A 112,949-nucleotide genomic window follows, 5' to 3' on the forward strand; every position below is an offset into this window, starting at 1 on the left:
GCGATTCATGACCACAAAGCTTAGCCTTATTGTGCGCACCAGGGAATCCGACCGAGTCATTCAGCCGGAAACCGTATGATGCAGCTTCCCGCCATGGGCTGGCTGGCCGTGGCGCTGTTCTCGGTGGGCACGCGGCGCCTGGGCATGCGCAATGGCGCGGTGTTCCAACTGCTGCCGCAGCGTTTTCGTAACGAGGTCGGCGTGATGACTGGACTGGTCGGCTTTGCCGGCGGCCTGGGCGGTTTCTTCCTCGCCAAGGCGCTGGCGACGTCAAAAGGCATGACCGGCGGCTTTATGGCGGGCTTCCTGTTCTTCTCGCTGCGGGCCCTGCTTGGCGTCGCCGGCCTGAGTCTTTTGAAGAACCGCTGGCGCACCACCTGGGGCGCGGTGTCCGGCGCCCGCATCTAAAACCTTGCGGGGGCGCACGCGCCCCCGTTTCGCGATACGCTCCTCTCTCCCGTCATTGCGAGCGAAGCGAAGCAATCCAGAACTCTCTCAAGCGACGCGTGATTGTCGCTGTTCGCACGCCGTGGGGCCCTTAGCGCGGCGAGACCTGGATTGCTGCGCTTCGCTCGCAATGACGGCCTTGAACGCCGCGGCCCTTCATGCGTCTCGGCTGTTTCGACCACGACCTGCGTTTTGAAATCGGCTTCGCCTCGGAAAAAGGCAAGCGCGCCGACAACCAGGATTACGCCGCCGCCCGCCTGCCACAACTGGACGATTTTCCCGAAATCCATGCGCCGGGCACGCCCTCCTAGATGGCGCCGGAGTTTGCGGCCTGATCTGCCCGCCTGGCTTGAAGACGCCATTTTCAAAGCCATCGCCGTCGATCCGGCGAAACGCTATGCCAACGTGCTGGAATTCGCCTTCGAGATCGAGAACGGAGCGCGACGCGGCGGACCCGCTGTGGCTCGGAAGACGCCGCTTTTCGAACGAAACCCGCTGCTGTTCTGGCAAGGGCTTTGCGCTGTTCGCCATTTTCCTGGCCGTTGCGCTGTTTCGAAGGTGATCAAGCCGGACCGAAACGCCCAAAACGATGCGCCAGCGTCGGCAGAACAAAAAGATTCAGCAACAGCGAGCTGATCAGGCCGCCCAGAATGACGGTGGCCATCGGCCCTTGAACCTCGCGGCCGGGCTCGGCGGCGCCGATCGCCAACGGCGCAAGCCCGAGCGCCGTCACCAGCGAGGTCATGACAATGGGGATCAGGCGGTCGCCCGCGCCCTTGATCGCGGTGGCAAGAGACCAGTCCATGCCCTCCGCGGTGACCAGATGATCGAAATGCGAAATCATCATGATGGAATTGCGCAGCGAAATCCCGAACAAGGCGACAAAGCCGACCATCGAGCCGATGGTCAAAACCGCGCCCTGAAGCTGCACAGCGAGCACGCCGCCGATCAGCGCAAACGGCAGGTTCAGGAGCACCAGCGCAAGATTTCGAACATTCTTGGTGATCATCGAGAGCACCAGAACCACCCCGGCGAAGGCGAACAGCGCATGCTGGATCAGGTCGCGCCGCGCCTGCGCCTCCGCCTCGGCGGCGCCGGTGAATTCAACAAAAACCCCACGCGGCAAGTTCACACTGGCGGCGATCGCTTTGCGCGCCCTGGCCACAAAGGCGCCGACATCGGCTTCCACATCGGTCGCCACGGTCACGACGCGATGCGCGCCCAAATGATCGATCTGGGCGCGACCGGTCGTCTGCGCGACATCGGCGACATCGCGCAGCGCGATAAAGGCGCCGCTTCCCGCGCGCAACGGCAAATCCGCGATTTTCTCGACCGCATCGCGCGCGCCGGGGGCGAGCGTCGCGATCACATTTTTTGCGCGCGGACCGTCATGGACCTGGCCCACGACCTCGCCCTGGCAGGCGATCCGAACCACATCCATCACCTGCGCCGGCCGAAGCCCCCAGCGGGTGAGATCGTCCTCGCGCAACCGGATCGCAATTTCGGGCGTCGCCGGCGCCGCGCGCAGCCGCGCATCCCGGCTCCCCCTAGTCTTCTCCAGAACGCCAAGAATTTGCGCTGCCGTCTGGTCGAGCGCGGCGAGATCGTCGCCGAAAATATTGATGGCGACGGCCCCGCCATTGCCGGCGACGACCTCCTCAATCCGCTCGGTCAAAAAAGGTTTGAGCGAAAACCGCGCGCCCGGAAACTCCGCAATGCTTTTCCTCACCTCGCGGTCGGCGCGGCTCAATTGCGCGCCATTCAGACCCGGCTTGAGATCCACCTCGATCTCGCTGGCGTTGGTTCCGCCGGTGTCGTCGGCAAGTTCGGCGCGGCCCACGCGCTGCGACACCGAACGCACCCATTTCAGTTCGCTCAAAAGGTCGGTCACCAGCCGGCCCATGCGCAGCGATTCCGCAATCGAACTTCCCGGCGCGTTGGTCATATGCAGCGTGTAATGGCCCTCCTTGAATTCAGGCAAAAACGCGTTCTGGAAGAACGGCGGCAAGCTGAGCGCGCCGAGCGTCGCCGCAATGACCGTCGCCATCACCGCGCGCGGACGCCGGGCGATTTTTCCCAGCGCGGCCTCGAAAGGCCGGCGCAGCGCGGTGGTCAGCGGCGGCGTTTTCGAAGTTTTACGCGCCTCCCCGCCCAGAAGAGTCATGCACAAGGCCGGCGTGACGATCAGGGCCGTGGCCAGCGAAGCGATCAGGGCCAACAAATAGGCCAAAGCCAGCGGGCGGAAAAAACTGCCCGCCACGCCCGGCAGCGCGAGCACCGGCAAGAACACCAGCATGACGATCACGGTCGCATGAACGACGGCGCCGCGCACCTCCAGCGACGCGTCGAGCACGACCTGCGCCGCGGGGCGCGGCTCGGCCTTCTGCCGGTTCTCGCGCAGGCGGCGCACAATGTTTTCGACGTCGATCACCGCGTCGTCGACGACCTCGCCAATGGCGATGGCGAGTCCGCCCAGCGTCATGGCGTTGAGGGTGAAACCCCAGGCGTCCAGCACCAGCAGCGACACCAGCAGCGACAGCGGAATGGCGACCGAGGAGATCGCGGCGGTCCTGATATCGAACAGGAACAGGAACAGGACCACGATCACCAGCACGCCGCCGAGCAGCAGCGCATCGCCGACGCCTTGCTTGGTCACGGCGACGAAATTGGCCGGGCGAAACAGCGTGGCGTCGAGGTCGATCCCTTCGCGCTCCAGGGTCGGACGCAAACCCGCCAGCACCGCTTCGACGCGCTCGGTCACCTCGACCGTGTTGGCGCCATATTGGCCGGAGACCAGCAGCACGACGCCGGCGCGCCCCATCACCGACGCGCCGCCAATCGCCGGCTCCGGCGCCTGCGTGACATCGGCGACGTCGGAAAGCAGCGTGCGCGAGGACCCTTTGCTCGCCAGCACGACCTCGCCCAGCGCCTTCGCCGAGAGCGGCGGGGCGGCGGCGCGCAGGGGCATCCGCTGGTTGGGGGTCTCGACCACGCCGAGGCCCCGCGCCCCGATGACCCCGCGCGCGGCGGCGGCGACCTCGTCGAGGCCGATGCCCGCGCGAATCAAATCCTCGGGCCGCGCCTGGACTTGCAGGGACCGCACTTCGCCGCCGAACACCGCGACCTTGGCGACGCCGGGAACGGCGAGCAGGCGCGGCCGCGCCCATCCATCGGCGGCCGCGCGCACCTCCATGAGATCGCGGCTTTTCGAGGTGAGGCCGACGATCAGGATCGTGCTGCTCGACGAGGTCAGCGGCACCAGCACGGGCGGCTTGACGCCGGCCGGAAGGTTTTGCGCCGCGCTGGCGACATGTTCGGCGACAATCTGTCTGTTGAGCCGGGCGTCGCTTCCCATGGCAAAAGTCACGGTGAGGACAGACAGGCCCTGTGTCGAGGTCGAACGCAGGGTTTTGACGCCGTTGGCGCCGGCGATGGCGTTTTCGAGCGGCCGGGTGACCAGCGCCTCGACCTCCAGCACGGCGAGGCCGGGCGCCTCGGTCTGGATGTTCACCTGCGGCGGCGCGAATTCGGGAAAGACATCGTATTTCGCGCGGGTGAGCGCATCGACGCCGAACACCAGCAGCAAGAAACTCAAGCCGAGCACGATCCAGCGGCACCGGATCGCCGCCGCGATGAGATGCGCTTGAAACCCCGCCGGCCTGGGTGACGACGCCTCCATACAGTCCTTGTCCCCTCGCCGCGCCCTCTCTTGATTGCAGCGAAGCGTTCAGAACGTCAATATTTGGCGACCACCACCGCTGGCGCGAGCGTCGGCGCGTCGAGCGTGACTCGTATGCCGCCATAGATCGACAGCGGCTGCGCCGGCGTCACGCTTTGCGGATTGGTGAAGGCCTGGAACAGCTGCTGGGTGTCGAAATAGGTGCCGTAGAGGTAATAGCGGCGATCCAGAATGTTCTCACCGCGCGCGTAAAATTCGACATTGTCGAGCACCTTCCAGGACCCGTGCAGCCCGACGGTGAAATAGCCTGGCAGTCTCGGATTCTGGTTGGCTTCGTCACCGACATAGCGTTGCGAACCGACGAAGAGAAGGTCGGTTCCGATCCGGGCTCTTGGCGTGACGTCCCAGTCGGCGCCGAGCTTGACGCGATTGCTGGGGATCATCGGCATCTGGTTTCCGGGCATGACGTTTTCGACGCCGTCGTTCGCCGCATAGGACGGCGCGAAGGAATTGAGCTGGAAGGCGCTCTGGAACGTCGCATAGAGGTAGGTGTAGGACGCGCGCAGCGTCACATCCTGAATCCTGTAGTTGACCACGGTCTCGACGCCGCGCCGCAGGGTCGCGCCGACGTTGGCGAAATAGCCGTAGCCGGTCACTGCGGTGTCGACGATATTGTAGATGTCGTTGTTGCTGCGGGTCTGGAACGCTCCGAGCTTCCACGACATCGCGCCGTAGGCGCCGAAATCGTTCTGTCCGCGCAGGCCCGCTTCAAACGTCTGCGCCACAACCTGTTGCAGGGGAGGATCGGAGATCAGCGAACTCGCGAGAAGGCACGGGTGGTTCGGGTCGGCGCAAGCCAATTCCAGCGGCGTCGGGGCGCGGTTGGACATGGCGTAGGAGCCATAAAGCTGGAGTCCGGGCATCAATTTGTAGGTGAAGCCGACCAGCGGATTGACGTGGACATATTGATTCTGGCCGTTCGCGTCGCCGCCCAGCTGGTCATAAAGCGAGATCGAGGCGAGGTTGAACCGCGCGCCGCCGGTGATGGTCAGGCGGTCGTTGACGTCCACGGCGTCGAGGGCGTTCACGCCGAGATAGCGGTTGATGGTGTGGACGCTGGTCGGACCGACAACGGTCGGGCTTCCCGAGGCGCCGAGATAAACGCCGGACCCGCTCACGACATAGTCCGGATTGACCACGCCCAGCTCCGACGAGCCGGCGAAATTGCTCATGCCGTAATCGAAAGAGGCGCCAAAGCTGAAATTGTTCTTGAAGCCGAACAGGACGCCCGAATTGCTGAGCTGGAACGCGCTTCCCAGGCTGGTGGTGATGACGCCGCTGCGGTCGATCTGGCCCAGCGGCAGATCGTTGGGGTTGGGAACGCTGCTGGTCGGGAGCTGCGCGCCTTTCGCGCCATTGGCGGGCGAAACCGATCCATCGCCGTTCTCGAAACACAGATTGGCCGGATTGTCGAACGCCGCGCCCGAGGTTCCCGGGCAGGCCTCCACATCCGTCGGATTGCCGTCCACGTGACTCTGGATGAAGCGGCGCACATAGGCGTTGCCGGTCAGCGTCCACTCAGGCGTCAGGGTGAACTGGCCGTTGAGGTTGACCATGCCCATCTGGTTCGTTGTGGTCTGCGGCGTCGTATAGGTCTGCGCCCAGTTCTGCTCCAGCATCTGGATGGGCGACGTCGCAACGGAGCCGAGGTTGGACCCGGCGAGGCCGACGTTCAGGTGGATTTCATTGCCGTCGTTGCGATAGCCGAGATCGCCGTAGAAACGGCGCGTGCTCGAGGCGTTGTGATAGCGGTAGGAGTCGTCGCGAAAATATTCCAGCGCGCCATAGAGGGCGAACTGGCCGAATTGCCGGCCGTAGTCGAAGCCGGCCTGGAGACGCCCGTAGGAGCCCCCCGAAATGTCGAACTTGCCGCCCTGGTAGGTGAAACCGTTCTTCATCCGGATGTTCAGCGCGCCGCCCAGCGCGTTCAGCCCATAGGCGGGGTTGTTCGAGACGAGATCCATGGAGGCGATGGCGAGGGTCGGGATCAGGTCCCAGTTCACCTCGTCGCCGAAAGCCTCGTTGATGCGCACGCCGTTCTGGTAAACAGCGAGGCCCTGTGGCGTTCCCGTCGTCGGCGAGGCGACGAAGCCGCGATATTCGACGTCGGGGGCCAGCGGGTTGCCCGTGGTGGACTGCAAGGTGACGCCGGGAACGGTGCGTTCAAGCACGTCGCCGACCATGTCCGAGCCCGCGCGCTGGATCTGCGCCGCGTCGACGTGGGTGTTGGTGTAGGGGCGGCTGTCGATGACGGGCTCCACGCGCGGCGCCGCGGGCGGCGCCTCGACGACGGGGGCCGCCTGCACGACCGGCGCGGCGCGCACGACGGGGGCGCGCTCCGGTGCGGCTGGAGCGGCGCGGCGCGGCGCGGCGGGCGTATCCGTGGTGACGTTGATGTCGGGCAGTGGCGTCACGGTTTCCGAATGAACGCCGGTGACGCCAAGGGCGACGAGAACGCTCGCGACCGACAGTGTTGCACGCTTCATGAATCCCCCCATTGAGCGCATTTTTTCGCGCGCCCTTGCGCCATTCAGCGCAACGAGAGAATTTAAATTCATTCCGGTGACGCTGGGCAATTGTCCTTTTGGAACAAGCGCGATTGTAACGACGCTTTGATCCAGCCTGTTGCAAAAGAGCTACAAACAAAGACTGCTTTGAGGAGCCGCTCCCAAAATGTTCGGGAGTTTTTCCCGAAAGATACTCACCCCCGTTGCTTGGCCGCTTGCCGAACACCGTTAACTATTCTCGATTCGGCGCTTATCCTTTTCCGGGCTCGGCGCAGGGTTGCGGAATGAGTGCGTCCACGCGGCAACCGCCGAGCGCGCCGCGCGTGATCTCGACGCGACCGCCCAAGCCGCGCGCGCGCTCCCTCATGCCCGCGAATCCGAGGCCTTCCGCCCTGTCCGGGGCCAGCCCGGCGCCGTCGTCCTCGACGCGCACGCGCACAGTGTCCGAACCGTCTCGCGAAACGGCGATTTCGACGTTCCTGGCGCCCGAATGCTTGAAAACATTGGTCAGAGCTTCCTGGACCAGCCGATAGACCACAAGTCTTTGCCGGGGGTCTGCGACTTCAAAATCCTCGGGCAGATCGAGCGCGAGCCGCACCTCCGGCTGGGTCTCGCGCCAGCCGTCGACGAGGCTGCGCAAGGCCGGAGCGACGCCGAGATCGTCGAGCGCGGGCGGGCGCAGGCGCCGCAGGATGCGCCGGTTGGTCTCCTGCAACGCCTCGACTTGGACACAGATCGCGGCGGCGCGGGGCAGGAGCGCGCCCTCCTTTTCCACCGCCGCGCGCAACAGCGCCGCATTGGCGCGCAGGGCGAACAGATGCGGGCCGATCTCATCGTGCAATTCATGCGCGATGGTTTTTCTCTCCTCCTCCTGCGCGGTCATCAGGCGGTTGATCAGGTCGCGGTTGTCCCGCGAAAGCCGGTCGAGCGCCTCGGCCAAAGCATTGAGCTTGGCGCAGAGGTCGAGAAACTCCGGCGACCCCCGCGCCTCCGCGCGGACAAAATAGTCGCCGTCCTTCAACCGGCCGAGCGCGCGGCCGTAGGTTTGCAGCGGCGCGAGCGTGCGCCCGACGATCCAGCTCGCGCCGAACAGGGCGGCGAGCGCGATGAGCCCGCCCGTGAACGCCAATGTCTTGACGTCCTGCCAGACCTCGTTGACCTCATCGGCGGGATCGCCGGCGATGACGAAATCGCCGAGGCGCCGACCGTCGCGCATCGCCGGAAGCACGACCACGCTCGGCCGGGCGCCGACCAGCGCATAAAACCACTCCGGTGCGGAAAGGCGGCTTGCGTCCGGCGCCATTTGCGTCGACAGCGCCGCGCGGGCGTCGGACGAAAAAATTACCCTGATGTGGCGCAACTCGCTCAGGCTCGCCGCGAGAGCCCCAAGTTTTTTCTCGGCTGACCCATCCTCCGGCAGATTGGCGAGGCTCGAAGTGATAAATTCCCGGGTGATGCGGGTCATGCTTTCGCTCTCGATGCGCACGCGCGACCCCGCGCCCACCACCATGCGCGCGACATCGGCGGCGAGGCCAAAAAACAGCAGCACGCCGATGAGAAGGTCGATCCGGAGCTTGAGCGACATTTTTTTACTTCGCGCAGTCGCGCAAGTCCTTTTCGTCGATGCTGACGACGGCGCTGGCTTCAATGCTCACGGCCGACAATTGGCAGGTGCGACCGTCTTTCAGGGTCAGTCTGGCGTCGTAAACGCCGGGTTCGAGTTTCGGCAGCTTTAAGCGTTCATCGACCTCGATGGTCTTGTCGTGGTCTTCGAGCGTCAGGTTCGGCCCAAAATCCTTGGTCCCGGTCTTGGCGAGGCGGAAATCGGTAATGGTGCTGGCGGTGAGATTCCAGATGCGGATCGGTTTTGCGGATTCGGCGATGACCCCGTTCGCCAAAAAAACGCCGGACACGATGAGCGCGCTCGCAACCTTGAACTTCATCAGATCCTCCCTGTTTTGTCGCGGAGCTTAAATCAATCTTCGCCGACCTGCTCGACAAAACGGCGCAGCAGCCAGGAGGCGGCGGGGCCGGGCGGGGTGTCGCGGCGGTGGATCGCGTAGAGCGGATAGACGTGGACGGGATCGTCGGGCATCACCAGCCGGATCAGCGCGCCGGTTTCGAGATCGGCCTTCACCATGTCCTCGGGCATGTTGCCCCAGCCTATGCCCTCGCGCAGCAGGGCATGCTTGGCGCTGAGATCGGCGAGCCTCCACGTGCGCGGGCTCGTCACGGCGAAATCGCGGCCCTCCGACAGCGGCGAGCGGTCGCTCAACACCAGCTGGATGTGGTCGCGCGCGGAGCCGGGGGCCAGCACGCCGGCGCGCGCCAGCGGATGATCGGGCGCCGCCACGGGTATCATATTCACCCGGCCCGCCGCGACGCGGGCGATCTCTTCGCATTCCGCCGCCAGCGGGCCGCTGACGCCGAGCATCGCGCGACGCTCCAGCACAAGCCCGCTCACCGCGCCCAAGGCCTCGACCGACAGGCGCAGCGAAACAGTGGGAAAAACCTGGCGAAACGCTCGAAGCGCCGCGCCGAGCCGCGCCGCCGGCAGCATCACGTCCACGGCGAGCCGCACCTCCGCCTCCAAGCCGCCAAGCAGCCCGCGCACCTTTGCGCGCAAGCCGTCGACGCCTGAGCAAATGGCGCGCGCCTCCGCCAGCACCGCCTCGCCGGCTTCCGTCAGGCGCGGACGCCGGGTGGCGTCGCGCGCAAACAGGGTGACGCCAAGCTGGGCTTCAAGATTGTCGATCCCGTAGGAGATCACCGACGTCGCGCGGTTGAGCTTGCGCCCGGCGGCGGCGAAACTTCCAGTTTCGACCACGGCGAGGAAAATCTGGAGCTGGTCGAAGGTGGGCAGGCCAGGCTCGGTCATTTCAACTCTCTCGAAAAGCCTGTTCCAAACTACCCCACTTATTCGAACAGCTCAATGCACCTACATAAACTCCATCCCGCGCGGCGCCGAAACGCCGCCCCCCGAAAGGAGTTTTACATGATTGAACTGCGTCCCTTCGAAAAACTCGGCGCCGCCGACCATGGCTGGCTCGACGCCCGCCACCATTTCTCCTTCTCCCATTATCATGACCCCGACCGCATGGGCTGGGGCGCGCTGCGCGTGTGGAACGACGACACGATCGCGCCAGGGGCCGGCTTTCCGACCCACCCACACCGCGACATGGAAATCGTCACCTATGTGCGCAGCGGCGCGATCACCCACCGCGACAGCCTGGGAAATGTCGGCCGCACCGAGGCCGGCGACGTGCAGATCATGTCGGCGGGGTCGGGCATCGCCCATTCCGAGTTCAACCTGGAGCGCGAGCCGACCACTTTGTTCCAGATCTGGATTCACCCGACCAGGACCGGCGGCGCCCCGCACTGGGGCGCCCGCCCCTTCCCGAAACAGGACCGCGCCGGGCGCTTCATCGTGCTCGCCTCCGGTCTTGGCGACGCCGACGCCTTGCCGATCCGCACGGACGCCCGCGTCGCCGGCGCGACGCTGCGCGCGGGCGAAACGGTCGATTACGCCCTCGGCCGGGAGCGCCGCGCCTATCTCGTGCCGGCGAGCGGCGCCGTCGAAATCGACGGTGTGCGCGTCAACGCCCGCGACGGCGCCGCCATCCGTGACGTCGACACGGTGACGATCAAGGCGCTGGAGGACAGCGAACTCGTCCTGGTCGACGCTGCATAGACGAATGGCCCTGCGTCCAGCGCAGGGCCGCAAGGCAATTCGGGATTAGGCAAACCTTAAGCAGTTTCGCTGTCTATACAATTCAAGAGTGTGCGTTGCGTTCGGCTCAATCCTTGCGCGAGACATTTTCATGACGATCACTGGCCGGATTCTGGCGCTGGTGCTGATGTTGGGGCTGGCGATCGCCGCCTCGGTCAGCGTGGGCGTCTACGCTCTGCACAAGCAGAACGCCTATGCCGACAAACTCGACGCGCTCGCCCAGCGCGCCTTCCACGCCGAACAGATCAATCGCGCCATTGCCGCGGTGACGGGATCGAGCCGCGGCGCCATCATCGCCCGCACCCAGGCCGAGCGCGACGACTACCATAAGGAAATGGCCGCCAACCTCAAGGCGCTCCAAGGGTTCGTCGACGACTGGAGCCGGCTCGTTCCCGCCGGGGAGGCCGCCCGGTTCAGCGCCTTCCAGACGGAAGTCAGCGGCTTCATCAAGCAAAGACTGGCGCTTCAGGACCTCGCGGCGAACGCCGGCGCCGAGGAAGGCATGCGCGGCCTGAAGTCGCCCGAGGTGCGCGAGCAGAGGCTCGCCCTGCAAAAAACCATGTCGGACAATATCGACGCGGTGACCGCGAGATTGGCCACGCTGCGCACGGAAAAGGACCAGTTTTCGCGGACGACCATGATCGTCATGGTGGCGGCGTCTCTGGCGGCGCTGGCCCTCGCCGTCACGCTGGCGCTGTGGTTCGGCGCCGCGAAAATCGCGCGCCCGCTGAAACAGGTGACCCGCGCGCTCCAGGCGATGGCGGCCGGCGACCTGGACGCGATCCCGCAAGCGAGGGCCGGCGGCGGCGAGATCGGCGCGCTCTGGGAGACCACCCGCCAATTCCAGCGCCAATTGCGCGAAGCCGAAGATTTGCGTGCGCAAAACGCCTGCGCCGAAAGCGAGCGGGCGGCCCATCGCCAGCAGGTGATGGCGGAAATCGTCGGTGAGTTTAAGACCTCCGTCGGCGGCGTGATCGCGGGCGTCGCCACCGCCGCGCAGGAGTTGCGCGCCTGCGCCGAGACCGTGACCCGGTCGGCCGACGAGACCTCGATCCAGATCGCAGCGGTGGCGAGCGCTTCGGACGAGACCTCGATCAGCGTCCGCGCCGTGGCGAGCGCGGCGGAAGAACTGAGCGCCTCCGTCGGCGAGATCGGCCATAGCGTCGCGGGGTCGGCGCGGATGGCGTCTGAATCGGAAGCCAGCGCGCTGGACACATCGGCCAAGGTGCAACGCCTCGCGGATTCCGCCCGAAAAATCGGCGACATCGTCGGCCTGATCACCACCATCGCCGAACAGACCAATCTCCTCGCGCTCAACGCGACGATCGAAGCCGCGCGCGCCGGCGAGGCCGGCAAGGGTTTTGCTGTCGTGGCGCAGGAGGTCAAGACCCTCGCCGCCCAGACCGCCCGGGCGACGAACGAGATCGCGCAACAGATCAGGGAGATCCAGGACTCGACTTCGGACTCCTCGCAGGCCATCGGCGCGATCAACGCGCTCATCCGCGATCTCAACGCCTGTTTCGGATCGATCGCCTCGGCCGTCCAGCAGCAGGGCGCGGCGGCGCGGGAAATCGCCGTAAGCGTGACAGCGGCGGCGCGCGGCGCCGAGACGGTTTCGCGCGCCATCACCAACGTCACAGGGCATGCGCGGCAATCGCGCGACGCCTCGACCCATGTCCTCGACGCCGCGAAAAAACTGTCCGAGCGCAACGAAGACTTGAACCGGGCGCTCGACAAGTTCTTGAAGACCATGCTCGCCGCTTGACGGCGGCGAGCGCCGCCTATCCGGCGACGCGCGCCCCCTGCTCCTGCGCGCGGACCATCTTCTGCAAGAAATCCAGGGAGGCGTCGGCGCTGATGCGCGCGGGATCATATCCGCTGTCCCTGGCGAAGGTTTCGAAACGGCGCTGGAGCGCCGGCCCGCCGACGAAGGCCATCGACCAGTGCGGGAAGGCCCGCTCCGCAACCGGACCAAAACTTAATAAGGTGGCGCCGTCGTGGCGCGTGTCGCTCCTGATGGTCTGAAACAGACGCTCGACGGCGGCGCGCGGCCCCTCGATGACTTGAACAAAACTGTCGGCGGTGAACATCAAGGCGCCGGTGACGCCCATGCGCGGATTGTTGCGCCGCGCCGCCGCCAGAATGTCGCGCAACGCCTCGTCGACATCGTCATCCGCTCCCACGATGCGGCTGGAGCTGTGGTATACAAGGCGATGAAGAGCTTCGGTCATGACGATCTCTGATACAACTTCAGGTTGATACACTCGCGAATATTCCTTGAGAAATTGGTAAGCGACGGCGACTCCGGGCCCAGCGGCGCCAAAGCGGCGGGTTCGGCGGATTCCACCAAAGACGAAGGCGCCGCAGGCCCCCCGTCACGGGATTTTCAGTCGCGGTCGCAAAGATTTTCGGCTAGAACTCCGGCGTCAATTGGCGGGGTTGTCTAGACGGCCGTTGAGAGGGAGCGCTTCGAGCGCAATGAACATGACAAAAATCGTTACTGAGGGAGCGGCCACGACCAATCCCAAACTGCTGGCCTGGGTCGACGAAATGGTCGCCTTGTGCAAGCCCGCGCGCGTGCGTTGGTGCGACGGGTCACAGGCCGAATACGACAGCCTCTGCCAGCAGATGGTCGAAGCCGGCACCTTCATCAAGCTCAACGAAACGCTGCGTCCCAACAGCTTCCTGTGCCGCTCCGATCCCGCCGACGTCGCGCGCGTCGAGGACCGCACCTTCATCTGCTCCAAGAGCAAGGGCGACGCCGGTCCGACCAACAACTGGATGGACCCGCGTGAGATGAAGGCGACGCTGACGTCGCTTTACGACGGCTGCATGGCGGGCCGCACCATGTATATCGTGCCGTTCAGCATGGGGCCGCTCGGCAGCCACATCGCCCAGATCGGCGTCGAAATCACCGACAGCCCCTATGTCGTCGTCAGCATGCGCATCATGACCCGCATGGGCCAGAAGGTGCTGGACGTGCTCGGCGACCGCGAGGATTTCGTCCCCTGCATGCATTCGGTCGGCAAGCCGCTCGCCCCCGGCGAGAAGGACGTCGCCTGGCCGTGCAACCCGAAAAACATCTACATCGCTCATTTCCCCGACGAGCGCGCCATCTGGTCCTACGGTTCGGGCTACGGCGGCAACGCGCTGCTCGGCAAAAAATGCCTGGCGCTGCGCATCGCCTCGGTGATGGCGCGCGACGAAGGCTGGCTCGCCGAGCACATGCTGATCGTCGGCGTCGAAAACCCGCAGGGCGAGAAGACCTATGTCGGCGCGGCCTTCCCCTCCGCCTGCGGCAAGACCAATTTCGCCATGATGCAGCCCCCGGCCGGTTTTGAGGGCTGGAAGGTGTGGACGGTCGGCGACGACATCGCCTGGATCAAGCCCGGCGCGGACGGAAAACTCTACGCCATCAACCCGGAGGCCGGCCTGTTCGGCGTCGCGCCCGGCACCGGCGCCAAGACCAACGCCAACGCCATCGCCGCCTGCCGCGCCAACTCGATCTTCACCAACGTCGGCCTGACCGACGACGGCGACATCTGGTGGGAAGGTCTGACGGACGAGAAGCCGAAGCACCTGATCGACTGGAAGGGCCGCGACTGGACGCCGGATTGCGGCGAACTCGCCGCGCATCCGAACGCCCGCTTCACCGCGCCGATGGCGCAGTGTCCGTCGGTGGACCCGGACTGGGAAAACCCGAATGGCGTGCCGATCTCGGCCTTCATCTTCGGCGGCCGCGTCTCCAAGGACATGCCGCTGGTGTTCCAGGCCTTCAACTGGTCGCATGGCGTCTATCTCGCGGCGACCATGGGCTCGGAGGCGACAGCCGCTGCGGTCAACCAGGCGGCTATGCGTCGCGACCCCTTCGCCATGCTGCCGTTCTGCGGCTACAACATGGCCGATTACTTCAACCACTGGCTGTCGATCGGCAGAAAGCTGTCGAACCCGCCGCGCATCTACCGCGTCAACTGGTTCCGCAAGGACGAGAACGGCAAGTTCATGTGGCCGGGCTTCGGCGAGAACATGCGCGTGCTCAAGTGGGTGGTCGATCGCGCCCATGGCCGCGGCTATGGCGTGGAAAGCCCGCTCGGCTTCATGCCGCGCCACGAGGACATCGACTGGAACAAGCTCGATTTCCCGGCGGAAAAATTCTACGAACTGATGAAGGTCGATCGCGACGCCGGCACGGTGGAAGCCCGCGCCCATGAGGTGCATTTCGAAAAATTCTTCGACCGCCTGCCGAAGGAATTCGTCTACGAGCGCGAACTGCTGAAGTCGCGCCTGTGGCGCTCTCCCGACGTCTGGGCGCTGAGCCCCTCCGAATAAAAAAAGAACCCGAGCGGCGCGCCGCTCGGGTTTTTCTTTTGATGGCCCTGGGTCGAGAAGGCCCTGGGCCTAAAGCGAAGCTTTTTTTTGAATAGCCCTCGTCACACCGCCGGCTGGGGCGGAACCGCGGCTTGCTTCTGGCTCAGGGCTTCGCGCAGCTGCTGCTCCTTTTCATGATCGAACGAGGTGCGCAGCACCACGCCGCCCATGCCCTTGATGCCGTCGAGCACCTTGTCGGCGGTCATTTTGCGGATCAGCACGAACAGCACGGCGTTTCCGGGCTGCGTGGACTCCGCCAGATCCTTCATGAACTTGTCGTCGATGCCGAAATCCGACAGCGAACCGCCGAGCGCGCCGGTGGCCGCGCCGATTGCGGCGCCGGCGAAGGGCATGAGGAACAGCGTCCCGATCAGCATGCCCCAGAACCCGCCGGAAACCGCGCCGACCGCCGTCGTGCTGAACAGTTGATTCAGTTTGACGTGGCCGTCGGCGCCCTTTGCGGCGATGACGGCGTCGCCAATCTCGATCAGATATTCCTTTTGCATTTCAAACAGGCGCGCGCGCACCGCTTCGGCGTCCTGCTCCTTGGGATAGACAATAGCGATAAGGTCGGACATCAAGAACTCCCCGAAAACATTGCAAATATGACCGAAGCCTCGATCCGGTTTGGCCGCAATGGCCCCCGGCGCGACGGCTCCGCTTTCAAATGGGAACGGGGGTCGGCTCCGTCAATCCGGCCGTTCAGGAGGACCCCGCCAGGAATGCGACGAATTTTAGGATCTCGGCGCGCAAGGTCTTGTCCTTGACCTTGGAAAAATGCTCCAGAAGCTCGATGACCTCGAAAATGTCGCCGACGCCCTCGTCCGCCCCCTCCGGCGGCTCCGGCTGCGATTCGCGCACGATCTTGGCCGGGTTTGGATCGAAAAAAGCGTGCAGGGACACTTTGAGCGCGTCCGCGGCCGCGCGCAAGGCGCGGGGCGGGATGCGTTCCACACCGTTTTCATACCGCTCGACCGTTTCGGCGTCGACATTGATCGCCGCGCTCAGGGTCTCCAGATCATAACCCTTCGCGACCCGAAAAATGCGCAAGCGTCGACCGACGATCGAATCTGTTGCCGATATCTGCATGTCGTATTCCGTCGAGGAGAAACGGTCAAAAAAGTCTTAAAAGAATAATGCAGCATAACAGCGATAAAGACAGCTTACCATGGGGAAGCACGAATTGCTCGCGCGATCTTCCGGCACGGAGGCGATTTGTGGCGCAGCGCGTTGTGTCCATAATGCCGGATAGAAAGCATGGACACCATGAACCCATTCGCAAGAACCTTGTTCGCCGCCGTCACGCTCGCCGCGGGACCGACCATGGCGGCGGACGACATCGCGGCGACGCTTGGGCGGATCGCCCTGCCCCCGGGTTTTTCCATAAAACTGTTCGCGCTGGCGCCCGGCGCCCGCGCCATGGCGGTTTCGCCCGATGGCCGCGCTGTGATCGTCGGAACCCTCGACACCGCCGTCTATCGCATCGCGCTGTCGGGGCCGGGCGCCGGCCGCGCCGAAAATTTTGCGCAGGGTGTGGCGTTCAAGGCGCCGAACGGCCCCTGCTTCGCCCCGGACGGCGCGCTGTTCATCGCCGAATTCAACCGCATTCGTCGCTTCGCGCCACAAGCGGGCGGATGGAACGAGGCGCATCCGAGCGACGTGGTTCCCGAGGGCGGCCTGCAGCCGGCCAGCGAAACCAGCCCCGTCCACGCGGCGCGCGTGTGCCGGTTCGGCCCCGACGGAAAACTCTATGTCGCCATCGGCCAACCCGCCAATGTGCCAACGCAAGAGCGCGAAAAACTCAACGAAAAATCGGGTCTGGGCGCGATCTGGCGCATGAACGCCGACGGGTCCGGGCGGGAGATTTTCGCCCGGGGCGTTCGCAACAGCGTCGGTCTCGATTTCGATCCCGCCGACGGCGTGCTGTGGTTCACCGACAACCAGGCGGATCGCATGGGCGACGACATCCCGCCCGGCGAAATCAACCGCGCGCCGAAAGCGGGCCTGCATTTCGGCTTTCCCTGGTTCGGCGGCGGCCACGTCCGCACCCGCGAATGGGCGGGCGACACGCCGCCGCCGGATGTCGTGTTCCCGGACGTGGAGGAAGTCGCCCACGCCGCCGACCTCGGCATGATCTTTTATCGCGGCGAAAAATTCCCGGCGCAATGGCGGGGAATTTTTTCCGCCCAGCACGGCTCATGGGACCGCAGCATTCCCGTGGGGGCGCGGGTGATGTTCACGCCGGTGAAGAATGGCAAGGCCGGAAAATCCGTCCCCTTTGCGGAAGGGTGGAACACGGGGCGCCTGCCCTATCTCGGCCGCCCCGTCGATGTCGCCGAGACGCCGGACGGGGATTTGCTGGTGTCCGACGACCAGAACGGGGCGATTTACAGGATCACCTATGAAGGTGACGGATCTGCTCGCTCGCCCCGCTTGCGGGGAGAGGGCGGGGGGTGAGGGGCTGGGGCGCTGGCTTCAATGTCGTCAGGACATCGTTGCTCATTCTTGCCCCCTGATGTCGAGGTCAACGCCAGAGTCTCCCCCACTCCAACCCTCTCCCCGCTTGCAGAGAGAGGGAGCGGCGCGCTCAGAACGGCAGATTGAACACTCGGTTCGGCACGAACTCGCCGCCCTCGACCACGCCTGACGCCACCGGCGTGCCCGCGCAAACCGCGTAGGCCGGCCCTTCGGCGGGCGCGTCGCGTCCGCGCAGAATCACCGACTGCCCCCGACGCAACCGCGCCGCGCCATTGCGGTCGAGCACAATGCAAGGCAACTCCGACAGGCCCGCTTCGACGGACAGCATGTCCTCGTGCGCGTGTTCCGGCGCGTCGAGCAGCGACGCCAGCGGCGCCGAATCGGCTTCGAAAAACGGGCCGACCCGCGTACGCCGCAACGCGACGACGTGACCAAAACAGCCAAGCGCCCGGCCGAGGTCGCGGGCGATGGCGCGCACATAGGTCCCCTTGCCGCATTCGGCTTCGAGCACGGCGTGGTCGCGGTCGCCATCGACCAGGCGCAGGCTGTGGATCGTCACCGGGCGCGGCGCGATATCCACCTTCTCGCCGTCGCGGGCGAGGTCATAGGCGCGCTCGCCATTGATCTTGATCGCCGAATAGGCGGGCGGAACCTGCATGATCTCGCCGGTAAAGCCCGGCAGCAGGCGCTCGATGTCGGCGGGCTCGGGCCGCAGATCGCTGGTCTGCGTCGCCGTTCCCTCGGAATCGTCGGAATCGGTCTCGATCCCCCAGCGCACCGTGAACCGATAGGCCTTTTCGCCGTCCTGCACGAAGGGCACGGTTTTCGTCGCCTCGCCGAAGGCGACCGGCAGGATGCCGGAGGCCAGCGGATCGAGCGTGCCGGCATGGCCCGCCTTTTTGGCGTTGAACAGCCATTTGAGTTTGGACACCGCCTGGGTGGAGGTCAGGCCGACCGGCTTGTCGAGGATGACCCAGCCGTTGACCTCGACGCGCTTCGAACGCGGCGCGCTCATTCGCCGCCCTCCTCGTCCTTGGGCGCGGCCAGATCCCGCGCCACCTTGGGCGAATGCAGCAGGGCGTCGATGCGCTCGGCTTTTTCAAAGCTTTCGTCGATGCGAAAGCGAATGTCCGGCGCATATTTGAGATTGACCTGGTGCGCGATCTCGCCGCGCAGGAATTTCTTGTGGCGGTCGAGCACGGCGACGATCGTGTCCCGGCCCTGGCCGCCCATCGGCAGGACATAGATGGTCGCAAGCTTCAGGTCGGGGCTCATCTTGACCGAAGGCACGGTCACGACCAGGCCCGCCAGATCGGCATCGTTGATCTCTCCGCGCGACAAAATTTGCGCCACGGCGTGGCGGATCAGTTCGGCGACGCGCAGCATGCGCTGGCTCGGTTCGCCGCCCTTGTGATGGTCCCTGGACATGCTTGCCTCTTGAGCGCCGCCCATGCGGCGGCTTGCGCCTGTCGCTGCGCTGGGAGCGACCGCGACCGGACGTATGGGGACGGGCGTCGGAACGCCCTTCTCGCCGATGCGAAGGGGCGCCGCCCGCGCAGGGGGGCGGCGCGGATTACAGCGTGCGCTTGATCTCTTCGACGCGGTAGCACTCGATCACATCGCCCGGACGCATGTCCTGGTAGTTCTCGAAGGCCATGCCGCATTCCTGACCCGGCTGCACCACGGACACTTCGTCCTTGAAGCGCTTGAGGGTCGAGAGCTTGCCTTCGTGCACCACGACATTGTCGCGGATCAGGCGGACATGCTGGCCGCGCTCCATGGTGCCATCGGTGACGCGGCAGCCCGCGACCTTGCCGACCTTGGTGATGGTGAACACTTCCAGGATCGAGGCGTTGCCGAGCATGGTTTCGCGCAAGGTCGGCGCGAGCAGGCCGGACATGGCCGCCTTGATGTCATCCACGAGGTTGTAGATGATGTTGTAATAGCGGATTTCGATGCCGAGCCGCTCGGACGCCTCGCGGGCCTCCTTGTGGGCGCGGACATTGAAGCCGATGACCACGGCGTTGGAGGCCTCCGCCAGGGTGATGTCGGATTCGGTGATGCCGCCGACGCCGGCGTGCAGGAGGCGCGCCGCCACTTCGTCCGTGCCGAGTTTTTCCAGCGCCGCCGCGATGGCTTCGACGGAGCCCTGCACGTCGCCCTTGATGACCAGCGGCACTTCCTTGCGGCCGGCGGTCGCCTTGAGCTGGCTCATCATGTCGACCAGCGAGGAGCGGGCGCCCGTTCCGCGCACCGCCGCCTGCTCGCGCTTCTGGCGGTCGCGATATTCGGTGATTTCGCGGGCGCGGGCTTCGGATTCGACCACCGCGACGCGGTCGCCGGCTTCCGGAGCGCCGTTGAAGCCCAGCACCTCCGCCGGGAACGACGGACCCGCATGGACGCAGTTCGCCCCCTGGTCGTCGATCAGCGCGCGCACGCGGCCCCATTGCGAGCCGGCGACGATGATGTTGCCGACCGCAAGCGTTCCCCGTTGCACGAGAACCGTCGCCACCGGGCCACGGCCGCGATCAAGGCGGGCCTCGATGACCGTGCCTTCGGCGGGACGCTCGGGATTGGCCTTGAGGTCCAGAACTTCGGCCTGGAGGGTGATGGCCTCCAGCAGCCTGTCGAGGTTCAGCTTCTGCTTGGCGGACACTTCGACTTCGAGCGTGTCGCCGCCGAGGCTTTCGACCTGCACCTCATATTGCAGCAGTTCGGTGCGCACGCGCTCCGGCTTGGCGTCGGGCTTGTCGATCTTGTTGATCGCGACGATCAACGGCACGCCCGCCGCCTTGGCGTGGCTGATGGCCTCCACCGTCTGCGGCATGACGCCGTCGTCGGCCGCCACGACCAGCACGACAATGTCGGTGACCTTGGCGCCGCGCGCGCGCATCGCCGTGAAGGCGGCGTGGCCGGGAGTGTCGATGAACGTGACTTTTCCGCCCAGCGGCGACGTCACCTGATAGGCGCCGATGTGCTGGGTGATGCCGCCGGCTTCGCCGGAGACCACATTGGCCTGGCGGATAGCGTCGAGCAGCGAGGTCTTGCCGTGGTCGACGTGGCCCATGATGGTGACGACCGGCGGCCGCGACTCCAGGGTTTCCTCGGCGTCGGGCGTGTCGAACAGGCCCTCCTCCACGTCGGATTCGGCGACGCGCTTGACGCTGTGGCCCAGTTCCGTCGCGATCAGTTCGGCGGTGTCTGCGTCGATCACGTCGGTGATCTTGTGCATCTGGCCTTGGCGCATCAGCAGCTTGATCACGTCCACGCCGCGTTCCGACATGCGGTTGGCGAGTTCCTGGATGGTGATGGTCTCGGGGAGCACGACTTCGCGGGACAAGCGTTCTTTCTGCTCCACCACACCCTTCATGCGCTGGGTGCGGCGGCGGAAGGCCGCGACCGAGCGCGTGCGCTCATCGCCATCCGCACTGGCGGTGGCGCTGGTGACGGTCAGGCGACCGCGCTGCTTTTCGGCGCCGCGCGTCGGCTTGGGCGCGGGAACGGCGAGTTTCGGCGCAGACATCGGCCGGATGCGCGGCGTGAGCGCAGCCGGGGCGGCCGCGGTCGTCTGGGCCGGAGCGGCGGAGGCGGCGGCGGGTTGCGCGGCCGGGGTCGCTGCGGCGGGCGCGGGCGCCGCCGGCTTCGGCGTGTTGAAGACGATCTGTTGCGGACGGCTGCCCTTGGTGGGCGCGAAGGTGACGGACGGCTCCTTCTCCGGCTGCGGTTGCGGCGCGGCGCCGGGCTGCAGACGGCGGCGCGCCTCGTCCTCGGCGCGTCGCTTGGCCTCGGCCTCGCGGGCGAGACGGGTCTCCTCCTCGCGCTTGCGGGCTTCTGCGGCTTCGCGTTCAGCCTTTTCGCGCGTCTCGCGCTCGGCGCGGGCCTTGGCGTCGGCCTCCTGGCGGCGACGATCCTCCTCCTCGCGCTGGCGGGCGTCGGTCAGCGCGCGGGCGCGGGCGTCGCGCTCGTCGTCGGTGAGGGTGCGCAGCACCACGCCGGTCTGCGGACGCGGCGCCGCCGGCTTTTGCGGGCCGCGCGCGGCGGGAGCCGGGGCGGGGGCCGGGGCGGCGGCGACGGGGGCCGGGGTGGGGGCGACCGATGGGGCGGGCGCGGCGGGCGCCGGCGCCTTGGGGGCCTCGTTGTGCTGGCGGCGCTTCACATGCTCGACGACGACCGTCTTCGTCCGGCCGTGCGAAAAAGACTGCCGGACCGTGCCCTGCTCGGGCGGGCGCTTCAGCGACAGCGTCTTGCTCGCGGGTTTTTCGCCGGAATTGTTGGTGTCGTTCATATCGTTCGTGCGTCCCAAGAGCTAATATCCCCGGCGGCGTCGGTCTCGTCCGCCGTCAAAATGTCCCCGCCTGCGGGGCCGTCCGCATTATCGTCGCCGCGATATACCGCAAGTCTGCGGCAGGAGGCGAGCAAAACCTTCGTCGCCGCGCCATTTCCCAGCGCGGCGTGCACCACATGGTCGCGGCCAAGCGCCGCGCCGATCTCGTCGTTCGAGAACAGGCCGATCTCCGGCTTGCCCTCGGGGCCGTATGTCCGGCGCAAGCCCTGGCCGAGCTTGCGCTTGCCGTCCGCCGCGCCGTCGCGCGCATGCAGGAGCGCGCCGACGTCCCCAGCCTCGATCGCCTTCTCCACCTTGACGAAGCCGGTGGTCACCAGCCCCGCCTTGTTGGCGAGCGACAGCGCCTGCAAGGCGTCGCGCCGCAACAGGTCTTCCACCAGCTCCGGCAAATCCGGCGCCGCCACGGCCTTTTCCTTCAGACCGCGCGAAAAAACCTGCTTCTTCACGGCCTGTGCGACGCGTTGTCGCGACAGACCGACCCAAACGCCGCGACCGGGAAGCTTTCGCTTGATGTCGGGCGTGACCTGGTGGTCGGGCCCAAGCACAAAACGCAGCATCGCCTCAGGCGTTGCCTTCTCCCGTGTGACGGCGCACGTCCGTTCCGGCCCGCGCTCCTCGTCGTCAGCTTCGAAACCTTCGCCGCGCCGCTTCGCCAATCCGTACCCCTTACGCTTCCGCCGGGCTTTCGCCTTGCGTTAGCTCAACTTGGTTCAATTCATCTTCCTCGACCCAGCCCACTTTCACGCGCGCCCGCATGACAATGGCCTCGGCTTCGTCGCGGCTGATGTCGAGTCCATCCAGAAAACCGGTTTCCTTCACGGTCTCGCCGTTGCGCTTCTCCGTCCAGCCCACGAGATCGTCGGTGGCGCAGCCCGCGAGATCCTCGATCGTCTTGACGTCGTTCTCGCCCAGCTTGACCATCATGGCCGTGGTCACACCCTCGATCTCGCGCAACTCGTCGGCGACGCCCAGCTCCTGGCGGCGAGCGTCCTGCTCGGCTTCGATGCGAGCAAGGTAGTCGCGCGCGCGGTTTTGGATCTCCTCGGCGAAATCGGAGTCGAAACCCTCGATGTTCGAGACCTCCGAGGGATCGACATAGGCGAGCTCCTCGACATTTCGAAAACCTTCCGAGGCGAGCAGCTGTCCAACCACCTCATCGACGTCCAGCGCGTTCATGAAAGTCTGGGTGCGCTCCAAGAATTCCTTCTGGCGGCGCTCGGATTCCTCGGCCTCGGTGAGGATGTCGATGTCCCAGCCGGTGAGCTGCGAGGCGAGGCGCACGTTCTGGCCGCGACGGCCGATCGCCAGCGACAATTGGTCATCCGGCACCACCACTTCAATACGCGATGAATCCTCGTCGAGCACGACCTTGACCACTTCCGCCGGCTGCAAGGCGTTGACGATGAAGGTCGCGGCGTCAATGGACCACGGAATGATGTCGATTTTTTCGCCTTGAAGCTCGTTGACCACGGCCTGCACGCGCGAGCCGCGCATGCCGACGCAGGCGCCGACGGGGTCAATGGAGGAATCGCGCGAGGTCACCGCGATTTTCGCACGCGACCCCGGATCGCGGGCGACCGACTTCACCTCGATCACGCCATCATAAATTTCCGGCACTTCCTGCATGAACAGTTTGGCCATGAACTGCGGATGGGTGCGCGACAGGAAAATCTGCGGGCCGCGCTGCTCGCGGCGCACGTCATAGACATAGGCGCGGACGCGATCACCCGGCCTGAACATTTCACGCGGAATCATCTCGTCGCGGCGGATGATCGCTTCGGCGCGGCCGAGATCGACGATCACATTGCCATATTCGACGCGCTTGACCGCGCCATTGATGATTTCGCCGATACGGTCCTTGAATTCGTCATACTGGCGGTCGCGCTCGGCCTCGCGCACCTTTTGCACGATCACCTGCTTGGCGGACTGCGCGGCGATGCGACCGAAGTCGAGCGGCGGCAGCCGGTCGGAAATCCAGTCGCCGACCTCGGCCGCCGGATTGCGCTTGCGCGCGTCGACCAGCGAAATTTGCGTGGAATCGTTGTCCACCAGCTCGACCACCAGCATCAGCCGCGAAAACCGGGTCTCGCCGGTGCGCGGGTCGATCTCGACGCGGATCTCGGTCTCCTGACCGTAGCGCGAACGCGCCGCCTTGGCCATCGCCTCCTCCATCGAGGCGAGCACGATGCCGCGATCAATGGACTTGTCGCGCGCGACCGCGTCGGCGATCTGCAAGAGTTCGAGCCTGTTGGCGCTGACGGCCATGGATATCTCCTGTTGAATCCGCTTCCGGCTTTAATTCTTTGGACGACGCGGGGCGCCGCCGCCTTTCTTGAACTGCGCCCTTATTCCGGCGGGCAGCTTGGGCTTGGCCTTGGGCGCCTTGGCCGAGAATCGACCGGGGCCCCGCTCCGGCGTTTCAGGCGCCTCGGGAGAGGTGTCGTCGCCTTCTTCCTCACCGCCCTTGATCGCCTCCTTGGCGGCGCGCAGGGATTCGCGAATGAGCGCTTCGGTGAGGATCAGCTTGGCCTCGTCGAGATCGCACAGGCGCAGACGCGGCGTCTTGTCCTCGTCGGGGCCGGCGTCGTCGCGGCGCAGTGTCAATATGGCGTCCTTGCCTTCGCCTTCAATGTCCTGGATCAAGCCGCGAAAGCGTTTTCTGCCGCTCTCGTGCGGACGGGCGAGCTCTACGCGCGCTTCCATGCCCAGCGAGCGGCGGAAGTCGGAGACGCGCACCAGCGGACGGTCGATGCCGGCGGAGGAAATTTCCAGGCGGTGCGCGGCGGAGACGATGTCCTCGACATCGAGCACCGGCGACAGCGCGTCGTGGATGTCCTCGCATTCCTCGATCGTGAGCGTTCCATCGGGCCGCTCGGCCATGATCTGCACGATCATGCCGGGATTGGCCAAGATCTTCACCCGCACCAGACGGAAATCCATGGACGTCAGGACACGCTCGGCCACATGAGCGATGCGGGCGGCCTGCCCGCTCTCCTCAACGAGGCGCGGCTCGTCGAGCGGCGCTTCAAAAGTCCTGTCGTCCGAAGTTCTGTCCTGGGGCGTGTCGTTCAAGTGTGATCCAGCCGGGTAAAACAAAAAAGAGCGGGTCCCGCCAGGGCCCCACTCCCGCATGGCCCAAGGGCCGTGACGAAGATTTTGACTGAGGGAGCGTATACCGCAAACCGGAGCGGCGCGCAAGACGGAGAAATATCGCCGCCTCGCAACGGACCGCGCGAAAAACACCACCCGGCGCGGGAACGAAATTACTGGTTAAGGGTCTCACGGCTAAGGTCGCGGACGTCTGCTTTTCCTATTCTTTCAACGATTGGAGCCATCCATGCGTCACGCGTTCGGGAGCGTCGCCTTGTTCATGGCGCTGATCGCCGCTCCGGCCGCGTGCGAGGCGAGAGTGCAGATCACAATCGACCTCTCGACCCAGACGATGAGGGTCAATGCCTCGAACGCCTCCTATTCCTGGCCCATTTCCTCGGCCCGCGGCGGCTACGTGACCCCGCGGGGCACGTATGGCGTGCAGAGCCTGCAAACCATGCATTACTCAAAAAAATATCACAATTCGCCGATGCCGCACTCGATCTTCTTCCACGGCGGCTTCGCCATCCACGGGACTTACGACCTCGCCAATCTCGGGCGGCCCGCGTCTCACGGCTGCGTGCGCATCTCCCCGGCCGACGCCGCGACCCTCTATGCGCTGGTGCGACGGGAAGGCGCGACCATCCAGATCGTCGGCTCGCCGTCGGACGCGACCTATGCCCACACCGTCGAACCGGAGCGGGCGGCGCCCGTCAGCCGCGCCCCGGCGGCCGCTCCGCCGCAGCGAGCGCCGCGCGTGGCGCAGCGCGACAATTTCCCTGCGACGATCTTTGGTTTCGCGATGCAGCCCGCCGCCCAACCGAGCGCGCGCGGACGCCATTGACGCGCGTGACGCCCGGCCATTGCAATATCGGGTTCATGCGCCGCCCCGGCCCGGGGGAGCGAATCAGCGCCGCGCTCGGATCAAGGCTCGGCGGAATGGGCGCATGCTTTCCGCAAGACCGGGAGCCCCGGGTCAAAGCTTAGCCGCGCCGGCTCTCCTTCAGCAGTTCAAAAATCTGCTCGGGCGTCTCGACCACTTCGAGCGTGGATTCCTCGTCGACGCCGGTGGGAAACCAGATCCACGAGCATTTGTTGCCGCGCTGCACCGTCAGCGCCTTTTCCATGTTGACGAAAACAGGCTCGCCATTGTCACGATCGGTCAGCTTGATCCATTCCGACGCCATTGGCGGGCCTCCCTCTTCCAAGCCTTGCAGTAAGACAAACGCGCCGGGGGTCAAGGAAAAAGGCGGAGCGGCTTGCGGCTGCCCGCATGACATGGGTCATGGTCAAGCTCGCGCACACAGGCCAGACTGGCGCGGCGTCGGCCGCCGCAAGGAGCAAGATCGCCCCAGCGGCCGATGCAGGGAGGGATTTATGCGCCAACTCAAGACATTGATCGTTCTTGCCGGACTGGCGGCCGCGTCGGCGCTGGCTTGCGGCTCGGCCAACGCCGAACAACTCAGCCCGCAGGCGCGCGAAGCGCTGCGCGAGGCGATGCACAACGAAGCCTTCGCCTCGGCCAAGTACAAGCTGTTCTCAGAACACGCCCGCAGGGCGGGAAAGACCGAATTGGCCGATCTCCTGGCGAAAAACGCAAATATTGAATACGGTCATTTCTTGCGCTGGTCCGCTCTGTATGGACTGGTGCGGGACGACAGCGAGAATTTGAAAGCGGCGATCGACGGCGAGGGCGACGACGACATCAAGCTATACACGCGCCTCGCCACTGAAGCCGCCGCCCGCGGCGAGACCACGCTCGCCAACCATTTCAACGAAATCAAGGCGCAAGAAGAAAAGCACCAAAAGGAGTTGGACAAGGTCGTCGAGAAGACGTTCAAGCCGAACTGACGGGGCGTCGCCCTTCACTCCAGCCCCAACTCCCGTCTCGCCCGCCGCGTCAGCCCGGCGACGACCAGCCGGTGCGAACAGGCGATCAACTCACGCAACTCGGTCCCGTCCACAACAAACCCGTCGGCCTGAATCCATTTCAGGCCGCGCGAGGCGAGATAGGGCGCGGGACGATAGCACGCGCGTTCCGGCAGGACGGCGAAACCGATGTCGCTGACCTTGAACGAATAGGCCGGCGCCGCTGCATCGCCGCCGCCAATGCAAAACACCTTGCCCCCGACCTTCCACACATCCGCGCCGCCCCATTGCACAACATGGGTCGCGGCGGGCAGAGCAGCGCAATAGGCGTTGTATTCGTCGTGAGTCATGCCGGATTTGCCGAGCTGGAACCGATGGTTTAGGGAACGCCGCAACAAGAGGATGGCATGATGCGGGTCGCACTGGAAGCCGCGCGAAAAAGCGTCGAGATCGAAACCAAGGGCATGGCGCAATTGCGCGCCGCGCTCGATGGCGACCTGGGCAAGGCGCTCGAACAAGCCATCGACCTCATCCGCAACGCGCGCGGGCGCGTCGTCGTGTCCGGCATGGGCAAATCCGGCCATATCGGGCGGAAAGTGGCGGCGACCCTGGCCTCAACCGGCACGCCCGCCTTCTTCCTCCATGCGGCGGAGGCCAGTCACGGCGACCTCGGCATGGTCACCCAGGACGACGTTCTGCTGGCGTTTTCCTGGTCGGGCGAGACGGCGGAGCTCGCAGACCTCATCGAATATTCCAAGCGATTCGCCGTCCCGCTGATCGCCGGAACCTCCAAGCGCGACAGCGCCCTCGGCCGCGCGGCGGATGTGCTGCTGCTGCTGCCGCAGGTCGAGGAGGCCTGTCCGAACGGCCTCGCGCCGACCACCTCCACCACCATCCAGTTGGTTCTCGGCGACGCGCTGGCCGTGGCCCTGATCGAGGATCGCGGCTTTACCGCCCGCGATTTCCGCGTCTTTCATCCGGGGGGAAAACTCGGCGCGCGGCTGCACAAGGTGGACGACCTCATGCACTGCGGCGACGACATGCCGCTGTTGCCGGAAACCGCCGCCATGAGCGAGGTGATTCTCGCCATGACCGGAAAGCGTTTTGGTTGCGTCGGCCTGATCGACGCCTCGGGCGCCCTGACCGGCATCATCACCGACGGCGATCTTCGCCGCCACTGGGGTCCGGACATGCAGAACAAGCGCCCGGCGGAAATCATGACGCGCGGGCCGCGCACGGCCAAGATCGGCTCCCTGGCCTCCGCCGCGCTGGAATTGATGAACCGGCGAAAAATCACCGTCCTGTTCATCCTCGACGCCGGCAAGCCGGTGGGCGTTCTGCACATCCACGACCTCCTGCGCGCCGGCGTTGCATAAGGCGACGCTCAGCCTAGCGAAGGTTTCCATAATCTATCCGCCGTCATTGCGCGCGAAGCGAAGCAATCCAGCGCGCCCACGAAGCGACGATTGCGCGTTGCCGTGGCGGCGACCCGGCGCTCTACAGTTCGACGGCCCTGAATTGCTTTGCTTTTCTCGCAATGACGTAGTGAAGGCGCCGCTTTTTCTTGTGGGCGAAGCCGCGACTAGAGCTTTTTCACGTTTCATGGAAACATAAAGAAGCTCTAGATTCTTGCTTGGACGCATTTTCTTCACGCGAACCGGCATCCACTTCGCGTGAAAATGCTCTAGCCCCTGTCCGGCCCGCCTTGGGCCTTTCGCGGCGCTCAAGCCCCGTCTATATAGGCTTGACGCCTTTTCTCGCAGGACTTGCCCATGCCGTCTTTTCGCCTCGGCCTGAACCGCCGCGCGCTTCTCGCCTTCAACGCGGCGGCTTTCGCCGCCGCGCTCACCGTCGCCCCCGCTTTCGCGGCGCAGGACGAAGGACCGATGAAAGTCCCGATGGACCAGTTGATGGCGCCGCAGGCCCTGCCCGATCTTTGGCTCGGCGACCCCAAGGCGCCCGTCACAATCGTCGAATATGCCTCGCTGACCTGCTCCCACTGCGCGCATTTCACCATTCGGACGCTGCCCAAGCTCAAGACCGACTACATCGACAAGGGCAAGGTGCGTTACACGCTGCGCGAATTCCCGCTCGACCCGCTCGCCGCCGCCGCCGCCATGCTGGCGCGCTGCTCCGGCGACAAGCGCGAGGCCGTAGTCGAATTGCTGTTCCAGACACAGAGCAGTTGGGCTTTCGGCAAGAACCCGCTCGAAGCCCTGACTTCAACCCTCAAGCAGACCGGCATGGGCCAGAGCGCGTTCGAAGCCTGCCTCAACGACGACGCCCTGTTCAAGAAGATCGATGCCGAGCGCACGTCCGCGCAAACCAAATTCAACATCACCGCCACGCCCACTTTCTTCATCAATGGCGCCAAGCACGCTGGCGACATACCGCCCGACGAACTCGACGCCCTGCTCGCTCCCTATCTCAAGTAAGGATCTTCATGCGCTATTTGCCGCTCAGCCCGACTGAGCGCGAGGACATGCTTGCGCGCATGGGCCTCGCCCACATCGACGACCTTTTTGCCGACGCGGCCGACAAGCTGCTGAAAGACCCGCTGAACCTGCCGGGCCGGAAAACCGAGCTGGAGGTCGAGCGCGCGATGGGGGCGCTTGCCGCGAAAAATCTTGCCGCCGGCGCGCCCTTCTTTTTGGGCGCCGGCGCCTACAAGCACCATGTGCCCGCGAGCGTCGACCACCTGATCCAGCGCTCGGAATTTTTGACGTCCTACACGCCCTACCAGCCTGAAATTTCGCAGGGCACCCTTCAAGTCCTGTTCGAGTTCCAGACCCAGGTGGCGCGCCTCACCGGCATGGATGTCGCCAACGCCTCCATGTACGACGGCTCCACGGCGACAGCGGAAGCCGTGCTCATGGCCCACCGCGTCACGCGTCGCCGAAAGGCTCTGTTGTCCGGCGGATTGCATCCGCATTACGCGGAGACGGCGCGCACGCTGTCGGACATGGCCGACGATGAGATTTGCATTCTGCCGCCCGATCCGCTGGCGCGAGAAGACCTTATTCGCCAAATCGACGACAGCCTGTCTTGCGTCGTGGTGCAGTCGCCCGACGTGTTCGGCCATTTGCGCGACCTGAGGCCGCTGGCGGAGGCGTGCAGGGCGAAAGGGGTTTTGTTGGTCGCCGTCGTCACCGAAGTTTTGGCTCTCGGCCTGATCGAAAGTCCCGGCGCCCAGGGCGCGGACATTGTCGTCGCCGAGGGCCAGTCGATCGGCAACGGCCTGAATTTCGGCGGCCCCTATCTCGGCCTGTTCGCCACGCGCGAAAAATACGTGCGGCAGATGCCCGGTCGCCTGTGCGGCCAGACGTTTGACAGTCTTGGCCGACGCGGTTTTGTTCTGACGCTCTCGACCCGCGAGCAGCACATCCGCCGCGAAAAGGCGACCTCCAACATCTGCACCAACTCAGGCCTGTGCGCGCTGGCGTTCTCGATCCACCTGTCGCTGCTCGGCGAAAAGGGGTTGCGCGAACTGGCCCTGGTCAATCACGCCAATGCCGTGGCGCTGGCCGAGGCGATCGAGACGATCCCGGGCATAAAATTGCTCAACGGCAGCTTTTTTAACGAATTCTGCATCGAGCTGCCCGGTTCGGCGGCGGAATTTGTCGAACGGGCGGCGGGCCAAAAAATTCTGGCGGGCGTGCCGGTCTCGCGGCTCTCGCCCGGCGCGGGCTTGGAAAACCTGCTGCTGATCGCCAGCAGCGAGATCAACACGGACGACGACCGCGCGACGCTCGTAGCGGCCCTGCGTGAGGAGGCCGCGCGATGAATGAGCAGCCGCGTTTCCAGGACAAGAAACTGCCGCGCACCTTTTCCGGCCACCACGGCCTCGCCCACGAGACCGGCCTGATCTTTGAACATGGCCGCGAGGATTTTACCGGCGTCGACATCGACCCGCCGCAAAATTTCAAGCCCCGTCTCGGCGGCCTGGAGCGCCAGTCGCCGCTCGGCCTTCCCGGACTGTCCGAACCGGAGTGCCTGCGCCATTACGTGCGGCTGTCGAAGCAGAATTACGCCATCGATGCCGGCCTCTATCCGCTCGGCTCCTGCACGATGAAGCACAACCCGCGCCTCAACGAGAAAATGGCGCGGCTTCCCGGCTTTTCGGATATCCACCCGTTGCAGCCGTTCTCCACCGTGCAGGGCGCGCTGCAATTGATGGAGGCGCTGTCGCATTGGCTCATCACCCTCACCGGCACGGAAGCGGTGGCGCTGTCGCCCAAGGCGGGCGCGCATGGCGAAATGTGCGGCATGATGGCGATCAAGGCCGCCATCGCGGCGCGGGGCGAGGCGGCCACACGAAAAGTGGTGCTGGCGCCCGAGTCGGCCCATGGCACCAATCCCGCCACCGCCGCCGCGCTCGGCTTTTCGGTGCGGCCGATCCCGGCGGGCGCGGACGGTCTGGTGCATCCCGAGGCCGTCGCCGCCGCGCTCGGCCCCGACGTCGCCGCGATCATGCTCACCAATCCCAACACCTGCGGCCTGTTCGAACGCAACATTGTCGAAATCGCGCGGCTGGTACATGAGGCCGGCGCGTATTTTTACTGCGACGGCGCCAATTTCAACGCCATCGTCGGAAAAGTGCGGCCGGGCGACCTCGGCGTCGACGCCATGCACATCAACCTGCACAAAACCTTTTCCACCCCGCACGGAGGCGGCGGCCCCGGCGCCGGACCCGTGGTCCTATCGAGCCGTCTGGCCCCGTTCGCGCCCGTGCCCTTCCTGCGCCGCGACGGCGAAAAACTTGTCCTGGTCGAGGAGAAGGAGGGCTCGCAAAGCTTTGGTCGGATGGCGGCTTTCCACGGCCAGATGGGCATGTTCGTCCGCGCGCTGACCTATATTCTCTCCCATGGCGGCGACGGCCTCGCCATGGCCTCGGAAAACGCCGTGCTCTCGGCGAATTACCTGCGCGTCTGCCTCAAGGATGTGATGTCCTCACCCTTCGCGGAAAAACTGTGCATGCACGAAGTCCTGTTCGACGACCATTGGATGAAGGACAGCGGGGTGACCGTGCTCGATTTCGCCAAGGCGATGATCGACGAGGGCATTCACCCGATGACGGTCTATTTCCCGCTGGTCGTGCATGGCGCCATGCTGATCGAGCCCACCGAATCGGAATCCGCCGCCTTCCTGGAGATGTTCGTCGCCACCCTGCGCGACCTCGCCTTCAGCGTGAAAGGCGGCGATGTCGAGCGTTTCACCGGCGCGCCCTATTACGCGCCGCGCACCCGCCTCGACGAGACCGGCGCGGCGCGCAAACCGGTGCTGACCTACAAGAAACCAATAGGAGAGCGCGAACCGCCGGCGGCGTGAAGCTGGACCTGGATACCCACGGACGTCATGCCCGGCCTTGTGCCGGGCATCCACGCCAAGCCGCGAGACGATAGGTCTGGCGTCTTGCGCTACATCTCCGCGCGGCTGACCGGGACAAGCCCGGTCGAGACGCTCCCCACCAACGCCGGCATCCGCCCGACCACAGCGCGGCCCTATCCCGCCAAATGCGCGAAATGGGCGCAAACCTGCACATACACGTCCCGCTTGAACGGCACGATCAGTTCGGGCAAACGGTCCATGCGCTCCCAGCGCCAGGCGTCGAACTCCGCCTTGTGGCGGCCGTTGTCGGGCGCGTCGATGTTGATCTCGGCGTCATCCCCGGTGAACCGCAGCGCAAACCATTTTTGCGTCTGGCCGCGAAACCGCCCACGCCAGGATTTTTTGCCGATTTCGGTCGGCAAGTCATAGGTCAGCCAGTTCGGCGCCTCGCCCAGCAAGTGCGCGCTGCGCACGCTGGTCTCCTCGCGCAGCTCGCGCAAGGCGGCGTCAAAGGGCGCCTCGCCCTCGTCGATACCGCCCTGCGGCATCTGCCACTCGTGCGGCATCGGGTGAAAATCCGGACCGCGCTTCGATTTGCGCCGTCCGACGAACACCAGCCCCTCCGCGTTGAGCAACATGATGCCGACGCAGGGCCGGTATGTCAGCGCGTCCATTCTCACCTCTTGTCGCCGGCGTCGAACGCCGAGGAGACCGGGACCAGCACGACGCCAGCGCGCTTGATGTCGGCGAGGTAGCTGGCGATGCGTTCGCTGGTCGAGGGCAGTCCCGAGGCGAATCCAACGGCGACGCCCTTTTGCTTGGCGAGAGTTTCGAGCTTGACCAAGGCGGCGTCAATGGCCTCGGGACGACGGACTTCGTCAATGCGAACATCGACCTTCAAAAAATTCACGCCCTCCCGCGCCGCCGTCTCCCCGGCGAGGCTGCCTGGCGCGGAAGCGTCGTCAATATAGGCCAGCCCCCGTTTCCCGATCTCGACCATCAGCGGCGAAACCGAGTCCCGATCGGAGGTGAGCTTGCCGCCGAGATAATTGATCACGCCGAAATAGCCGGGAAACCGTCCCATCTGCCAGCGCAATTCGTCTTCGGCCTTGGGCGCGTCGCCGGCCGGGATCACGTGCGGACCCGGAGATTCCGCGCTGTCGAACGGCTCCATCGGCGCCTGCAACAGGATTTCATGGCCGGCGTCACGGGCGGAACTGGCGAGATGCTCGACCCGCGTCCCATAGGGCGCGAAAGCCAGCGTCACCGCCGCGGGCAAGCGCGAAATCGCCGATTGGGTGGCGAGATCGTTCAGCCCCATGCCGCCGACGATCAGCGCAATCCGGGGGACGCCGGGTTTCACGGCGGCCTGCGGCCGGGCATAGACCTGCGCGGGCGTCGCGCCGTCCTTGCCGCGCTTGGGCAGCATGCCAAAACGGCCTTTCTCGACAAGGCGCGGATCGGGGGCCGGAAGGAGCGGTGCGGCGGCGCTTTCGGGCACATGGATAATGGCGGGGCCGGCCGCGCCGCCGCCGCGCACCACGCGCACGCCATTTTCGATGTCCACGCGGGCGCCCGACGGCGCGGACTCCGGCGAAGGTTGCTGAACCTGAATTTGCGGCGCGGGCGGGGCCGCGGGGGCCGGCGGGAGCGGCTGGATCGGCGCGCGCGCCTCCGGTTCGCCCCCGGGACCGTCCCGTCCGCCGAGCCAGACGCCGCCAGCGGCCAGGACGAGCGCGACAATTGCGCCGGCCGTCCACAGCGGCTTGCGACCGCCCTGAACTTTTGGCGGCTCCTGTCGCTCTAACCCAAGCGGGCGGTCGAGGTCGTCCAACATGTCCGGTCTTAAAATTCGGCCCGCCGCGAGCGACGGGCCGTGGAAATTATTTTTCCGGGGCGGGCGTGGGGCCCTGTTTCAAGACCGGTTCGCCCTGCGGACCGACCGGCGGCGCGGCAGGAGGCGCTTCCGCGGGACGGCCGGTCACGGGCTTGGCCGGGTCCTTGGGCGCCGGCTTGGAGGCGGCGTCCGCGACCGCCTTGGCGCTCTCCGCCTTGATCGCCTCGGCCGTCTTCACGCCGCGCAGCAGGTCGAGCGCCGCATGCAGCGCCTTGTCCTTGGAGACATCCGGCGGCACATAGGCCTGCGAGCCGTGCTCCTCCTGGTCGCCGTTCTTGAGGTGGCCCTTGAGCGAGGCCTCGCCCTCGGTGCGGTCCTTGCCCTTCAGTTCGTCCGGCACGTCCTCGAGCACGGTGATGTCGGGCTCTATGCCCTTGGCCTGGATCGAGCGGCCCGACGGCGTGTAGTAGCGCGCGGTGGTCAACCGCAGCGCGCCGTTGTTCTGGCCGAGCGGAATGATGGTCTGCACCGAGCCCTTGCCGAACGAACGCGTGCCGATCAGCGTGGCGCGCTTGTGGTCCTGCAACGCGCCGGCGACGATCTCGGACGCCGAAGCCGAGCCGCCGTTGATCAGCACCACGACCGGCTTGCCCTTGGAGAGATCGATCGGGCGGGCGTTGTAGCGCTGGGTCTCGTCGGCGTTGCGGCCGCGCGTCGAGACGATCTCGCCGTGGTCGATGAAGGCGTTGACCACGGCCACCGACTGGTCGAGCAGGCCGCCGGGATTGTTGCGCAGGTCGAGGATATAGCCCTTGAACTTGTCGGCGCCGATGTCGGCCTGAAGCTTCTTCATCGCCTCCTTGAGGCCGTCATACGTCTGTTCGGTGAACTGGGTGAGGCGGATGTAGCCGACATCGGGCCCCTCGACGCGCGAGCGCACCGACTTGATCTGGATGAGGGCGCGGGTGAGCGTGACGTCGATCTTCTCCTTCGCCGCGCCGCGCGCGAGCGTCAGCTTGACCGAAGTGTCCACCGCGCCGCGCATCTTGTCCACGGCCTGGTTGAGCGTCATGCCCTGCACGGGCTCGCCGTCGATGGCGGTGATGAAATCGCCCGAGAGGATGCCGGCGCGCGCGGCCGGCGTGTCGTCGATCGGCGCGACCACCTTCACGAGGCCGTCCTCCTGCATGACCTCGATGCCGAGACCGCCGAACTTGCCGGAGGTCTGCACCTGCATGTCCATGAAACTCTTGGCGTCCATGTAGGACGAATGCGGATCGAGCGAGGTGAGCATGCCGCTGACCGCCGCCTCGACCATCTTCTTGTCGTCGGGCTTCTCGACATAGTCCGTACGGACTTTTTCGAACACGTCGCCGAATAGGTTCAGCGCGCGATAGGTGTCGGACGGCGCGGCTTGAGCGCCGGCCGGCAACCAGGGTGGCGAGAAGGGAACGCGCGCGCCGATCGTGACGGCGGATGCGCCGATGATCGCGCCCAGCAGAACCAGAGATGTCTTGCGCATTATCCGCGAACCCTCATGTTATCCGGCTTGGTCCACCATGGCCCCGGATCGATGGCCGTCCCATCCTTGCGAAACTCGACATAAAGCACTGGCTGCGTCGCGGCAATGGCGACCGCCGCGGCGGTTTGCGCCGCGCCATCGCCCATTGACCCGACCGGTTCGCCCGCCAGAACGAATTGTCCGACCGACACGTCGACTCGCGCCATGCCCGCCATTACCACATAGTAGCCGCCGCCCGCATTGACGATCAAGAGTTGACCGTAGGAGCGCCACGGGCCGCTGAACGCGATATAGCCATCGCAAGGAGACGAAACAATGGCTTGCGGCCGGGTGGCCAGCGAAAGTCCTTTTTCCGCGCCGCCGAATTCGCTCGCGGCGCCGTAAGCCTTTATGACCGTTCCATTTGCGGGCGGCGACAGCAGGCCTCTGGCCTGCGCGAAGGCGATCGCCGGCGTGAGGCGCGCGGGATCGCGTTTTTTCGCGTCCGCGAACTTTTGCCGCGCCTCCTCGGCCGCCTTTTCGCCCTGCCGCGCGCGCGCTTCCTCGGCCAGGCGCGCCTTCTCCGCGGCGGCGCGGGCCCCCGCGAGTTCGCCCTCCATGCGCGCGATCAGCTCCTTGAGGTTCGCCGCCTGCCCGGCCAGGGCTTGCGCCCGCTTGCGCTCGGCGGCGAGGGCTTCCAGCGCCTGGCCGATGGCCTGCTGCCGCGCCGCGATCAGGGCGTCGAGACGGGCGCGCTCGTCGCGCCGCGCCTGCGCCTCGGCGGCCTGCCGGGCGCTTTCCTGCGCGATGGCGGCGCGCAGCGAGACGAGGTCCTGAAGATCGCTGGCGAGCGCCTCGGTTTCGGCGCGCAATTGCGGCAGCACGGCGCCCAGCATCATCGAGGCGCGGATCGCCCGCAGAACGTCCTCCGGCTGGGTGAGCAGCGCCGGCGGCGGCTTGCGCCCCATGCGCTGCAACACCGCGAGCACGGAGGCGAGAACGTCCCGCCGCCCGTCCAGCGATTTGCGAATGGCGTTCTCCGAACCCGCAAGCGTCTCGAGCCGCGCGGCGCTGGCCGCCAGTTGCGCCTCCGCCTCCTCGATCTTGCCGCGCGCGTCGATGGAGGCCGCGGTCAGCTTGGCGCGATCGTTCTGAATGGACTCGATTTCCGCCTCGATCTTCTTCCGCTGCGCCTCCGTATGCGCGAGCGTCTCCTGCACGCCTTGGAATTGCGCCTTCTGCCGATCGATGTCCGCGGCTCGGGGATCTGCGGCCCTCGTGTCGGCGCCGGCGGCGGGCGCGTCCGGCGCCGGCGGCGTCTGCGCCACGGCGGAAAGCGAGGCGAACGCAAATGCAGCGAACCATCCCGCCTGCGTCAGCCCTGTTGTCTTCGCCATTGCCGCTCCCGCCCGATTCGCCGCGCCCAGATTAAAGGCGGGCGCAGCGTCAGCAATGGGGCGGCGCTGCAAAGCGGGGCTTTTCCCTTGACAAAGCCTCACTTGTTCCTTATATGTTCTCATATTGAAAACAAGGAAATGACGCCATGACCACCACGGCCATCTTCCTCCCCCTCGTTCTTGCGAGCCTGTTCATGATCGTCGCCGTCCATCAGGAACTGGCGAATCCCCAGCTCTGCCCGCGCTTGGCGCCGGCGGCGAAGAGGCGAATGCATGAGCCCGGGCGAGCGGTGCGCGTCCCCGCCTTTGAATCGGGACCGATCGCCGCGCTGAACGCGTCGGATTTCGACCGTCGCTACTCCATGCCGCCCATCGCCACCTGCGAGAGCGGCGCCGACAGAGTGTAGGTGAGTCCCTCCTGCGGGAACTCAAGGCAACTCTCTCCATTGATGGACTGCGGGGCGGTGCGCGTGAGAACGCAGGCGCCGAAACCATTGCGCTCCGGCGGATCGACCGGAGGGCCGCCCTGCTCCCGCCAGCTGAAGCGATAGGTTTGCGAGTCCGGGTCGAGTGCGAATGTCAGCTCGACCCAGCCGTCCGTCGTGGACAAGGCGCCGTATTTGACCGCGTTGGTGGCCAGTTCGTGCAGCGCCAGCCCGTAAGTTTCCGCCGCGCGCGGGTTGATCTCGATCAGGTCGCCCGAGACGACAATCCGCGATTCCTCGGATTCGATCAGCTCGCAGCACTGGATGCGCGTGAGCTCCTCGACCTGAACGCCACGCCAGTCTCGCGAGACCAGCATGTCGTGACTGGCGCCGATGGCGGCGAGGCGCGCCATGAAGCCGTCGGTGAAGGCTTCCGGGCTGTCGGCGAAGCGCGCCGTCTGCCGCGCCACGGCCTGCACCACGGCGAGCATGTTTTTGGAGCGGTGATTGACCTCCCGCAGCAGGAATTCGATGTGCTCGGCGGCGCGGGTCAATGCCGTGACATCGCGGTAGATGGCGGAAATGGCCACCGTCTCGCCTGTGGACTCGTCCCGGATCGGAGCGAGCGACAGCGAAAAATCGAGAAAAATTCCGTCCTTGCGCCGGCGCCGGACAATTTCGCCCTTGATCGGACGCTGCGCCGCGCGTCGCAATTTCTTTTCGAATTGCTCCCGGTATTGATCCGGAACGATCAGTTCGGAGAGCCTGGCGCCAAGAACCTCGGCGCGGTCGAACTGGAAAATATCGGAAAAGGCGAAGTTTGCGTTGAGGATGCGCCCGCCTTTGTCGACGCTGACGATCGCGTCGGACGAATGGGAAACGATCGACGCCAATTGCTCCGCAGCCCGCTTGCCCCGGCGCAGCTCCGCTTCATATTCGGTGCGCCGCCACGCGCTGATGAAACTGATATGCACCATCTCCCCGCCACGCCCGGCGCCTGACGCGCCCCGCCGCAAGACCGCGTTCAGATAGACAGGGAGAATCGCGCCATTGCCGCGCTGGAGGAGCGCGAACACCTCCTCCGCCGGTTCGTCCTGCCGCAGGCTGTCGACCAGAGAGGCGAAAAACGCGGCGCCCTCGCCGACGAGCATGGAGGCGAGATTTTGTCCCTCGGGCGCGCCGCCGCGAAAACCGATCCACTCGCGGAGCAGCTGGTTCGCCCGCATGATTTGTCCATTAGGCGCGACGATCGCGAGACCGCACGGGGCGAGCTCAAAAAGGTCGGCTTCGATCAGTCCTGAGTGAATCATGCGGCTCTTGGTCTTCTTTTCGGCCCGATGCGCCCGGCGCAGCTTTTTCGCACGATTCCCAGGGACGACGCATACAACTTTTTGTGATCGGCGCATCGCGGCGGCTTCTGGCGAAGTTATTCACAGGTCAATTGAACGAAATACACAGGCGCAGACGCCATCCACACTGCTTTCCCTTGGAGAATTTCGACGAATTACGCTTGGCCGTGCGCGTCACACGCGATGATAGGGATGGCCCGCCAGAATCGTCATGGCGCGAAACAGCTGCTCCGCCGCCAGAGCCCTCACCAATTGGTGCGGCCAGGTCATGGCGCCGAACGCCAGGACCAGGTCGGCGCGGTCGCGAAACGCCGGATCGAGACCATCGGGACCGCCGATCACCACCCCGCAGGCCGGCGCCGAGGCGTCGCGCCATGCGCCGATCCTTGCGGCGAAGGCTTCGCTGTCCATGGTCTTTCCACGTTCGTCGAGGCAGATGATTTTTGCGCCCGAAGGCAGAAACTCCCGTAACCCGGCGGCCTCCTCGGCCTTGCGGTCCTCGGGGCGCCGGGCGCGGGATTCCTCGATTTCGCGCAGGTCGAACGCGGTCAGGCCGATCTTGCGCCCCCCGGCCGCGCACCGTTCCGCATAGCGCGCGACCAATTCGCGCTCAGGCCCGCTCTTGAGCCGTCCAACGCCAACGAGGAGCAGCTTCAAGGCTTTAACGCGCCTCGCTCGGCCGGTCGACGCCCCACATCTTCTCGAGATTGTAAAAGGCGCGCACTTCCGGCCGGAACAGGTGGACGATCACGTCCCCGGCGTCGATCAACACCCAGTCGCAGGCGGGAAGCCCCTCTACGGAGGGCGTCGGCGCGCCGATGTCCTTCAGGGCGCGGACCACCTTGTCGGCCATGGCGCCCACTTGCGTGGTGGAGCGTCCCGAGGCGATCACCATCCAGTCGGCGATCGAGGTTTTCCCCGCGAGATCGATGACGGCGACATCTTCGGCCTTCAAATCCTCGAGCGCCGTCAGCGCGGCGCGCGCGACGTCCGGCAAAGCGTTGGGATCGACGGGTTCGAGCGCCTTGGGCTCGGCCGATTGCGGTTCGGATTTCGTCTTGCGGATCAGGATCAGGCCCTCGAAGCTAGGATGAGGCGTACAAAAGGCAGACGCGCGCCGAAAAATCAAGGAAAGTGTCGCCGCGCCCGCAAATGCGTGGAGGACAGCGGCGAGCGCGGCCCGTGCAGCAGCACGAGGGCGGGCGGCCGTCGGTCACACAAACGCGCAGCTTGCGCCTCGGGCAGCCGCTGGCGACCGAACCACCGGGACACAACGCCGAAGGCGGCGCGATGGGTCGAACCGGGCCGATCCACCACAAGGATCGGCATTATTTTGGCGATGTCGCGCCAGCGCCGCCAGCGATGGAAGCTCGCAAGGTTGTCCGCGCCCATCACCCACACGAATTTCACGCCGGGCGCCCGACGCGCAAGGAAATCCACGGTCTGCCAAGAATAACGGACGCGAAGAAGCGTCTCGAAATCGGTCACCTTTACACGGGGATGGCGAAAGAAGGCCTCGGCCTTGGCGAAGCGCTCCGCCAGGGGCGGCAGTTGCGCCGCGTCCTTGAGCGGATTGCCCGGCGTCACCATCACCCAAAGCGCGTCCAAACGCGCGCGCCGCAGCGCGGTCAGCACGACCAGACGGTGGCCCTCATGCGGCGGATTGAAGGATCCGCCGAACAGCCCGATCCTCATGCCCGGCGCATGCGGCGGCAGTTTGATCACGCCCTGGTCTGCCCGTCGCCGCGAACCACATATTTGAAGGACGTGAGCTGCGCCACGCCCACCGGGCCGCGCGCATGCATTCGGCCCGTGGCGATGCCGATCTCCGCGCCGAACCCGAATTCGCCGCCGTCGGCGAACTGGGTCGAGGCATTGTGGATGACGATGGCGGAATCGACCTCCCGCTGGAATTTTTCCGCCTTGGCGCGGTTTTCCGTGACGATGCCATCGGTGTGGTGCGAACCATGGGTCTCGATATGGTCGATGGCGCCCTGAACCCCGTCCACCAGTTTTGCCGAAATAATGGCGTCGAGATATTCGGTGGACCAGTCCTGTTCGCTCGCCGGTTTGACCCGCGCATCGATCGCCTGCGTCGCCACGTCGCCGCGCACCTCGCAGCCGGCGTCCAGCAGCATCTTCACCAGCGGCGCGAGCAGGCGATCCGCCCCGGCGCGATCGACGAGAAGGGTTTCGGTCGCGCCGCAAATGCCGGTGCGGCGCAGTTTTGAATTGAGCAGAATCTTTTCAGCCTTGGCCAGATCGGCCTCTGCGTCGACATAGAGATGCACGATGCCTTCCAGATGCGCGAACACCGGCACCCGCGCTTCCGTTTGCACCCGCTCCACAAGGCTCTTGCCGCCGCGCGGCACGATGACGTCGACGTTGCCGCCAAGGCCCGCGAGCATCTCCCCCACCGCCGCGCGGTCGCGGGTGGGGACGAGCACGATGCAATCCTCCGGCAGGCCGGCGGCTTTCAAACCCTCGACAAGGCAGGCGTGGATCAACCGCGACGAATGAAAGCTCTCCGAGCCCGCGCGCAGAATCGCGGCGTTGCCGGCCTTGAGGCACAGCGCGCCAGCGTCGGCGGTGACATTGGGGCGGCTTTCGAAGATCACGCCGATCACGCCGAGCGGCGTCGCCACCCGGTCGATACGCAGGCCGTTGGGACGCTCAAACGTCTCAAGCACGCGTCCAACCGGATCGGGCAGCGCGGCGATGTCGACAAGGCTCTGCGCCATGGATTCAATGCGTTTGTCGTCGAGCAGCAGGCGGTCGAGCATCGCGGGCGCGAGATTTTTGGCTCGCGCGGCCGCCATGTCCTGGGCGTTGGCCTCGATCAGTTCAGCCTTTCGCCCGCGCAAGAATTCGGCGGCGGCGATCAGCGCCGCATTCTTCTGCTCCGGCGGCGCCAACGCCAGCGTCCGCGCGCTCGCCCGCGCGCGTCGGCCAAGATCGAGCATCATCTTCGAAATGTCGGCGGCTTCGCCGTGAACGATCGCCAAGCTTTCCATTGCCGGGTTCCAAAAAGTCGGGGCGCCTGTTTAGCAGACCTTCGCCCCGCCCGGCAAACCGCCTATACGCCTCCGGTCGCCGGCGGAACCACGACAAAGCTCAGCAGCAGCCCGACGCCGCGGCTCGTTCCGTAGCCCCTGATCGAACCCGAGTCGCAGCTTTTTATTTCCCGTTCCGTTGCGCTCATGCGGACGCCGGCGCGGCGTCCACCTGCTGGGCGCGGATGAGACGGTGGATGAAGTCGAGTTTTTGTTCGATGGTTCGCGAGAGAACGAAGGGATAGGCGTCCTGCTGGCCGAGCGAGCGCGTCAGACTGTTCAGCGCCACCGAAACCTGCGCCCACGCGGCGATCACCGCGTCGAACGTGTCGGCGTGATAGGCGTCGACGGCGACATCGGTCTTCAGCGACCCGTCGCGCGCCGCGCGCACATCGAGCGAAAGCCCCAGCGCATGCGCCGTCTCCAGCGTATCGACGATATGCATGTGGTGGGCAAAGCTTTCGGCAAAATCCTCCCAGGGATGCGCGGTCGCATAGGCGCTGATGAAAGCGCCCGGCCATTCGGGGGGCGCGCCTTGCGAATGATAGCGTTGCAGCGCCGCGCCATAATCGATCCGCTCGTCGCCGAACAGGCTTCGAAACGCGTCGAGCATATTGCCGTCGCGCACCAGGATGTCCCAGTAATAATGCCCGATCTCGTGGCGAAAATGGCCGAGCAAGGTGCGATAGGGCTCGCCCAGGCCGAGCCGTCGCCTTTCGCGCTCGTCGTCGTCGGCTTCGGCGATGTTGATGGTGATCAGCCCGGAATCGTGGCCGGTATAGATGCGCTTGACCCCGTTTTCCGTCTGCACGTCGCCGACGAGGTCGAACACCAGCGGCTCCGCGACGCCCTCGGCTTGCGTGGGCGTCGGCAGGCGCCAGCGGATCAGCGAATAGAACAGGTGCTGCTTGGCCTGCTCGACCCGCTGCCAGCGCATGAGATTGCCAGGGATCGACAGATCGGGCGCCAAATGGTTGTGGCGGCACGACCGGCACATCGGCTGGTCGTCGTCAGCGCGGACCAGCCAGTTGCAGACGCCATGAGCGGCATTGGCGCAAAAATGGAAGTTTGAGGACGCGTCGCCAGCCGCGCGCCACACGGGACGCTCCCCCTCGGGCTCGATGGGATGAACGGCGAACATGTTTTCGTGATCTGGCGAGTAGCCCAGTTTCGATCCGCAGGAAACGCAGCTCGAATTCCGGAAAAATACGGTAGATCCGCAGTTCTGGCAGATGAAATGCTTCATTTTCCAATCTTTCGGCGCGGCATTGGCGGAAAATACGCATCGAGCGCAGCGCGGCGCGGCTTGACGCCGCGCCCCGGCGCCAACATGATAGACCTATGCAAGATCACCAGGGTCATGACCTCCTGGACAGCCCCGCGACCTCGAAAGTCGAGCCGCCTGAGGCCGGGGAGACCGCGCCCTCCCCTCGCCCCAAGCCTGAACCGAACCTCGCCCACGACTTCAGCAACTTCGCGGTGGCGATCGTCAGCGCCGCCAATCTGTTGCAGAGGTTCAGCCACGACCCCGAGCGCGTGGCCGAGATCGCGAAACTATTGCGCGAAACGGGCGAGCGCGCCATCGACGCCTCCCGCCGTCTTCGCTCCTGACGCACATCATGTCAGGCCAGCGGCGCCATGAACGTGCCCATCGTGTCGTCGGCGGCGGCGCGGCCCATGCCGAAATCACCGCCGGTGATCAGCGCTGTCCGACCCGCCAGCCACCCCGAACCGTGAAAGCCGTGCTCGCCATGCTCCGGGCGCGGCGCCCTTTTCGATGCCAGCCCCGGCAAGCGCTGCCGCTGTCGCGGGAACGGCGGTTTTGGATTTTTTGAAATCGGGTTGTCGAGCATTTGAAATCGGGTTGTCGAGCATGTTGAAACCTCGCCCCGCTATACGCCTCGCGAAAGCAAACGTTCCCCTGGACCTCCGTCGCGGCAACTGCGTAACATCCCGCATCGCGCGGAACCCATGCGCGTCATCCCGGGCAGAGGGACGCGACCGTGCGCTTTCATCAGGTCGACCGCCAGAGCAAGCAGCGCATCAAATATCAGAAGCTGGCGCCCGGTCGCGGGGCGCCAACTGATCGTGCGGAGGCGCTTCTCCCGCCGCGAACATTGTGAGATCTCAACGTCTTCGATCTCGACCTCGACGAGACCGTCAACTTCGCGGCGGTGCGCGACGCCGCGCTCCTGATCCGCGAACTGCTGGAGGCGGCGCGGCTGAAAAGCTGGCCGCGGCTGTCGGGCGGCAAGGACGCGCATGTGGTCGCGCCGCTCGATTGGCGCGATTTTTTCCGCGCGGTCTGCGAACGCGTTCATGCTTCGCAATGCGGCGCGACGCCAGGACCCCTGGGCGGATCCTTCCAACGTCAAGCAGGGGATTCGTCCGGGCGCGCCAAATTTCTTGCGTCAGCGCCCCATGCCGGAGGCGCGGTAATTCCGCCAGTCCGGCGTCACCTGACAATCGCGCGAGCCACAGTGCTCGCAGCGAAACCGACGGGCTCGAAGAATAAGCGGAAACGGCGTGTCGTCGGGCAGGTGCAGCGCATCGAAGTCCACGGCGCCGGAATGTTTGCAATCGCGGCACAGGGGCAGCACGCCCGTCAGGCCCATGCGCTTGAGATCGGCGATGGTGGGGGGAGCGGACTCGGCCATGCGCCCACCATAAGCCGATTCGCGCTCACGTGATCTTCAGCGCCTTCAAGGTTTCGCCGACCGCCTGCGAAAACGACGTGTGCGGCTCCCGTCCCAGAAAGGCGACCAGTTTCGAATTGTCGAGCCGGACCGGCGTGCGCCAGAGATAGCGCAGCTTGACAATCTCGCGCGGCGTCTGCTGGAACAGGCCGGCGACGCCGATCCACCTCCAGGGCAGCGCGTTCACCTTCATTTCCGGGCGTCCCAGCATTTCGGCGATGGCGCGAACCATCCAGAGACCGTTCGGGTCCCAGTGTCCGGCGAAATGGAAGCGCGCGAACGGCGGCAATTCGCCAGCGCGGTCGAGCAGGCGCGCAAAAGTTTCGCCGGCGTCGGGAAGATAGGCCCAGCTATGGCCGACGCGCGCTTCGCCGGGATAGGTGATCGAACGCAGCCGCGTTCCCGGCGTGACCATGGACTGGCTGAACCAGTTGTTGCCCGGCAAGGGGCCAAAAAAGTCGCCGAAACGCACGATCAGCGCGGTCGCGCGGCCCCTGGCGGCCTCCTCGATCCGGCGCTCCATCTCGGCGCGGATGCGCCCCTTGGCGGTGCGCGGGTGCTGCGGCGAGTCCTCGCGAAGCACCGGAAAGGCGTCGGGGCCGTAATTAAAAATATTTCCCGGCAGCACGATCCGGGCGCCGACGTCCTGGGCGGCGGCGAGGGTGTTGTCGAGCATCGGCAGGACCAGTTTGCCCCAGTCGCGGAAGCGCGGCGGGTTCACGGCGTGGACGATCACCGAAACGCCCTCGGCGGCGCGGCGGACGTCCTGCGCGTTCATCGCGTCGCCCTTGATCCAGGTCGCCGCCGCGAGCGAATCGGCGCCCAAAACCTCGCCACGGACGTTGCGCGCCAGCGCGACCAGCTCCCAGCCGTGGCGCAACAGGGCCGCGGCGGTCTCACCGCCGATGCCGCCCGTCGCGCCGAGCACCAGCGCCTTGTTTGCCTTCGCCATGGCCGCTCCTCCCGTCGCCCACGAAGAGATTCGCTTCATAAAAGCGGCAAGAGGGCGCACGGTTCCCGCCACCACACTTGCGTTCCGCCTTGCGTGGGGGGCGATCGATTCCACCGCTGGAAACAACGCTCGCACCGGACCGCTGAGGCGCCGCATAATGGCGGTCAACCCTGCGTCCCGCGGAGGGAAGATCCAATGAGCACACGCGTTGAGGAGAAAAAAACCGCCCTGGTCACCGGAGCGAATTCGGGGCTGGGCAAAGCCGTCGCCAAGGCCTTGGCGGCCGAGGGCATGCGCGTTGGCCTGGTGGCGCGTGACCGCGTCCGGGGCGAGGCGGCGCTCGCCGACATCCGCGCCGCCACGGGCAACGGCGATCTGCATCTTTTCATCGCCGATCTGGCGGACCAGTCGGCGATCCGCGGCCTGGCGCAAGCGGTCCGCCAAAAATTCGAGCATCTGCACCTGCTGGTGAACAACGCCGGCACGGCTTTTCCCGAGCGACGGCTCAGCCCCGAAGGGATCGAGCGCGCGCTGGCGGTCAACCACCTCGGCCCGTTCCTCCTCACCAACCTGCTGCTCGATCTGCTCGTGGCGAGCGCTCCGGCGCGGATCGTCAATGTCGGCACGCGCATGAACACGGCGATGGATTTCGCCGATCTGAACTGGGACAAGCGCCCCTACAGCATGATGCAGGCTTATGGCCAGTCCAAGCTCGGCAACCTGCATTTCACCTTCGAACTGGCGCGCCGTCTCCAGGGGAGCGGCGTGACGGTCAATTGCGTTTTTCCCGGCGTCTTCAACTCGAATCTCGGCGGGACCGACGGCGCCCAAAACCTGTTCTGGAAGCTCGTCGCCCGCCTGCTGGGCTGGGCGATCCCGTCCGCCGAGCAGGCGGCGCGCCGCGTGCTGCATGTCGCCACTGCGCCGGAACTGGCGAACGCCAGCGGCCAGTATTTTGGAGACCGCAAGACGCTTCCCGCGCCCGCGCAGGCGCTCGATCCCGAGGCGAACCGCCGCCTGTGGCACATCAGCGAAGCTTTGACGGCCCTCGACCGCCCGGAACGGCAGGCCGTCGGCGCATAAGCGCCGTCGCGATCACTCCGCAGCCGGCGCGGCCGCCTCGTCATGCGGCTTCAAAAAGCCGTCATAGGAGCGGGTGACGGCGTCGAGCATTTCGAAATGCGGGAAAGCGCCCGAAGGAAACACCTCGAAACTCCAATTCGAGCGACCTTCGACATAGGTTTTATGGCGATAGTCGACAAAATCCCCGCGCACGCCATGCGCCATCCAAACCGGATGGGTCAGGCCCTGATACAGAAGCAGCGCATCGTTGCTGAACAGATAGCCGGAGACGAAATCATAGGGCGCGTGTCGCGCGCCCGGCTGATGGGTGGTGAGATAGGCATAATCCCACATGCCCTGGTCGAACTCCGACGACCCGAAAGTCTTCTTCAAGAAATACTTGATGCTGGGTCGGCTGGTCAGCAGCTCGAAAAAGCCTTCGCTCCACAACGGGAAATCGAAAGCCGCGCGCAGCCAGGATTTTCCGCGCGTGCCGCCGTTGGCGTCGTCGCGGGCCACACCTTCAAAACCGGTCGGGCTTATGAAGGCCAGCGTGCGGAAACTGGCTGGCCGCTCAAGGGAGGCGCGGGCGAGAAACTCGCAGGACAGCGACAAGGCCAGGGCGTCGACCGGGCCGGCGTGGCGGCGGTGGATTTCATCGACCGCCGCATGGATCGCGCCCGTCATGATCTCGATCGTGTACTCGCGATCGCTGCGGTCGGACTGGCCGAAGCCGGGAAGATCGATCGCATAGACCGGCCGCTTGCCGGCATAATGGTCAAACAGCGGCTTGACCTCATAAGCGGACGGGGTCGCGTTGATGCTGTGGATCAGAAGCAAGGGGACGCCAGGGACATCAACACCGGCGCTGTAGATCGCGATCCGTCCGTAGGGCGTGTTGATGTCGGTGCGGTCGCCCGACAGCGGATCGGTGAGCGGGGGGTAGTCCTGGCGCTCCACAGACGTTTTTTCCAAGGCAATTTCATTCATCAGGCACTCTCCCAGCTTCCAGCGCGGCGAGCATTGCGCCAAAAATCAATCCTTGATCGTCGCAGGTCCGCCACGGCGAGGCAATGCTTGGCTTCGTCATCCGTTCCATGACGTGATGTCGCACCCGGCTTTTATCCAGCTCCGGGTTTGCCGCGAGAGTTGGCCCCGTTCGCTTTGGCGCCGGCTTTTGGATTCCCCTGGGGTGAGGCTTGCCTTTCGTGTATGAGTTGTCCACCCCATCGGTCTGGTCCACGAAGCGGATGACTCAAACCAATAAACTCTCCCCCGGCGATCACGTCTTTCTCGTCGACGGGTCGAATTTCATCTTTCGCGCCTATTTCCAGTCGATTCGCCAGGACCAGAAATACAATTACCGCGCCGACCGGCTGCCCACCGGCGCGGTGCGGCTGTTCTGCGCCAAGCTCCTGCAATTCGTCCGCGACGGCGCGGCCGGCATCAAACCCACCCATCTCGCCATCATTTTCGACAAGAGCGAAAACTCGTTCCGGAAGGAGATTTATCCGGAGTACAAGGCCAACCGCTCGGAGCCGCCGGAAGACCTTGTGCCGCAATTCCCGCTGTTTCGCGCCGCCGTCCGGGCCTTTGGTCTCGAGCCGGTGGAGCAGGACGTTTACGAGGCCGACGATCTCATCGCCACCTACGCGCTTCAGGCGGCGGAAGCGGGGGCGGATGTCACCATCGTCTCCGCCGACAAGGACTTGATGCAGCTGATTCGCCCCTGCGTCTCCATGTACGACCCCGCGTCCGGCGAGCGCGAGGAGCGGCGCATCGGGCGCGACGAGGTCATCGCCTATTTCGGCGCGCCTCCCGAAAAGGTGGTGGACATCCAGGCTCTCGCTGGCGACTCGACCGACAATGTGCCGGGCGCGCCGGGGATCGGCGTCAAGACCGCCGCGCAGCTGATCGGCGAATATGGTGATCTCGACACGCTGCTGACCCGCGCCGGCGAGATCAAGCAGAACAAGCGGCGCGAAACCCTCACCAATCCGGCCGTCGTCGAAAAGGTGCTTCTGTCGAAAAAACTCGTCGCCCTGGTCGATGACGTCGCTGTGACAACGCCGCTGTCCGACCTGCGCTTGCGGCAGCCCGACGGCAAAACCCTGGTCGCCTTCCTCAAGGCGATGGAGTTCACCACCATCACCCGCCGCGTCGCCGAAATTTTTGATGTGGACGCGGGCGCCATCGATCCAGACCCCACCTTTGTCGGCGCCGGCGGCTGGCGCGGGCGCGACGGCGCGGTCTCCGCCCGCCCCGCGCCCGAACCACCGGCCGCCCCGGCCCAAGTCGCCGGCCCCAAAGCCTTTGCGACCGCGCGGGCGCAAGCCGCAAAAACCCCGGTCGAGCGCGAAAAATATGTTTGCCTATCCTCGCTCGATCAGGTGCGGGACTGGGTGAAGGCCACTTTCGAAGCCGGTTTCATCTGTTTCGACACGGAAACGGATTCGCTCGACGCCATGCAAGCCAATCTGGTCGGCGTTTCGCTGGCGCTCGGCCCCAACCGCGCCTGCTACATCCCGTTCGGCCACAGAGCGGGCGCGGAAGACCTGTTCGGCGCCGATTTTTTGCCCGGCCAACTGCCGCTGCGCGAAACGCTCGACCTGCTGAAACCGCTGCTGACCGCGCCGTCGGTGGTCAAGATCGCACAGAACGTCAAATATGACTGGCTCGTCCTGGCCCAGCACGGCATCGAGGTCGCGCCGATCCAGGACACGATGCTCGCCTCCTATACGCTCGACGCCGGGCTCAACGGTCACGGCATGGACGAGCTGGCGCTCAAATTTTTGGAACATCGGCCCATTCCGTTCGGCGAGGTCGCGGGGCAGGGCAAAAGTTTTATCGGTTTTGCGCGCGTCGCCCTCGACAAGGCCACGGAATATTCGGCCGAGGACGCCGACGTCACGCTTCGACTTTGGGACGTGTTGCAGCCCCGCCTCGCGGCGGAGGGCATGACCACCGTTTATGAGACGCTGGAGCGGCCCATGCCCGTGGTGCTCGCGCGGATGGAGCGGCGCGGCATCTGCGTCGACCGCGCCATCCTGTCGCGCCTGTCGGGCGAATTCGCGCAGGACATGGCGCGGCTGGAGGCGGACGCGCATGAAATGGCGGGCGAGGCGTTCAATCTTGGCTCACCGAAACAGGTCGGCGACATCCTGTTCGGAAAATTCGGCCTGCCCGGGGCGAAGAAGACGCCGACGGGCGCCTGGTCGACCTCGGCGAGCGTGCTCGACGATCTCGCCGAGCAGGGCAACGATCTCGCACGCAAATTGCTGGACTGGCGGCAAGTCCAAAAGCTGCGCTCGACCTATGCGGAGAATTTGCCGCGCTATGTTAATCCCCTGACAGGGCGCGTACACACCTCCTACGCTTTGGCCGCGACCTCAACGGGCAGACTGTCTTCGTCCGAACCCAACCTGCAAAACATTCCCGTGCGCAACGAGGCCGGCCGCAAAATCCGCCGCGCCTTCATCGCCGCGCCGGGCCAAAAACTGATTTCGGCGGACTATTCGCAGATCGAGTTACGGCTGCTCGCCCATATCGCCGACATTCCCCAGCTCAAGCAGGCGTTTGCGGAGGGGCAGGACATTCACGCGCGCACGGCGTCCGAGATTTTCGGGGTTCCCGTGGAGGGCATGCCGGGCGAAATCCGGCGACGCGCCAAGGCGATCAATTTCGGCATCGTCTACGGCATTTCCGCCTTCGGCCTCGCCAACCAGCTCGGCATTTCGCGCGAAGAGGCGGGGGCCTATATAAAACTCTATTTCGAGCGCTTCCCGGGCATCCGCGCTTATATGGATCGCACGAAAAAGCTGTGCCGAGACCAGGGCTTTGTCAGTACTCTGTTCGGGCGCAAATGCCACTATCCCCGTATCACGGCGAGCAACGCCTCGGAACGGGCGTTCAACGAACGCGCGGCGATCAACGCGCCAATCCAGGGCGCGGCGGCCGACATCATCAGGCGGGCGATGATCCGCATGGACGACGCGCTCGCGGCTGCAAACCTGTCGGCGCAAATGCTGTTGCAGGTGCATGACGAACTGGTGTTCGAGGCGCCCGAGGCCGAGGTCGAGTCGACCATAACAGTGGTTCGAAAAGTGATGGAGGGCGCGGCGCTGCCGGCGGTGGACCTGTCCGTGCCGTTGCTGGTGGAGGCGCGGGCGGCCGACAATTGGGACGAGGCGCATTGACGCTCGCCTGAGCGCTCCCCGACGTCTGGCTGCTACGCGCGCTGCGCCAAATGCCAATCCATGGTCCGCGCGATGGCTTCGCCCAGCGGGATCGTCACGTTCAGCCCGAGTTCGCTCTTCGCCCGCGAAATGTTCGGCGCGTAATGGTTGATCGGGTTCGAGGCGTCGGCGCGGCCCGCGATGGTCACGCCGCACGGCGTGGGCGCGGCCGCCGCCACCGTCTCGGCGAGCGCCTTGATGCTGACCGCCTGATCCGATCCGACATTGTAGGCGCGCCCCGATTGGCCGCGCGCCAGCAGCGCGAACAGCCAGACGCACAGATCGACGGAATGAAGATAGGAGCGGACCGCCGTGCCGTCGCCGCCGACGCGCACCGGACCGCCCGCCAGCGCATCGCGAATAAAATTGCCGACGGCGAAATGCGCGTCGAGCGGCAAGCGCGGGCCGACCAGGGTGAAAATGCGCGCCACCGGAATTTCCACGCCATCGCGAGCGGATGAAATCGCACAGAGCAATTCCGCCATGCGCTTGGCCTCGGCATAGGCGTAATAGGGATCGAGGCAATCGGGCGCGCTGGTCGCGGTTTCGTCGATCAGGCTGACGCCCGGGGGAAAACGGCCATAGACCGCGCCCGAACTCATCATCAGCATGCGCTTGGCCCCGGACGCGCGCGCCAACGCAAGCGTGCGGCGCGTGCCCTCGACAATCGTGTCGATCATGGCGATGGGGTTTTCGCGGTTGAGCTGGGCGCTGGCGTCGGCGGCGCCGGCGATCACGACGTCATAGCGGCCCTCGACCTGGGCGGTTCGCACGTCGCCCTGAACCAGCGTGATCCCAGGCGCCTCGGCCAAATGCGGCAACCGCCACGCGAAAGCGTCGGGGTCGCGCGACAGCGCGACGACGCTTGCGCCGAGGCCTTGGCGCAGATTGGCGGCGGCGATGACTTCAAGCATCGCCGCGCCAACAAACCCGGTCCCGCCGGTCATGTAGATCGAGCGGCCCCGCAGCATCTCGAGGTCGGCGGCGGCCGCCACCAAAACCTGGTCGACGTCGCGGGCGGCCACCTTACTCGCCGCCGCTGTCCTTGAGGCTGCCGGGTTGCGGCATGGAGATGACGTTGTAGCCGGCGTCGACGTAATGCACTTCGCCGGTCACCCCGGTCGACAGATCGGACAAGAGATAGAGCGCGGAGCCGCCGACATCCTCGATGGTCACCGTGCGGCGCAGCGGCGCGTGCGCGCGCTGGAAATTGAACATGAAGCGCGCGTCGGCGATGCCGGCGCCGGCCAGGGTGCGGATCGGGCCGGCGGAAATGGCGTTGACGCGCACCCCCTGCTCGCCGAGGTCGGAGGCGAGATAGCGCACGCTCGATTCCAGCGCCGCCTTGGCCACGCCCATCACATTGTAGTTCGGCATCACCCGGGTCGAGCCGCCATAGGTGAGGGTGAGCAGCGAGCCGCCGAACGGCATCATCTTGTAAGCGCGCTGGGCGACTTCGGTGAAGGAGAAGGCCGAGATCACCATGGTGCGCGAAAAATTCTCGCGCGTGGTGGCGTCGATGTAGCGGCCCTTCAGCTCGTTCTTGTCGGAGAAACCGATGGCGTGGACGACGAAATCCAGCGAGCCCCATTCCTTCTCCAGCGCAGCGAACACGGCGTCCACGCTGGCGATGTCCTCGACGTCGCAGGGCAGGACCAGTTTGGAGCCGAGGCCCTCGGCGAGCGGCGCGACGCGCTTGCCCAGCGCCTCGCCCTGGTAGGTGAAGGCGAGCTGGGCGCCTTCGGCCGCGAGCGCCTGGGCGATGCCCCAGGCGATGGAATGACTGTTGGCGACGCCCATGATCAGGCCGCGCTTGCCGGTCATCAGTCCCTTGGCGGAAACGTTCATCAAAAAACCTTTACGCGTCGACGTGCTTGAAGATCAGCGTGGCGTTGGTGCCGCCGAAGCCGAACGAGTTGGACAAGACCGCGCCGAGCTGCTTGTTGTCCTGCCGCGCGCGGATGATATTCATGTCCGCGAAGGCCGGGTCGAGATTGTAGATATTGGCGCTCTCGCAGATGAACCCGTTCTGCTGCATCAGCAGCGAATAGATCGCCTCCTGCACGCCAGCGGCGCCGAGCGAATGGCCGGTCAACGATTTCGTCGCGGAAATCGGCGGGCACTTGTCCGCGCCAAAAACCTTTCGCAACGCCTCGATCTCTTTGGCGTCGCCAACCGGCGTCGCCGTGGCGTGCGGGTTGATGTAGTCGATCGGAATTTTGCAGGTCGAGAGCGCCATGCGCATGCAGCGCTCGGCGCCTTCGCCCGACGGCGCGACCATGTCGTGGCCGTCGGAGGTCAGGCCGTAACCGGCGAGTTCGGCGTAGATTTTCGCGCCGCGCGCCTTGGCCCGCTCGTATTCCTCCAGCACCAGCACGCCGGCGCCGCCGGCGATGACAAAGCCGTCGCGGTTGGCGTCATAGGCGCGCGACGCTGTCGCGGGCGCATCATTATAGGCAGAGGACATCGCGCCCATGGCGTCGAACAGGACGGACAAGGTCCAGTCCAGCTCCTCGCAACCGCCGGCGAACATCACGTCCTGCTTGCCGTATTGGATCATTTCCGCGGCATTGCCGATGCAATGCGACGACGTGGCGCAGGCGGAGGAGATCGAATAATTGACCCCCTTGATCTTGAACCAGGTGGCGAGCGTCGCCGAGGCCGTGGACGACATGCTTTTCGGCACGGCGAAGGGGCCGACGCGCTTGGGGCCTTTTGTGCGCGTCAGGTCGGCGCATTCCACCACGGTGCGGGTGGACGGACCGCCCGAGCCCATGATGATGCCGGTGCGCGGGTTGGAAATGTCGCCTGGCTCAAGCCCGGAATCGGCGATGGCCTGCTCCATGGCGACATGGTTCCAGCCGGTGCCGTCGGCGTGGAAGCGCATGGCGCGGCGGTCGACCACATCGGCCGGATTCAGCTTGGGCGCGCCGTGAACCTGGCAGCGAAAGCCGAGTTCGGCGTATTTTTCCGCCCGCACGATGCCCGAACGGGCCTCGCGCAACGAGGTGAGAACTTCCCCGGCATTGTCGCCGATAGAGGAGACAATACCCAAACCCGTGACGACGACGCGCCTCATGACTTCAACTCCCGCGCCCCCGGGCGCACATTGCCCCACTCGCCTGAAGATCAGGCTTCGCGCTAAGATCAGCCGGCCGGCTGAAACAGGCCGACGCGCATGTCCTTGACTTCGTAAATGCGCTTGCCGTCGGCTTCGAGCCAGCCGTCGGCGATCCCGAGCTTGAGCTTGCCCTTCATGACACGTTTGAATTCGACGCCATAGACCACTTTTTTCACGGTCGGCAACACCTGGTCGGCGAATTTCACCTCGCCAACCCCGAGCGCCCGGCCGCGGCCGGGCAGGCCCAGCCAGCCGAGGAAGAAACCGGTGAGCTGCCAGAGCGCGTCGAGGCCGAGGCACCCGGGCATGACGGGATCGCCCTGGAAATGGCAGCCGAAGAACCACAGGTCAGGCTTGATGTCGAATTCGGCGCGGATGTGGCCCTTGCCGTTGACGCCGCCCTCTTCGGTGATTTCGACGATGCGGTCGAACATCAGCATGGGCGGCAGCGGCAATTGCGCGTTGCCGGGACCGAACAATTCGCCGCGCCCGCAGGCGAGCAGGTCCTCATAATCGAAACTGTTGCGCCGTTCGCCCATTTTAGGCCGTTCCCCCGTGGCATGCGGCCTTCGCCGCGATTCAGAAACCGCGCCTTCTAACATAGCGCAAACGGCGCCGAAAGACCGTGCGTCACGGGCAAGCTGACGCAGCCCGCCTCGGTTGTCGCCGCGCCGCCCAAACCCTATATTGAGACTGACATCGCGGGGGTTGGGGAAATATGGAGAAATCACATGCGTCCGCGAAATTCCGCGCCGCGCGCAAGAGCGGTGAGCTGAATGGCTGCCCGCTGCACGATCTGCGCGAGAAACTCGACGCCGCGGGCCTGAGGCCGACCAAGCAGCGCATGCGCCTGGGCTGGCTGCTGTTCGGGCGCGGCGACCGCCACGTCACCGCCGAAAAACTGTTCGAGGAAGCGCAGGCGGCGGGCGCGCATGTCTCGCTGGCCACCGTTTACAATACGCTCAACCAGTTCAAGTCCGCCGGGATGCTGCGCGAGGTGACGATCGACGGGACCCGCACCTATTTCGACACCAATATCGACGACCATCAGCATTTTCTCACCGAGGAAGCACATCTCCTGGTTGATCTCCCTAAGGAGCTGATCGACTTCAGCCACCTTCCCGAACCGCCAGAGGGCATGGAGATCGCGCGCATTGACGTCGTTGTGCGGCTGCGCCGGAAGGACGGCGCCCCATCCAACTGAAACGCTCTCCGGGCGACCGGCTGGCCCCGGAGCCTTACGCCGCCAACTGTGTCGAATGCGCACGCCCCCACAAATTTTTCGCGGCGGCCTGAAGCTGTGGTTGGTCGATCTCCATAGATTTTCGTCGCTTAGTGGCAAAATGCGTTGGGGAAGCGCATCAGGGCGTTCTTGACTCGCATCTCAACGGGTCGCGAATCGGCGCAAAATTCACCCGCGTATTTTTTTCCGCGCGGCAAGCGTTTTGCGTTTTTGCTCTGACTCATCGGCATCCCGGGCGCCTCCGTTCAAGATGGAAATCGCGCCGCCCGACGTGGCCGTTCGGCGGGCCAAAAATTGTAGTTTTGCCATTGCACGACCAACCACTCGCGTGTATCGTCAGGCATCTGGTTAAGAGTAGCGTATAAACAAAGCTTAACCATGCGATATTTAAGTATAGAATGATTAACAAGTGAATTTATTCGCATCCACACCTGCCCCAGCGATAAGCGTTGCTCATTGATGCGAAATGATAAAATTTTGATTGCCTTTTTTGGACGAATTTGTTACTAAAAAGACATCTTGTGCGTCCAAGAAACTAGGTGATCCGGAGCAGCGCTGTGCCCCTCTAAATGTCTTCGATGTCGCGCCTGAAGTTCTGGCGGCCTGACTCACCAGCGGCCTGCGTTCGCGTTCCCGATGGTCGAGAATTCGACAAAACAAAAAATTGACAAACGAAAACCCGGCAAACGACAAGAAGACAAGAAATGTCAAAAGCAAACACTCAGAAAGCTCTGAACGGCGTCGCCTGTTCTCGCGCGGATGAATTGGTGAAATTCTGCGCGGTTCTGCGGGCTGAACTGGGTGACGCCATCTATTCGTCCTGGTTCACGCGCCTCGAGCTTGACCGCGTTGCCGAAGGCTGCGCCTTTCTGTCCGTGCCGACCAAATTCCTGAAGAGCTGGATCTGCGCGCATTACTATGAAAAGCTCAGGGCGATCGCCTTGGCGCAATTGCCCGGCGTCACCGACATCTGCCTGTCCGTGCGCAGCGCCTCGTTCAGCCTCGTCGGCGCGGAAGCCGAACCCGCGACCGAGTCCCGCATCGCCCCCCGCAGCCAGGCTCCCATCGTGGCTCCGGCGCGCGAGCCGTCAAGCGCGGGCGTCGAAACGTCGGCGCTCGACACGCGTATGAATTTTTCAAGCTTCCTGGTCAGCAAGTCCAACCAGCTGGCGTTTTCCGCCGCGCAGGAAATCAGCCGGTCCTCGTCGATCTACAATCCGCTCTACATCCATGCCGGCGTCGGCCTGGGGAAGACGCATCTCGTCCAAGCCATCGCCCAGGCCGCGACGGTCGCGGGGCGCAACGCGCTCTACCTGACCGCCGAAAAGTTCATGTACAGCTTCGTGTCGGCGTTGAAGTCGCAGAATTCCCTGTCCTTCAAGGATTCGCTGCGCGGCATCGACATCCTCATCGTCGACGATGTGCAGTTCCTGCAGGGCAAGGCGGTCCAGCAAGAGTTCTGCCACACGATCAACGCGCTGATCGACAATGGGCGGCAGGTGGTCATCGCCTGCGACCGGGTGCCGAACGATCTGGAAAATCTCGACGAGCGGATTCGCTCGCGCCTGGCCGGCGGTCTTTGCGTCGAAATCCATTCTCTCGACGAGGAGTTGCGGCTCAGGATCGTCGAGGCGCGGATCGCGGCGACCAAGATCGTTCAACCGACCTTCGAGGTCGCGCCTTCCGTCGTCTCTATGGTTGCGACCATGATCCGCACCAACGGCCGCGACCTCGACGGCGCCGTCAACCGCCTGCTGGCCCACACCACGCTTGTCGGCTCCGTCCTGACGGTCGAGCAGGCGGAAAACGCCATCCGCGACCTGATCCGCCATCGCGAAGCCAAGCGCGTCAAGATCGAGGATATTCAAAAGCTCGTGGCGACGCATTTCAATGTGAGCCGCGCCGACATCCTGTCCTCGCGCCGCACCGCCAATGTGGTGAAACCGCGCCAGATCGCCATGTATCTGGCGAAGATCCTGACGCCGCGCTCCCTTCCGGAAATCGGCCGGCGCTTTGGCGGCCGCGATCACACCACCGTCCTGCACGCGGTTCGGAAAATCGATGCGCTGGTGGCGAAGGACAGCGCGCTGAAGCGCGAACTGGAGCTGCTGAAGCAATTGCTCGAGGATTGAGGCGAGCCCGCCATTGTCGGGCGCCAGAAAAAAAGTCCGGTGAACTTGAGTTCGCCGGACTTTTTCGTTTGTTTCTAAGCGTTTTCTTCACGCGAACCGGCATCCACTTCGCTCGAAAACGCTCTTGTCGCATCCGCCTGTCTTCACGCGACGATCAGTCGCCCACAGTGTCAAAATTGTAGACGTCGTCGCGGAAATGCACGGTGCCCTCGGCCGAGGCCCAGCCGGTCATATAGACCCAGATCACCGGAATGGGCGCGGTCAGCTTGACGTCCTCGCGCGCGCCCGTCGCGATGCGGTCCTGGATCAGCTGGCCGGTCCAGACGCCGCCATTCGGGGCGGGCGTTTCGCGCAGCAGCCAGGCGGCGAGATCGTAAACCCCCTGCACGCGCACACAGCCGTGCGACAAGAAGCGGTAATCGTTGGCGAACAGGTTCCGCGACGGCGTGTCGTGCATGTAGACCGCGTCGGGGTTCGGCATGGCGATGCGGATCAGGCCGAGCGAATTGCCGGCGCCGGAATCCTGCCGCAAGGTATAATTCTTGGCCTGCTCCGAATTCCAGTTGATCGAGCCAGGGTTCACCTCCTGTCCGCGATTGTTGAGGATGCGGATCCTGGCCCGCGAGAGATAGTTGGGCTGGCGCTGCATTTTCGGAATGATCTCGTTCTTGATGATCGATTCCGGGACGGTCCAGGTCGGATTGAGGTTGACGGCGACGATTTTCGCCGCGATCTGCGGCGAATGGTGATCGGGACCGCCGACGATGGCCACATAGCGGTGCGCGACATGGCCATATTCCACGGCGTCCACGGCGGTCGAGGGCAGGTTGACCACCACATATTTGTCGCCGAAGGGGAAGGACAGGCCCGCGAGCCGGTTGGCCGAGGAGGCCAGTTGCTTGAAGCGGGTGCGCGCGGGCACGTTGAGCGCCCTGAGGGTCGCCCCCGCGACCACGCCGGTCTGGCGCAGGCCGTTTCGAAACTGGAAACGTTTGACGCCAGCGGTCAGGGCCGGGCTCCAGTTGGTCCCGTTCGCCTCGGCGCCCACGAGATCGCCCTCAAGCGCCAGACGCTTGCGCAGGGTCGCGACGGCGGCGCCCTTCGCGCCAGGCGAAAGGGCTGAAACGGTCGGCCAACCGCCCGCATCGGCGATCGCCGCATAGCGCTCCGAGGCTAGAGCCGTGGCGAAGAAGGTTTCGGGCTGCAGCACCGGCGTCGGGTCGTCCGACAGCGCCATTTCGCGCGGCGGCGCCGGCGGCTTGGGTTTTGGCTTTTTCGGCGCGGGGGTTGCGCTTGCGGCGGGCGCGGGCGTTGCGCCCGGATCGGAAGGGGCGGCCGCTGGCGCGGATGCGTCCGGCGCGGGACTGGTCGGAGCCGCCGGGGCGGGCGCGGGGCTCGCGGGCGCAGGGCTCGCGGGCGCGGCCGGGGGCGTTTGGATCGTCGGGGCCGGCGACAGCGGGCTCGGCTCCGCGACCTGCGCGGGCGCCTCCAGCGGAACGGCGAGCGCCGCCAAGGTCAACAATCCCATCCAGTGGCCAACGCGCATAATCGCCAATCCCAATCCTCATCCCAAACGTGCGGTCAACTTAAATCCGCTCCCGCGCGCAACACCAGATGTTTGTCGCCTCGGCAAAGCTTTCCGGCGCCGCTGTGACCTTTTTGCGGCGGCGCTTTCCGCTGTCCCGCCGCCAGTGGCGCCTTGCCGCCGTCTTGCCGCAAGATGACGGAAATTTCATGCGGACCCCGTCTTTGCTTTGTCGCGGCCAGGGCACATATTTTAAGCGTCCGGCCGAGCGCCGACGACAACCAAGGAAATGCGTCATGCCCATGTCGCCCGAAGAACGCCAGATGCTGACCCAATTGTTCGAGCGCGTGCGCAGCCAGGCCGGCGCGCCGCGCGAACAGGATGCGGAAGCATTGATCGCGGACGCCGTCCGCGCCCAGCCCTATGCGCCCTATCTGCTCGCCCAGGCCGTGCTTGTCCAGGAACAGGCTTTGAAGGGCGCAGACCAGAAAATTCGCGAGCTTGAGAGCCGTGTCGCCCAAGCCGAGCAGGCTGCGCAGAGCGCGCAGGCCGCGCAGGAACAGCCGAGAAGCGGCGGCTTCCTCGGCGGCCTGTTCGGCGGCGGCGCTCCCCGGCAGGACCCGCCCTCGCCGTGGGGCCAGGCCAATCAGAATCAGCCCGCGCCTCCGCCGCAAGGCGGCCCGTGGGGCCAGCAGGGCCAGCCCCCGCAGCCCGGTCCGTGGGGCGCGCCGCAAGCGCAAGGCGGCGGCAACACCTTCCTCAAGGGCGCGCTGGGCGCCGCGGCCGGCGTGGCTGGCGGCGTACTGCTCGCCGACACGCTGAAGGGCGTGTTTGGCGGCGGTCATGGCGGCGGCGGCCTTGGCGCCGGCGGGTTAGGCAATGCCGGACTCGGCGGCAGCAGCAGCGGCGGCGGCGGTGAGACCATCGTCAACAATTATTACGGGGATGACCAGCGCGGCGGCCAGGATGACGGATACCAGCAGGCCGACTACGACGACGGCGGCGGCGATTCCGGCGACGACAACTACGAAGCCTGACACAGGACACGCCGTTCCGCGCTCAAGCGGAACGGACGGAATATAATAAACAAATATGGTGAGGCGGGCCGTTTCGAACCATGGCCTCGAAACGAAAGCCCTAGTCATCGACTCAAGCCGCCCCACGCGCCCCCGTGGGGCGGCTTTTCAATGTCCGGCGCAAGGACGGCTCATACGGTTTCCGCAAGATCGCGATCCGCGAAAACGAAATCGCGCGGAAATCCTTCAGGCGAAGGGCGGATTTCCGCGCGACCGGAATAGGATTTCCGAACTGATCGTTCGGAAATCGTGTCAGACCGGCGCCGGTTCGCGCGTGGGCAAGGCCAGCAGTCGCGCCACCGTCAGGGGCGCGTCGGACGCCAGCGCCAGGCGCGCCATATTGCGCTTGTGAAATCTCTCGTCCGCCGTCACTTCGCGTCCGACCCAGGGCGGAAGCGGAAAATCCTGGCTCGCGTGGCCAAGTTCGATTTCCGCGATGGCGATGCCGGCCAGACGCTTTTCATAGAGATCGACCGCCCATTCGAAACCGGCGTGAATCACGCGATAGCGCGATTTTTCCACGACCATGTCGCCACACATGGTCGCCAGCATCATCTCGGCGTCGGCGGGCGGAATGCCATATTCGAACTCCCAGCGCGCGAGTCCGACGGATGCGGTCTTGACCGCAAGCGAGGCGCGCGACTCCCCAAGCCTGACGCGAACCTTGCCGCCGCCGAATTCCCCGACCAGGCCGTCCCGCAGGCGTTCGACCCCCACCGCCTCGTCACGCCAGCCCTCGTTGCGAAGCAGGAATTTGCGCTCGATTTCGATATTCATTCACCAGGCTCGGCCGACATGAGTAGTCCACGTCTGATAAACTGTATTGGCGGCGCGTTCAACACATAGGCGAAGTATCGCAAACTCGAGTGAGATCGACTCATGCGGCATCTGACTAAATTATAGTCATCTCGCTCTTTTTCATCCTGCGTGATCGCATCCTTGCGCCGAGAACGCCGAGAACTTGCTACGTCATCGATCCGCAAGCTTGGCGACACATTTCCCTGCAAGCTTGAGCCGTCGCGCCTCCCGCCCTGTCTCGATCGACCTTGCGCCGCATGCGCCCGTCCTGCGAAAGTCGTCGGATACGAACCGCGATCGGTCGCTATTGGAGGACGCATGGCTGCAAAAATCCTGATCGACGCGGACGCATGCCCGGTGAAGGATGAATGCTACAAGGTCGCGGCGCGGCATGGGCTGAAAGTGTTCGTGGTGGCCAATCGCCTGTTGCAGGCGCCGCGACATCCCATGATCGAGCGCGTCCTTGTGCCGCAGGGGCCCGATGCGGCGGATGACTGGATCGCCGAACGCGCCGAACCCGGAACGGTCGTGGTGACCGCCGACATTCCGCTCGCGGCGCGCTGCGTCAAGGCGGGCGCTTTCGTGCTTGCGCCCAATGGCAAGATTTTCGACGATGCGTCGATCGGCATGGCTCTGGCGATGCGCGACCTGATGGAGGATTTGCGCGCCACAGGCGCCGTGTCGGGCGGGCCCAAGGGATTCTCACCGCGCGACCGCTCGACCTTCCTCTCGGCGCTGGAGCGCGGCGTTCAGCAGGCGCGCAGGAGCCCGACTTGAGTGATTCGCCGCTCGGCGTTCAGCGCCCGATCTTTGCGGCGTTACGGTGGCCGAAGACAAAATAGACCCCCATGCCGAGCACCAGCCAGACCAGCAGGCGCGCCCAGGTCTCCCAGGGCAGGCCCGCCATCAGGCCGAGGCAGGAGAGCACGCCCAAAGCCGGGAGGGCCGGCGAGCCGGGAACGCGGAACGGGCGCGGCGTCTCCGGGTGGCTGTGGCGCAGATACATGACGGCGAGGCAGACCAGCGCGAAGGCGGCGAGCGTGCCGATGCTCACCATTTCGCCGAGCACGTCGATGGGGAAGACGGCGGCGATCAAGGCGACGGCCGCGCCGATCAGCCCCTGGCTGGCGGCGGGCGTGTGCGAGCGCGCGCTGATCCGCCCGAAAAAGCCCGGCAGCAGCCCGTCCCTGGCCATGGCGAACATGATGCGCGCCTGGCCGAACAGCAGCACGAGGATCACCGTGGTCAGGCCGGCGAGCGCAGCGAATTTCACCACCACCGCCAGCCAGGGCAGGCCGATGGCGTCGATCACCGCCGAAATCGGATCGGGCCGGTCGAGTTTTGCAAAAGGCACGACCCCGGTCAGCACCGCGGACACGCCAATATAGAGCGCGGTGCAGATGGTGAGCGAGGCGATCAGGCCGATGGGGATGGTGCGCCGCGGCTCGTGCGCCTCCTGCGCCGCCGTCGAAACCGCGTCAAAGCCGATATAGGCGAAAAACACCACGGCGGCCCCGCGCAAAACGCCGCTCCAGCCGAAGTGGCCGAACTCGCCGGCGTTCTCCGGCAAAAAGGGCGTCCAGTTGGCGGGGACGACATGCAGGCCGCCGGCGACGATCACCACCAGCACCACCGCCAGCTTGAAACCGACCATAATGTTGTTGACGCGCGCGGATTCCCTGGTGCCGAGCATCAGCAGGCCGGTGATGACCAGCACCACCGCCGCGGCCGGCGCGTTGAAAAGCCCGGACGCGCCCGCCGCGCCGGGCGCGTCCAATAAACGCAGAACAGCGCCGGACGGCGCCGTGAGCTGCGGCGGCAGGTGAAGCCCGAGGCTCGACAGCAGGCTCGTCAGATAGCCCGACCACCCCACAGCGACCGTCGCCGCGCCCATGGCGTATTCCAGCACCAGGTCCCAGCCGATGATCCAGGCGAAGATCTCGCCGAGCGCGATATAGACGTAGGAATAGGTGCTGCCCGAGACCGGGATCAGCGCCGCCAGCTCCGCGTAGCAGAGCGCGACAATGGCGCAGGCGAAGCCGGCGAGGGCGAAGGAGAGGACGACGGCGGGACCCGCATAGCGCGCGGCCGCCGCGCCGGTCAGGACAAAGATGCCGGCGCCAATGATGGCCCCCACCCCCAGCGCCGTCAGCGAGAACGGCCCAAGGCTGCGTCGAAACGTTTCGTGAGGCGCGTCGCCGTCGACGTCGTCGATGGTTTTTCGCGTGAGATAGCTTTGGTTCAAGGCGGCCTCGCCGATGTCTTGCGGCTTCATCGTATGTGCGCGGTAAAGGACCATCAAGCCGGCGCAAGCTCAAACTATGAGCATATCCCATGGAAACGCCTAACTGGGGATCGGCGGCGCCTCTTCGGTGATTCCAGGACTTTGCGGCGGCGGTGTTGCGGCCAGATCTTTCCGCCGTCGTTCGATCGCGCGGCGCGCGTGATCGATCGCCAGGGTCGTGATCGGCGCCTGAGAAACATCCGCGGTTCCGGCGGTCATATGATTGACGCAGTTGCGGATCAACTCGTCGAGTTCATCCTCCAGGCGCTCCAACTCCACCGTGTCAGCCCTGCGCGCCGCGTCGGCGATGACCAGCAACTGATAGGCCTGCTGCTCGACGTCCATCAGCTTGCGATTGCGCCATCGACTCCAGCCAAGAGCGCCCAGCGATCCCAGCAGGCTCGCGGGAATGCCGATCACGTAGAGATATTGCTGAAGCGAATCGAGCAGGCTCTGGTCGCCGCTGCTGAGATAGGCCGAGAAGCCGGGATGGATCGGCAGGACCGGGCTTGTGTCATCCGCGTCGGGCGTTTCGATCTGGGTGGCCAGCGGGTCGGCCGCCATCAGCTTTTCCTTGGTGTTCAGCACCGCGCGGCCGATCAGGCCCGCGACCACATTGAGCATGGTTTCGGGGACCACCAGCCGGTAGGTCACGGCGAGGCAGGTCGTGGAATCGTCGGGCGTCGGCGGCTTGCCCTTGAAGGCGCCCTCGGGAACGTCGATGGATTCGAAGCCGGGAAAGCGTTTGACGATGGCGTCGGCCTGATCGATCGCCAGCAGGTCGGGCGCGGCCTTGGTCGCCCGGAAGATCGACGCGGCGACATTGACGGCGTCGCCGGGACCGATCGGCCCCACGGCGAGCGCCGCCGACGCGTGTTTGCGGTGTACGGCCGGACCGATCTCGTCGATGGGGAGAAAAACGCGCTTCACCTTGTCCGGCGCGATGTCGAAATAGGACAGGATGGCGTCCAGCGCCCGCGAATTGTTATCCTGTGTCGGCCCTTGCGGAATCGCCACGGTCTTGCCGGCGAGTTTCGAGACATCGTCGATCGGCGAACCGTCCGGCAGGAAAATGGCGACGACGTCGCGGCGCATGATGGCGATGGTGCGGCCGTTGGTCGGGGGCGAAACGTCGCTGCGCACCAGCGCGAGATCGACCTTGCCGCTCTCCATCGCCTGCGCGCTGTCGACGAGGCTGCCGACGGGGAAGAAGTCGAAGCGCACGCGCGGATGCTGCCCGGTCAGGACCTTGGCGAAAGACCCAACGAAACGGTGCGCCGCGCTTCCCGGCAATCCCGTGGTGATGCGCAAGGTCGCCTGGGGCGACCAGAAATAGACGGCGGAGAGGACCAGGCCGGCGATGAGAAGCAGTCCCGCCGCCGTCAAGGCGACCGGCCGGAAACGGAACAAGGCCATCATGCGCGTCTCCTTTCCCCAGAGCGAAGGAAATCAGGCGGCGAGATCGGCGACCACGGCGTCCAGCACCGGAAATCCTTCTGATGTCACGCGAATGCGGCCCTGACGGGTATATTCCACCATGCCGTGAGCGATCAGGTCGGCGACGCGCGAGGCCTCGAAACGCTTTCCCGTCAGGTTCTGAAAACGCGCGGGATCTATGCCCTCGGCGAGACGCAGACCCATCAGCAAGAATTCGTCGCCTTGGGCTTCCGTCGAAAGCGCTTCGTCCTCTATCAGCCCGTGTCCCTCGGTTTCGACCACGGTGAGCCACATTTCCGGATGCGGCTCGGTGGCCTGAGCGCGTCTGCCGCCCTTCGCCGAAATGACGCGGCCATGGGCGCCGGGACCGACGCCGGCATATTCGCCATAGCGCCAGTAGATCAGGTTGTGGCGGCTCTCGCAGCCGGGCCGGGCGTGGTTTGAAATCTCATAGGCCGGCATGCCCGCCTTCTCGGTCAATTCCTGGGTCACGTCCCACAGGGCGCGGGCGACGTCGGCCTTGGGCATTTTCAGTTTGCCAGCGTCGAACAGCCGCTCGAACATCGTGTCCGGCTCGATGGTGAGCTGGTAAAGCGACAAATGCTCCGGCGCGCGCTTGAGCGCCTCGGTCAGCTCCGCCGCCCAGGCCTGCGGGCTTTGGCCGGGCCGGGCGTAGATCAGGTCGAACGAGGCGCGCGGAAATGTCTTGGTGGCGACGTCAAGCGCGCGAAAAGCCTCGTCGACGCTGTGCATGCGCCCCAGCATTTTGAGGTCGGCGTCATTGAGCGCCTGCACGCCCACCGAGACGCGATTCACCCCCGCCGCCCGATAACCGGCGAAACGGGTGGCCTCGACGCTGGTCGGATTGGCTTCGAGGGTGATCTCCGCCTGGGGATCCAGCTTCCAGTTTTGTCCGACCGCCTCGATGATCCGGGCGACGGTATCGGGCGACATCAGCGAGGGCGTGCCGCCGCCGAAGAAGATGGAGCGCACCACGCGCCCTTTGGTCAGAGCGGCGCGATGCTTCAGCTCGATGAGAATGGCGTTGAGATAGCGGTCTTCCTCATAGGCGCCGCGCCGCACATGGCTGTTGAAGTCGCAATAGGGGCATTTGGCCAGACAAAAGGGCCAATGGACGTAAACGCCGAATCCGGGGTCCTGAGGTGCGATCGAAGCCATGACGGTCTTATGCCATGGCGCGCCGCCCCGGTCACGCGCAGGCTTTACGAATTGTTCACCTTGCTTGCGAAGGGGTTAACGGCGCCGGGCAAAGGGCGTCCGGAAGGACGCCCGTCCAACGGGAAGAGAACCGGCGCCGTTTCGTGCTGTCACGCCTCTTTCATCACCTTGGCGATGCATTCGGCGACATAGTCAATATTGTTCTCATTGAGCGCGGCGACGCAGATGCGGCCGGAATCCAGCGCATAAACTGCGTATTTTTCGCGCAGCAGAACCGCCTGCGGCTTGGTCAGGCGCGAATAGGAGAACATGCCGTTTTGCCGGATGATGTAGGAAAAATCGCGGCCGGGAACGGTTTTCGAAAGCTTTTCGGCGAGCAGTTGACGCATTTTCTTGATGCGCACGCGCATGGCGCCCAGCTCCTCGTCCCATTGCTGGCGAAGCGCCGGATCGGCGAGCACCGCCGCCGCCGCCGCCGCGCCATGGCCGGCGGGCGAGGAATAGGTGATGCGGGCGATGCGCTTGATCTGGCTGAGGACGCGCGAACGCTCCTGGGCGCTGGCGGTGAGCACGCTCAGCGCGCCGACGCGCTCGCCATAAAGCGACAGCGACTTCGAGAACGAGAACGACACGAACAGCGGACCGCCGTCCGAAGCAAACAGGCGCACGGAAAAGGCGTCGGCTTCCAGCCCTTCGGCAAAGCCCATATAGGCGGTGTCGAGGAAGGGGGTCAGGCCGCGCGCGCGGACAATTTTCGCGATCTGGCGCCACTGGTCCTGCGACAGGTCGAGGCCGGTCGGGTTGTGGCAACAGGCGTGCAGCAGCACGACATCGCCCGCCGGGATTTTTTCCAGCGTCGCGATCAGGCCGGCAAAATCAAGTTCGCCGTCCGCGCCGTAATAGGGGTAGGTTTCGACGTCAAAGCCGGCGGCGGTGAACAGGGCGCGGTGGTTTTCCCAGCTCGGATCGCTGATCCAGACCTTGGCGTTCGGCGTGACGACCTTGATCATTTCGGCGCCGAGTTTCAGCGCGCCGGTGCCGCCCAGGGCCTGAACCGTCACCACATTCGCCAAATCGCAGGCGTCGGCGAAAACCATTTTGGCGACGGCGGCGTTGTAATGGGCGTAACCGTCGATCGGCACATAGGTGTGCGGACCGGCTTTGGCGAGCATGGCCTCTTCCGCCTGCTTCACGCAAGCAAGCAGCGGGACCTTGCCGTTCTCGTCCTGGTAGACGCCGACGCCAAGATTGACGCGATGCGGCGTCTTGTCGGCGTTGAACGCTTCGGTGAGGCCGAGGATGGGGTCGCGAGGAAGTTCCTCGACCTGGGCAAACAAAGAGTGGGACATGAGGATCTCGTATTAGACGTTAGTCGCTTGTTAGCGCAACGCGCGAAAAACGCCAGACTCAAATTGGAAAACGACGGATAACGGAACCGTTCGCGCCCAATTGAATTACTAAAATGTAATCGCCGGGAAAGGGCCGCGCCCTCTTTCGGCCATGGTTGGCGGTCCCTATATGTTCCATTCGAAAGCCTGCGGGCCCGCCGGATCGGAACGAGACGGATGGCTCTCGAGCTTGGAAACAGCCGGCTGTTGCGGCTGATGCGGACGCGCCGCGAACGGGCGTCCGCGTTTTGGAGGATTGGATGGCTGCTGCGCTCCCTGTTCTCGCCGGTGATTCCGGCCTGTCGCGCTACCTGGACGAAATCAGGCGGTTCCCCATGCTGGAGCCGCAGGAAGAATATATCCTCGCCAAACGCTGGCGGGAGCATTCCGATGGCGACGCCGCCCACCGGCTGGTCACGTCGCACCTGCGCCTCGTGGCGAAGATCGCCATGGGCTATCGCGGCTATGGCCTGCCCATCGGCGAAGTGATCTCCGAAGGCAATATCGGCCTGATGCAGGCTGTGAAGCGCTTCGAGCCGGAAAAGGGTTTCCGCTTGGCCACCTACGCTATGTGGTGGATTCGCGCGTCAATTCAAGAATATATTTTGCGGTCGTGGAGCCTTGTCAAAATGGGCACCACCGCCAACCAGAAGAAGCTGTTCTTCAACCTGCGCAAGGCGAAGAGCCAGATCTCGGCGCTGGATGACGGCGACCTCAAGCCGCACCAGGTCGACACGATCGCGACCAAGCTCGGCGTCAGCCGCCAGGAGGTGGTGGAGATGAACCGCCGGCTCGGCGGCGACGCCTCGCTCAACTCGCCGCTGCGCGAGGATGGCGACGGCGAATGGCAGGACTGGCTGATCGACGACTCCGCCAGCCAGGAGAATATTCTGGCGGAGTCGGAGGAGAGCGACAACCGCCGCACCGCGCTCGCCCAGGCGCTGAACGTGCTCAACGAGCGCGAGAGGCGGATTTTCGAGGCGCGCCGCCTGAGCGACGAGCCGATGACGCTGGAAGACCTGTCGTCCGAATTCGGCATTTCCCGCGAGCGCGTGCGCCAGATCGAGGTGCGCGCCTTCGAGAAGGTGCAGCAGGCTGTTCGCGAGAGCGTGGCGCGGGTCGAGGCGCTGCCGCCGCGGCCCACGCTGGCGGCGCTGCCCGCGCGCGCCTGAGGTCGAGGAATAAAGGAAGCCGCCGCCGCGACAAAAACGCGGCGGCTATTTTGCGTCCCACTCGGCGATCACCTCGGCGAATATCTTTCGCCCGCCCGCGCCTTTTTCCATGGTGATCTTAGCGATGGAGCCGTTGGCGAGGCTCAGCTGGATGTCCATCCAGTTTGGCGTGGCGAGCAGCGTCTTGTTCTGTTCGACGCTCGCCTGATTGAGTCCCGCCAGGAAGGCGTTGGCCGCGATCTGCACCGGCAGCCCCTGCAAGGCCACGCCCTTGGGCGCGTCGTCGGCGCGCATTTCCGGCATGCCGATCGCGTTGACATTGCCGACGGAGCCTTCGGCGGGGAAAAACCGCACATTGATCGTGTGCGAGAACGACAGCGACGGATCGAAATTCTTCTCGATCAGGACAACCGCCTTGAGCTTGGCGTCGGGCAGGTCGACGTCCGCGCGAATGGCGCTGACCAATTGCTGGTTCGGGCCGCGATTGGTGGATTCGCGCTTCCACACCACGTTTCCGACATAGGTCTTGACGCCGCCGGGCTCGGAGGCGTCACGGGTGAGGAGAGCGGCGCGATAGGCGACCGGCAAGACGGAAGAAGCGCTCGGCTGAGGCTGCGCGACGGGTTCGCCGCCGATGCGTTCGCCGATCTTGCCGCCCGATTCCTGACTGGCGGTGTCCGCCGGAGGCGACAGCTTGGCGAGATCTTCGGGACGATCGCGCAATTTCCAGGCGACAATTCCAACCAGCCCGCCGACCACCACGAGAGCGCCGAGAATGATGGCGAGGCGACGCAAGCCGCCGCCTTCCTCCTTGACCGGCCGAGGCGCGGCGGGCCGGACTTTTTCACGCGGCGCGTCGGCGCGCCGGTCGTCTTCGCGCGGCGGCGTTTCCTCAACGACAGGGGGCGGAGGCGGCTCTGACGGCTCCGTCTTGAGCAGCTCGGCCGCGAGCGCGTCGGCGGCGTCGAATTCCCGCTCCAGCCGCGCGACCGCCTCGTCGAGGGCTTGCGCCTCGCGTTCGATCGCGCCGTGGGGCGGCGGCGGCTGCATCGCGCTGAGCTGCCCGAGCAAGGCTTTCTTCGCCCGCTCGTAAATGGCGCCGCGCGTCTGCGGCGTGGATTTCGGCAGCGCGGCGATCGCCTTCGCCAGCAGGGGATAGTAATCGGCCATCACTCAATCCTGAAAAGGATTATGCATCAGAATGGTGTCGTCGCGTTCCGGGCTGGTCGAGAGCAGCGCCACCGGCGCCTGGATCAGCTCCTCGACCCGGCGCACATATTTGATCGCCTGCGCCGGCAGCTGCGCCCAGGAGCGGGCGCCGCCGGTGGGCTCGCGCCAGCCCTCGATGGTCTCGTAGATCGGCTCGACGCGGGCCTGCGCCGCCTGCGAAGCCGGCAGATAGTCGATGGTCTCGCCGTCGAGCCGGTAGCCGACGCAGACCTTGATCGATTCGAACCCGTCGAGAATGTCCAGCTTCGTCAGCGCGATACCGTCAATCCCCGAGGTTTTGACGGTCTGGCGCACCAGAACCGCGTCGAACCAGCCGCAGCGGCGGGCGCGCCCGGTGACCGTGCCGAACTCGCGGCCGCGTTCGCCGATGGTCCGCCCGGTCTCGTCGTTCAACTCGGTCGGGAACGGGCCTTCGCCGACGCGCGTCGTATAGGCCTTGGCGATGCCCAGCACATAGCCGATCGCCTTGGGGCCAAGACCGGCGCCGGTGGAGGCGTTGGAGGCGACCGTGTTCGACGATGTGACGAAGGGATAGGTGCCGTGGTCGATGTCGAGCAGCGCGCCCTGCGCGCCCTCGAACAGGATGCGTTTTCCCGCCCGGCGCAGATCGTCGAGCAGCGACCAGGTGCGATCCATGTAAGGCAGGATGTGCGGCGCCACCTCCTCCAGCTCGGCGCGAATCGTCTCCGCCTTGATCTCGTCGAGGCCGAGGCCCCGGCGCAGCGCGTTGTGGTGGCTGAGCAGCCGGGCGATCTTGCCGTCGAGCGTGGAGAGATCGGCGAGGTCCATCACCCTTATGGCGCGGCGTCCCACCTTGTCCTCGTAAGCCGGGCCGATGCCGCGCTTGGTGGTGCCGATCTTGGCCTCGGGCGCCGCGGCGTTTTCACGCAGGGCGTCGAGTTCGCCATGCAGCGACAGGATCAGCGGCGCGTTTTCGGCGATGCGCAGGTTGTCGCGCGAAATGGCGATGCCCTTTTCGCGCAGGGCGGCGATTTCCTTGACGAGATGGCGCGGATCGACCACCACGCCATTGCCGATGACGGAAAGCTTTCCGGGGCGGACAATGCCGGAGGGCAGCAGCGACAATTTATAGGTGACGCCGTCGATCACCAGCGTATGGCCGGCGTTGTGCCCGCCCTGGTAACGCACCACCACATCGGCTTCCAGCGAAAGCCAGTCAACGATCTTGCCCTTGCCCTCGTCGCCCCACTGGGCGCCGACCACCACCACATTCGCCATTGAACCCAACTTCCATCTCGCACGGCGCGGGAGGCCGCGCCGCTTTCAACTCTGGGCTTCTTCCCAGGGCGATGCGCGTGGGAGGAAAAGCGCCGGAAGGTCAGCCTCGGCGGGGCGGAAAACCCGATGACGCCGGGGCTTTTTCACTGTTCAGCCGTAGCGGATCGAATCGCGTTCGTAAAGCATTTCTCTTCGAGGCGCTCAGGACCATGTATCGAAACGAAACAACTTTCGCCCGTCATGATGAAAATTCAAGGTTAAAGCTTAGGGTTAAGGCTCGTTTAAGTAATTCCTGCCAACACTTGCGCTCGTCAAGGCATGCTGGCGTCCGGGCGCGGTTGCGACTCGGCTCGCCGGAACAAGATTTCGTTGTGTTAACCGCGCGGCTGCCGCCAGCTGTGCTCCGGAGAAGGAATTTCAACATGGGCCGCCTTAAAGCCCTTACTTTCGCGAGTGTGCTTGCGCTCGGCGCGGCGCAAGCGGCCCATGCCGCCGACCTGTTGCCCCCGCCCCCGCCGATCGAAGTTCCGCTGCGCGGCGCCGTTGAGGAACCCAGCGGATTTTACGTTCGCGTCGACGGCGGCATCGCCAACACCGTGGCGTCGAATCTGCGCTCCTCCTTCAGCGACGGCAGCACGCTCTCCTCCCTCGGCGCGACGCAGAACGGCGTCAGCCTGACGGATTCCTGGCTACTGGGCATCGGCCTCGGCTATCAGGTCAACAGCTGGCTGCGCTTCGACGGCACCGCCGAATACCGCTCCGCCGTCGCCTTCCACTCCGCCAGCAGCTTCAAATGGGGACAAAGCGTCGACTACACCCAGGCCAACTACAACCCAACCGGTTGCGCGGCCACGGTCCTCGACGCGAATTCCAATGCGGTCCCCGGAACCGTGACCTGCGGCGACGACTATTCCGGTTTGGTGAAGACGGGCGTATTCCTGTTCAACACCTATTTCGACATTGGCACCTGGCGCGGCTTCACGCCCTATGTCGGCGCCGGCGTCGGCATGGCCGTGTACCAGACGTCCAACGTCAAGGATGTCACGTCGTTTCCGAACACTAGCTACGCCGCCTGGGGCTATGCGGGCAACCACATCGCCGCCAATCTGGCCTGGGCCGTCACGGCCGGTGTCTCCTACCACATCACGCCGAGCCTGCTGCTCGACGCGAACTATCGCTATCTCAACATGGGCGACTTCAAGACCGGCGTCATCGCTTGCAATGACGGCTCGGGCTGCCATGGCGAGATGCAGACCTTCTCCGTGGCCTCCAATGACGTGCGCCTCGGCCTTCGCTGGCTTGCGCTGGGCGAGCCTGTCTACGAGCCCATGGTTCGCGCCAAATACTGATCGTCGCATTCCCTGCGGCATGAGAACAGGCGGAAGCGACAGCTTCCGCCTTTTTCATTGCCGGCGCTTTCGACTGCCCATTTCGGCTTTCCGCAACGAAAATCATTCGCGAACTCTTTGCGCAGCAAAGCATTAAGGTTAAGTCGACATTAACCCTCTTCATTCATCATGAGTTTAACTGGAAAAGTCGCCTGGGTACAAAGAGGTTCGTTATGCGGAAAGTCACGAAGGCGGCGGCCGCCGCGATGGTTTTGCTCGCTGGCGGCGCCATGCGGGCCCAGGCCGCGGACATGCTGCCGCCCGCCTATCAGCTCGAATCGGACGCCATGGTCGAATTCGGCTCCGGCTGGTACCTGCGCGGCGATATCGGCTATTCGACGCAGTCCGTTCCCGGTTTCGCCTATAGTACGACGAATCCCGTGGACCTCGTCAGCACGCCCCCGAGCGCCTTGCTGACGAACGCGGGGCGAAACGTCGGCCTCATGAACTCGACCCTCGGCGTCGGCTACGCCTTCAACCGCTGGTTTCGCTCCGACGTGACCTACGAATGGAACCAGACCTATGCGGGAACCTATAGCCAAACATTTGTTCCCTATTACAACGGCAGCTACGATGTTGGCGGATGTCCGTTCAGCGCCACGACGCTGACCTCCTGCTACAAGGTCGACAAGGCCGGGCTCCAAAACTGGTCGCTGATGGCCAATGTTTATGGCGATTTCGGAACCTGGTTCGGCGTAACGCCCTATGTCGGCGGCGGCATTGGCTTCACCAACCTGCGCGCGACCAGCGCCGAACAATTCTACTTCAGCAACGGAACGACTTACAGCTACAATGGAACCAACAATACGTGGTGCCCCAGCGGATCGGGCTCGACCTGCTATATCGTCGGCTATGCCGGCCCGAAAGCGCATGCGCAGGTTTACACCAATTTCTCGTGGAGCCTGATGGCGGGCATGGCCTACGACATCGCGCCGCATCTCAAGCTCGACATAGGCTATCGCTACATGAACATGGGCTCGATCAGCGTCGTGGACGCCTCGCAGAACACCGTGCGCAAAACCATCGATGCGCAGCAAGTCCGCGCCGGCCTGCGCTGGACGCCCGATCTCTAGAACATTTTGTTTTCACGCGTTTTCTTCACGCGAACCGGCATCCACTTCGCTTGAAAACGCTCTAATCCTCGTCGCCCGACGCGCGGTCCTGCGCGTCGGCGCAGCGCGCCCCGATGGCGGCGGCGAGCCGCCCTTCGAGCGAGGCGCCATGTTCGGTGAAACCGACAGGCGCCGCCGCATTGAGCGCCGCCTCGCGCCGGCGGAAATCCGCGATGTCGTCGGGCCCCGGCGCGGGCACGCGCGCATCGTCCCAGCCGAACGCGTCGAACCAGTCGAAATCCTGCGGCGTCAGCCCCGCCCTCTGCAAGCGCTCGCGCATTCCCGCATCCATGGCCGCCCTCCCCGCCTCGTCAACGCGACGCCTGCTCCACCGACCGCAGCCCCTCGACGTCCTCGACGGCGGGCGCGAGCGCAAAACTCACTTCGACCATCGTGCCTTCGTTCTTGCGGCTGCGGATGGCGAATTCGGCGTGGTTGGCCTCGGCCAGCGCCTTGGTCAGCGGCAGGCCGAGGCCGCTGCCTCCCGCCTTCGACGACACTTGCCGGAACGGTTCGAGCGCCGACGCCAGCTCCGATTCGCTCATGCCGATGCCGGTGTCCTTGACCCGCAGCAACACCCGCCCCGCCCCGCCCGTCGAAACCAGCGAGGTCGAAACGATCACCTGCCCGCCCGGCTCGTTGTAACGCACGGCGTTGGCGAGCAGGTTGAGCACGATCTGGCGCAACGAGCGCTCGTCCGCGAGGGCCGCCGGCAACCCGCTCGCCAGCGCCAGACGAGTGATGACCCGCTCGCGATTGGCCTGCGGCTGGATCAGCGAAACGCATTCGGCAACGACCTGGTTCGCGTCCACGGCGGTGAAATTCAGGTCGAGCTTGCCGGCCTCGATCTTGGAGAGGTCGAGCAGGTCGTTGACGAGGCTCATCACATGGGCGCCGGAGGCGTGGATGTCCTTGAGATATTCCTTGTAGCGCGCGTTGCCGACGGGACCGAACCGCTCGTCCATGATGACTTCGGTGAAGCCGAGAATGGCGTTGAGCGGCGTGCGGATTTCATGCGTGACGGCGGCCAGATATTCGGTCTTGGCGCGGCTTTCCGCCTCCGCGGCCTCCGCGCGCGCCCTGGCGTCGTCAAGGGCCTGCGCACCCTCGCCAAGAGCCAGCGCCCCCTCGCCCGCCGGCGCGAGATCGCGGAAGACGGCGCAGAATTTCCTGCCGCCGCTCATCCGCGCAAAGCTGGTCCGCAAGGTCAGCGCCGCGCCGGAGCGGGTTCCGCAGGCCAGGCGCAGCGTCGGCGCCGAATCGCCCGAGGCGAGCCGGCTCAGCGCGGCGGCGATCGCCGCCTGTCCCTCTGGCGCGACGAGGTCGCGGATGTTGAGGCTTTCGTCGCGCGTCCGCCCAAAAAGCTTTTCGGCGGCGGCGTTCAGCCCGAGCAGGTCGCCGTCGGCGTTGAACAGGACCACGCCGTCGGCCGAGGCCGCAAGGATGGCGGCGGCGTCGGCGGCTTCGGCCTCGCGCTGGCGCAGGCTGGCCTGAAGCGCCGCGATTTTTTCGGACATTTTTTCGTTTTCGGACGATTTTTCCACGCCCGATGAGCGGATGACGACGACCGCTTCGGCGGGAGCGCCGCGCCAGAGCGTCGCCGCAGTTTCGATGTCAACCTGGAGGCCGCGCGCGTCAAAAGCGCGGCGGAGGTCGCCCCCCGCCCTGCACAACTCGGCTGCGTCGGCGCAGCCGAGCCAGTCAAGCAAGGTGCGGTTGGCGCGCGCCCAGGCGCCGGCTTGACGGATCGCCAATCCGACGGGCCACGCGTCGAAGAGCGCGGCCTCGGCCGGCGAGACGTCGGGCGAATCGTCGTCAAATCCGTGTTGGTCGGCCTCGCCCGAACCGGTTTCCGCGCCTTCCCCGTGCGCCCCCAGCGTGCGGGCGATCTCGCGGAAAGCCTGGCGTTCATGCGGCGCCAGGGTGACCAGGGCCGCCGGCTCGTCGCGGCTTTCCACCGGGACGCCGCCTCGGGCCGGCGGGAAGGGCAGCACCACCCCGGACGTGTCAGGCGCGGGCGCCTCGGGCGCGGCGACATCAGGCGATGCGGGCGGCTGGGCGAGTTCGCGCATGCGGTCGAGCTGAATGACCCCAAAACCTCGCCAGCCATCAAAGCCCTTTTCGCGGTCGAAGGCGGGCAGAGCGCCGAGCGACACGGGCGCGGCGGCGCCGGCGCCGGCGATCGGCCAGAGCAGCTCGACGCCGCTGAAGGTGGCGCGGCCGGTGAGCGCCGTCGCGAGGCGATCGTCGGGGTCCATGTCCAGACTGCGCGCGACCTGGGCCAGGTCGCGCCCGACCAGCGAGGCGGCGGCGCCGCCAAAGATTTCCGCGAGCGGCGGCGTCACCTCGGTCACGACATTGCGCGCGTCCGTGCGCCACAGGAAGCGCGCCGGTTTCAGGCCGGGATAGCGGCGCTCGAAATCGCGCTTCAGCTCGGCGCAAGTCTCCGAGGCGGCGACAGGCCGCGCGGCGGGGCCAAGTCTCGGCGCAGATGCGGCGCGCGGCCGCAAGCCGAGCCCGGCGAGCGCCAAAAGTCTTGAACCCGTGCTGGCGCGGCGGCAAAGAAAGGTGAGTCGTGGCGTCCCCGGGCCGAAGTCGAAACGTTCGATTCGGCTGGCGCCGGGCGCAAGGCCGACGAGCCGCGCGGCGATCGCCGGCGCGAACAGGCGCGCGGCGAGATCGGCGACGCTCTCCGCGCCAAAAAGCGAGAGAGCCGCGGCATTGGCGTGGACGAGACGCAGCCCGTCGCCCTCGGCGACCAGCACGGGCGCGCCGGCCCGATCGAGCGAGGCGACGCCAGCTTCGGCCAGGGCGGCGGCAATGTCCGCCCGAGATCCCTCTAACGCTCTTCCGTCCATCGTCCCGCCCAGAATTATTTAATAAAAGATTAAACACGTCCGCCTTCCGGAATCCAGTTTTGATCCAGGACATTTGCTCCCACCGCATGCTATGGTGAACAATTCGTTAATTCCAGCGGTCGACGGAGGGACCCTGCGGTCTATGCTGCACTGCACAAAGTCTAATTGCAGCGCAGCATTTCCCGTGCTAATTGTCCAAGCGTGAACTTCATTGGCCCGGGGGTGTGGGAGCGCTGGAATGCCCGGGCGCAATCATACAGGATGTCCCATGACCAATCATCTGAACCTTGAAATTCCCGCGGAAGTCCGCGAATTCGCCGAAAAGACCGTCGATCAGGCCCGCAAGGCCTTTGACGGCTATGTCGCCGCCGCGCAGAAGGCGGCCGCGCAGACCGAAGCCGCCGCCGAGAACGCGGCCGCCGGCGTCAAGGACATGAGCGCCAAGGCGATCTCCTATGCCGAGGCCAATGTGAAGGCGGCGTTCGACCTCGCCGAAAGCCTGGTCAAGGCCAAGGATCCCAAGGAAATGATGGCGATCCAGACCGAATATCTCAAGTCGCAGATCGCCGCCGTCCAGGAGCAGGCCAAGGCCATGGGCGAGACGATCAAGTCCGCCATGACTCCGGACCACAAATAATGGCTCCTCCGCGCAAGCCCGTCAGGCCCAGGCCCGCGCCGGCGCCCGTGGTCGCGGAGGCGGCGCTGTTCGCCGACGCGGCGCCGGTCGCCACGCCGGTCGAGGCCCCCGCGCCGATCGCGGAGTCGCCCGCCCCGGCGCAGGAAGCCGAAACCGTCGCTCCCGTGCTCGAAGTCGAGGCGCCCGCTCCAGCGCCGAAGCAAGAGCCCGCTCCAGAGGCCAAGGCGCAGGATCCCGCGCCGGCTGAAAACGTGGAACAGCCCGCTCCCGCCCCCAAGGCGGAGAAGGCCAAGGCCACCAAGTCGAAGGCCGCCGAGACCGCGCACGCGCTGGAAGGCTCCTTCGCCGCCGCGAGCAAGAGCCTCCAGGCTTTTTCCGCCAAGGCGATGGAAGCGTATCAAGCCAACGCCGCCGCTTCGATGGAATACATGAAGGCGCTCGCCACCGTGCATTCCGTCTCCGAGGCCATTGCGCTGCAGAGCGAACATATGCGCAAGCAATATGAGGCGCTCTCGACGCAGGCCAAGGAACTGACGACCCTGGCCCAGCAGGTCGCGGCCGACGCCGCCGGCCCGCTGAAGGATCAGTTCGGCAAGGGTTTTAAGTCCTCGAGCTGAACCGGCGCGGAACTGCAAAATTGGCGCGCGAAGGCACTTGCATTCGCGCGCCTCTGCTTATAGGGTCCGCCCCGCGTTGCCGCCATAGCTCAGTTGGTTAGAGCGCTAGATTGTGGATCTAGAGGTCCCCCGTTCGAGCCGGGGTGGCGGTACCATCGAAAACCTTGGCCGATCGCAGGCCCGATCTCCTGACATGCCGATGAAATGATCCGGAGCGCGACGCGATGAAAAATTCCGAGATCGGCGCCTTCGAGCGCGAGCAGATCGGGTCGCATTGGGATAACCACGGTTATTATCAGGACGCTGAAAGCCCCGCGTGGCTCGACGGGTTCTGGGGACCGCGGAGCCGTTTCGCGCGGCTCTTCGATTTCATCGCCGATCTGTCCAGCGTTCTCGAACTGGCCTGCGGCCATGGCCGGCATGCCGCGCAGATCGTCGACCGCGCCGTCGCGATCACGGTCTCCGACATCAACGAGAGCAACATCGCCTTTTGCCGGCAGCGATTCGCGAGCCGCGGCAACGTCAGCTATCACGTCGGAAACGGTCACGATTTCGCCGGCGTCGCCGATGCGTCCATGACCGCCGTCTTCAGCTACGACGCGATGGTGCATTTCGAATTCGAGGACGTGCTCTCCTACATCGTCGACCTCAAACGCATCCTGAGACCCGGCGGCCAGGCGCTGCTGCACTATTCCAACTACACCGGCAATCCCGGCGGCCATTACCGCGACAATCCGCATTCCCGCAATTTCGGCAGCGAAACGGTCTTCTGGCACATGGCCCGGCGCGCCGGTCTCCAGGTGCTGGAATCCGAGACGTTCAACTGGGGCGGCAATCCTCAGGAAATGGGTTTCGGCATCGACGCCCTGACGCTGCTGCGTCGCCCCTGAGTTTCTGCTTGGCGCGGACGGCGAGCTTCTGTATTGCGACAGGGTCTTCCTCGCCCCGGCGCGCCCATGTGTGAACTTCTAGGCATGAGCGCGAATGTCCCCACCGACATTCGCTTTTCCTTCGCCGGCCTGGCGCGGCGCGGCGGCGGCGCCGGCCCGCATCGCGACGGTTTTGGAATCGCCTTCTACGACGGCCGGGCCGCGCGATTCTTCCACGATCCCGAACCCGCGGCGCATTCGGAGATCGCGCGCTTTCTCGGCGCGCATCCGATCAAAAGCCTGACCGTCATCGCCCATATCCGCCAGGCCAACAGCGGCAAAGTGTCGCTGGCCAACACCCATCCGTTTTCCCGCGAACTTTTTGGCAGAGTGTGGACCTACGCCCATAACGGCCAGTTGCGCGGCGTGAAAAAACTGCCGCTCGAATTCTATGCGCCGGTCGGGACCACCGACAGCGAGCACGCTTTCTGCTGGATGCTCGACCAGTTGCGGAAAAAATTCGACGCCCTGCCGCCGCCGGCGCGGCTCGACCGCGAGGTGCACCGACTCAGCGCGCAGCTGGCGCCGATGGGCGTGTTCAACATGCTGCTGTCGGACGGACGCACGCTCTATGCCTATTGCGGCAAAAAGCTGTCCTGCCTCACCCGCCGCGCCCCGTTCGGCAAGGCGACGCTGATCGACGCGGACCGCTCGGTGAATTTCGCCGAGGAAACCGGGCCAGACGATTGCGTCACCGTGGTCGCCACGGGACCGCTGACCTCGGACGAAAGCTGGACCGTTCTTGAGCCGGGCACACTGCTGGCGCTGCGCGAAGGCAGAATCGCCCATTCCATCGAATCGAAGCCGCAGGATGCGGCCAAGGGAGTCTTGAAATGCTGATCGCCGGAGAAAAACGCACCACCATCTGGCCCGACGCCGATGGAAACGGGGTTTTCATCATCGACCAGACGCGGCTGCCGCATCGGATCGAAACCGTCCTGTTGCGCAACCTGGACGACGCCGCGCGGGCGATCAAGGACATGCTGGTGCGCGGCGCGCCGCTGATCGGGGTGACCGCGGCCTATGGCGTGGCGCTCGCCATGCGCGCCGACGCCTCCGACGACGGCCTCGCCCGTGCGCGCGAAGTCTTGCGCAAGACTCGCCCGACCGCCGTGAATTTGGCCTGGGCGCTGGAGCAGATCGGGCAGTTCCTGGCGCAGATGCCGGAAGAGCTGCGCCGCGACTCCGCCATGACTTTTGCCAAGCATCTCGCGGAGAAGGACATCGCCTGCAATTCCGCCATCGGCGACAACGGCCTGGCGATTCTTCGAACTCTCGCCGAAAAGCGGGAGGGAAAGCCGTTGCGCATCCTCACCCATTGCAACGCCGGCTGGCTGGCGACGGTCGACTGGGGCACGGCGACGGCGCCGATTTACAAGGCGCAGGCCGCCGGGATTCCGCTGCATGTCTTCGTTGACGAAACCCGCCCGCGTAACCAGGGCGCTTTCCTCACCGCCTTCGAACTTGGCCAGCAGGGCGTGTCGCATGAGCTGATCGTCGACAATGCCGGCGGTCACCTGATGCAGCATGGCGAGGTCGACGTCTGCATCGTCGGCGCCGACCGCATCGCCGCCAACGGCGACGCCTGCAACAAGATCGGCACCTATCTGAAGGCGTTGGCCGCGAAAGACAACGGCGTCCCCTTTTATGTCGCGGCCCCGGTCTCGACCTTCGATTTCGCGCTGGCGTCAGGCAGCCTGATCCCCATCGAGGAGCGCGCGCAGGACGAGGTTACGCACATGTCGGGCGAAGCCGATAGCGGCGAGCTGGTGACGGTGCGCATCGCGCCGAAGACGACGCCGGCGAAAAACCCCGGTTTCGACGTGACCCCGGCGCGGCTGGTGACCGGCATCATCACGGAAAAAGGGGTTTTTGCCGCCGACGCTCAGGCGCTGGCGGCCCTGAGCTGATCGGAAGGGGGCGCGGGGTCTTGGCTCCGCGCCCTGTCCAGATAGGCTCTGTCGTCCTGGCCGATGTCTTTGAGCAAGATGCGCAGATGGTTGAAATTGTCCGCGCACAATCCGGCTCCGTCGATGAACTGATGGAGGGTTCCTGAATTGTGCAATTTCATGAACCTTCCGCCGTAGCTGGCGATGAAGTCATCGTGCGACAAAAGTCCAATCTTGCGCGCCGCCCCTATGTCCTCGAACACCGCAATATAGTTCTGATAGTCGTATTTTATTTCGCTATCGAGTTCACCCCAATTCAAATTTGGCTTGTCGATCCATGTGTTGGCTTTTGTGCATCGCGCCAGTCGTTCGTTGAAGGACGACAGTGTTTGCAGGCGGCGCAGACGATACATTTCTCGTAGCTGAACGTAAGCAACCAAGCCGGCGACCACAAGAAACGCGGTCCGAACGACATCAAAAACAGTCGCCCGCGCCGCTTCCACGGCATTCCAATCGATCATGATCCCAGTCCCACAGCAAAACAAAGGCGCAGTTCAGCAGTCCCATACGGGCGTGTCCAGCTTTCAGCTCAAGCTTTCGCGGTGAAGCGGCTCTCATACGATTTCCGAACGATCAGTTCGGAAATCGTATTCCGTTCGCGCGGAAATCCGCCCTTCGCTTGGAGGATTTCCGCGCGATTTCGTTTTCGCGGATCGCGAAGCGATCTTGCGGAAACCGTATCAAAGGGTCAGGGCCGCACACATCACCGTCTTTGCGCCAACCCGTTCGCGCCAAAGCCGCGCGTCCGCAAGGGCGACGGGGCGCCCGAACTCCCGGAGGACCGGCGCCGCACCCAAAACTTCGATCTGCGCGAGATCGCGGCGAAAGCCGACGCCCAGCGCCTTCACATAGGCTTCCTTGAGCGTCCACAGTTCGTAAAAAGCGTCGATGGGCGCGCCAGTCAGGCGCGTCCGCTCGCGGAGATGCAGGGCGACGTCCGGCGGCTCGATCGGCCTGACGATCTCGACATCGACCCCAATCCGCACACTCCGCGCCAACCCGAACAAACAAACATCCTCGCGCGACGAAGACGAAACGCTCCACTCGCCCGGCGCCCCATCCACCAGCAGCAGTGGCGCGCCAAGCGGGTCATGCGCCAAGCCCAGCCGGCTCCGCGCAACCCCCAAAATCTCGGAGCAAAAATCCAGCAGAGCGGCGCGGCGGCTTTCCGGTCTGCCGTCGAACAGCCCCAGCCGCGTCAGCACCTCAGCGGAACCGCTGTTTTATGCGCGCGAGCAAGCCGTCACGAACCTCTCGGAACGCCTCCAGCTTCTGGTCGCGGGCGCCCTCGATCATGGTGGCGTCTTCGGTCGGCCAGAATTCGACGCGAGCGCGCCCATGAAAAAAATCTTCCGCCTTGCGCTGCGCGGAGGATGACAGGGCGATCACCAGATCGAATTCGGTGAATTCCAACTCTTCAAAAGTGCGCGGCCAATGGCGGGTGATGTCGAGGCCGATCTCCTGCATCGCCACCATGGCGAAACCGTCAGTCTCGCCGGCGCGCACGCCCGCCGATTCGATCCGCATTTCCCTGCCGAAATATTTTTTCGCCATCGCCTCCGCCATCGGCGAGCGCACCGCATTGAGCGTGCAGGTGAACAGCACGGCGCTCGGGCGGGGGCTCACGCGTCGCCCTTCCAGTGCAGGGCGGTGACCAGGGTGAACAGGCGCCGAGCGGTGTCGAAATCGCAGTCCACCTTGCCGCGCAACCTTTCCACCAGCAGTTGCGCGCCTTCATTGTGCAGCCCGCGACGGCCCATGTCGATCGCCTCGATCTGCCCCGGGCTCGCCGTGCGGATCGCGGCGAAATAGCTCTCGCAGATCATGAAATAATCCTTGAGAATGCGGCGGAACGGGCTGAGCGAGAGGATATGGACGATCACCCGCTCGCCCGCCTGATCCGAAATGTTGAGCGCGAGTTTCGAGTCGATCATCCCGATGCGCAACTGGTAGGGGCCGCGATCCTGGCCCGGCAGGGCAAAGGAATTGTCCTCGATCAGGTCGTAGATCGCGATGGCGCGTTCGTGCTCCTGGTCGGCCGAGCCCCGCCCGATCGATTCCTCGTCGAGAGTGATGGCGATCAGGCGATTGCGTCGCTCGCTGACCGTCATCGCGCCTCCAGCCGCAGCGCCACCGACAACGCATGGGCGTCAAGATTTTCCGCCTTGCCCAGCGTGACGGCGGCGGGGCCGATTTTTTGCAGCGACTCCGCCGAACATTTCAGAATTGACGTGCGCTTCATGAAATCCAGCACATTCAGACCGGACGAAAAACGCGCCGAACGGGCGGTCGGCAGCACGTGATTGCTGCCGCCGACATAATCACCGACGGCCTCCGGCGTGTAGGCGCCAATGAACAGCGCCCCGGCGTTGCGCACCCGCGCCGCCAGCTCTTCGGCGTTTTCCGCCATGATCTCCAGATGCTCGGCGGCGATGCGGTCGGCGAGCGGGATGGACTCGGCGAGGGTCTTCACCACGATCACCGCCCCCAGCTCACGCCAGCTCTTTTCGGCGATTTTTTTTCGCGGAAGCGTCTGCAAGCGCGCCTCGACAGCGGCTTCGACCGCATCGGCCAAAGCCGGGTCGTCGGTGATAAGGATGCTCTGCGCCGCCGTGTCGTGCTCGGCTTGGGCCAGCAGATCGATGGCGATCCATTCGGGATTGGCCGTCTTGTCGGCGAGAATCAAGACTTCGGAGGGGCCGGCGATCATGTCGATGCCACATTGCCCGAACACGCGGCGCTTGGCGGCGGCGACATAGGCGTTGCCCGGCCCGACGATCTTGGCCACCGGCGCGATGGTCTTGGTGCCGTAAGCCAGCGCGGCGACGGCCTGGGCGCCGCCGACGCGATAGATCTCGTCGACGCCTGCCAAATGCGCCGCCGCCAGCACCAGTGGCGAAATTTTTCCGTCCGGCGCGGGCGCGACCATGACAAGGCGCTCGACGCCCGCCACTTTTGCGGGCAGCGCGTTCATCAGGACGGAGGACGGGTACGAGGCGGTGCCGCCGGGCACATAAAGACCAGCAGAATCCACCGCGCTCCAGCGCCAGCCGAGTTCGACGCCAGCGTCGTCGGTGAAGCGCAGGTCCGACGGTTTTTGTTTTTCGTGGAACACGGCGATGCGGTCGCGCGCCAGTTTTAATGCGTCGATCTGGTCCTGCGGACAGGCGGCGACGGCGGCCTCGATCTCCTCGCGGGTGAAGCGCAAAGTCTCTGGCGTCAATTCGATCCGGTCGAATTTCTTCGAAAAATCGATGAGAGCCTCGTCGCCGCGCGCCAAAACCTCGGCGATGATGTCGCGCACCGTATGGTCGACATCCTCCGAGGTTTCGCGCTTCATGTGCAGCAGCGCTTCAAATTCTCTCGGGAAACTCTCGGCGGCGGCGTCAAGCCTGAACGGCATTTTGGGGCTCCGGCAGATCAAAGAGCCGAATTGGGCGCGCGGGCAAATTTTGTCAAGCTTTACGGCCACCGGCTTCACGTCGAAAACCTCGCCGCTTAACCTAAGGAAGGCATAAGTTTCAATTCGCTCGGCGCTGGCGCAAACTTTCGCAAGCCGCCCTCGTTGAGCGCATCAAGCAGGCGCGAAAAAAGATCGCCTGCACATCGGAGGAAAGCATGACCGTTTATCTCATTGCGCAAGTCAAAGTCACCGACGACGCCTGGATTCCGACCTATGCCGAAAAGGTTCACGACATCGCCGCGAAACATGGCGGCAAATACCTTTCGCGCAGCGGCAGGATCACGCCCATCGAAGGCCCCCAGCCCGATCTGTCGCTGGTCGCCCTGATCCAGTTTCCGAGCCTCGACGACCTCAAGGGTTTTGTGAACGACCCCGACTACGCGTCCTTCGCCAAGGCGCGGCAGGATGGAACGCACAGCACGTTCTTCGCCATCGACGACACCGACGCGGCGGGAACCATCCCCTATTTGGGCAAGGGCGGCTGATCCGACGGAAAAAAGCGAGCGTTGCGTGGCCCCAGACCACCACGCAACGCCATCGCTTCAGGGCGCCCGCCTCTCATGCTCCGGCGCATGCTTGCACGGCCAACGCGGACCGAGGTCGGCGAGACGCGCCTCGATGCATTCGACATCCAGCTTGACGGCGCAGCCGCCGGAGAAGGTGAGGATGATCTCGCCCGAGGGGGCGTCTCCGGGAACGAAGGCGATGGACAGCAGGTTCAGAATGTCTTCAGGCCGGTCCTGGCAAAAACCGTGCAGCGCGGCCTTGCGCACATGCTCGAAATGCAGCCCCGCCTGCACCCGCAGATGCGCTTCGGCGCGCACCCAGTCGAAACGGTGCAGCGCGAGGATGAAACGCCGCTCTTTCGGCTGGTAGAGCATGTCGCCGACATGCAGGACGGCGTCCTGCGTGTGGGCAGAGAGCACGGCGAGATCGTCCTCGTCCATGGCCATGAGACGCAGTTCGCCGGTCATCGCTTCCCCCAAGCTTTCATCAGGGAGATAGGACGGGTGCGGCGGCGATACAAGAATCAGCGCTCGAACAGGCTGTCAAAAAATCCGGTTTGCTGCTGCGGCGGCGAGGCCAGGGTCGGCGTCTCCTGCGACGCGGCCGCCTCGGGCTTGACCGGCGGCGAATGGGCGTGACGCATCGCGCCGAGCATGTTCTTCGACTTTGCCGTGTAGTAATAGCCGGCGGCGTAGAGCGTCACTGCACGGTTCATGTCGCCGTCGGCGAGCGCCCAGGCGTTGGCGAGATAGGGCGTTGCATAGGCCAGATTGGTTTCCGCGTCGAGAAGGCCCTTTGCGCCGCCCTTGTAACCCATGCCGCGCGCGGTGGCGTGGGTGATCTGCATCAGTCCGTAATAGCGGCGGTGGACCACCCCCGGATGATATTTGCTCTCGCGCATGATGATGCGGTGGAGAAGCGCCAGCGGCACGCCATGGCGCGCGGCGTATTTGCGGGTGAGATCGGCGAGGCCGGCCTTTTCGGCGGCGGTGAACCCGTCAGGGTCGGGTTCGGCGGCTTTGTCCGGACGCGGCTTGAACGGCGGCGGCGGGGGCGGATCGATCCGGGCTTCCGCTGGCGGCGCGACATCGGCAGGCGCGGATGGGGCTACGCTGGGCCTGAGTTCGACCACAGCCGGCTGATCGGCTCCAGGCGCGGTTTCGGGCGGGTCGCTCGGAAAGGCCGGGCGCGGCGGCGGCGCGGGCGGATGGTCGGGCAGACCACCGGCAAGGGCGGGGCTTGCAAGGGCGAACAGGGCGAGGGCGCGGGTCAGAGCTTGAGCCATGCCCACTGTCTGCCGCTAAATTGTGGCGAAGGCAAGAAGCGAAGGTCATGCTGGTTTACGCGCATCACACCTGCGCGACAAAGAACAACCTCGGGTAGTGCAACAAAACCTTGCCGTCGTCCTGCGCCAGATAGGCCATCTCCAGTTCGCGGCGGTAATGCGCCAGAAAGGCGGCGCTTTCCGCGTCTTCGAGCCGGTCGAGGAACGGCAGCAGCGCCGAGCCGGCGAACCAGTCGATCACCGCGTCATGACCGTCCAGCGGATGCACGTAAGTGGTCTGCCAGAGGTCGATGGCGCGCACATGCCGGGACAGCCAAGCGTAATAATCGTCGATGGAGCCGATGGCGGCGCGGCTTTTTGCAATGGGCGCCAGTTTTTCCATCCAGGGACCATCCACCGCCACCATGCGCATCAGGGCATGGGCGGGGTCCTGCAGCACGTTCGGCATCTGCACAGCGAGCACGCCGCCGGGATTGAGGAAGGACAGGAGTTTTGGCAGCAGGCGGTCGTGGTCCGGCGCGAAATGCAGGGCGGCGTTCGCAAAAATCAGGTCGACATTGGTTTCCGGCGTCCAGTTCGCCAAATCGGCCTCGACGAAGCGCGCCCCCGGCAAACGCTCGCGCGCCGCCCTGATCATGCCGGGCGAGCGGTCTATGCCCAAAATGTCGCCGCAACGGTAGTAGAGCGACAGGATGGCGGCGCTGTTGCCGGGGCCGCAGCCGAGATCGACGATTTTGCGCGGCGCCAGCGGCGGCACGCGCGACAGAAGGTCGCGCGCGGCTTGCGCCCGCTCGCGCTCGAATTTCAGATAAAGGGTTGAGTCCCAATCGCGCATGGGCATTTATTGCCGGGAAGCGGGACAGAAGTCTAGCAAAATAGTAGGTTTGTTCAGATCAAGCCGCGGCGCTCCTGTCTCATGCCGCGGCGCTCCTTGTCTCAGGCGGCGACGCTCTTTGCTCATGCTGCGACGCTCTTTGCTCATGCTGCGGCGCTCTTTGCTCATGCAGCGGCGCTCTTTGCTCATGCTGCGGCGCCTGGCGCGCCCCTCAACGCCATCAGGCCGCGCGAGGGGTCGTAGGCCACCAGCGCGCCCAGCATGAAGACCAAGGTGCAGCCGAACACCACGGCGAAGGCGAGCGGATTGAACTGGTTGTAAAGCGCGAAGCGGATCAGTTCGACGGCGTGGGTGAACGGATTGATTTGGCAGATGAAATAGACCCAGGGACTGCCCTCCTTCACGCGCCACAGCGGATAAAGCGCGGAGGAGGCGAAAAACATCGGGAAGATGACAAAATTCATCACGCCGGCGAAATTTTCGAGCTGCTTGATCAGCGACGACAGCAGCATGCCCAGCGCGCCCAACATTAGCCCGACGAGCAGGAAAGCTGGCAGCACGGTCAGATATCCCAGCGGCGGCGGCTCGATGTCCCACAGCCAGGCGATCAGCAAATAGGCGTAGCATTGCAGCACGGAGACCAAGGTGCCCGCGATCAGCTTTCCAAACAGCAGGAACCAACGGGGAAAAGGCGACAGCAGCAGCACCCGCATATTGCCCATCTCACGATCATAAACCATCGACAGCGAAGACTGCATGCCGTTGAACAGCTGGATCATCGCCAGCAGGCCAGGCGTGATGTAGACCTCGTAGAGGATGTAGGTTTCATAGGGCGGGATGATGGAAATGCCCAGAACCTGACGAAAGCCGGCGGCGAAGATGAACAGCCAGACCAGCGGGCGCACCAAAGCGGAGACAAAACGCTCGCGCTGGTGCAGGAAGCGCAGGCCTTCGCGCCAGACGATGCCTTTCAGGCAGATGGCGTAAGCCGCGAGCGTCATGGCGCCCCCTCCCCGATCAAGCGCACGAAAGCGTCTTTTATGTCCGTCGCGCCGGTTTGCTCCAGCAGGCTCCGAACTGAGCCGTTCGCGCGCACAAAACCCTTGTGCAGCACGATGACGTCATCAGTCTCGAAGACCTCGTCGGTGAGATGGGTGGCCCACAGCACGCTCATGCCCTCGCTCGCGATCAACCCGCGCACCAGTTTCAAAATGTCCGCGCGGGCGCCGATGTCCAGGCCGACGGTCGGCTCGTCGAGCACCAGCAGGCGCGGCCGGTGCAGCAGGGCGCGGGCGATTTCGACGCGGCGCATCTGCCCGCCGGAGAGATTGCGCACTTTGTCCCCGGCGCGGTCGGCGAGTTGGACGGCGGCGAGCAAGTCCTGGGTGCGCGCATTCGCCTGCGCCTTGCCAATGCCGTGCAGCGCGGCGTGGTAGTAAAAATTCTGCGCGACGGTCAGGTCGAGGTCGAGCGTGCGCGACTGGAACACCACCCCCAATTGCGCCAGCGCTTTTCGCGGTTCACGCTGGAGATCGCAGCCCATCACGGCGAGCGATCCGCGTCGCAGCGCGAACAGCCGCGTCACCAGCGAAAACAGCGTGCTTTTTCCAGCCCCATTCAGGCCGAGCAGCACGCAAAACGCGCCCCGGGCGACGGAAAAGCTCACATCGTCAAGCGCTTTTCGCGCGCCATAGCTGTGCGAGACGTTGCGCGCCTCCAGCGCCGGCGCCGTCATGGTTTCGAAGGCCCCGGAATCACCAGTTCCCACGGCGATTCTCCCACCTGAATCGATCTTACGACCTTCAACGCGCTAACATCGATGACCGAAACATCGTTCGAAATGCCGTTGGCGGTCAGCAGGAACTTGTCGTCCGGCGTAAGGGCGGCGTGCCAAACGCGCTGGCCCACCAACAAATATTTGAGCACTTTTCGCGACTTCACGTCGACCGCCGCGATGCGGTTGGCGGGGCCGAGCGAGATGAAGGCGAGCTTGCCGTCACGGCTCATGTTGACGCCAATCGGCTGGATGTTTTCGGCGCGAAGTCCGGGAATCTCGAACCTTATGCGCTCGACAATTTTTCTCGTTTCCGCGTCGATGATGCAGATCGTACCGCCAATTTCCGTGGAAACCCAGACCTCCTTGCCGTCAGGCGTGAAGGCGGCCATGCGCGGACGCGCGTCCACCAGCACATTGGCCAAAATTTTTCGCCTCTCCGCGTCGACGAAATGCGCCATATTGGTGGTTTCGGTGGTGGCGACGATGGTTTTTCCGTCCGGGCTCACCGCCAGCCCCTCGGGCTCGACGCCAAGCCGCGCCCCGCCAAGACGCTCCTTGGTCTCCAGATTGAAGAAGGTCAGGGTGTTGCTGTCCTCGTTGGTGACATAAAGGGTTTTGCCATCAGGCGAAATATCGAGCCGCTCGGGGTCGCGCCCCGCGTCAAATTCGCCAGATACCGCCAGGGTCTGGGTATCGATGGCGGCGATTCTGTCGATGTCGCCCAGCGCGACGAAAACCGTTTTCTGGTCGGGGGTGACGACCAATCCGCGCGGGCGCTGGCCCACCGGAATCGTCTTCTTCAGCATCATCGACTCGACGTCGATGACGGAAATGGTATTGCCCTTCTCATTGCTGACGAAGGCGTCGGTGGCGAAGGCGGGACCAGCCGCAAGAAGCGCGAGGACGAAGGCGCAACGGCTCATTTCAAACGGCATTTCGTCTCCGGTCGGTCGAGGCCCAATGTGTCGAGTTCGGAAAACTGATGCATAAAACCCTCTTGCGGCGAGACGGACACGACATTGCGACCGTCCGAGAGCAGAATGGGCTGGCGCAATTGCAGGTTCCAGTCGCGAAGGGTCAGTTTCTGGCCCTTGAAGGCGGCGAGCGCAAAATCTTTTGACAAGAAATAGGCCCGCGCCGCGCTTGTGTCGCCGGCCGCGTCATGGGCCGCAGCATCGCCAATCATGCGCGCCGCCGTCCAGCCGTTCATGTCGAGCGCGGTCATGTGGCGGAGAAACTTGCGCTCAAAACGCTGCTGCAATTGCGTCGCGCCGGCCTGCTCGTAGGCGGGGTCCCAAGAGGTGGGGACGAGCCCGGCGGAACCGGCGACCGGACGCGCATCCCAGGTGCGGTAAGGGAGATATTCGGCAAAGACCGCGCTTTCGTCGGCAGCCAGCATAACGTCATATGCGGGGGCGTTTTGGGTGAAGGCCGGGATTTGCTTCTGCACCAGCGCCACCCCGCTGTCGGCGCGGCGCGCCCCGCCGGCGTCGGCGAACATGCGCTCCTCAATGATTTTTCCGCCGAAGCGGGTCGCGGAGCGCTTCAGCGCCTCCGCCCACAGCCGGTCCTGGTCATGCGAGCCGACGACCACCAGCAATTTGCGCCATTGCTTCCACAGCAGATATTGCGTGAGGCCGTCGGCCAGCATGGCGCGCGATGGCGCGACATGGATGACGTTCGCACGGCAAGACTCCTCGCGCAAAATCTCGTCGGCCGCGCCGATGTTGAACAGCAGCGTTTTGGCTCCTGCGGGGCTGTCGGCGGCTTTCAGCAGCGCTTCCGCCGGAAGGTCAGCGAGCACGAAGCGCGCGCCCTTGGCCTCCAGATCGGCGAGAGCCTGTCCGGGGTCTTCGCCCGGCTTGAGCCGGTGGGCGGCAAGCGAAAACTTTTGGCCCAAAAATTCCCCGGCGACATTGTTGTCGTCGAGCCCGGATTCGGCGCCGGCCTGTCCGTCGTTCTCGGCCGGAAGGGAAAGCCGCGAGATCGCCGTGCGGTTTTCGGCGCGGCGCAGATAGCCGATCACGAAATTTTGCGCCGGCTTGTCGCCGTCCAGCTCCGGCGACTCGGCGCGAGCGGGCGCCGCGAGCAGGATCAGGCCGAAAAGCCCGCAAATCCATCGGGTCAACTGTCCCGTCAAAGCGTCTCCCTGCGGTAAAGAAACCGCTGCATTCTTGTTTGCTCTCTTTTTTAGCGGGCGAACGGGCGGGCGCCGACCCTGCTTTAGAACAATGCGGTCGTCGGCTATATGGTTTATAGATGAATAATAAGGCGGAGACCGCATGCGGGGAGGGAATCCATTTGCCCAGGAATGGGCGGGGCTGTTTTTGCCTGGCTTGGCGGTCGCCGAGGCGAGCGCTCAGTTCGTGCGGCAATTGGCGGGGGGCTTTGCTGCGTCCACGCCGGCGCCTGCGCCGGATTGGGCGAGCGCCAACGAGGTCGTTCTAAAACTCCGCGCGGCGCGTCTGCGCCGGTTCGGCGAGGGCGAGGGACGGCCCATTCTCGTCTGCGCGCCCTTCGCGCTCCATGGCGCGCAGATCGCAGACCTCCACGCGGGCCACAGCCTGATGCAGACTCTGCGGGCCTGCGGCGCGCCGCTCTATTTGATCGAGTGGATATCGGCCGGCCCTGACGAGGCTGGCCGGGGCATCGACGATTACCTCTGCGACCTCAACGTGCTGATCGGCGAACTGGGCGAAGTCGATTTTGTCGGCATCTGCCAGGGCGGCTGGCTCGGCCTGATGTTCGCCGCGCGCTTTCCTGGGCGGCTGCAAAAATTCGTTTTGGCCGGCGCGCCCGTCGACATCGAGGCGGGCGATTCAAAACTCTCCCGTCTGGCGCAATCGACGTCGCTGGAAATGTTCCGCGATGTGGTGAGGCTGGGGGGCGGTCTGGCGCTCGGCGCCCATGCGGATCGGATCTGGCCACAGCCACAGGCCCCCGAGGACGTCCACCGCCTGCTGCAAAGCGACGAGCCCTACGACTCCGAGGAATTTGCCGCCAGCGCGGAGGCGTTCCGCCGCTGGGCCGCCTGCACGCTCGACCTCCCCGGCGTCTATTATCTCGAAGTGGTCGAAAATTTCTACAAGTCCAACGCCTTGGCGCGGGGCGATTTTGTGGCGCTGGGAAAGCAAATCAATCTGAGCGACATCCGAAGCCCCTTGTTCCTGCTGGCGGCTGACCAAGACGAGATCACGGCGCCAGCGCAAACTTTTGCGTGCGCCAATCTGGTGGGGACGCCACCGGAACAAATCGTTTCTCGCATGGCCGAGGGCGGCCATCTGAGCCTGTTTTTGGGGACGCGGAATCTGCGCGGAGCCTGGGCGGACGTGGTCAAGTGGCTGCGCGCCGCCTGATCACCTCAATCCCGCGCAAAACGCCTGAATCTTCGCACAGGCCTTTTCCAGGGCTTCGTTCGAGGTGGCGTAAGAGACCCGGAAATTCGGCCCCATGCCGAAGGCCGAGCCCTGCACGACCGCGACGCCTTCCTCTTCCAGCAGCGCGGTGACGAAATCCACGTCGCTGAGGATTTTGGTCCCACCCGCCGAGGTTCTCCCGATCGCGCCCGCGCACGACGGAAAAACATAAAACGCGCCCTCGGGCTTGTGCGCCTGCAAATGCGCGGCCTGGTTGAGCATGGAGACGACGAGGTCGCGGCGGCTTTCAAAAACGCGGCGGCTGGTGGCGATAAAATCCTGCGGTCCATCAAGCGCCTCGACCGCCGCCCATTGCGCGACCGAGCAGGCGCCGGAGGTTTGCTGACCCTGGATCATGTCCATGGCCTTTATGAGCTTTTCCGGCCCCGCCGCATAGCCGATGCGCCAGCCGGTCATGGCATAGGCCTTCGAAGCCCCGTTCATGGTGAGCGTGCGGTGGTAAAGGCCCGACTCGACCTGCGCGGGGGTCGTGTAGACGAAATCGCCGTAGACCAGATGCTCATACATGTCGTCGGTGAGCACCCAGACATGTTCGTAGCGCAGCAAGACCTCTGTCAGGGCCTTGAGTTCATCGCGCGTATAGGCCGCGCCCGAGGGATTTGAAGGCGAATTCAGGATCACCCATTTGGTGCGCGGCGTGATCGCCCGCTCCAGGGATTCGGGCTGGAGCTTGTAGGCCTCCTCCGCCCTGGTCTCGACAAACACCGCCGTGCCGCCGCACAGCGCGACGATTTCCGGATAGGACACCCAATAGGGCGCGGAAATGATGACCTCGTCGCCGGGATTGAGGCTCGCCATCAGCGCGTTGAACAAAATCTGCTTGCCGCCCGTGCCGACAATGCATTGCGTCGGCTTGTAGTCGAGCCCGTTCTCGCGCTTGAATTTTTTCGAAATGGCCTCGCGGAGCGGCAGGATGCCGGCGACCGGGCCGTATTTGGTCTCGCCGCGCTGGATCGCCGCGATCGCCGCGGCCTTGATGTTCTCGGGCGTATCGAAATCCGGCTCGCCCACGGAGAGGCTGATGATTTCGCGCCCCTGCCCGCGCAACTCCCGCGCTTTCTGGGTCACGGCGATGGTGGCGGAAGGTTTTACGCGAGAAAGCGCGTCGGCGAGGAAAGCCATTTCGAATCCTGGGCCAGAGTTTGGCGCGGGACCATAACGGCGGCGACATGAAAGGAAAGCAATTTCTGACCATGATGCGTTGCGCATCATGGTCCGCACTCATTGTTGAGCATGAGCTCTTCCAAGAACCGGCATCCCCTTTGGGGATCATGCTCACGCCGCGACCTCGCGCGCGCCCCCCGGCCGCGCAAGGGCGGCGGCTTCGTCTCCGCCGACCGCTTTGCCAAAGCGATAGCCCTGCCCAAGATCGCAGCCCATCAAGCCCATCATTTCCGCCGTGCGCTCGTCCTCGATCCCCTCCGCCACCACCGCGAGCCGCAACCCGCGCGCCAGATGGATGACGGAGCGCACGATCAGGGCGCTCTCGGGGTCCTCGAACACGGTCTTCGTAAAAGACTTGTCGATCTTGACCTTGTCGATCCTGAACTGGCGCAGATGGTTCAGGCTTGAATAGCCCATGCCGAAATCGTCGAGCGAAACCTTTATGCCAGCGGAGCGCAGACGAACCAGGATGTCGCGCACCTCGTCCACATCGCCGATCAGAGCGGTTTCGGTGATCTCGATTTCCAGCCGCTGCGGCGGGAAGCCGTGGGTCCGCAAGCTCTCGAGCAGCACCTCGGGAAAACGCCGGTCGCGCAATTGCACCGGCGAAACGTTCATGGAAAGGTTGACGTCCCGCGGCCAATGCGCGGCGTCGCGGCAGGCCTGCGCCAGCATGGCCGTGGAAAGCTCCAGGATCAGCCCCTGCTGTTCGGCGAGCGGAATGAAGATTTCAGGCGAGACGGGTCCAATCTCCGGGTCGCGCCAGCGGGCCAGGATTTCGAATCCGGTGAGCCGGCGCGTGGCGAGATCGATGATCGGCTGGTAATGCGGCATGATCTCGCCCGCCTGCAACGCCCGCCGCAGCGCCTTCTCCAGCCCGACGCGGCGGCGCAATTCGCCCTCCATTTCCCGCTCGAACAGGCAGACGGGGTCGTGCTGGTTCTTCTTTCCGCGGTACATGGCGATATCCGCGCAGGACAGCAGCGTCGTCGGGTCCGCCGCGTCCTTGGAGAGGGCGATTCCGATGCTGGCGTCGATCTCTATGCGGTGGTCGGCGACCAGGATAGGCGCGCGCAGCGCCTCGCGGATTCGACGCGCCAGATCCTGCGCGGGGCGGGCGTCCGCGCCGTCGGCGAGCCGGATCACCACGGCGAATTCGTCGCCGCCCAGTCGCGCCACCAGGCCGGCGCGCGCGGCGGCCTCTTGCAGGCGTTTCGCCACCGCGCACAGCACGAGATCGCCGACCATGTGCCCCAGCAGATCGTTCACCGGCTTGAAACGGTCGAGATCGACGATCAGCAGCGCGCAAGACGGCGCCTGTTCGCCCGCCTCGAAATAGCGGCGCAATTTCGCCGCGAGCGCGCGGCGGTTGGGCAGATTGGTCAGGGGATCGGCTTGCGCCATGGTCTCCGCCGCCCTGCGCGCGATCTTGGCGACGCGGTGGGCTTGTTCGAGCTCCGCGAGGTTGGCGCGGAAGACGCGGAAGGCGCTGGCGAGATCCGAGATCTCGTCGCGCGCCTTGCGTTCCGGCAGCGCGACGTCGGCGCGGCCCTGCGCCAGGGCGGTGAGCGCCTCGGTGATCTCGCCCAGCGGCGCGAATATGTCTTTTCGCGCGCCTCGGTAGAGGAGCAAGGCCGCGCCCGTGGCGAGCGCAGCGGCGACGACCATCATGGTCATGATCTCGCGCGAAAGATCGTTGGACGCAACCACCTCGCCATTGATCCTGTGCTGGCTGTCGTCGATCAACCGGTCAAGCGCCTCCTCCGCCTCCGCATAAGCCCTGTGAATGCGGCTGCGGACGCCGCTTTCTGGCCTCCGGTCGTTCATGGCCGAGAATTGGCCGTCGTGCAGTTCGGCATAGCGCGTCCAGGCGGCGCGAAAGCGATCCAGAAGGGCCGCGTCGCTGCGACCCGGCATGATCGCGTCGATCTGGCGCGTGAGCTGGCCGACGGACGCACGGCGTTGCGCGAGCAGTTCGAGGCTCTCCGCGCGCTCGGTCTCGTTTTCGGCGTGGTTGACCGACATTTCCATCAGGCGCAGCTCGGACAGCTTGTCCGCCAGTTCGCCGAAGAAATGAGTTTCGACCAGGCCAACCTGCTCGATGAACCTCATTTTCGAGTCCATCGCCCGCAGGCCGAAAATACTTGTTGACGTAACGGAAGCAATGAGAGAGACAAAACCGAGAATGACCAAGGTCATTCTCACGTGAATCGATCCAAACCAGGATCGATCATTGTTATTTTCCGACGACATGGCGGAATTGTACAGTCAAAGCCCTAACTATTGATTTAGATCAATCGTCAATTCGGGTTAAGAGCAGCGCTCTTGTCGCCGGACGCGTCGGGAAAGAACCCTTCCCAGCCGCCGCCGAGCGCCTTGTAGAGCTGCACCTGGTCGACCCCGAGCATGGTCGCGCTGCGCGCCTGCTCCTGTTCGGCGATCAGGGCGGTCCGTTCGGCGGAGAGCACGTTGAGGAAATCGGTGACGCCGTCGCGATAGCGGTCGCGGGCGATCCCGGCGGCTTTTCGCGCGTGGACCACCTGTTCCGACAGCCTGGCATGGCGCGCCTTTTCCAGGCGCAGGGCGACCAACGCGTTCACCACATCGTGCCAGGCGCGCAGGATCGTCTTGCGATAGGCGAGCGCGGCCTCCTGCTGCTGGGCCTCGCGCAGCTCGAGTGTGTTGGTCAGGCGGCCGCCGTTGAAGATCGGCAGGCTGACGCTCGGCCCGAAACTCCACTGGAAAGAGGAGCCGCGAAACAGGGTGTCGGGATTGAGCGAATCCAGCCCCGCCTGCCCTGTCAGCGTGATGGTCGGATAGAAATTGGCGACGGCGACGCCGGTCTGCGCGGTTGCGGCGTGCAACTGCGCCTCTGCCGCGCGGATGTCGGGCCGGCGCCGGGCGAGGTCCGAGGCGACGCCGGTCGGAACGGCGCCGAGCGCGAGCGGCGATTTTCGAGTCTGTCCGAGCCGCGCCTTTAGCGCGCCCGGGGGGTGGTCGACGAGAAAACTCAGGGCGTTGACGAGTTCGGAGTCCTGCTGCTCCAGCGGCGGAAGCTGGGCGCGATAGCCTTCGAGCTGCGAGCGCGCGTTTTCGGTGTCGAGCGCGCTGGCAAGGCCCTTGGCCTGCCGCTCGTCGGCGAGTTTCAAAATCTCCTGGGCGATGCGGATATTGTCGTTGAGCACGCCGATCTGCACCTGCACGCCGCGCAACTGGATGTAGTCGCGCGCGGTTTCCGCCATCACCGACAGCAGCGCGTCGCGGCGCTGGTCCTCGGACATCCGCACCTGCGCGTCGGCGGCCTCCACGGAGCGGCGCACCCGCCCCCAGATGTCCAGCTCCCAGGCGGCGTCGAAACCGACGTAATTGTCGGTGATCGGCGGCACGTTGATGCCGCCGGGAACGAGGCCGTTCATCAGGCTGAGGATGCCATTTTGCGAATATTGCTCGCGGACCGACTTTGCGCCGCCATTGAGCGAGGGCATCTGCGCGGACGCCGCGACACCGCGCTGGAACCGGCTTTCGGCGACGCGCAGGCTCGCCGTCTGAACGTCGAGATTCTTGTCGGCGACCTCGCGGACCAGCGCGGTCAGGGTCGGATCGCGGAAACCCGCCCACCACGCCGGATCGGGCGCGGACGTGCGCGCCCCCGCGACAAAGGCCCGGTCGGGCAGTCCGGTTTCGGGCGGCGAAAAATCGGGGCCGACCGCGTTGCAGCCGGACAGGGCGAGGAGAAGGACGATCGTCTTGCGCATCAATGCGCCCCTCCAGGTCCGCCGACGCTTTTTCTCGACGTCATCAGAAAAGTGAGCGGCACGACAGCGAAAGCCACGATGGCGCAATAAACAAACGTGTCCGAATAGGCCATGATCGCCGCCTGCGCGCGAATGGTCCTCAACACCTGCCCCAGCGCCATCTCGTGGGCCGCCTGCGCCGTCTGCCCCGCCGCAACCAGCGCCTTCTCGTAGGTCGCGACCAGGTTATTGAACGGCTGATGAAAGGGCGAGGCGTACTGGCTCAGAAAATTCTGGTGGGCCTGGGCGCTTTCGGTCACGCTCGCGGTGGACAGCGCAATGCCGACGGAGCCGAACACGTTGCGGAACATGGAAAACAGCGCGACGCCGTCGCCATTGCGCTCGCGCGGCAGGGTCATGTAGGCGACCGTGCTGATCGGCACGAACAGGAAGGCGAGCGCCGAGGTCTGGAACAGCCTCATGCCCACCAGCGTCTGGAAATCGATGTTCTGCGCCAGATGGCTGGAATAGAGGAAGGCGAAGCCCATGATGGTGAAGCCGAGCGCCACCAGATAGCGCGCCGCAACCACTTTCATCACGCGGCCGACGATGGGGATCAGGACAATCATCAAAATGCCGCCCGGCGACAGGATCAGGCCGGACCAGGTGGCGTTATAGCCGAGATATTGCTGCACCATCTGCGGGATCATCACCACGCTGGCGTAAAGCAGCCCGCCGGTCGCGGCGATCATGACGCAGCCGACCGTGTAATTGCGGTCCTTGAACACATCCAGATGGACAATCGGTTTCTTGGCGAACGAAAGCCAGGCGATGGCGCCCAGAATGCCGAGCGCGGCGAGCACGGCCATCAACTGAATGAAGCCGGATTCGAACCAGTCGTCGTCCACGCCGCGGTCGAGAAAAATTTCGAGGCAGCCGAGACCGAGCGTGATCAGGCCGAGGCCGACAAAATCGATGCCGCGGTTGCGCCGCGCCTTCACCCACGGCGGGTCCTCGACCACCACATAGACCCAAATGGCGGCGACGATGCCGATGGGCACGTTGATGTAGAAAATCCAGCGCCAGTCGAATGTGTCGGTGATGTAGCCGCCGAGCGTCGGCCCGAGCACCGGCGCGACGATGGTGGCCATGGCGGCGACGCCGAAGGCCGCGCCGCGCTTGGCGATCGGAAACGTATCGAGAATGATCGACTGCTGGTTGGGCTGCATGCCCCCGCCGAAAAACCCCTGCAACAGCCGGAACAGGATGAGCTGGCCGAGGCTGGTCGCCGCGCCGCACATGAAGGAGCAGACGGTGAACATAATGATGCAGATGACGAAATAGCGCTTGCGCCCCAAAATGTCGCCGAGCCAGCCGGAAATGGTCAGCACGATGCCATTGGCGACGAGATAGGAGGTCAGCGCCCAGGTCGCCTCGTCATTGCTGGCCGACAGCGATCCCGCGATATGCGGCAGCGCCACATTGACGATGGTGGTGTCGAGCACCTCCATGAATGTGGCGAGGGTGACGCCGACCGCGATCAGCCAGGGATTGTGCTTCGGCTTCCAGGAGGCGTCCGCGTCCGGGGCCGCTTGGGCGTCGCTCATTTCAGCGACACTCGTGGCACGACGGACAGGCCAAGCGGCAGCGGCGCGTTTGGATCGAGCCCGCTGTCGATGACAATTTTGACGGGGACGCGCTGCACCACCTTGACGAAATTGCCGGTGGCGTTTTCGGGCGGGAAGGCGGTGAATTTCGAGCCCGTGCCCTGCTGGATGCTGTCCACATGGCCTTCGAGATGGAGCTGCGGATGAGCATCGACCTCGATCTTGACCTTTTGCCCCGGCTTCATCCGCCGCAGCTGGCCTTCCTTGAAATTGGCGACGATCCAGCGCTCGGTCCCGACAAGCGCGAGAAGCTGCTGCCCAGGCGCGACGTAATTGCCGAGTTCGACATTGCGCCGCGTGATCCAGCCGTCCTGCGGCGCGCGCACCGCGGTCCACGACAGGTTCAAATCCGCCTGTTTCAGCCGCGCCTGCGCCTGATCGACAGCGCCCTGCAACTGTCCCACAACTTTTTCGGTCTCGCCGATGCGCTCGGGAACCGGCGTCGCCTGCGCCACCTGGGCCTTGGCCGCCGCGACTTGCGCCTCCGCCTGTTTCAGCGCGGCCCTTGCGGCGTCGACCTCCTGCTGCGAGGTCGCCTGCCGGCTCAACGACGACTGGCGGCTGTAGTCGGCCTGCGCCTTGGCGGCGACGGCCTCGGCGGCGGCAAGCTGCGCCTGCGCCTGGGCGAGCAGGGCGGGAAAATTCTTCTTCGCCACTTCGAGCCCATAGCCCTGCGCGCCGAGCTGGGCTTTCGCCGATTCCAGCACGGCGGCGGCGAGCGCGCGGTCATTCTCGTATTGCCGCGGATCGATGCGCAGCAATTGCTGGCCCTTGGTCACAAACTGGTTGTCGGCGACGTCGAGCGAGACCACCTGCCCCGGCACAAGCGGCGAGATGATGAACGAGCGTCCATCGACAAAGGCGTCGTCGGTGCTTTCCACATCGGCGCCGGACAGGAAAAACCACGCCGCGCCGACCGCGACCAGCACGATCAGGCCGAGGCCGATCTTCTTTCCGAGACCTCCTTTGCCGTCCCCCGCGTCGGCGACGGGCCGAGGCTCCGCCGGCGCCCGCGCGCCCTCGGCATCAGGCGTTTCCACGACAGATTCACTCAAGGCGCGCCCTCGGAATTGACCAATCGGTCAGTTCATAATGCAAAAGGCGAAGCTTGTCTTCTGTCTCTTGCGCGGGTTGGACGCGCGTCTTACTGCGCGGCGGACTGCGCGCTCTCGAGCGGATCGCCGGACGTGAGCGCGCCCAACCGGGGCAGGCCCAGGACGGAACGAATCCTGCGCAGCATCGCCAGCGTATGGGGCTCCATTTCCTCGACCGCGCCGGCGATAGAGTCCACCACGTCGATGGCGCGCTGGCGCTCGGCGGGGTCGGTCAGCAGCAGCGGCAGGGTCTCCACCGCCTTTTCGGGCGCAAATTCCACGATGATGCTCTGCTCGCGGATCAGCGCGGCGCGTTTTTCGGCGCCGAGCGACGCGAAAGGCTCGTCATGGCTGAGCACGTTCGCGGACCGCTCCAGCCGGTCGCGCCGCACCTGATGGCGCGCCTGCGCGATCAGGATAAGCATGCGGATCACCGCGACGGCGAAGCCGCCGCGGTCGATCCCGAGCAGGACGGCTTCGACCTCCGGAAGATGCGCCAGGTCTTTGGCGTCCACGGTGGTGCGCGCCCAGGCGTGACTGGCGCCGAACCGCAGCATGGCCGGCGCGCCATAGATGGAGAAGAACGTCATTTCATAGGCGGCGTCGCGCATGTCGCGCCAGAAATCGAGCGTCTGGACCATCCCATTCGCCCAAATCTTCTCCAGCGCGAGCAAGGGGTTCGCGGGATCGGCTGGCGCGCGCGCCTTTTCTGCTCTCCGCGCCTCCTCCCTGGCGAAATCCATCAGCGGATTTTCGTTCGAAAACATGCGGCGGCTGGCGCGTCCCGGATGCATTTTGCGCGCGGCCTCCGCGGAGGCCTTCGACACGCTAGTCTGAACGAAGGGGCGCGCAAAAATATCGTAAAACTCGCAGGCGAGATCGGAGAGGCGCGACACCGCGCCGAATTGCGCCTCGTCGCCGCGAGAATCGTCGATGCCGGCGAGTTCGCTCATCGTGCGCTGGGTGAAGGACACGCGGAAATGCGCGTCCACCCCCTCGCCGATCTGTTCGTCGATGGTCATCTCGTACAGGCCGGGCGCCAGCGCCTCGATGGTTTTCAGCGTCGAGGTGACCTCGGCGTGCTCCTTCTTCGCGATCGAGGAGGAGACGAAAATGCCGAGATGGCCGACCTTTTCGTGGACCATGTAGATGATGCGATGGCCGCGGACGCGGATCTCGTGCTCGTCGGTAAATGTGTCGGCGATCCAGTTGAGCGCCTGCTGCGGCGGGGTGATGTTGTCGCCCTTGCTGGCGAAGACGATGATCGGCGAGCGGATCGCCTTCAGATCGATCCGGCGCCCACGCTCAAGATGGGCCTCGCCGCGCGACAGCTTGTTGCCGACAAAAATGTTGCGGACGATCCAGGTGATCTCCGCTTCGTTCATGAAATGAAAGCCGCCCCACCAGCGTTCGAACTCAAGAAAACTGGAGCGTGTCTTCTCTGGAGCGGCGAACAGGTCATAATATTTGCCGAAATAATTGCGGCCGGGATTAAGCCCCTCGAAATTGCTGACGAGATGGGCGCCGTCGAACACGCCGGCGCCGAGATCGGACATGAGCAGCGCCGGAAGCGCACCGCCGAGCAGCCCGCCATTGTAGCGCATGGGGTTTTCGCCCATGCGCCCGGACCAGGCCGCCACCGGCGCGCCATTGATCACCAGCGGACCGGAAATGTCGGGATTGGCGGCGGCGAGAATGAGCGTGGCCCAGCCGCCCTGGCAATTGCCGACGACGACGGGCTTTGGCGCGTCGGGATGGCGCCGGCGGATTTCGCGTAAAAATTCGGCTTCCGCGCGCATCACGTCGGCGAGCGTCTGGTCGGGTTCTGGCTGCGGGCGGAACACGCAGAAATAGACGGGATGCCCGTCGTGAAGCGCCACGCCGACCTGGCTGTCCGACTTGAATCCGCCAATGCCCGCGCCATGGCCGGCGCGGGGATCGATGATCATGTAGGGCCGCTTCCAATCGTGGGTCTCGACCCCCTTCGGCGGGACGATTTTCAGAAGCACATAATTGCAGGGATGCGGCAGCGTCTTGCCGTCCATCGCGACTTCATGATCGTAAATCAACACCGGCGGCGTGCCCGCGGCCTCATGGGCGATGTCGTTGTCGCCGCGTTGGCGCAGCACGTCGAGCGTCAGCCAATAGCGCTGGGTCGCGTCGCGCATGTATTCGTCGGCCGCCTTGTCGAGTTTCCCCTCGCGCGCCAGATCGGCGATTTTCTGCAGGGCCGGGCTCGCCGCGGCCAAGGCTGTTTGCGCGCGCTCGCCGTGATTGCGCGCGATCCGTTGCGCGTGAATGGCCGCGAGTTCAGCAAGGTTCTTCGCCTGCCGGGCGCTGGCCGCGCCATCCTCGGAAAGGCAGGGAAAAAGGTTTTCGGGGTCGTAGGTCGAGGGCATGGGCGCCTCCTGAAATCAAGGGCGGAACGAGGCGTGCGACCGCGCCGCCTCGATTGGTGGTCTTGCGTAAAGCTTACGCCCGCTTTGTGACAACTGAAGCGCCGATCGCGCATCTCTTCACTGGAGCGGAGGCACCAGCGGTTTTTTGAGATCGAGCAATTCCGCCGTATGCGCGGCGATCATCCGCTCTTCGTCGGTTTTCAGGATCATGACGACCGTCGGCGAGCCCTTTTCGGAAATGATCCGCTCGTTGCGGGCGTTGGCGTCGAAATCGATCTGGATGCCGAACCATTCCATGTTTTCAAGGATTTTGCGGCGGATGTTGACAGCGTTTTCGCCGATGCCCCCGGTCAGGACCAGACAATCGAGACCGCCCAGTTCGGCGCTGAGGCCGCCGATGTTGCGGCGCACGCGCGAGACGAAATAATCGAGCGCGTCCCTGGCCGATTTTTCGCCAGAAGCTTCGAGCTCACGCACGTCGTTGGAAATGCCGGACATGCCCTTCAGCCCGGAATTCTTGTAGAGCAGGTCGGTGATTTCGGCCGCGCTCATCTTGTTCTCGGCCATGAGATAGAGGACGACGCCCGGATCGAGCTGGCCGCAGCGCGTGCCCATCGGCAGGCCGTCGAGCGCGGTGAAACCCATGGTCGAGCCCACGGATTTCCCCGCGTTGATGGCGCACATCGAGGCGCCGTTGCCGAGATGCGCCACGACCACTTTGCCGCGCGCGAGCACGGGTTCCTCGTGGCGCAGGATGCGGTGGATGAATTCGTAGGACAGGCCATGGAAACCGTAGCGGCGCACGCCCTGGTCGTAATAGGCGCGCGGCAGCGCATAGGTGTCGGCGATGAACGTATGCCGGCGATGAAAAGCCGTGTCGAAACAGGCGACCTGCGCGGCGCCGGGAAAAGCCTCGCGCGCGGCCTCGACGCCGGCGAGGTTGTAGGGCTGGTGCAGCGGCGCCAGCGGCTCGAAGGATTTCAGTTTCGTCAGCACGAAATCATCCACAAGCACGGGTTCGGCATAGACCGGACCGCCATGCACCACGCGATGGCCGACGCCGACCACATTGGCCCCGTCGCCTTCAGATTCCAGCCAGCCGAGCACGGCGGCGAGCCCCGCGCGATGGTCCACGGCGCCATGGCTCTGGTCGAAATCGAAACCGGTTTTTTCCCCGCCGGCTTTTTTCACGCAAAAATGCGCCTTGCCGCCGATGCCGTCGATCTGGCCGAGCGCGAGTTGGGTCAGCTGTCCCTGGGCGATCCGGTAGGCCGAGAATTTGATCGACGACGAGCCGGCGTTGATGGTGATGATGATGTCGGCCAATTTTTCACTCCGCCGCGAGTTTTTCGCCGTTCACGCCGGTGAACGGCTTTCCGTTGTCGCGCCAGTATTTGTAGAGCTGCGCCAGGGCGCAGGAGACGAGGCGCGCCTTGTCGTTGTCGGCGCGGCTGGTCAGCATCACCGGCGCCGACGCGCCGACCACCAACCCGGCCGCCTCGGCGTGTCCCACAAAAGTCAGCTCCTTGGCCAGCATGTTGCCGGATTCCAGATTGGGCGCGATCAGCACATTGGCGTGGCCGGCGACCAGCGAGGCGATTCCCTTGGTGCGGGCGGCGTCCATGTCAATGGCGTTGTCCATGGCCAGCGGTCCGTCGACGACGCCGCCGGTGATCTGGCCGCGCTCCGCCATTTTCGACAGGATGGCGGCGTCGAGCGTCGAGACGATGGCGGGATTGATGACCTCGACCGCCGAGAGCACGCCGACGCGCGCCTCCTCGCCACAGGCGAGCGCGAGGTCGATGGCGTTCTGGACGATGTCCACCTTGGTCATCAGGTCGGGCGCGATGTTGATGGCGGCGTCGGAGACGAACAGCAGGTTGTCCATCGTCGGCGTGTCGATGACGAAGACATGGCTGATGCGCCGCCCCGTGCGCAAGCCGCCCTCCTTCTTGACCACGGCGGCGAGCAGGTCGTCGGAGTGCAAATCCCCCTTCATCACCGCGCCGGCTTCCCCGGCGCGCACCATGGCCACCGCCTTGTCGGCGGCAAGCCGATGATTGCTTTCCTCGACCAGTTGGAAGGCGGAAATATCGGCGCCCAGCGCCTTCGCCGCGGCCGCGATCTTTTCCGGATCGCCGATGAAAATCGGCTCGATCAAACCCTTTTCGAAGGCGAGCAGCGGGCCATTGAGCGAGGCGTGGTTTTCCGGGCAGACGACCGCGGTCTTGAGCCGCGGCAATTGGGCGGCGAGCGCGACGAGATGCGGAAACTGCTCATTCTCTTCGAGAATCAGTGTCGGCAGGTCGCGCGGCTCAATCTCGACGCGCGTGAGCGGCGCCTCGACCACCGCCATGCCCTTGCAAACGGATTCGCCCTTGACGTCAGTGATGACGGTTTCGAACAAAGCCACCGGCTCCTCGCGCTTCTCGCGGCAGGTGACGGTGACGCGCAGGCGGTCGCCGATGTGGACGCGCTTGGCGAATTCAAAGGTCTGCGAGCGGTAGAGCGTGCCGGGTCCGGGCAGAATGTTGCCGAGCACCGTCGAGATCAGCGATCCCACCCACATCGAGGGGGCGATCGGCTCGCTTCCCGCCGCCTTGTCCTCTTCGGAGGGCAGCATCAGCGGATTGCGATTGCCCGACATATGCGCGAACAGCAGCAGGTCGCGCTGGGCGCAGACGCGGTCGATGGTGGCGGTGTCGCCAACCTTGAGCTGCGACCAGATGGTGTTGGCGCGTTTCGCCTGAGAGGCGCGATTTTGAACGATCATTCCGAAAACCTATCTCCTAAAACCTCACCCCGACCTTAACACGATCCCTGAAACAATGATTTGACAATCGCCGCCTCCAGCCAGACGCAAGCTGCGCCGCCTAACTCTTGTGCAAGCGAGGCTGGGCCGTCCCATGAAGACTGCGACTATACCGACGAATCGCGAAGTCTTTTTTGACCGCGATCATTTCATTGTGTCCAAGACCGACCTCAAGGGGCGGATTACCTATGTAAACCGCGCCTTCTGCAAGGTCGCATCCTACACGGAACGGGAGCTGATCGGCGCGCAGCACTCCATCGTCCGCCACCCCGACATGCCCAGGGTTGTGTTCAAGTTCCTGTGGGACCGCATTCTCGAGGGCAATGAAGTCTTCGCTTATGTCAAGAACATGACCAAAAATGGGGATTTCTACTGGGTCTTCGCCCATGTCACCCCCTCCTGCGATCCGGCGGGCAATTTTCTGGGCTTCCATTCCAACCGCCGCGCGCCCGACCGCCGCGTGCTCAACGAAGCCATCATTCCCCTCTACGCCGCATTGCTGAAAACCGAGACGGAGACGCCCAACGCCAAGCAGGGTCTCGCGGCGTCGTACCGGCAATTCAGCGAAATCGTGCAAGGCAAGGCGCGCAGCTATGATGAACTGGTCTTCTCTCTCTAAGGCGCGCGCGGCCGCGGTCTTGGGCGGCGCGGCGGGTTGCGCCGGCGCGGCCGCGAGTTTTTTGGGGGAGCCGCTTTTGGGAAGCGCTCTGGCCGGGCTCGGCGTCGTCGCGGCGCTCGCAGGTTTTTGGGCCCTATCGCGGCTGTCGCGCGCGCTCGCCGACGCGCGGCGGCTGTGCGCGGCCATCGCGCAAGGCGATTTCGAAACCCGCCTCCTCCTGATCCACGAGCGCGGCGAAACCGGTGCGTTTCTTCACGAAATGAACGACATGGCCGACCTGATCGACGCCTATGTCCGGGAAGCCACGGCTTCGCTCGAAGCCATGCGGAGAAACTGCTATTACCGCCGCATCCTGCCCGACGGCCTGAAAGGCGCTCTGCTGGTCTCGGCGACGACGATCAACGAAGCCGCCGATGGCGTGGAAGCGCGGGTCTCCGCCTTCGACTCGTCCACGGAAGAGTTTTCCGCGCAGATCGGGCGCATCGTCGACCAGCTTTCGACCTCATCGAGCGGCATCGGCGCGCTCGCCAACGCTCTGGCGCAGGGCAGCGGCGCGACCGGGACGCGCGCGAAAGACCTGGGCGCGGCGGCGGGCGAAGCGTCCGACAGCGTCGAGGCGGTGAAGAGCGCCGCCGACCGCCTCGCCTCCTCCGCGCAGGACGTGGGCGCCTCCATGCGGCGCACCGTTGACATCGCCCACGACGCCGTGACGGCGGCCCAAAACACCGGACAAGCCGTCGAAAGCCTGAACGGCGCGGTCACGCGCATCGGCGCCATTGTCGGAATCATCAACAAGATCGCGGTTCAGACCAATCTGCTCGCGCTCAACGCCACCATCGAGGCCTCGCGCGCCGGAGAGGCCGGGCGCGGTTTCGCCGTCGTCGCGGGCGAAGTGAAATCGCTGGCGGAGCAGACGACCAAGGCCACCGACGAAATCGCCGGCCTGATCGCCGAAGTGGAGCAGGCGACGCAAGCCGCCGTCGCCTCGACGGGCGAAATCGGCAACCGCATCGCCGACATCGACCAGGTGACCGGCGCGGCGCTCCCCCAGATCGAGAGCCAGGTCGTCGGCGCCGGCGAGATCGCCGACCATCTGCAAACAACCCTTTTGCGCACACGACAGGTCTTGGATGCCCTGTCCGGCATCCAGGCCACGGCGGCGGAGGGTTTGGGGCAGGCGCGCGACGTCACCGGCGCGGCCGGCGCCATCGGCGAGGAAAGCGGCCGACTCAACACCACCGTCAAGGACTTCCTTGTCAGCCTGCGGCGCGGACCGCTGGACCGGCGTGGCAACGAACGCCACGAACTCGGCGTCACCGCGCATATCGTCACGGCGCGGGGCGAATTTCCAACCACGGTGTTCGACGTCAGCCGCTCCGGCGCCAAGCTGTCGCCCGTCGACGGACTGGTGGCGGGAGGTTCGGCAATCCTGCGCTTCGCGGATGGTCACGAAGTCCCCATAACGGTCAAATGGATCCACGACAATCAGGCCGGCGTCGCCCTGCCCCCCGGCGCCATCAACGCCGCCGTACTGGAAAAATTGCGCGGCATGAAGGCGGCTTGAACGCGGCGCGGGCTGGCCGTTTCAATCAGCCATGCCGGCGCCGATCCAGGTCACGAACTCCGGGGCGACCCGTCGTTGAGCGGCGCGAGGCAAAGCAAATTGCGCAGCGTATGGGATTCGAACGCGCGCGATCGAATTCATTTGATCCACGAGACATATCCGCCAATCAATGCGAATGCGGCCGCGATCAATCGAAACGGGCGATTGACAGAGCCATTCCACGGCGGGAATCGCCAGGACCAGCAGAGCGCCGGCGCCGGCGCCGCAGATTTGCCAAACCCGGGCTTGCACGCCGGCGACAAGAGTTTCCAGAACAAGCAATGTCATCCCGGCAGGCGACGACGAGGCGTTCAGGCTCAAGACACCTTTTTCGCCGCCGCCATAAAGCAAAGAGCTGCGCGCCAAATCGAAGCGACCCGGCACGCCAATCCCACGCGTTCGCCGCGCGTGTGAAAAGCGCTTCATCACGCCGTGAGCAAGATGAGGACAAAGATCATCCCCGGCGCTGCGGGACCAGCGTCCTGACGCGCTTGCGTGAGGATTGGGCCTCGACGCCGCTCTTGACCCGTCAGGCTTCCGCCAGATCGTGCAAGGCGATGAACGCCTTATAGAGAACGCGCGGATCGAACTTGCCCTTGTCGACGGCCGGGGGCTCGCGCTTAGGGCCGAGCAGCGCGCAGGTCGCCGCTTGCGTCGATCCGACCCGGCGCCGTCGAGGCCGCCGCCGAGCCTGTCCGACTCCTCGCGGATCATGAAGGCGGCGGCCGCCACCGACCAAAAAGACCTTGGCTGCAAACGGGTGGCGGCAGAGTCGGAAACTGCTCACACCGAGAGCGCGACGCCGTGCGCGCCATGGCGACCGTTTGCCGCGATGGGGGGTAGTTTCCGAACCTTTCTGAGCGCCACACCTGCTCGTATCCAATTCGGGTCATGAAGCGATGTGCGGCGCCGCTCTGATTTCGAACCGGGAGATAAGTCATGTCCAACGACAAAGTTCTGAAACAGGCCGTACTCGATGAACTGGAGTGGGATCCGAGCGTGAACGCCGCGCATATCGGCGTGTCCGCGAAAAACGGAATTGTGACCCTGATGGGTCACGTTGAATCCTATCCTGAAAAATTCGCCGCCGAAAAGGCGGCGCGGAAGGTCAATGAGGTCAAGGGGGTCGCCGAGGAAATCGAGGTGCGCCTGCCGTTCGAAGTGAAACACGGCGACGAGGAAATCGCCGCCGCGGCGATCGACCGACTGAAATGGAGTTCGACGATTCCGCGCGACGCCGTGAAGGTGAAGGTGGAAAAAGGCTGCGTCACCCTGACGGGGGAAGTCGACTGGCATTACCAGCAGAATGCAGCGACGGAAGATGTTCGCAGACTTTGGGGAGTCGTGGGCGTTTCCAATCAGATCACCCTTAAGCCGAAGCCGAACGTGTCGAACATCCAGGACAAAATCAAGGTCGCGCTGAACCGTTCGTGGTTCGACCCCGCGGCGATCACTGTGTCCGCCCACGGCGGCACGGTGAAGCTGACGGGAGATGTCCATTCCCTGGTCGAGCGGGACGAGGCGGATGCCGCGGCATGGGCGTCGCCAGGCACGATGTTTGTCGAGAACAACATCTCCGTCGTCTGAAAACCAAGATCCCGTGACCCTGTGGGAACAGGGTGACGGGTTATTGCTTATAGAACCGATGATCAGGAACCGCTCGATGACCCGACCCCACCAGACCCGCTCCGCGCGCGCAGTGTTCGAACCCGCGCAAGCCGGCGCATTGAAACTCGCCAATCGCATCGTCATGGCGCCGCTCACCCGCAACCGCGCCGCAGAAGACTTGAGCCCCGGACCTTTCGCCGCCGAATATTACGCGCAGCGCGCCTCAGCCGGCTTGATCATCGCCGAGGCCACGCAGGTGTCCGCGCAGGCGCAAGGCTATGCCAACACGCCCGGCTGCTACACCGACGCACAGGTCCAGGGCTGGAAGAAAGTCACGGAGGCCGTGCACGAAAAGGGCGGGACCATCGTGGTGCAGTTGTGGCATACGGGCCGCGTCTCGCACACCAGTTTCCAGAAGGACGGCCAAGCGCCCGTGGGGCCTTCCGCCATAAGAGCGCGCACAAAAACCTTCGTCGCCGGCGAGGGGTTTGTCGACGTTTCGACGCCTCGCGCGCTGGACCTGCGAGAGATCCCCGGCATCATCGAGGACTTTGGCAACGCCTGCTCCCGCGCCATCGAAGCCGGTTTCGACGGCGTGGAATTGCACGGCGCCCATGGCTACCTGCTCGACGCCTTTCTGCGCGACGGGACGAACCATCGCACCGACGCCTATGGCGGCCCCATCGAAAATCGCGCGCGGCTGTTGCTCGAAGTTGCAAGGGCTTGCGCGGACGCGATCGGCGCCGAGCGCCTGGGCGTTCGACTCTCTCCGGTCTCGACCGCCGGCGATTCCCACGACAGCCATCCGCAGGCGCTTTTCAATCATGTCGTTGAAGGCCTCAACCCGCTGGGCCTGGCCTATCTCCATGTGGTGGAGGGCGAGACGGGCGGCGACAGGGATAGCATGGCCTTCGACTATGAAGCCCTCAGCGCGCGTTTCGACGGCGCCTGGATGGTCAATAACGGCTACGACCGGCAGATGGCGATCGACGCCGTCGTCAGCGGCCGCGCCGATCTCGTCTCCTTTGGCCGCCCGTTCATCGCCAATCCGGATCTCGTCGAGCGTCTGAGCCAGAACGCGCCTCTCAACAAGCTGATGGGACAGGAAACGTTCTATGGTGGCGGCGCTCACGGCTACACCGATTACCCGACGCTCAACCCCGATCACGTCGCGACGCGTTCTGACGTGACGGCTTCGGTCTGAACGCGGCGCATTGCATCGCGTGACTTCACGCCTGGACTCGGATCATCCGATCAAGGTCAAGTCGTCACGCCCGGCCATTGTCGATTTCTCGAGCGCATCTGGTGAAAACCTGTTCGCCGAATGCGCTTCAGGTTTTTGATTTTTAGCGTTTTCTTCACGCGAACCGGCATCCGCTTCGCGTGAAGGCGCTTTAACCCATGAGCATCATGACCCCTCCATTCCCCTGTTGCGCCGCATGCCCCGCGGGCGACAATGATCTCCAGTTGCTGTCGTCCCGGTCGCGTCGAACAGGCTATGCGATTGCCTTGCGATGCCCACGTTGCGGATGTTCCTGGACAGCTGAAATTCCGTTTTCGGACGCCAAAAGGATCAAGGGCGCCGCCAGTTGGAGGGTGGTGAACACCACCCCACGCGGATGAAGCCGAGACCGCGACCGCGCGAGGGGCGCGGACAGCGAGCGTCCGCTCATGGGAAATGCGCGCGCGAAAAGAAAAAAACCGTCAGCACATTGCATTCTGTTCCATCGTCCATTCCGCTTTGAGACTTTCGAGGTCGCGGTAAATCGAGGCGACGGCGAGCACGCGACCCTGTTTCTTGTACTTGATCAGGCAGTCCCGTCCCGCGATGTCGCCGCTGATCGCCATCTCGTCCCACTGTTCCGCGTGACCGACGTAATTGATCGGGACGTCATAGTGCTGGCTCCAGAAGAACGGCACGGCGTCGAACGGCTCGCGCCGCCCCAGCATATTGCGCGCGACGGTCTGACCCTGACGTTCCGCCACCACCCAATGCTCGACCCGGATGTTCTCCCGGGAATGCGGATCGGGCCAGCGCGCGATATCGCCAGCGGCAAAGACGCCGGGGATGCTGGTTTCGAGATGGGCATTGACGACAACGCCGCGATCGAGCGCGAGGCCAGCCTGTTCAGCCAGCGCCAGTCGCGGCCGCACGCCGACGCCGACGACGATGAAGTCGGCCTCCAGCACGCCGCCGCTCTTGAGCGTCGCGCGCTTGCCATCGATGGCGAGCACGGTATCGCCGAGATGGAAGACGACGCCATGGTCTTCATGCAGCGCGCGCACGAAATCGCCCATTTCGGCTCCAAGCACGCGCTCCATCGGGCGTTGCTCCGGCGCGACCACATGGACCTCGATGTCGCGCGCGCGTAAAGCCGCCGCCGCCTCCAGCCCGATGAAGCTCGCGCCGATCACAACGGCGCGGCGCGCGCCGACAGTGGAGGCGATGATGGCGCGGCAATCGGCGAGGGAGCGCAGCGTATGAACATGCGGCTGGTCGGCGCCCGGAATCGTGAGACGCACAGGTTCGGCGCCGGTCGCCAGCAACAGGCGATCGTAGGAAACAGCGCCGCCGCCAGCGACGATGACGTTTTTCGTCTTGGTGTCGATGGAGACGACTTCAGTCTTCAAGCGCAAGTCGATGGCCGCCTCGTGATAAAAACTGTCCGGGCGCAACGGCAGCCAGTCTTCCGGAGCGCCGCCGGCAAGATAATCCTTCGACAGGTTGGGACGATCGACCGGCGCCGCGCTGTCGTTGCTCAACATGACGATGCCGCCGCGAAACGCCTGCCGCCTCAACATTTCGGCAGCACCGAACCCGGCGGCGCCGCCCCCGACGATCACAATTTTTTCGGGCGCGTCTGCGGGCGCTTGGCGCTGCGGCTTTGGCAGCTCGCGCTTTCGGCGGACGAAGATGCGATCGCCCTGCCTCTCGACCTGCCAGACGGAGAGCGGGTTCAGCGCCGGCGCGCGCGTGGCTTCACCGGTTCTCAAGTCGAAGCAAGCGTGATGCCAAGGGCACCGGATGCCGTCGCCGACCACAAGGCCATCCGCGAGCGGCGCGTGGTAATGACTGCAATAGGCGTCGATGGCGAAAATCTCCGGGCCGGAGCGCACCAGCAAGACGTCCTGACCGCCGACATGACCGAGCAAGGTGTCGCCGGCAAAGTCGTTTTGCGAGATACCCTGCGTGAGGTCGGGACCCGCTGGCGACCCATGCTCTTCGCTCATGTTCATTTCTCCCTCATTGGAACAGCGGCATGAAGCGCTTTCCGGCGCCGCGATCCAGATGGTGTTGTGAACGACTCACTTCACTGGAGCGATCAGACCCCGGATTTCGCCTGAAGGATTCTTTTGCGTATGGACATTGACGTACCATTCGCCATCGGTGACGCTTTTTGCCTGCTCTGGCGTCAGGATCGCCGAGCCTTTCACCGGACTGACGGGAACGACGCCTTTCTCGACGAGCCAGAGCACGGGCGGCGCATTTTTGCCGGGCATGGCCGGACCATGAAAATGCACCATAGTGGCGGGCCCGGCGAGGTCGCCGAATTTGAGCGTCCAGGACAACGCGCGAGTCGCGGGGTCCAAGGCGAGCACGACCTTTTCCTTTCCGGGGGTTTGGACCGCCGGAACTTCATCGGCGCCAGAAAGAATGGCGGTCATCCTGGTCTCGGACAAGGCTTGGGTCGCCAGCAGCGCGGGCAGGATGCTCATGATCACGGAATTGCGAAAGGAATTCAGAATGGCCATTTCCATCTCTCCAAGATTCACAATCCGTCGGAACAGAAATATCTGTCCCTTGGTGAAAAGGAGTCGCCGCGCTCACGCTTTTGCGTAACGCGCGCTTGAGCGATTGAGTTCCTGATATCGTTGGACGAGACGTGTCGGCGGCGCTTTTATTCCCGCGTCCGCCCATGTCCGCGCCGGTCAAGGCGTGATCGCCTTTGATGAGATCAGACAGATGTCGCGCGACATCACGCGGATCGGGGTCTCCGGCTCTTTTCGCCGTCGTCGGCGGGCGGCGCGCCGATCGGCGCCGGTCTTTAGCCGGCGTCCAGCCCGAGCACGGCGAACTGAGGGTCGCGCCAGCATCGCGCCAGCCGCCAGCCCGCTGCTTCCGCCAGCGCCGCGAACCCGTCGAGATCGTATTTGCGCGAACTTTCGGTGTGGATGGACTCGCCCGCCTGAAATGCAAAACTTCGGCCCGCCGCCGGAATCTTGCGCGCGTCGAGGCTGACCAGATGCATTTCGACGGCGGACTCCGCCTCGTTCCAGCGGGCCTCATGCTCGAACCTGTCGAGGGGAAAGCCTCCATCCAGCTCGCGGTTGATCCGTTCCAGCAGATTCAAGTTGAAGGCGGCGGTGACGCCCTCGCTGTCGTCGTAGGCGTTGAGCAGGGTTTTGCGGTCCTTCTTGAGATCGACGCCGATGATCGCCCGGCCGCCCTCGACATGAGCCCGCATGCGCGTGAGGAAGGCGATGGCCTCGCGTCGGTCGAGATTACCGATGGTCGAGCCGGGAAAGAAGGCGACACGCGGTCCACGCGGCAAGTCGGGCAGGTGGAACGCGCCGGTGAAGTCGGCAAGGACAGGCGAAATTTTTAAAGACGTAAACCGGCGGCCAATGCGCTGCGTCGTGCACAAGAGTTCGTCACCCGCAATATCGATTGGGACGTAGAGCCGAGGCGCGTCGAGCGCGTCAATCAGAAGTTCGGTCTTGATGCCGGCGCCTGCGCCATATTCCAGCAGCGCCGCGCCCTCGCCGCAGAAGCGGGCGATGTCCGGCGCGTGGCGCGACAAAATCGTCGTCTCCGCTCGGGTGGGGTAGTAATCTTCAAGCCGCGTGATCGCGTTAAAAAGTTCGCAGCCGCGGGCGTCATAGAGCCAGCAACTCGGCAGAGTTTTTCGCGGCGGGGACAGGCCCGCGAGGACGGCGTCGCGAAAAGCCTCGTTCCAGCGGGTTTGCGTATCGAGTTCCGTCATGAGTCCTCCGCCAGGCGCACGCCCGAAAACTGCCACCGGGCGTCGGGCGGAAAAAAGTTTCGGTAAGTGGCGCGAATATGCGTTTTGGGGCTGACGCAGGAGCCGCCGCGCAGCACGAACTGCCCGCACATGAATTTTCCGTTGTATTCGCTCGCCTCGCCTTCGGCGGGGCGGAAGTGCGGGTAGGGCGAGAAGGGGCTTGATGTCCATTCCCAGACATCGCCGAACATTTGGCGCA

Annotated in this window: 103 protein-coding genes, 1 tRNA gene and 2 pseudogenes (1 of these 106 running past the window's edge); 37 read left to right on the forward strand and 69 right to left on the reverse strand. The window is 64.8% G+C overall.

Annotated elements, in window-relative coordinates; translation table 11 throughout:
* Positions 1 to 75 precede the first annotated feature (75 nt).
* The 3 genes from GJ654_RS13640 to GJ654_RS13650 all read left to right on the forward strand — a co-directional run bounded on the left by GJ654_RS13640 (position 76) and on the right by GJ654_RS13650 (position 1,083).
* Positions 76 to 408 carry a hypothetical protein gene (locus tag GJ654_RS13640; protein ID WP_246664749.1) on the forward strand — a complete coding sequence of 111 codons (333 nt, stop codon included), beginning with the start codon at positions 76 to 78 and terminating at the stop codon, positions 406 to 408.
* Between the two features lie 197 nt (positions 409 to 605).
* Positions 606 to 758 carry a hypothetical protein gene (locus tag GJ654_RS13645; protein WP_155446728.1) on the forward strand — a complete coding sequence of 51 codons (153 nt, stop codon included), beginning with the start codon at positions 606 to 608 and terminating at the stop codon, positions 756 to 758.
* Between the two features lie 13 nt (positions 759 to 771).
* A complete protein-coding gene (locus GJ654_RS13650; protein ID WP_155446729.1) occupies positions 772 to 1,083 on the forward strand; it encodes a hypothetical protein in 312 nt (103 codons plus the stop codon).
* On the opposite strand, the gene GJ654_RS13655 is transcribed toward GJ654_RS13650, so the two are convergent.
* The 5 genes from GJ654_RS13655 to GJ654_RS13675 form a co-directional block, all read right to left on the reverse strand.
* The gene (locus GJ654_RS13655; RefSeq protein WP_155446730.1) at positions 1,010 to 4,126 is read right to left on the reverse strand and encodes an efflux RND transporter permease subunit; all 3,117 of its coding nucleotides are present in this window, start codon (positions 4,124 to 4,126) and stop codon (positions 1,010 to 1,012) included. The genes GJ654_RS13650 and GJ654_RS13655 overlap by 74 nt on opposite strands.
* Before the next feature lie 56 nt (positions 4,127 to 4,182).
* Positions 4,183 to 6,672 carry a TonB-dependent receptor gene (locus GJ654_RS13660; protein WP_155446731.1) on the reverse strand — a complete coding sequence of 830 codons (2,490 nt, stop codon included), beginning with the start codon at positions 6,670 to 6,672 and terminating at the stop codon, positions 4,183 to 4,185.
* A 271-nt stretch (positions 6,673 to 6,943) separates the two neighbouring features.
* On the reverse strand, positions 6,944 to 8,278 hold the full coding sequence (locus GJ654_RS13665; protein WP_155446732.1) for an ATP-binding protein: 1,335 nt from the start codon (positions 8,276 to 8,278) through the stop codon (positions 6,944 to 6,946).
* Between the two features lie 4 nt (positions 8,279 to 8,282).
* Positions 8,283 to 8,636: a hypothetical protein gene (locus tag GJ654_RS13670; RefSeq protein ID WP_155446733.1), complete on the reverse strand. Its 354-nt coding sequence runs from the start codon at positions 8,634 to 8,636 to the stop codon at positions 8,283 to 8,285.
* A gap of 32 nt (positions 8,637 to 8,668) precedes the next feature.
* The gene (locus GJ654_RS13675) at positions 8,669 to 9,571 is read right to left on the reverse strand and encodes a LysR family transcriptional regulator (RefSeq protein ID WP_155446734.1); all 903 of its coding nucleotides are present in this window, start codon (positions 9,569 to 9,571) and stop codon (positions 8,669 to 8,671) included.
* A 117-nt stretch (positions 9,572 to 9,688) separates the two neighbouring features.
* Here GJ654_RS13675 and GJ654_RS13680 point away from each other — a divergent pair, with 117 nt between their 5' ends.
* Together GJ654_RS13680 and GJ654_RS13685 are read left to right on the forward strand one after the other, a co-directional pair.
* On the forward strand, positions 9,689 to 10,384 hold the full coding sequence (locus tag GJ654_RS13680; protein ID WP_155446735.1) for a pirin family protein: 696 nt from the start codon (positions 9,689 to 9,691) through the stop codon (positions 10,382 to 10,384).
* A gap of 130 nt (positions 10,385 to 10,514) precedes the next feature.
* A complete protein-coding gene (locus tag GJ654_RS13685) occupies positions 10,515 to 12,188 on the forward strand; it encodes a methyl-accepting chemotaxis protein (protein WP_155446736.1) in 1,674 nt (557 codons plus the stop codon).
* 16 nt (positions 12,189 to 12,204) lie between these two features.
* Here GJ654_RS13685 and GJ654_RS13690 read toward each other — a convergent pair whose 3' ends face one another.
* Positions 12,205 to 12,654: a BLUF domain-containing protein gene (locus tag GJ654_RS13690; RefSeq protein WP_155446737.1), complete on the reverse strand. Its 450-nt coding sequence runs from the start codon at positions 12,652 to 12,654 to the stop codon at positions 12,205 to 12,207.
* Positions 12,655 to 12,907: 253 nt separating this feature from the next.
* Here GJ654_RS13690 and GJ654_RS13695 point away from each other — a divergent pair, with 253 nt between their 5' ends.
* Positions 12,908 to 14,752 (forward strand): phosphoenolpyruvate carboxykinase (GTP), encoded by a 1,845-nt coding sequence (locus tag GJ654_RS13695; RefSeq protein WP_210350836.1) that lies wholly within the window; start codon positions 12,908 to 12,910, stop codon positions 14,750 to 14,752.
* Positions 14,753 to 14,853: 101 nt separating this feature from the next.
* On the opposite strand, the gene GJ654_RS13700 is transcribed toward GJ654_RS13695, so the two are convergent.
* A complete protein-coding gene (locus tag GJ654_RS13700) occupies positions 14,854 to 15,369 on the reverse strand; it encodes a DUF1269 domain-containing protein (RefSeq protein ID WP_155446739.1) in 516 nt (171 codons plus the stop codon).
* 124 nt (positions 15,370 to 15,493) lie between these two features.
* On the reverse strand, positions 15,494 to 15,880 hold the full coding sequence (locus GJ654_RS13705) for a helix-turn-helix domain-containing protein (RefSeq protein ID WP_155446740.1): 387 nt from the start codon (positions 15,878 to 15,880) through the stop codon (positions 15,494 to 15,496).
* 168 nt (positions 15,881 to 16,048) lie between these two features.
* Here GJ654_RS13705 and GJ654_RS13710 point away from each other — a divergent pair, with 168 nt between their 5' ends.
* The gene (locus GJ654_RS13710; RefSeq protein ID WP_196305558.1) at positions 16,049 to 17,248 is read left to right on the forward strand and encodes a PQQ-dependent sugar dehydrogenase; all 1,200 of its coding nucleotides are present in this window, start codon (positions 16,049 to 16,051) and stop codon (positions 17,246 to 17,248) included.
* A gap of 130 nt (positions 17,249 to 17,378) precedes the next feature.
* On the opposite strand, the gene truB is transcribed toward GJ654_RS13710, so the two are convergent.
* The 6 genes from truB to rimP form a co-directional block, all read right to left on the reverse strand.
* Complete coding sequence (truB, locus tag GJ654_RS13715) at positions 17,379 to 18,284, reverse strand: tRNA pseudouridine(55) synthase TruB (protein WP_155446741.1); 906 nt, start codon at positions 18,282 to 18,284, stop codon at positions 17,379 to 17,381.
* Positions 18,281 to 18,697, reverse strand: a complete 417-nt coding sequence (gene rbfA / locus GJ654_RS13720; RefSeq protein WP_155446742.1) for a 30S ribosome-binding factor RbfA — start codon at positions 18,695 to 18,697, stop codon at positions 18,281 to 18,283. Before rbfA ends, truB begins: the two co-directional genes overlap by 4 nt.
* 145 nt (positions 18,698 to 18,842) lie before the next feature.
* On the reverse strand, positions 18,843 to 21,554 hold the full coding sequence (gene infB, locus GJ654_RS13725) for a translation initiation factor IF-2 (RefSeq protein ID WP_155446743.1): 2,712 nt from the start codon (positions 21,552 to 21,554) through the stop codon (positions 18,843 to 18,845).
* The gene (locus GJ654_RS13730) at positions 21,551 to 22,270 is read right to left on the reverse strand and encodes an RNA-binding protein (protein WP_155446744.1); all 720 of its coding nucleotides are present in this window, start codon (positions 22,268 to 22,270) and stop codon (positions 21,551 to 21,553) included. The genes infB and GJ654_RS13730 overlap by 4 nt, the downstream gene beginning before the upstream one ends.
* A gap of 10 nt (positions 22,271 to 22,280) precedes the next feature.
* Complete coding sequence (gene nusA, locus GJ654_RS13735; protein ID WP_155446745.1) at positions 22,281 to 23,879, reverse strand: transcription termination factor NusA; 1,599 nt, start codon at positions 23,877 to 23,879, stop codon at positions 22,281 to 22,283.
* A gap of 30 nt (positions 23,880 to 23,909) precedes the next feature.
* The gene (gene rimP, locus GJ654_RS13740) at positions 23,910 to 24,686 is read right to left on the reverse strand and encodes a ribosome maturation factor RimP (protein ID WP_246664750.1); all 777 of its coding nucleotides are present in this window, start codon (positions 24,684 to 24,686) and stop codon (positions 23,910 to 23,912) included.
* Between the two features lie 265 nt (positions 24,687 to 24,951).
* Between rimP and GJ654_RS13745 the strand changes: the two genes are divergently transcribed.
* Entirely contained in the window at positions 24,952 to 25,548 is a 597-nt protein-coding gene (locus GJ654_RS13745; RefSeq protein WP_246664751.1) for a L,D-transpeptidase, read from the forward strand.
* Positions 25,549 to 25,687: 139 nt separating this feature from the next.
* Here the strand turns inward: GJ654_RS13745 and GJ654_RS13750 are convergent, their stop codons facing one another.
* Positions 25,688 to 25,891, reverse strand: coding sequence for a hypothetical protein (locus GJ654_RS13750; protein WP_196305559.1), 204 nt, complete (start codon positions 25,889 to 25,891; stop codon positions 25,688 to 25,690).
* A 190-nt stretch (positions 25,892 to 26,081) separates the two neighbouring features.
* On the opposite strand from GJ654_RS13750, the gene GJ654_RS13755 reads away from it, so the two are divergent.
* On the forward strand, positions 26,082 to 26,555 hold the full coding sequence (locus tag GJ654_RS13755; RefSeq protein ID WP_196305560.1) for a ferritin family protein: 474 nt from the start codon (positions 26,082 to 26,084) through the stop codon (positions 26,553 to 26,555).
* 14 nt (positions 26,556 to 26,569) lie between these two features.
* Here the strand turns inward: GJ654_RS13755 and GJ654_RS13760 are convergent, their stop codons facing one another.
* A complete protein-coding gene (locus GJ654_RS13760) occupies positions 26,570 to 26,923 on the reverse strand; it encodes an MmcQ/YjbR family DNA-binding protein (RefSeq protein WP_155446749.1) in 354 nt (117 codons plus the stop codon).
* A gap of 57 nt (positions 26,924 to 26,980) precedes the next feature.
* Here GJ654_RS13760 and GJ654_RS13765 point away from each other — a divergent pair, with 57 nt between their 5' ends.
* The 4 genes from GJ654_RS13765 (at position 26,981) to gcvPB (ending at position 31,901) form a co-directional block, all read left to right on the forward strand.
* Positions 26,981 to 27,949, forward strand: a complete 969-nt coding sequence (locus tag GJ654_RS13765; protein WP_155446750.1) for a KpsF/GutQ family sugar-phosphate isomerase — start codon at positions 26,981 to 26,983, stop codon at positions 27,947 to 27,949.
* Between the two features lie 396 nt (positions 27,950 to 28,345).
* Positions 28,346 to 29,008, forward strand: a complete 663-nt coding sequence (locus GJ654_RS13770; RefSeq protein WP_155446751.1) for a DsbA family protein — start codon at positions 28,346 to 28,348, stop codon at positions 29,006 to 29,008.
* Between the two features lie 8 nt (positions 29,009 to 29,016).
* Positions 29,017 to 30,357: an aminomethyl-transferring glycine dehydrogenase subunit GcvPA gene (gene gcvPA, locus GJ654_RS13775; protein ID WP_155446752.1), complete on the forward strand. Its 1,341-nt coding sequence runs from the start codon at positions 29,017 to 29,019 to the stop codon at positions 30,355 to 30,357.
* Positions 30,354 to 31,901 carry an aminomethyl-transferring glycine dehydrogenase subunit GcvPB gene (gcvPB, locus tag GJ654_RS13780; RefSeq protein WP_155446753.1) on the forward strand — a complete coding sequence of 516 codons (1,548 nt, stop codon included), beginning with the start codon at positions 30,354 to 30,356 and terminating at the stop codon, positions 31,899 to 31,901. The genes gcvPA and gcvPB overlap by 4 nt, the downstream gene beginning before the upstream one ends.
* 173 nt (positions 31,902 to 32,074) lie before the next feature.
* On the opposite strand, the gene GJ654_RS13785 is transcribed toward gcvPB, so the two are convergent.
* The 4 genes from GJ654_RS13785 to GJ654_RS13800 are packed head-to-tail and all read right to left on the reverse strand — an operon-like array spanning position 32,075 to position 36,636.
* On the reverse strand, positions 32,075 to 32,575 hold the full coding sequence (locus GJ654_RS13785) for an RNA pyrophosphohydrolase (RefSeq protein ID WP_155446754.1): 501 nt from the start codon (positions 32,573 to 32,575) through the stop codon (positions 32,075 to 32,077).
* A gap of 2 nt (positions 32,576 to 32,577) precedes the next feature.
* Positions 32,578 to 33,738 carry a divergent polysaccharide deacetylase family protein gene (locus GJ654_RS13790; RefSeq protein WP_155446755.1) on the reverse strand — a complete coding sequence of 387 codons (1,161 nt, stop codon included), beginning with the start codon at positions 33,736 to 33,738 and terminating at the stop codon, positions 32,578 to 32,580.
* A gap of 46 nt (positions 33,739 to 33,784) precedes the next feature.
* Positions 33,785 to 35,263, reverse strand: coding sequence for a S41 family peptidase (locus GJ654_RS13795; protein ID WP_264586259.1), 1,479 nt, complete (start codon positions 35,261 to 35,263; stop codon positions 33,785 to 33,787).
* On the reverse strand, positions 35,260 to 36,636 hold the full coding sequence (locus GJ654_RS13800) for a murein hydrolase activator EnvC family protein (protein WP_155446757.1): 1,377 nt from the start codon (positions 36,634 to 36,636) through the stop codon (positions 35,260 to 35,262). Before GJ654_RS13800 ends, GJ654_RS13795 begins: the two co-directional genes overlap by 4 nt.
* 146 nt (positions 36,637 to 36,782) lie before the next feature.
* On the opposite strand from GJ654_RS13800, the gene GJ654_RS13805 reads away from it, so the two are divergent.
* Positions 36,783 to 37,043 carry a hypothetical protein gene (locus GJ654_RS13805; protein ID WP_155446758.1) on the forward strand — a complete coding sequence of 87 codons (261 nt, stop codon included), beginning with the start codon at positions 36,783 to 36,785 and terminating at the stop codon, positions 37,041 to 37,043.
* On the opposite strand, the gene GJ654_RS13810 is transcribed toward GJ654_RS13805, so the two are convergent.
* The 6 genes from GJ654_RS13810 to GJ654_RS13835 all read right to left on the reverse strand — a co-directional run bounded on the left by GJ654_RS13810 (position 36,992) and on the right by GJ654_RS13835 (position 42,709).
* Positions 36,992 to 38,467 carry a PAS domain S-box protein gene (locus GJ654_RS13810; RefSeq protein WP_155446759.1) on the reverse strand — a complete coding sequence of 492 codons (1,476 nt, stop codon included), beginning with the start codon at positions 38,465 to 38,467 and terminating at the stop codon, positions 36,992 to 36,994. The two genes, GJ654_RS13805 and GJ654_RS13810, sit on opposite strands and share 52 nt — an antisense overlap.
* 117 nt (positions 38,468 to 38,584) lie before the next feature.
* Positions 38,585 to 39,067: a 23S rRNA (pseudouridine(1915)-N(3))-methyltransferase RlmH gene (gene rlmH, locus GJ654_RS13815; RefSeq protein WP_155446760.1), complete on the reverse strand. Its 483-nt coding sequence runs from the start codon at positions 39,065 to 39,067 to the stop codon at positions 38,585 to 38,587.
* Positions 39,068 to 39,071: 4 nt separating this feature from the next.
* Entirely contained in the window at positions 39,072 to 39,407 is a 336-nt protein-coding gene (gene rsfS, locus GJ654_RS13820; protein ID WP_246664753.1) for a ribosome silencing factor, read from the reverse strand.
* A gap of 128 nt (positions 39,408 to 39,535) precedes the next feature.
* The gene (locus GJ654_RS13825) at positions 39,536 to 40,135 is read right to left on the reverse strand and encodes a nicotinate-nucleotide adenylyltransferase (RefSeq protein WP_264586254.1); all 600 of its coding nucleotides are present in this window, start codon (positions 40,133 to 40,135) and stop codon (positions 39,536 to 39,538) included.
* Positions 40,132 to 41,424, reverse strand: a complete 1,293-nt coding sequence (locus tag GJ654_RS13830; protein WP_155446761.1) for a glutamate-5-semialdehyde dehydrogenase — start codon at positions 41,422 to 41,424, stop codon at positions 40,132 to 40,134. Before GJ654_RS13830 ends, GJ654_RS13825 begins: the two co-directional genes overlap by 4 nt.
* Before the next feature lie 184 nt (positions 41,425 to 41,608).
* Positions 41,609 to 42,709 (reverse strand): zinc-binding metallopeptidase family protein, encoded by a 1,101-nt coding sequence (locus tag GJ654_RS13835; RefSeq protein WP_155446762.1) that lies wholly within the window; start codon positions 42,707 to 42,709, stop codon positions 41,609 to 41,611.
* Between the two features lie 95 nt (positions 42,710 to 42,804).
* Between GJ654_RS13835 and GJ654_RS13840 the strand changes: the two genes are divergently transcribed.
* Positions 42,805 to 43,074: a hypothetical protein gene (locus tag GJ654_RS13840; RefSeq protein WP_155446763.1), complete on the forward strand. Its 270-nt coding sequence runs from the start codon at positions 42,805 to 42,807 to the stop codon at positions 43,072 to 43,074.
* A gap of 50 nt (positions 43,075 to 43,124) precedes the next feature.
* Here the strand turns inward: GJ654_RS13840 and GJ654_RS13845 are convergent.
* Positions 43,125 to 43,316, reverse strand: a pseudogene (locus GJ654_RS13845) (SDR family oxidoreductase); the annotation flags it as partial.
* A 321-nt stretch (positions 43,317 to 43,637) separates the two neighbouring features.
* On the opposite strand from GJ654_RS13845, the pseudogene GJ654_RS21595 reads away from it, so the two are divergent.
* Positions 43,638 to 43,730, forward strand: a pseudogene (locus GJ654_RS21595) (hypothetical protein); the annotation flags it as partial.
* A 144-nt stretch (positions 43,731 to 43,874) separates the two neighbouring features.
* Here the strand turns inward: GJ654_RS21595 and GJ654_RS13855 are convergent.
* Complete coding sequence (locus tag GJ654_RS13855) at positions 43,875 to 44,120, reverse strand: hypothetical protein (protein ID WP_155446765.1); 246 nt, start codon at positions 44,118 to 44,120, stop codon at positions 43,875 to 43,877.
* A 25-nt stretch (positions 44,121 to 44,145) separates the two neighbouring features.
* Complete coding sequence (locus GJ654_RS13860; protein ID WP_155446766.1) at positions 44,146 to 45,111, reverse strand: NAD(P)H-binding protein; 966 nt, start codon at positions 45,109 to 45,111, stop codon at positions 44,146 to 44,148.
* Positions 45,112 to 45,306: 195 nt separating this feature from the next.
* Between GJ654_RS13860 and GJ654_RS13865 the strand changes: the two genes are divergently transcribed.
* Positions 45,307 to 46,194 carry an SDR family NAD(P)-dependent oxidoreductase gene (locus tag GJ654_RS13865; protein WP_155446767.1) on the forward strand — a complete coding sequence of 296 codons (888 nt, stop codon included), beginning with the start codon at positions 45,307 to 45,309 and terminating at the stop codon, positions 46,192 to 46,194.
* Between the two features lie 12 nt (positions 46,195 to 46,206).
* On the opposite strand, the gene GJ654_RS13870 is transcribed toward GJ654_RS13865, so the two are convergent.
* The gene (locus GJ654_RS13870) at positions 46,207 to 47,163 is read right to left on the reverse strand and encodes an alpha/beta fold hydrolase (RefSeq protein WP_155446768.1); all 957 of its coding nucleotides are present in this window, start codon (positions 47,161 to 47,163) and stop codon (positions 46,207 to 46,209) included.
* Positions 47,164 to 47,423: 260 nt separating this feature from the next.
* On the opposite strand from GJ654_RS13870, the gene polA reads away from it, so the two are divergent.
* The gene (gene polA, locus GJ654_RS13875) at positions 47,424 to 50,369 is read left to right on the forward strand and encodes a DNA polymerase I (RefSeq protein ID WP_155446769.1); all 2,946 of its coding nucleotides are present in this window, start codon (positions 47,424 to 47,426) and stop codon (positions 50,367 to 50,369) included.
* 32 nt (positions 50,370 to 50,401) lie between these two features.
* Here polA and GJ654_RS13880 read toward each other — a convergent pair whose 3' ends face one another.
* The 4 genes from GJ654_RS13880 to fabA form a co-directional block, all read right to left on the reverse strand.
* Positions 50,402 to 51,433, reverse strand: a complete 1,032-nt coding sequence (locus GJ654_RS13880) for an NAD-dependent epimerase/dehydratase family protein (protein ID WP_210350837.1) — start codon at positions 51,431 to 51,433, stop codon at positions 50,402 to 50,404.
* A gap of 1 nt (position 51,434) precedes the next feature.
* The gene (gene fabI / locus GJ654_RS13885) at positions 51,435 to 52,256 is read right to left on the reverse strand and encodes an enoyl-ACP reductase FabI (RefSeq protein ID WP_155446770.1); all 822 of its coding nucleotides are present in this window, start codon (positions 52,254 to 52,256) and stop codon (positions 51,435 to 51,437) included.
* A 10-nt stretch (positions 52,257 to 52,266) separates the two neighbouring features.
* Entirely contained in the window at positions 52,267 to 53,487 is a 1,221-nt protein-coding gene (gene fabB, locus GJ654_RS13890) for a beta-ketoacyl-ACP synthase I (RefSeq protein ID WP_155446771.1), read from the reverse strand.
* Positions 53,488 to 53,555: 68 nt separating this feature from the next.
* A complete protein-coding gene (fabA, locus tag GJ654_RS13895; RefSeq protein ID WP_155446772.1) occupies positions 53,556 to 54,068 on the reverse strand; it encodes a 3-hydroxyacyl-[acyl-carrier-protein] dehydratase FabA in 513 nt (170 codons plus the stop codon).
* 179 nt (positions 54,069 to 54,247) lie between these two features.
* Between fabA and irrA the strand changes: the two genes are divergently transcribed.
* Positions 54,248 to 54,733 carry an iron response transcriptional regulator IrrA gene (gene irrA, locus GJ654_RS13900; protein WP_155446773.1) on the forward strand — a complete coding sequence of 162 codons (486 nt, stop codon included), beginning with the start codon at positions 54,248 to 54,250 and terminating at the stop codon, positions 54,731 to 54,733.
* 743 nt (positions 54,734 to 55,476) lie between these two features.
* A complete protein-coding gene (dnaA, locus tag GJ654_RS13905) occupies positions 55,477 to 56,904 on the forward strand; it encodes a chromosomal replication initiator protein DnaA (protein WP_155446774.1) in 1,428 nt (475 codons plus the stop codon).
* A gap of 154 nt (positions 56,905 to 57,058) precedes the next feature.
* Here dnaA and GJ654_RS13910 read toward each other — a convergent pair whose 3' ends face one another.
* Positions 57,059 to 58,450 carry a L,D-transpeptidase family protein gene (locus GJ654_RS13910; protein WP_155446835.1) on the reverse strand — a complete coding sequence of 464 codons (1,392 nt, stop codon included), beginning with the start codon at positions 58,448 to 58,450 and terminating at the stop codon, positions 57,059 to 57,061.
* Positions 58,451 to 58,725: 275 nt separating this feature from the next.
* Between GJ654_RS13910 and GJ654_RS13915 the strand changes: the two genes are divergently transcribed.
* Entirely contained in the window at positions 58,726 to 59,466 is a 741-nt protein-coding gene (locus GJ654_RS13915; protein ID WP_319802132.1) for a DUF2076 domain-containing protein, read from the forward strand.
* A gap of 291 nt (positions 59,467 to 59,757) precedes the next feature.
* On the opposite strand, the gene GJ654_RS13920 is transcribed toward GJ654_RS13915, so the two are convergent.
* Positions 59,758 to 60,282 (reverse strand): CYTH domain-containing protein, encoded by a 525-nt coding sequence (locus tag GJ654_RS13920; RefSeq protein WP_155446775.1) that lies wholly within the window; start codon positions 60,280 to 60,282, stop codon positions 59,758 to 59,760.
* Positions 60,283 to 60,621: 339 nt separating this feature from the next.
* Here GJ654_RS13920 and GJ654_RS13925 point away from each other — a divergent pair, with 339 nt between their 5' ends.
* A complete protein-coding gene (locus GJ654_RS13925) occupies positions 60,622 to 61,080 on the forward strand; it encodes a YaiI/YqxD family protein (protein WP_155446776.1) in 459 nt (152 codons plus the stop codon).
* A gap of 19 nt (positions 61,081 to 61,099) precedes the next feature.
* Here GJ654_RS13925 and GJ654_RS13930 read toward each other — a convergent pair whose 3' ends face one another.
* The 4 genes from GJ654_RS13930 to GJ654_RS13945 all read right to left on the reverse strand — a co-directional run bounded on the left by GJ654_RS13930 (position 61,100) and on the right by GJ654_RS13945 (position 66,552).
* Positions 61,100 to 62,578, reverse strand: a complete 1,479-nt coding sequence (locus tag GJ654_RS13930; protein WP_155446777.1) for an amino acid permease — start codon at positions 62,576 to 62,578, stop codon at positions 61,100 to 61,102.
* Between the two features lie 69 nt (positions 62,579 to 62,647).
* Positions 62,648 to 64,006 carry a TAXI family TRAP transporter solute-binding subunit gene (locus GJ654_RS13935; protein WP_155446778.1) on the reverse strand — a complete coding sequence of 453 codons (1,359 nt, stop codon included), beginning with the start codon at positions 64,004 to 64,006 and terminating at the stop codon, positions 62,648 to 62,650.
* Positions 64,007 to 64,036: 30 nt separating this feature from the next.
* Positions 64,037 to 65,203: a radical SAM family heme chaperone HemW gene (hemW, locus tag GJ654_RS13940; RefSeq protein ID WP_155446779.1), complete on the reverse strand. Its 1,167-nt coding sequence runs from the start codon at positions 65,201 to 65,203 to the stop codon at positions 64,037 to 64,039.
* Positions 65,204 to 65,352: 149 nt separating this feature from the next.
* Positions 65,353 to 66,552 carry an amino acid aminotransferase gene (locus GJ654_RS13945; protein ID WP_155446780.1) on the reverse strand — a complete coding sequence of 400 codons (1,200 nt, stop codon included), beginning with the start codon at positions 66,550 to 66,552 and terminating at the stop codon, positions 65,353 to 65,355.
* A 299-nt stretch (positions 66,553 to 66,851) separates the two neighbouring features.
* On the opposite strand from GJ654_RS13945, the gene rpoH reads away from it, so the two are divergent.
* Entirely contained in the window at positions 66,852 to 67,763 is a 912-nt protein-coding gene (gene rpoH, locus GJ654_RS13950) for an RNA polymerase sigma factor RpoH (RefSeq protein WP_155446781.1), read from the forward strand.
* A 45-nt stretch (positions 67,764 to 67,808) separates the two neighbouring features.
* On the opposite strand, the gene GJ654_RS13955 is transcribed toward rpoH, so the two are convergent.
* Both GJ654_RS13955 and GJ654_RS13960 read right to left on the reverse strand, forming a co-directional pair.
* Entirely contained in the window at positions 67,809 to 68,933 is a 1,125-nt protein-coding gene (locus GJ654_RS13955) for a hypothetical protein (protein ID WP_155446782.1), read from the reverse strand.
* Positions 68,934 to 68,936: 3 nt separating this feature from the next.
* The gene (locus GJ654_RS13960; RefSeq protein ID WP_155446783.1) at positions 68,937 to 70,232 is read right to left on the reverse strand and encodes an adenylosuccinate synthase; all 1,296 of its coding nucleotides are present in this window, start codon (positions 70,230 to 70,232) and stop codon (positions 68,937 to 68,939) included.
* Positions 70,233 to 70,654: 422 nt separating this feature from the next.
* Between GJ654_RS13960 and GJ654_RS13965 the strand changes: the two genes are divergently transcribed.
* On the forward strand, positions 70,655 to 71,581 hold the full coding sequence (locus tag GJ654_RS13965; protein WP_196305563.1) for an outer membrane protein: 927 nt from the start codon (positions 70,655 to 70,657) through the stop codon (positions 71,579 to 71,581).
* 212 nt (positions 71,582 to 71,793) lie between these two features.
* Positions 71,794 to 72,693 carry an outer membrane protein gene (locus GJ654_RS13970; RefSeq protein ID WP_155446785.1) on the forward strand — a complete coding sequence of 300 codons (900 nt, stop codon included), beginning with the start codon at positions 71,794 to 71,796 and terminating at the stop codon, positions 72,691 to 72,693.
* Positions 72,694 to 72,754: 61 nt separating this feature from the next.
* Here GJ654_RS13970 and GJ654_RS13975 read toward each other — a convergent pair whose 3' ends face one another.
* Together GJ654_RS13975 and GJ654_RS13980 are read right to left on the reverse strand one after the other, a co-directional pair.
* Entirely contained in the window at positions 72,755 to 73,012 is a 258-nt protein-coding gene (locus GJ654_RS13975) for a hypothetical protein (protein ID WP_155446786.1), read from the reverse strand.
* Positions 73,013 to 73,043: 31 nt separating this feature from the next.
* Positions 73,044 to 75,590 (reverse strand): PAS domain-containing sensor histidine kinase, encoded by a 2,547-nt coding sequence (locus GJ654_RS13980; protein ID WP_155446787.1) that lies wholly within the window; start codon positions 75,588 to 75,590, stop codon positions 73,044 to 73,046.
* A 268-nt stretch (positions 75,591 to 75,858) separates the two neighbouring features.
* On the opposite strand from GJ654_RS13980, the gene GJ654_RS13985 reads away from it, so the two are divergent.
* The 6 genes from GJ654_RS13985 to mtnA all read left to right on the forward strand — a co-directional run bounded on the left by GJ654_RS13985 (position 75,859) and on the right by mtnA (position 79,683).
* A complete protein-coding gene (locus tag GJ654_RS13985) occupies positions 75,859 to 76,227 on the forward strand; it encodes a phasin (RefSeq protein ID WP_155446788.1) in 369 nt (122 codons plus the stop codon).
* On the forward strand, positions 76,227 to 76,844 hold the full coding sequence (locus GJ654_RS13990) for a phasin family protein (protein ID WP_155446789.1): 618 nt from the start codon (positions 76,227 to 76,229) through the stop codon (positions 76,842 to 76,844). Before GJ654_RS13985 ends, GJ654_RS13990 begins: the two co-directional genes overlap by 1 nt.
* Before the next feature lie 78 nt (positions 76,845 to 76,922).
* A tRNA-His gene (locus GJ654_RS13995) sits at positions 76,923 to 76,999 on the forward strand.
* 69 nt (positions 77,000 to 77,068) lie between these two features.
* The gene (locus tag GJ654_RS14000) at positions 77,069 to 77,734 is read left to right on the forward strand and encodes a class I SAM-dependent methyltransferase (RefSeq protein ID WP_155446790.1); all 666 of its coding nucleotides are present in this window, start codon (positions 77,069 to 77,071) and stop codon (positions 77,732 to 77,734) included.
* A gap of 66 nt (positions 77,735 to 77,800) precedes the next feature.
* A complete protein-coding gene (locus GJ654_RS14005) occupies positions 77,801 to 78,613 on the forward strand; it encodes a class II glutamine amidotransferase (RefSeq protein ID WP_155446791.1) in 813 nt (270 codons plus the stop codon).
* Positions 78,607 to 79,683, forward strand: a complete 1,077-nt coding sequence (gene mtnA / locus GJ654_RS14010; RefSeq protein ID WP_155446792.1) for an S-methyl-5-thioribose-1-phosphate isomerase — start codon at positions 78,607 to 78,609, stop codon at positions 79,681 to 79,683. Before GJ654_RS14005 ends, mtnA begins: the two co-directional genes overlap by 7 nt.
* Here mtnA and GJ654_RS14015 read toward each other — a convergent pair.
* From GJ654_RS14015 to hisD, 5 genes are all read right to left on the reverse strand, one after another.
* A complete protein-coding gene (locus GJ654_RS14015) occupies positions 79,659 to 80,183 on the reverse strand; it encodes a hypothetical protein (RefSeq protein WP_155446793.1) in 525 nt (174 codons plus the stop codon). The two genes, mtnA and GJ654_RS14015, sit on opposite strands and share 25 nt — an antisense overlap.
* A gap of 219 nt (positions 80,184 to 80,402) precedes the next feature.
* Positions 80,403 to 80,927 carry a 4'-phosphopantetheinyl transferase family protein gene (locus tag GJ654_RS14020; protein WP_155446794.1) on the reverse strand — a complete coding sequence of 175 codons (525 nt, stop codon included), beginning with the start codon at positions 80,925 to 80,927 and terminating at the stop codon, positions 80,403 to 80,405.
* Between the two features lies 1 nt (position 80,928).
* Positions 80,929 to 81,348, reverse strand: a complete 420-nt coding sequence (locus GJ654_RS14025) for a low molecular weight phosphatase family protein (protein WP_264586255.1) — start codon at positions 81,346 to 81,348, stop codon at positions 80,929 to 80,931.
* Positions 81,345 to 81,833: a UPF0262 family protein gene (locus GJ654_RS14030; protein ID WP_155446795.1), complete on the reverse strand. Its 489-nt coding sequence runs from the start codon at positions 81,831 to 81,833 to the stop codon at positions 81,345 to 81,347. The genes GJ654_RS14025 and GJ654_RS14030 overlap by 4 nt, the downstream gene beginning before the upstream one ends.
* Positions 81,830 to 83,125, reverse strand: coding sequence for a histidinol dehydrogenase (gene hisD, locus GJ654_RS14035; protein WP_155446796.1), 1,296 nt, complete (start codon positions 83,123 to 83,125; stop codon positions 81,830 to 81,832). Before hisD ends, GJ654_RS14030 begins: the two co-directional genes overlap by 4 nt.
* A gap of 215 nt (positions 83,126 to 83,340) precedes the next feature.
* Between hisD and GJ654_RS14040 the strand changes: the two genes are divergently transcribed.
* Positions 83,341 to 83,670 carry a DUF1330 domain-containing protein gene (locus GJ654_RS14040; RefSeq protein ID WP_155446797.1) on the forward strand — a complete coding sequence of 110 codons (330 nt, stop codon included), beginning with the start codon at positions 83,341 to 83,343 and terminating at the stop codon, positions 83,668 to 83,670.
* Positions 83,671 to 83,727: 57 nt separating this feature from the next.
* Here the strand turns inward: GJ654_RS14040 and GJ654_RS14045 are convergent, their stop codons facing one another.
* From GJ654_RS14045 to GJ654_RS14075, 7 genes are all read right to left on the reverse strand, one after another.
* Positions 83,728 to 84,159, reverse strand: a complete 432-nt coding sequence (locus GJ654_RS14045; RefSeq protein ID WP_155446798.1) for a DUF2948 family protein — start codon at positions 84,157 to 84,159, stop codon at positions 83,728 to 83,730.
* Between the two features lie 56 nt (positions 84,160 to 84,215).
* Positions 84,216 to 84,977, reverse strand: coding sequence for a lytic transglycosylase domain-containing protein (locus GJ654_RS14050; protein ID WP_155446799.1), 762 nt, complete (start codon positions 84,975 to 84,977; stop codon positions 84,216 to 84,218).
* Positions 84,978 to 85,041: 64 nt separating this feature from the next.
* Positions 85,042 to 85,812 (reverse strand): trans-aconitate 2-methyltransferase, encoded by a 771-nt coding sequence (gene tam, locus GJ654_RS14055; protein WP_155446800.1) that lies wholly within the window; start codon positions 85,810 to 85,812, stop codon positions 85,042 to 85,044.
* 185 nt (positions 85,813 to 85,997) lie between these two features.
* Positions 85,998 to 86,813: an ABC transporter permease gene (locus tag GJ654_RS14060; protein WP_155446801.1), complete on the reverse strand. Its 816-nt coding sequence runs from the start codon at positions 86,811 to 86,813 to the stop codon at positions 85,998 to 86,000.
* Positions 86,810 to 87,547: an ABC transporter ATP-binding protein gene (locus tag GJ654_RS14065; protein ID WP_155446838.1), complete on the reverse strand. Its 738-nt coding sequence runs from the start codon at positions 87,545 to 87,547 to the stop codon at positions 86,810 to 86,812. The genes GJ654_RS14060 and GJ654_RS14065 overlap by 4 nt, the downstream gene beginning before the upstream one ends.
* Entirely contained in the window at positions 87,544 to 88,524 is a 981-nt protein-coding gene (locus GJ654_RS14070) for a PQQ-dependent catabolism-associated beta-propeller protein (protein WP_246664752.1), read from the reverse strand. The genes GJ654_RS14065 and GJ654_RS14070 overlap by 4 nt, the downstream gene beginning before the upstream one ends.
* Positions 88,509 to 89,717 carry an ABC transporter substrate-binding protein gene (locus GJ654_RS14075; RefSeq protein WP_196305567.1) on the reverse strand — a complete coding sequence of 403 codons (1,209 nt, stop codon included), beginning with the start codon at positions 89,715 to 89,717 and terminating at the stop codon, positions 88,509 to 88,511. The genes GJ654_RS14070 and GJ654_RS14075 overlap by 16 nt, the downstream gene beginning before the upstream one ends.
* A 154-nt stretch (positions 89,718 to 89,871) precedes the next feature.
* On the opposite strand from GJ654_RS14075, the gene GJ654_RS14080 reads away from it, so the two are divergent.
* Positions 89,872 to 90,945, forward strand: a complete 1,074-nt coding sequence (locus tag GJ654_RS14080) for an alpha/beta fold hydrolase (RefSeq protein ID WP_155446803.1) — start codon at positions 89,872 to 89,874, stop codon at positions 90,943 to 90,945.
* Here the strand turns inward: GJ654_RS14080 and GJ654_RS14085 are convergent, their stop codons facing one another.
* The 8 genes from GJ654_RS14085 to GJ654_RS14120 form a co-directional block, all read right to left on the reverse strand.
* Positions 90,946 to 92,148, reverse strand: coding sequence for a pyridoxal phosphate-dependent aminotransferase (locus GJ654_RS14085; RefSeq protein ID WP_155446804.1), 1,203 nt, complete (start codon positions 92,146 to 92,148; stop codon positions 90,946 to 90,948).
* A 153-nt stretch (positions 92,149 to 92,301) separates the two neighbouring features.
* A complete protein-coding gene (locus tag GJ654_RS14090; protein ID WP_155446805.1) occupies positions 92,302 to 94,443 on the reverse strand; it encodes a putative bifunctional diguanylate cyclase/phosphodiesterase in 2,142 nt (713 codons plus the stop codon).
* A 47-nt stretch (positions 94,444 to 94,490) separates the two neighbouring features.
* Positions 94,491 to 95,945 carry an efflux transporter outer membrane subunit gene (locus GJ654_RS14095; RefSeq protein ID WP_155446806.1) on the reverse strand — a complete coding sequence of 485 codons (1,455 nt, stop codon included), beginning with the start codon at positions 95,943 to 95,945 and terminating at the stop codon, positions 94,491 to 94,493.
* Complete coding sequence (locus GJ654_RS14100) at positions 95,945 to 97,531, reverse strand: MDR family MFS transporter (protein ID WP_155446807.1); 1,587 nt, start codon at positions 97,529 to 97,531, stop codon at positions 95,945 to 95,947. Before GJ654_RS14100 ends, GJ654_RS14095 begins: the two co-directional genes overlap by 1 nt.
* Positions 97,528 to 98,646: an HlyD family secretion protein gene (locus tag GJ654_RS14105; RefSeq protein ID WP_155446808.1), complete on the reverse strand. Its 1,119-nt coding sequence runs from the start codon at positions 98,644 to 98,646 to the stop codon at positions 97,528 to 97,530. Before GJ654_RS14105 ends, GJ654_RS14100 begins: the two co-directional genes overlap by 4 nt.
* 89 nt (positions 98,647 to 98,735) lie before the next feature.
* Positions 98,736 to 101,084 (reverse strand): alpha/beta fold hydrolase, encoded by a 2,349-nt coding sequence (locus tag GJ654_RS14110; protein WP_155446809.1) that lies wholly within the window; start codon positions 101,082 to 101,084, stop codon positions 98,736 to 98,738.
* Between the two features lie 117 nt (positions 101,085 to 101,201).
* Entirely contained in the window at positions 101,202 to 102,410 is a 1,209-nt protein-coding gene (locus GJ654_RS14115; RefSeq protein ID WP_155446810.1) for an acetate/propionate family kinase, read from the reverse strand.
* Between the two features lie 4 nt (positions 102,411 to 102,414).
* Positions 102,415 to 103,857, reverse strand: a complete 1,443-nt coding sequence (locus GJ654_RS14120) for a bifunctional enoyl-CoA hydratase/phosphate acetyltransferase (RefSeq protein ID WP_155446811.1) — start codon at positions 103,855 to 103,857, stop codon at positions 102,415 to 102,417.
* A 133-nt stretch (positions 103,858 to 103,990) separates the two neighbouring features.
* Here GJ654_RS14120 and GJ654_RS14125 point away from each other — a divergent pair, with 133 nt between their 5' ends.
* Positions 103,991 to 104,515, forward strand: a complete 525-nt coding sequence (locus GJ654_RS14125; protein WP_155446812.1) for a PAS domain-containing protein — start codon at positions 103,991 to 103,993, stop codon at positions 104,513 to 104,515.
* A 76-nt stretch (positions 104,516 to 104,591) separates the two neighbouring features.
* A complete protein-coding gene (locus tag GJ654_RS21500; RefSeq protein ID WP_281406408.1) occupies positions 104,592 to 106,079 on the forward strand; it encodes a methyl-accepting chemotaxis protein in 1,488 nt (495 codons plus the stop codon).
* A 21-nt stretch (positions 106,080 to 106,100) separates the two neighbouring features.
* Here GJ654_RS21500 and GJ654_RS14135 read toward each other — a convergent pair whose 3' ends face one another.
* Positions 106,101 to 106,544: a hypothetical protein gene (locus GJ654_RS14135; protein ID WP_155446814.1), complete on the reverse strand. Its 444-nt coding sequence runs from the start codon at positions 106,542 to 106,544 to the stop codon at positions 106,101 to 106,103.
* Positions 106,545 to 107,057: 513 nt separating this feature from the next.
* Between GJ654_RS14135 and GJ654_RS14140 the strand changes: the two genes are divergently transcribed.
* Both GJ654_RS14140 and GJ654_RS14145 read left to right on the forward strand, forming a co-directional pair.
* The gene (locus GJ654_RS14140) at positions 107,058 to 107,705 is read left to right on the forward strand and encodes a BON domain-containing protein (protein WP_155446815.1); all 648 of its coding nucleotides are present in this window, start codon (positions 107,058 to 107,060) and stop codon (positions 107,703 to 107,705) included.
* A 76-nt stretch (positions 107,706 to 107,781) separates the two neighbouring features.
* Positions 107,782 to 108,930, forward strand: a complete 1,149-nt coding sequence (locus tag GJ654_RS14145) for an alkene reductase (RefSeq protein ID WP_155446816.1) — start codon at positions 107,782 to 107,784, stop codon at positions 108,928 to 108,930.
* Between the two features lie 500 nt (positions 108,931 to 109,430).
* Here the strand turns inward: GJ654_RS14145 and GJ654_RS14150 are convergent, their stop codons facing one another.
* The 4 genes from GJ654_RS14150 to egtB all read right to left on the reverse strand — a co-directional run.
* Positions 109,431 to 110,957, reverse strand: coding sequence for an FAD-dependent oxidoreductase (locus GJ654_RS14150; RefSeq protein ID WP_155446817.1), 1,527 nt, complete (start codon positions 110,955 to 110,957; stop codon positions 109,431 to 109,433).
* 75 nt (positions 110,958 to 111,032) lie between these two features.
* Positions 111,033 to 111,479: a CHRD domain-containing protein gene (locus tag GJ654_RS14155; RefSeq protein WP_210350839.1), complete on the reverse strand. Its 447-nt coding sequence runs from the start codon at positions 111,477 to 111,479 to the stop codon at positions 111,033 to 111,035.
* Between the two features lie 293 nt (positions 111,480 to 111,772).
* A complete protein-coding gene (gene egtD, locus GJ654_RS14160; protein ID WP_155446818.1) occupies positions 111,773 to 112,711 on the reverse strand; it encodes an L-histidine N(alpha)-methyltransferase in 939 nt (312 codons plus the stop codon).
* Positions 112,708 to 112,949, reverse strand: the 3' portion of a protein-coding gene (gene egtB, locus GJ654_RS14165) for an ergothioneine biosynthesis protein EgtB (RefSeq protein ID WP_264586256.1). The gene runs 1,000 nt beyond the window's last position; the window shows 242 of its 1,242 coding nt (coding positions 1,001-1,242); its start codon lies beyond the right edge, outside the window; it ends in the stop codon at positions 112,708 to 112,710. The genes egtD and egtB overlap by 4 nt, the downstream gene beginning before the upstream one ends.

The organism is Rhodoblastus acidophilus (assembly GCF_009720655.1).
Taxonomy (GTDB): Bacteria; Pseudomonadota; Alphaproteobacteria; order Rhizobiales; family Beijerinckiaceae; genus Rhodoblastus; species Rhodoblastus acidophilus_A.

Coding starts and splice junctions, on each gene's coding strand:
- GJ654_RS14005 (WP_155446791.1), top strand. CDS start 77,801: ATGTGTGAACTTCTAGGCATGAGCGCGAATGTCCCCACCGACATTCGC.
- GJ654_RS13760 (WP_155446749.1), bottom strand. CDS start 26,923: ATGACTCACGACGAATACAACGCCTATTGCGCTGCTCTGCCCGCCGCG.
- GJ654_RS14145 (WP_155446816.1), top strand. CDS start 107,782: ATGACCCGACCCCACCAGACCCGCTCCGCGCGCGCAGTGTTCGAACCC.
- GJ654_RS13925 (WP_155446776.1), top strand. CDS start 60,622: ATGGCTGCAAAAATCCTGATCGACGCGGACGCATGCCCGGTGAAGGAT.
- GJ654_RS13690 (WP_155446737.1), bottom strand. CDS start 12,654: ATGACCGAAGCTCTTCATCGCCTTGTATACCACAGCTCCAGCCGCATC.
- GJ654_RS13855 (WP_155446765.1), bottom strand. CDS start 44,120: ATGGCCGAGTCCGCTCCCCCCACCATCGCCGATCTCAAGCGCATGGGC.
- hisD (WP_155446796.1), bottom strand. CDS start 83,125: ATGCCGTTCAGGCTTGACGCCGCCGCCGAGAGTTTCCCGAGAGAATTT.
- GJ654_RS13840 (WP_155446763.1), top strand. CDS start 42,805: ATGCAAGATCACCAGGGTCATGACCTCCTGGACAGCCCCGCGACCTCG.
- GJ654_RS13695 (WP_210350836.1), top strand. CDS start 12,908: ATGACAAAAATCGTTACTGAGGGAGCGGCCACGACCAATCCCAAACTG.
- GJ654_RS13805 (WP_155446758.1), top strand. CDS start 36,783: ATGACCACCACGGCCATCTTCCTCCCCCTCGTTCTTGCGAGCCTGTTC.
- GJ654_RS14095 (WP_155446806.1), bottom strand. CDS start 95,945: ATGCGCAAGACGATCGTCCTTCTCCTCGCCCTGTCCGGCTGCAACGCG.
- gcvPA (WP_155446752.1), top strand. CDS start 29,017: ATGCGCTATTTGCCGCTCAGCCCGACTGAGCGCGAGGACATGCTTGCG.
- GJ654_RS14135 (WP_155446814.1), bottom strand. CDS start 106,544: ATGAAGCGCTTTTCACACGCGCGGCGAACGCGTGGGATTGGCGTGCCG.
- tam (WP_155446800.1), bottom strand. CDS start 85,812: ATGCGCGATTGGGACTCAACCCTTTATCTGAAATTCGAGCGCGAGCGG.
- infB (WP_155446743.1), bottom strand. CDS start 21,554: ATGAACGACACCAACAATTCCGGCGAAAAACCCGCGAGCAAGACGCTG.
- GJ654_RS13640 (WP_246664749.1), top strand. CDS start 76: ATGATGCAGCTTCCCGCCATGGGCTGGCTGGCCGTGGCGCTGTTCTCG.
- GJ654_RS14050 (WP_155446799.1), bottom strand. CDS start 84,977: ATGGCTCAAGCTCTGACCCGCGCCCTCGCCCTGTTCGCCCTTGCAAGC.
- GJ654_RS14060 (WP_155446801.1), bottom strand. CDS start 86,813: ATGACGCTCGCGGCTTACGCCATCTGCCTGAAAGGCATCGTCTGGCGC.
- GJ654_RS13755 (WP_196305560.1), top strand. CDS start 26,082: ATGCGCCAACTCAAGACATTGATCGTTCTTGCCGGACTGGCGGCCGCG.
- GJ654_RS13865 (WP_155446767.1), top strand. CDS start 45,307: ATGAGCACACGCGTTGAGGAGAAAAAAACCGCCCTGGTCACCGGAGCG.
- rbfA (WP_155446742.1), bottom strand. CDS start 18,697: ATGTCCAGGGACCATCACAAGGGCGGCGAACCGAGCCAGCGCATGCTG.
- GJ654_RS13655 (WP_155446730.1), bottom strand. CDS start 4,126: ATGGAGGCGTCGTCACCCAGGCCGGCGGGGTTTCAAGCGCATCTCATC.
- polA (WP_155446769.1), top strand. CDS start 47,424: ATGACTCAAACCAATAAACTCTCCCCCGGCGATCACGTCTTTCTCGTC.
- GJ654_RS13710 (WP_196305558.1), top strand. CDS start 16,049: ATGGACACCATGAACCCATTCGCAAGAACCTTGTTCGCCGCCGTCACG.
- nusA (WP_155446745.1), bottom strand. CDS start 23,879: ATGGCCGTCAGCGCCAACAGGCTCGAACTCTTGCAGATCGCCGACGCG.
- GJ654_RS13745 (WP_246664751.1), top strand. CDS start 24,952: ATGCGTCACGCGTTCGGGAGCGTCGCCTTGTTCATGGCGCTGATCGCC.
- GJ654_RS13920 (WP_155446775.1), bottom strand. CDS start 60,282: ATGAATATCGAAATCGAGCGCAAATTCCTGCTTCGCAACGAGGGCTGG.
- rpoH (WP_155446781.1), top strand. CDS start 66,852: ATGGCTGCTGCGCTCCCTGTTCTCGCCGGTGATTCCGGCCTGTCGCGC.
- GJ654_RS13980 (WP_155446787.1), bottom strand. CDS start 75,590: ATGGACGGAAGAGCGTTAGAGGGATCTCGGGCGGACATTGCCGCCGCC.
- GJ654_RS13970 (WP_155446785.1), top strand. CDS start 71,794: ATGCGGAAAGTCACGAAGGCGGCGGCCGCCGCGATGGTTTTGCTCGCT.
- GJ654_RS13660 (WP_155446731.1), bottom strand. CDS start 6,672: ATGAAGCGTGCAACACTGTCGGTCGCGAGCGTTCTCGTCGCCCTTGGC.
- GJ654_RS13680 (WP_155446735.1), top strand. CDS start 9,689: ATGATTGAACTGCGTCCCTTCGAAAAACTCGGCGCCGCCGACCATGGC.
- fabA (WP_155446772.1), bottom strand. CDS start 54,068: ATGGGCGAACGGCGCAACAGTTTCGATTATGAGGACCTGCTCGCCTGC.
- GJ654_RS13985 (WP_155446788.1), top strand. CDS start 75,859: ATGACCAATCATCTGAACCTTGAAATTCCCGCGGAAGTCCGCGAATTC.
- GJ654_RS14080 (WP_155446803.1), top strand. CDS start 89,872: ATGCGGGGAGGGAATCCATTTGCCCAGGAATGGGCGGGGCTGTTTTTG.
- GJ654_RS13975 (WP_155446786.1), bottom strand. CDS start 73,012: ATGCGCGAGCGCTTGCAGAGGGCGGGGCTGACGCCGCAGGATTTCGAC.
- GJ654_RS13685 (WP_155446736.1), top strand. CDS start 10,515: ATGACGATCACTGGCCGGATTCTGGCGCTGGTGCTGATGTTGGGGCTG.
- GJ654_RS14065 (WP_155446838.1), bottom strand. CDS start 87,547: ATGACGGCGCCGGCGCTGGAGGCGCGCAACGTCTCGCACAGCTATGGC.
- GJ654_RS13835 (WP_155446762.1), bottom strand. CDS start 42,709: ATGAAGCATTTCATCTGCCAGAACTGCGGATCTACCGTATTTTTCCGG.
- egtD (WP_155446818.1), bottom strand. CDS start 112,711: ATGACGGAACTCGATACGCAAACCCGCTGGAACGAGGCTTTTCGCGAC.
- GJ654_RS13810 (WP_155446759.1), bottom strand. CDS start 38,467: ATGCGCCGATCACAAAAAGTTGTATGCGTCGTCCCTGGGAATCGTGCG.
- GJ654_RS13965 (WP_196305563.1), top strand. CDS start 70,655: ATGGGCCGCCTTAAAGCCCTTACTTTCGCGAGTGTGCTTGCGCTCGGC.
- GJ654_RS14155 (WP_210350839.1), bottom strand. CDS start 111,479: ATGGCCATTCTGAATTCCTTTCGCAATTCCGTGATCATGAGCATCCTG.
- GJ654_RS13670 (WP_155446733.1), bottom strand. CDS start 8,636: ATGAAGTTCAAGGTTGCGAGCGCGCTCATCGTGTCCGGCGTTTTTTTG.
- GJ654_RS13675 (WP_155446734.1), bottom strand. CDS start 9,571: ATGACCGAGCCTGGCCTGCCCACCTTCGACCAGCTCCAGATTTTCCTC.
- GJ654_RS13700 (WP_155446739.1), bottom strand. CDS start 15,369: ATGTCCGACCTTATCGCTATTGTCTATCCCAAGGAGCAGGACGCCGAA.
- mtnA (WP_155446792.1), top strand. CDS start 78,607: ATGCTGATCGCCGGAGAAAAACGCACCACCATCTGGCCCGACGCCGAT.
- GJ654_RS14030 (WP_155446795.1), bottom strand. CDS start 81,833: ATGACGGTCAGCGAGCGACGCAATCGCCTGATCGCCATCACTCTCGAC.
- GJ654_RS14150 (WP_155446817.1), bottom strand. CDS start 110,957: ATGAGCGAAGAGCATGGGTCGCCAGCGGGTCCCGACCTCACGCAGGGT.
- GJ654_RS13915 (WP_319802132.1), top strand. CDS start 58,726: ATGCCCATGTCGCCCGAAGAACGCCAGATGCTGACCCAATTGTTCGAG.
- GJ654_RS13945 (WP_155446780.1), bottom strand. CDS start 66,552: ATGTCCCACTCTTTGTTTGCCCAGGTCGAGGAACTTCCTCGCGACCCC.
- GJ654_RS13955 (WP_155446782.1), bottom strand. CDS start 68,933: ATGGCCGATTACTATCCCCTGCTGGCGAAGGCGATCGCCGCGCTGCCG.
- GJ654_RS13645 (WP_155446728.1), top strand. CDS start 606: ATGCGTCTCGGCTGTTTCGACCACGACCTGCGTTTTGAAATCGGCTTC.
- GJ654_RS14140 (WP_155446815.1), top strand. CDS start 107,058: ATGTCCAACGACAAAGTTCTGAAACAGGCCGTACTCGATGAACTGGAG.
- GJ654_RS13910 (WP_155446835.1), bottom strand. CDS start 58,450: ATGCGCGTTGGCCACTGGATGGGATTGTTGACCTTGGCGGCGCTCGCC.
- GJ654_RS14120 (WP_155446811.1), bottom strand. CDS start 103,857: ATGATCGTTCAAAATCGCGCCTCTCAGGCGAAACGCGCCAACACCATC.
- GJ654_RS14045 (WP_155446798.1), bottom strand. CDS start 84,159: ATGACCGGCGAACTGCGTCTCATGGCCATGGACGAGGACGATCTCGCC.
- GJ654_RS14085 (WP_155446804.1), bottom strand. CDS start 92,148: ATGGCTTTCCTCGCCGACGCGCTTTCTCGCGTAAAACCTTCCGCCACC.
- GJ654_RS13765 (WP_155446750.1), top strand. CDS start 26,981: ATGATGCGGGTCGCACTGGAAGCCGCGCGAAAAAGCGTCGAGATCGAA.
- dnaA (WP_155446774.1), top strand. CDS start 55,477: ATGTCAAAAGCAAACACTCAGAAAGCTCTGAACGGCGTCGCCTGTTCT.
- GJ654_RS13830 (WP_155446761.1), bottom strand. CDS start 41,424: ATGGAAAGCTTGGCGATCGTTCACGGCGAAGCCGCCGACATTTCGAAG.
- gcvPB (WP_155446753.1), top strand. CDS start 30,354: ATGAATGAGCAGCCGCGTTTCCAGGACAAGAAACTGCCGCGCACCTTT.
- GJ654_RS14040 (WP_155446797.1), top strand. CDS start 83,341: ATGACCGTTTATCTCATTGCGCAAGTCAAAGTCACCGACGACGCCTGG.
- GJ654_RS14015 (WP_155446793.1), bottom strand. CDS start 80,183: ATGATCGATTGGAATGCCGTGGAAGCGGCGCGGGCGACTGTTTTTGAT.
- hemW (WP_155446779.1), bottom strand. CDS start 65,203: ATGGCTTCGATCGCACCTCAGGACCCCGGATTCGGCGTTTACGTCCAT.
- GJ654_RS14090 (WP_155446805.1), bottom strand. CDS start 94,443: ATGTCGTCGGAAAATAACAATGATCGATCCTGGTTTGGATCGATTCAC.
- fabI (WP_155446770.1), bottom strand. CDS start 52,256: ATGAACGTTTCCGCCAAGGGACTGATGACCGGCAAGCGCGGCCTGATC.
- GJ654_RS13930 (WP_155446777.1), bottom strand. CDS start 62,578: ATGAAGCCGCAAGACATCGGCGAGGCCGCCTTGAACCAAAGCTATCTC.
- GJ654_RS13990 (WP_155446789.1), top strand. CDS start 76,227: ATGGCTCCTCCGCGCAAGCCCGTCAGGCCCAGGCCCGCGCCGGCGCCC.
- GJ654_RS13935 (WP_155446778.1), bottom strand. CDS start 64,006: ATGATGGCCTTGTTCCGTTTCCGGCCGGTCGCCTTGACGGCGGCGGGA.
- GJ654_RS13800 (WP_155446757.1), bottom strand. CDS start 36,636: ATGGCGAAGACAACAGGGCTGACGCAGGCGGGATGGTTCGCTGCATTT.
- GJ654_RS14125 (WP_155446812.1), top strand. CDS start 103,991: ATGAAGACTGCGACTATACCGACGAATCGCGAAGTCTTTTTTGACCGC.
- GJ654_RS13960 (WP_155446783.1), bottom strand. CDS start 70,232: ATGGCGAATGTGGTGGTGGTCGGCGCCCAGTGGGGCGACGAGGGCAAG.
- GJ654_RS14110 (WP_155446809.1), bottom strand. CDS start 101,084: ATGCCCTCGACCTACGACCCCGAAAACCTTTTTCCCTGCCTTTCCGAG.
- irrA (WP_155446773.1), top strand. CDS start 54,248: ATGGAGAAATCACATGCGTCCGCGAAATTCCGCGCCGCGCGCAAGAGC.
- truB (WP_155446741.1), bottom strand. CDS start 18,284: ATGAGCGCGCCGCGTTCGAAGCGCGTCGAGGTCAACGGCTGGGTCATC.
- GJ654_RS13750 (WP_196305559.1), bottom strand. CDS start 25,891: ATGGCGTCGGAATGGATCAAGCTGACCGATCGTGACAATGGCGAGCCT.
- GJ654_RS13785 (WP_155446754.1), bottom strand. CDS start 32,575: ATGGACGCGCTGACATACCGGCCCTGCGTCGGCATCATGTTGCTCAAC.
- GJ654_RS13705 (WP_155446740.1), bottom strand. CDS start 15,880: ATGCAGATATCGGCAACAGATTCGATCGTCGGTCGACGCTTGCGCATT.
- GJ654_RS14000 (WP_155446790.1), top strand. CDS start 77,069: ATGAAAAATTCCGAGATCGGCGCCTTCGAGCGCGAGCAGATCGGGTCG.
- GJ654_RS13665 (WP_155446732.1), bottom strand. CDS start 8,278: ATGTCGCTCAAGCTCCGGATCGACCTTCTCATCGGCGTGCTGCTGTTT.
- GJ654_RS13770 (WP_155446751.1), top strand. CDS start 28,346: ATGCCGTCTTTTCGCCTCGGCCTGAACCGCCGCGCGCTTCTCGCCTTC.
- GJ654_RS14070 (WP_246664752.1), bottom strand. CDS start 88,524: ATGCCGTTTGAAATGAGCCGTTGCGCCTTCGTCCTCGCGCTTCTTGCG.
- GJ654_RS14100 (WP_155446807.1), bottom strand. CDS start 97,531: ATGAGCGACGCCCAAGCGGCCCCGGACGCGGACGCCTCCTGGAAGCCG.
- GJ654_RS13870 (WP_155446768.1), bottom strand. CDS start 47,163: ATGAATGAAATTGCCTTGGAAAAAACGTCTGTGGAGCGCCAGGACTAC.
- GJ654_RS13860 (WP_155446766.1), bottom strand. CDS start 45,111: ATGGCGAAGGCAAACAAGGCGCTGGTGCTCGGCGCGACGGGCGGCATC.
- fabB (WP_155446771.1), bottom strand. CDS start 53,487: ATGAGGCGCGTCGTCGTCACGGGTTTGGGTATTGTCTCCTCTATCGGC.
- GJ654_RS13790 (WP_155446755.1), bottom strand. CDS start 33,738: ATGTTGGACGACCTCGACCGCCCGCTTGGGTTAGAGCGACAGGAGCCG.